105 protein-coding genes and 1 pseudogene (1 of these 106 cut by a window edge) are annotated in these 115,044 nt (G+C 71.3%); 34 read left to right on the top strand and 72 right to left on the bottom strand.

The window, feature by feature from the left end; genetic code table 11:
* Positions 1-169: 169 nt before the first annotated feature.
* Positions 170-1,147: a prolyl aminopeptidase gene (gene pip, locus K1T35_RS36875; protein WP_255621129.1), complete on the bottom strand. Its 978-nt coding sequence runs from the start codon at positions 1,145-1,147 to the stop codon at positions 170-172.
* Between the two features lie 133 nt (positions 1,148-1,280).
* Here pip and K1T35_RS36880 point away from each other — a divergent pair, with 133 nt between their 5' ends.
* Together K1T35_RS36880 and K1T35_RS36885 are read left to right on the top strand one after the other, a co-directional pair.
* A complete protein-coding gene (locus K1T35_RS36880) occupies positions 1,281-2,603 on the top strand; it encodes an MFS transporter (RefSeq protein WP_220256346.1) in 1,323 nt (440 codons plus the stop codon).
* Positions 2,600-3,439 (top strand): alpha/beta hydrolase, encoded by an 840-nt coding sequence (locus K1T35_RS36885; protein ID WP_220256347.1) that lies wholly within the window; start codon positions 2,600-2,602, stop codon positions 3,437-3,439. The genes K1T35_RS36880 and K1T35_RS36885 overlap by 4 nt, the downstream gene beginning before the upstream one ends.
* 472 nt (positions 3,440-3,911) lie before the next feature.
* Here the strand turns inward: K1T35_RS36885 and K1T35_RS36890 are convergent, their stop codons facing one another.
* The 20 genes from K1T35_RS36890 to K1T35_RS36985 form a co-directional block, all read right to left on the bottom strand.
* Positions 3,912-4,844 (bottom strand): tetratricopeptide repeat protein, encoded by a 933-nt coding sequence (locus tag K1T35_RS36890; protein WP_220256348.1) that lies wholly within the window; start codon positions 4,842-4,844, stop codon positions 3,912-3,914.
* Between the two features lie 67 nt (positions 4,845-4,911).
* The gene (locus K1T35_RS49435) at positions 4,912-5,670 is read right to left on the bottom strand and encodes a carboxymuconolactone decarboxylase family protein (RefSeq protein ID WP_255621130.1); all 759 of its coding nucleotides are present in this window, start codon (positions 5,668-5,670) and stop codon (positions 4,912-4,914) included.
* Between the two features lie 33 nt (positions 5,671-5,703).
* Positions 5,704-6,393, bottom strand: coding sequence for a GntR family transcriptional regulator (locus K1T35_RS36900; RefSeq protein ID WP_255621131.1), 690 nt, complete (start codon positions 6,391-6,393; stop codon positions 5,704-5,706).
* Between the two features lie 2 nt (positions 6,394-6,395).
* Positions 6,396-7,280: an NAD(P)-dependent oxidoreductase gene (locus tag K1T35_RS36905; protein WP_220256350.1), complete on the bottom strand. Its 885-nt coding sequence runs from the start codon at positions 7,278-7,280 to the stop codon at positions 6,396-6,398.
* The gene (pcaC, locus tag K1T35_RS36910) at positions 7,273-7,665 is read right to left on the bottom strand and encodes a 4-carboxymuconolactone decarboxylase (RefSeq protein WP_220256351.1); all 393 of its coding nucleotides are present in this window, start codon (positions 7,663-7,665) and stop codon (positions 7,273-7,275) included. Before pcaC ends, K1T35_RS36905 begins: the two co-directional genes overlap by 8 nt.
* Positions 7,662-8,054 (bottom strand): cupin domain-containing protein, encoded by a 393-nt coding sequence (locus K1T35_RS36915; protein WP_220256352.1) that lies wholly within the window; start codon positions 8,052-8,054, stop codon positions 7,662-7,664. Before K1T35_RS36915 ends, pcaC begins: the two co-directional genes overlap by 4 nt.
* Positions 8,055-8,058: 4 nt before the next feature.
* Positions 8,059-8,961, bottom strand: a complete 903-nt coding sequence (locus K1T35_RS36920) for an NAD(P)-dependent oxidoreductase (RefSeq protein WP_255621132.1) — start codon at positions 8,959-8,961, stop codon at positions 8,059-8,061.
* Positions 8,958-9,794, bottom strand: coding sequence for an SDR family NAD(P)-dependent oxidoreductase (locus tag K1T35_RS36925; RefSeq protein WP_220256353.1), 837 nt, complete (start codon positions 9,792-9,794; stop codon positions 8,958-8,960). The genes K1T35_RS36920 and K1T35_RS36925 overlap by 4 nt, the downstream gene beginning before the upstream one ends.
* Positions 9,791-10,615 (bottom strand): N-acyl homoserine lactonase family protein, encoded by an 825-nt coding sequence (locus tag K1T35_RS36930; protein ID WP_220256354.1) that lies wholly within the window; start codon positions 10,613-10,615, stop codon positions 9,791-9,793. Before K1T35_RS36930 ends, K1T35_RS36925 begins: the two co-directional genes overlap by 4 nt.
* On the bottom strand, positions 10,612-11,928 hold the full coding sequence (locus K1T35_RS36935) for an MFS transporter (protein WP_220256355.1): 1,317 nt from the start codon (positions 11,926-11,928) through the stop codon (positions 10,612-10,614). Before K1T35_RS36935 ends, K1T35_RS36930 begins: the two co-directional genes overlap by 4 nt.
* Before the next feature lie 156 nt (positions 11,929-12,084).
* Positions 12,085-13,203: an MSMEG_0565 family glycosyltransferase gene (locus K1T35_RS36940; protein ID WP_220256356.1), complete on the bottom strand. Its 1,119-nt coding sequence runs from the start codon at positions 13,201-13,203 to the stop codon at positions 12,085-12,087.
* Positions 13,200-14,015, bottom strand: a complete 816-nt coding sequence (locus K1T35_RS36945; protein WP_220256357.1) for a carbon-nitrogen hydrolase family protein — start codon at positions 14,013-14,015, stop codon at positions 13,200-13,202. Before K1T35_RS36945 ends, K1T35_RS36940 begins: the two co-directional genes overlap by 4 nt.
* Positions 14,012-15,298 (bottom strand): MSMEG_0569 family flavin-dependent oxidoreductase, encoded by a 1,287-nt coding sequence (locus tag K1T35_RS36950; RefSeq protein ID WP_255621133.1) that lies wholly within the window; start codon positions 15,296-15,298, stop codon positions 14,012-14,014. The genes K1T35_RS36945 and K1T35_RS36950 overlap by 4 nt, the downstream gene beginning before the upstream one ends.
* Positions 15,291-16,142: a carbon-nitrogen hydrolase family protein gene (locus K1T35_RS36955; protein ID WP_220256358.1), complete on the bottom strand. Its 852-nt coding sequence runs from the start codon at positions 16,140-16,142 to the stop codon at positions 15,291-15,293. Before K1T35_RS36955 ends, K1T35_RS36950 begins: the two co-directional genes overlap by 8 nt.
* Positions 16,139-17,632, bottom strand: coding sequence for an MSMEG_0567/sll0787 family protein (locus K1T35_RS36960; RefSeq protein WP_255621134.1), 1,494 nt, complete (start codon positions 17,630-17,632; stop codon positions 16,139-16,141). The genes K1T35_RS36955 and K1T35_RS36960 overlap by 4 nt, the downstream gene beginning before the upstream one ends.
* Positions 17,602-18,708: an MSMEG_0568 family radical SAM protein gene (locus K1T35_RS36965; protein WP_220256359.1), complete on the bottom strand. Its 1,107-nt coding sequence runs from the start codon at positions 18,706-18,708 to the stop codon at positions 17,602-17,604. The genes K1T35_RS36960 and K1T35_RS36965 overlap by 31 nt, the downstream gene beginning before the upstream one ends.
* A 7-nt stretch (positions 18,709-18,715) precedes the next feature.
* Entirely contained in the window at positions 18,716-19,273 is a 558-nt protein-coding gene (locus K1T35_RS36970) for an MSMEG_0572/Sll0783 family nitrogen starvation response protein (RefSeq protein ID WP_220256360.1), read from the bottom strand.
* Between the two features lie 28 nt (positions 19,274-19,301).
* The gene (locus K1T35_RS36975; protein ID WP_220256361.1) at positions 19,302-20,144 is read right to left on the bottom strand and encodes an amidohydrolase family protein; all 843 of its coding nucleotides are present in this window, start codon (positions 20,142-20,144) and stop codon (positions 19,302-19,304) included.
* Between the two features lie 116 nt (positions 20,145-20,260).
* On the bottom strand, positions 20,261-21,997 hold the full coding sequence (locus K1T35_RS36980) for a GAF domain-containing sensor histidine kinase (RefSeq protein WP_220256362.1): 1,737 nt from the start codon (positions 21,995-21,997) through the stop codon (positions 20,261-20,263).
* Positions 21,998-22,035: 38 nt separating this feature from the next.
* Positions 22,036-23,475 (bottom strand): APC family permease, encoded by a 1,440-nt coding sequence (locus K1T35_RS36985; RefSeq protein WP_220256363.1) that lies wholly within the window; start codon positions 23,473-23,475, stop codon positions 22,036-22,038.
* A 16-nt stretch (positions 23,476-23,491) separates the two neighbouring features.
* Here K1T35_RS36985 and K1T35_RS36990 point away from each other — a divergent pair, with 16 nt between their 5' ends.
* Complete coding sequence (locus K1T35_RS36990) at positions 23,492-24,118, top strand: VOC family protein (protein ID WP_220256364.1); 627 nt, start codon at positions 23,492-23,494, stop codon at positions 24,116-24,118.
* Between the two features lie 67 nt (positions 24,119-24,185).
* Here the strand turns inward: K1T35_RS36990 and K1T35_RS36995 are convergent, their stop codons facing one another.
* The 4 genes from K1T35_RS36995 to K1T35_RS37010 form a co-directional block, all read right to left on the bottom strand.
* Positions 24,186-24,974 carry a hypothetical protein gene (locus K1T35_RS36995; protein ID WP_220256365.1) on the bottom strand — a complete coding sequence of 263 codons (789 nt, stop codon included), beginning with the start codon at positions 24,972-24,974 and terminating at the stop codon, positions 24,186-24,188.
* A gap of 1,324 nt (positions 24,975-26,298) precedes the next feature.
* Positions 26,299-27,525: a CdaR family transcriptional regulator gene (locus tag K1T35_RS37000; protein WP_255621135.1), complete on the bottom strand. Its 1,227-nt coding sequence runs from the start codon at positions 27,523-27,525 to the stop codon at positions 26,299-26,301.
* A 145-nt stretch (positions 27,526-27,670) separates the two neighbouring features.
* Entirely contained in the window at positions 27,671-28,624 is a 954-nt protein-coding gene (locus K1T35_RS37005; protein WP_220256366.1) for a slipin family protein, read from the bottom strand.
* A 46-nt stretch (positions 28,625-28,670) separates the two neighbouring features.
* Entirely contained in the window at positions 28,671-28,982 is a 312-nt protein-coding gene (locus K1T35_RS37010; RefSeq protein WP_220256367.1) for a DUF3040 domain-containing protein, read from the bottom strand.
* 127 nt (positions 28,983-29,109) lie between these two features.
* On the opposite strand from K1T35_RS37010, the gene K1T35_RS37015 reads away from it, so the two are divergent.
* Both K1T35_RS37015 and K1T35_RS37020 read left to right on the top strand, forming a co-directional pair.
* Complete coding sequence (locus K1T35_RS37015; protein ID WP_255621136.1) at positions 29,110-29,565, top strand: MarR family winged helix-turn-helix transcriptional regulator; 456 nt, start codon at positions 29,110-29,112, stop codon at positions 29,563-29,565.
* A gap of 502 nt (positions 29,566-30,067) precedes the next feature.
* A complete protein-coding gene (locus K1T35_RS37020) occupies positions 30,068-30,232 on the top strand; it encodes a hypothetical protein (protein WP_220256369.1) in 165 nt (54 codons plus the stop codon).
* A gap of 12 nt (positions 30,233-30,244) precedes the next feature.
* On the opposite strand, the gene K1T35_RS37025 is transcribed toward K1T35_RS37020, so the two are convergent.
* Entirely contained in the window at positions 30,245-30,919 is a 675-nt protein-coding gene (locus tag K1T35_RS37025; protein WP_255621137.1) for a metalloregulator ArsR/SmtB family transcription factor, read from the bottom strand.
* Between the two features lie 92 nt (positions 30,920-31,011).
* Between K1T35_RS37025 and K1T35_RS37030 the strand changes: the two genes are divergently transcribed.
* From K1T35_RS37030 to K1T35_RS37040, 3 genes are all read left to right on the top strand, one after another.
* Positions 31,012-31,464, top strand: coding sequence for a hypothetical protein (locus tag K1T35_RS37030; RefSeq protein ID WP_255621138.1), 453 nt, complete (start codon positions 31,012-31,014; stop codon positions 31,462-31,464).
* A gap of 245 nt (positions 31,465-31,709) precedes the next feature.
* Positions 31,710-32,390 carry a FadR/GntR family transcriptional regulator gene (locus tag K1T35_RS37035; protein WP_220256371.1) on the top strand — a complete coding sequence of 227 codons (681 nt, stop codon included), beginning with the start codon at positions 31,710-31,712 and terminating at the stop codon, positions 32,388-32,390.
* A 71-nt stretch (positions 32,391-32,461) separates the two neighbouring features.
* On the top strand, positions 32,462-33,904 hold the full coding sequence (locus K1T35_RS37040; protein ID WP_220256372.1) for an alpha-L-fucosidase: 1,443 nt from the start codon (positions 32,462-32,464) through the stop codon (positions 33,902-33,904).
* Positions 33,905-34,004: 100 nt separating this feature from the next.
* On the opposite strand, the gene K1T35_RS37045 is transcribed toward K1T35_RS37040, so the two are convergent.
* The 6 genes from K1T35_RS37045 to K1T35_RS37070 all read right to left on the bottom strand — a co-directional run bounded on the left by K1T35_RS37045 (position 34,005) and on the right by K1T35_RS37070 (position 40,762).
* Entirely contained in the window at positions 34,005-35,162 is a 1,158-nt protein-coding gene (locus K1T35_RS37045) for a mandelate racemase/muconate lactonizing enzyme family protein (protein ID WP_220256373.1), read from the bottom strand.
* Positions 35,159-36,019, bottom strand: coding sequence for a sugar phosphate isomerase/epimerase (locus K1T35_RS37050; protein WP_220256374.1), 861 nt, complete (start codon positions 36,017-36,019; stop codon positions 35,159-35,161). The genes K1T35_RS37045 and K1T35_RS37050 overlap by 4 nt, the downstream gene beginning before the upstream one ends.
* Before the next feature lie 73 nt (positions 36,020-36,092).
* Positions 36,093-37,274 (bottom strand): substrate-binding domain-containing protein, encoded by a 1,182-nt coding sequence (locus K1T35_RS37055; protein WP_220256375.1) that lies wholly within the window; start codon positions 37,272-37,274, stop codon positions 36,093-36,095.
* 16 nt (positions 37,275-37,290) lie between these two features.
* Positions 37,291-38,283 (bottom strand): ABC transporter permease, encoded by a 993-nt coding sequence (locus tag K1T35_RS37060; RefSeq protein WP_220256376.1) that lies wholly within the window; start codon positions 38,281-38,283, stop codon positions 37,291-37,293.
* Positions 38,280-39,290: an ABC transporter permease gene (locus tag K1T35_RS37065; RefSeq protein ID WP_370645199.1), complete on the bottom strand. Its 1,011-nt coding sequence runs from the start codon at positions 39,288-39,290 to the stop codon at positions 38,280-38,282. Before K1T35_RS37065 ends, K1T35_RS37060 begins: the two co-directional genes overlap by 4 nt.
* A complete protein-coding gene (locus K1T35_RS37070) occupies positions 39,287-40,762 on the bottom strand; it encodes a sugar ABC transporter ATP-binding protein (RefSeq protein ID WP_220263081.1) in 1,476 nt (491 codons plus the stop codon). Before K1T35_RS37070 ends, K1T35_RS37065 begins: the two co-directional genes overlap by 4 nt.
* A 144-nt stretch (positions 40,763-40,906) precedes the next feature.
* Here K1T35_RS37070 and K1T35_RS37075 point away from each other — a divergent pair, with 144 nt between their 5' ends.
* From K1T35_RS37075 to K1T35_RS37110, 8 genes are all read left to right on the top strand, one after another.
* Entirely contained in the window at positions 40,907-42,184 is a 1,278-nt protein-coding gene (locus tag K1T35_RS37075) for an ROK family transcriptional regulator (RefSeq protein WP_220256377.1), read from the top strand.
* 166 nt (positions 42,185-42,350) lie between these two features.
* A complete protein-coding gene (locus tag K1T35_RS37080; RefSeq protein WP_220256378.1) occupies positions 42,351-42,818 on the top strand; it encodes a nitroreductase family deazaflavin-dependent oxidoreductase in 468 nt (155 codons plus the stop codon).
* A gap of 136 nt (positions 42,819-42,954) precedes the next feature.
* Complete coding sequence (locus K1T35_RS37085; protein WP_220256379.1) at positions 42,955-43,452, top strand: nuclear transport factor 2 family protein; 498 nt, start codon at positions 42,955-42,957, stop codon at positions 43,450-43,452.
* Between the two features lie 436 nt (positions 43,453-43,888).
* Positions 43,889-44,335, top strand: a complete 447-nt coding sequence (locus tag K1T35_RS37090) for a VOC family protein (RefSeq protein WP_370645532.1) — start codon at positions 43,889-43,891, stop codon at positions 44,333-44,335.
* Between the two features lie 10 nt (positions 44,336-44,345).
* Positions 44,346-44,534 carry a hypothetical protein gene (locus K1T35_RS37095; protein WP_220256381.1) on the top strand — a complete coding sequence of 63 codons (189 nt, stop codon included), beginning with the start codon at positions 44,346-44,348 and terminating at the stop codon, positions 44,532-44,534.
* The gene (locus tag K1T35_RS37100) at positions 44,531-45,907 is read left to right on the top strand and encodes an NAD(P)/FAD-dependent oxidoreductase (RefSeq protein ID WP_220256382.1); all 1,377 of its coding nucleotides are present in this window, start codon (positions 44,531-44,533) and stop codon (positions 45,905-45,907) included. The genes K1T35_RS37095 and K1T35_RS37100 overlap by 4 nt, the downstream gene beginning before the upstream one ends.
* 16 nt (positions 45,908-45,923) lie before the next feature.
* On the top strand, positions 45,924-46,826 hold the full coding sequence (locus K1T35_RS37105) for an SDR family oxidoreductase (protein ID WP_255621140.1): 903 nt from the start codon (positions 45,924-45,926) through the stop codon (positions 46,824-46,826).
* Between the two features lie 155 nt (positions 46,827-46,981).
* On the top strand, positions 46,982-49,771 hold the full coding sequence (locus K1T35_RS37110) for an AAA family ATPase (RefSeq protein WP_220256383.1): 2,790 nt from the start codon (positions 46,982-46,984) through the stop codon (positions 49,769-49,771).
* A 10-nt stretch (positions 49,772-49,781) separates the two neighbouring features.
* On the opposite strand, the gene K1T35_RS37115 is transcribed toward K1T35_RS37110, so the two are convergent.
* Complete coding sequence (locus K1T35_RS37115) at positions 49,782-51,185, bottom strand: MFS transporter (protein WP_255621141.1); 1,404 nt, start codon at positions 51,183-51,185, stop codon at positions 49,782-49,784.
* A gap of 34 nt (positions 51,186-51,219) precedes the next feature.
* The gene (locus K1T35_RS37120; protein ID WP_220256385.1) at positions 51,220-52,287 is read right to left on the bottom strand and encodes an acyl-CoA dehydrogenase family protein; all 1,068 of its coding nucleotides are present in this window, start codon (positions 52,285-52,287) and stop codon (positions 51,220-51,222) included.
* Between the two features lie 353 nt (positions 52,288-52,640).
* Here K1T35_RS37120 and K1T35_RS37125 point away from each other — a divergent pair, with 353 nt between their 5' ends.
* Complete coding sequence (locus K1T35_RS37125) at positions 52,641-53,168, top strand: DinB family protein (RefSeq protein WP_220256386.1); 528 nt, start codon at positions 52,641-52,643, stop codon at positions 53,166-53,168.
* Here K1T35_RS37125 and K1T35_RS37130 read toward each other — a convergent pair.
* From K1T35_RS37130 to K1T35_RS37155, 6 genes are read right to left on the bottom strand one after another with little or no spacing between them, the layout of a single operon-like run.
* Complete coding sequence (locus K1T35_RS37130; RefSeq protein ID WP_220256387.1) at positions 53,114-53,683, bottom strand: helix-turn-helix domain-containing protein; 570 nt, start codon at positions 53,681-53,683, stop codon at positions 53,114-53,116. The genes K1T35_RS37125 and K1T35_RS37130 overlap by 55 nt on opposite strands.
* Before the next feature lie 40 nt (positions 53,684-53,723).
* Positions 53,724-55,742: an NADPH-dependent 2,4-dienoyl-CoA reductase gene (locus K1T35_RS37135; protein WP_220256388.1), complete on the bottom strand. Its 2,019-nt coding sequence runs from the start codon at positions 55,740-55,742 to the stop codon at positions 53,724-53,726.
* Entirely contained in the window at positions 55,739-57,343 is a 1,605-nt protein-coding gene (locus tag K1T35_RS37140; RefSeq protein WP_220256389.1) for an AMP-binding protein, read from the bottom strand. The genes K1T35_RS37135 and K1T35_RS37140 overlap by 4 nt, the downstream gene beginning before the upstream one ends.
* A gap of 29 nt (positions 57,344-57,372) precedes the next feature.
* On the bottom strand, positions 57,373-58,578 hold the full coding sequence (locus tag K1T35_RS37145) for an acyl-CoA dehydrogenase family protein (protein ID WP_255621144.1): 1,206 nt from the start codon (positions 58,576-58,578) through the stop codon (positions 57,373-57,375).
* Between the two features lie 23 nt (positions 58,579-58,601).
* Positions 58,602-58,826: a hypothetical protein gene (locus tag K1T35_RS37150; RefSeq protein ID WP_220256391.1), complete on the bottom strand. Its 225-nt coding sequence runs from the start codon at positions 58,824-58,826 to the stop codon at positions 58,602-58,604.
* 45 nt (positions 58,827-58,871) lie between these two features.
* Entirely contained in the window at positions 58,872-59,261 is a 390-nt protein-coding gene (locus tag K1T35_RS37155) for an enoyl-CoA hydratase/isomerase family protein (protein ID WP_220256392.1), read from the bottom strand.
* A 595-nt stretch (positions 59,262-59,856) separates the two neighbouring features.
* On the opposite strand from K1T35_RS37155, the gene K1T35_RS37160 reads away from it, so the two are divergent.
* Positions 59,857-60,663, top strand: a complete 807-nt coding sequence (locus K1T35_RS37160) for a pentapeptide repeat-containing protein (protein ID WP_220256393.1) — start codon at positions 59,857-59,859, stop codon at positions 60,661-60,663.
* A 366-nt stretch (positions 60,664-61,029) separates the two neighbouring features.
* Here the strand turns inward: K1T35_RS37160 and K1T35_RS37165 are convergent, their stop codons facing one another.
* Genes K1T35_RS37165 through K1T35_RS37180 form a run of 4 tightly spaced genes read right to left on the bottom strand, consistent with a single transcriptional unit; the run spans position 61,030 to position 66,099 of the window.
* Complete coding sequence (locus K1T35_RS37165; RefSeq protein WP_220256394.1) at positions 61,030-62,220, bottom strand: thiolase family protein; 1,191 nt, start codon at positions 62,218-62,220, stop codon at positions 61,030-61,032.
* 2 nt (positions 62,221-62,222) lie between these two features.
* Positions 62,223-64,538, bottom strand: coding sequence for a molybdopterin-dependent oxidoreductase (locus K1T35_RS37170; RefSeq protein WP_220256395.1), 2,316 nt, complete (start codon positions 64,536-64,538; stop codon positions 62,223-62,225).
* Complete coding sequence (locus tag K1T35_RS37175; protein WP_220256396.1) at positions 64,535-65,593, bottom strand: LLM class flavin-dependent oxidoreductase; 1,059 nt, start codon at positions 65,591-65,593, stop codon at positions 64,535-64,537. Before K1T35_RS37175 ends, K1T35_RS37170 begins: the two co-directional genes overlap by 4 nt.
* Complete coding sequence (locus K1T35_RS37180) at positions 65,593-66,099, bottom strand: SRPBCC family protein (RefSeq protein WP_220256397.1); 507 nt, start codon at positions 66,097-66,099, stop codon at positions 65,593-65,595. The genes K1T35_RS37175 and K1T35_RS37180 overlap by 1 nt, the downstream gene beginning before the upstream one ends.
* 208 nt (positions 66,100-66,307) lie before the next feature.
* Here K1T35_RS37180 and K1T35_RS37185 point away from each other — a divergent pair, with 208 nt between their 5' ends.
* On the top strand, positions 66,308-67,021 hold the full coding sequence (locus tag K1T35_RS37185) for an SDR family oxidoreductase (protein WP_220256398.1): 714 nt from the start codon (positions 66,308-66,310) through the stop codon (positions 67,019-67,021).
* Positions 67,022-67,152: 131 nt separating this feature from the next.
* Here K1T35_RS37185 and K1T35_RS37190 read toward each other — a convergent pair whose 3' ends face one another.
* The 7 genes from K1T35_RS37190 to K1T35_RS37220 are packed head-to-tail and all read right to left on the bottom strand — an operon-like array spanning position 67,153 to position 74,972.
* Positions 67,153-68,169 carry a WD40 repeat domain-containing protein gene (locus K1T35_RS37190; protein ID WP_220256399.1) on the bottom strand — a complete coding sequence of 339 codons (1,017 nt, stop codon included), beginning with the start codon at positions 68,167-68,169 and terminating at the stop codon, positions 67,153-67,155.
* On the bottom strand, positions 68,166-69,185 hold the full coding sequence (locus tag K1T35_RS37195) for a GTP-binding protein (RefSeq protein ID WP_220256400.1): 1,020 nt from the start codon (positions 69,183-69,185) through the stop codon (positions 68,166-68,168). Before K1T35_RS37195 ends, K1T35_RS37190 begins: the two co-directional genes overlap by 4 nt.
* The gene (locus K1T35_RS37200) at positions 69,182-69,493 is read right to left on the bottom strand and encodes a hypothetical protein (protein WP_220256401.1); all 312 of its coding nucleotides are present in this window, start codon (positions 69,491-69,493) and stop codon (positions 69,182-69,184) included. Before K1T35_RS37200 ends, K1T35_RS37195 begins: the two co-directional genes overlap by 4 nt.
* A 32-nt stretch (positions 69,494-69,525) precedes the next feature.
* On the bottom strand, positions 69,526-71,841 hold the full coding sequence (locus K1T35_RS37205; protein ID WP_220256402.1) for a glycoside hydrolase N-terminal domain-containing protein: 2,316 nt from the start codon (positions 71,839-71,841) through the stop codon (positions 69,526-69,528).
* Positions 71,838-72,746 (bottom strand): carbohydrate ABC transporter permease, encoded by a 909-nt coding sequence (locus K1T35_RS37210; RefSeq protein ID WP_255621145.1) that lies wholly within the window; start codon positions 72,744-72,746, stop codon positions 71,838-71,840. The genes K1T35_RS37205 and K1T35_RS37210 overlap by 4 nt, the downstream gene beginning before the upstream one ends.
* Positions 72,746-73,696 (bottom strand): carbohydrate ABC transporter permease, encoded by a 951-nt coding sequence (locus tag K1T35_RS37215; RefSeq protein WP_255621146.1) that lies wholly within the window; start codon positions 73,694-73,696, stop codon positions 72,746-72,748. The genes K1T35_RS37210 and K1T35_RS37215 overlap by 1 nt, the downstream gene beginning before the upstream one ends.
* A gap of 1 nt (position 73,697) precedes the next feature.
* Positions 73,698-74,972, bottom strand: a complete 1,275-nt coding sequence (locus K1T35_RS37220; RefSeq protein WP_220256403.1) for an ABC transporter substrate-binding protein — start codon at positions 74,970-74,972, stop codon at positions 73,698-73,700.
* Positions 74,973-75,140: 168 nt separating this feature from the next.
* On the opposite strand from K1T35_RS37220, the gene K1T35_RS37225 reads away from it, so the two are divergent.
* Positions 75,141-76,673 carry an alpha-N-arabinofuranosidase gene (locus tag K1T35_RS37225; protein WP_220256404.1) on the top strand — a complete coding sequence of 511 codons (1,533 nt, stop codon included), beginning with the start codon at positions 75,141-75,143 and terminating at the stop codon, positions 76,671-76,673.
* 58 nt (positions 76,674-76,731) lie between these two features.
* Here K1T35_RS37225 and K1T35_RS37230 read toward each other — a convergent pair whose 3' ends face one another.
* From K1T35_RS37230 to K1T35_RS37260, 5 genes and pseudogenes are all read right to left on the bottom strand, one after another.
* Positions 76,732-77,733 (bottom strand): LacI family DNA-binding transcriptional regulator, encoded by a 1,002-nt coding sequence (locus tag K1T35_RS37230; protein WP_220256405.1) that lies wholly within the window; start codon positions 77,731-77,733, stop codon positions 76,732-76,734.
* 173 nt (positions 77,734-77,906) lie between these two features.
* The gene (locus K1T35_RS37235) at positions 77,907-78,191 is read right to left on the bottom strand and encodes a hypothetical protein (protein WP_220256406.1); all 285 of its coding nucleotides are present in this window, start codon (positions 78,189-78,191) and stop codon (positions 77,907-77,909) included.
* Positions 78,192-79,496: 1,305 nt separating this feature from the next.
* Entirely contained in the window at positions 79,497-80,558 is a 1,062-nt protein-coding gene (locus tag K1T35_RS37240; RefSeq protein WP_220256407.1) for a hypothetical protein, read from the bottom strand.
* A gap of 315 nt (positions 80,559-80,873) precedes the next feature.
* Positions 80,874-81,669, bottom strand: a pseudogene (locus tag K1T35_RS49445) (transposase); the annotation flags it as partial.
* A gap of 110 nt (positions 81,670-81,779) precedes the next feature.
* Entirely contained in the window at positions 81,780-83,390 is a 1,611-nt protein-coding gene (locus K1T35_RS37260; protein WP_220256411.1) for an MDR family MFS transporter, read from the bottom strand.
* Between the two features lie 104 nt (positions 83,391-83,494).
* On the opposite strand from K1T35_RS37260, the gene K1T35_RS37265 reads away from it, so the two are divergent.
* Together K1T35_RS37265 and K1T35_RS37270 are read left to right on the top strand one after the other, a co-directional pair.
* Complete coding sequence (locus K1T35_RS37265; protein ID WP_220256412.1) at positions 83,495-84,115, top strand: TetR/AcrR family transcriptional regulator; 621 nt, start codon at positions 83,495-83,497, stop codon at positions 84,113-84,115.
* Between the two features lie 272 nt (positions 84,116-84,387).
* Positions 84,388-85,056 carry a TetR/AcrR family transcriptional regulator gene (locus K1T35_RS37270; protein ID WP_220256413.1) on the top strand — a complete coding sequence of 223 codons (669 nt, stop codon included), beginning with the start codon at positions 84,388-84,390 and terminating at the stop codon, positions 85,054-85,056.
* Here K1T35_RS37270 and K1T35_RS37275 read toward each other — a convergent pair.
* Positions 85,028-85,768 carry an SDR family NAD(P)-dependent oxidoreductase gene (locus K1T35_RS37275; RefSeq protein WP_220256414.1) on the bottom strand — a complete coding sequence of 247 codons (741 nt, stop codon included), beginning with the start codon at positions 85,766-85,768 and terminating at the stop codon, positions 85,028-85,030. The two genes, K1T35_RS37270 and K1T35_RS37275, sit on opposite strands and share 29 nt — an antisense overlap.
* A gap of 87 nt (positions 85,769-85,855) precedes the next feature.
* Here K1T35_RS37275 and K1T35_RS37280 point away from each other — a divergent pair, with 87 nt between their 5' ends.
* A complete protein-coding gene (locus tag K1T35_RS37280; protein WP_220256415.1) occupies positions 85,856-86,656 on the top strand; it encodes an enoyl-CoA hydratase/isomerase family protein in 801 nt (266 codons plus the stop codon).
* 261 nt (positions 86,657-86,917) lie between these two features.
* Here the strand turns inward: K1T35_RS37280 and K1T35_RS37285 are convergent, their stop codons facing one another.
* The 3 genes from K1T35_RS37285 to K1T35_RS37295 all read right to left on the bottom strand — a co-directional run bounded on the left by K1T35_RS37285 (position 86,918) and on the right by K1T35_RS37295 (position 89,724).
* A complete protein-coding gene (locus K1T35_RS37285; protein ID WP_220256416.1) occupies positions 86,918-87,925 on the bottom strand; it encodes an LLM class flavin-dependent oxidoreductase in 1,008 nt (335 codons plus the stop codon).
* A gap of 145 nt (positions 87,926-88,070) precedes the next feature.
* Complete coding sequence (locus K1T35_RS37290) at positions 88,071-88,226, bottom strand: hypothetical protein (protein ID WP_220256417.1); 156 nt, start codon at positions 88,224-88,226, stop codon at positions 88,071-88,073.
* Between the two features lie 223 nt (positions 88,227-88,449).
* A complete protein-coding gene (locus K1T35_RS37295; protein WP_220256418.1) occupies positions 88,450-89,724 on the bottom strand; it encodes a lactate racemase domain-containing protein in 1,275 nt (424 codons plus the stop codon).
* Between the two features lie 241 nt (positions 89,725-89,965).
* Between K1T35_RS37295 and K1T35_RS37300 the strand changes: the two genes are divergently transcribed.
* Together K1T35_RS37300 and K1T35_RS37305 are read left to right on the top strand one after the other, a co-directional pair.
* Entirely contained in the window at positions 89,966-92,575 is a 2,610-nt protein-coding gene (locus K1T35_RS37300; RefSeq protein ID WP_220256419.1) for a glycosyl hydrolase, read from the top strand.
* 414 nt (positions 92,576-92,989) lie between these two features.
* Positions 92,990-95,137: a DEAD/DEAH box helicase gene (locus K1T35_RS37305; RefSeq protein ID WP_255621147.1), complete on the top strand. Its 2,148-nt coding sequence runs from the start codon at positions 92,990-92,992 to the stop codon at positions 95,135-95,137.
* A gap of 274 nt (positions 95,138-95,411) precedes the next feature.
* Here K1T35_RS37305 and K1T35_RS37310 read toward each other — a convergent pair whose 3' ends face one another.
* Positions 95,412-96,725 (bottom strand): MFS transporter, encoded by a 1,314-nt coding sequence (locus K1T35_RS37310; RefSeq protein ID WP_220256421.1) that lies wholly within the window; start codon positions 96,723-96,725, stop codon positions 95,412-95,414.
* A 97-nt stretch (positions 96,726-96,822) separates the two neighbouring features.
* Positions 96,823-97,470 carry a TetR/AcrR family transcriptional regulator gene (locus K1T35_RS37315; RefSeq protein WP_220263085.1) on the bottom strand — a complete coding sequence of 216 codons (648 nt, stop codon included), beginning with the start codon at positions 97,468-97,470 and terminating at the stop codon, positions 96,823-96,825.
* Between the two features lie 134 nt (positions 97,471-97,604).
* On the opposite strand from K1T35_RS37315, the gene K1T35_RS37320 reads away from it, so the two are divergent.
* The 4 genes from K1T35_RS37320 (at position 97,605) to K1T35_RS37335 (ending at position 101,943) form a co-directional block, all read left to right on the top strand.
* Positions 97,605-98,501: a shikimate dehydrogenase gene (locus K1T35_RS37320; protein WP_255621148.1), complete on the top strand. Its 897-nt coding sequence runs from the start codon at positions 97,605-97,607 to the stop codon at positions 98,499-98,501.
* Complete coding sequence (locus K1T35_RS37325) at positions 98,494-100,350, top strand: bifunctional sugar phosphate isomerase/epimerase/4-hydroxyphenylpyruvate dioxygenase family protein (RefSeq protein ID WP_255621149.1); 1,857 nt, start codon at positions 98,494-98,496, stop codon at positions 100,348-100,350. The genes K1T35_RS37320 and K1T35_RS37325 overlap by 8 nt, the downstream gene beginning before the upstream one ends.
* A 156-nt stretch (positions 100,351-100,506) precedes the next feature.
* Positions 100,507-100,779: a DUF397 domain-containing protein gene (locus tag K1T35_RS37330; protein ID WP_220256422.1), complete on the top strand. Its 273-nt coding sequence runs from the start codon at positions 100,507-100,509 to the stop codon at positions 100,777-100,779.
* Between the two features lie 120 nt (positions 100,780-100,899).
* A complete protein-coding gene (locus tag K1T35_RS37335; protein ID WP_370645200.1) occupies positions 100,900-101,943 on the top strand; it encodes a helix-turn-helix domain-containing protein in 1,044 nt (347 codons plus the stop codon).
* Between the two features lie 152 nt (positions 101,944-102,095).
* Here K1T35_RS37335 and K1T35_RS37340 read toward each other — a convergent pair whose 3' ends face one another.
* Complete coding sequence (locus K1T35_RS37340) at positions 102,096-102,899, bottom strand: SAM-dependent methyltransferase (RefSeq protein WP_220256423.1); 804 nt, start codon at positions 102,897-102,899, stop codon at positions 102,096-102,098.
* A gap of 85 nt (positions 102,900-102,984) precedes the next feature.
* Positions 102,985-103,947, bottom strand: a complete 963-nt coding sequence (locus K1T35_RS37345) for a LysR family transcriptional regulator (RefSeq protein WP_220256424.1) — start codon at positions 103,945-103,947, stop codon at positions 102,985-102,987.
* Between the two features lie 81 nt (positions 103,948-104,028).
* Here K1T35_RS37345 and K1T35_RS37350 point away from each other — a divergent pair, with 81 nt between their 5' ends.
* Positions 104,029-104,976 carry a DMT family transporter gene (locus K1T35_RS37350; RefSeq protein WP_220256425.1) on the top strand — a complete coding sequence of 316 codons (948 nt, stop codon included), beginning with the start codon at positions 104,029-104,031 and terminating at the stop codon, positions 104,974-104,976.
* 31 nt (positions 104,977-105,007) lie between these two features.
* Positions 105,008-106,459 carry a carboxylesterase/lipase family protein gene (locus K1T35_RS37355; RefSeq protein ID WP_255621151.1) on the top strand — a complete coding sequence of 484 codons (1,452 nt, stop codon included), beginning with the start codon at positions 105,008-105,010 and terminating at the stop codon, positions 106,457-106,459.
* Here K1T35_RS37355 and K1T35_RS37360 read toward each other — a convergent pair whose 3' ends face one another.
* A complete protein-coding gene (locus tag K1T35_RS37360; protein WP_220256426.1) occupies positions 106,460-107,038 on the bottom strand; it encodes a TetR/AcrR family transcriptional regulator in 579 nt (192 codons plus the stop codon).
* A gap of 68 nt (positions 107,039-107,106) precedes the next feature.
* Between K1T35_RS37360 and K1T35_RS37365 the strand changes: the two genes are divergently transcribed.
* A complete protein-coding gene (locus K1T35_RS37365) occupies positions 107,107-108,237 on the top strand; it encodes an alcohol dehydrogenase catalytic domain-containing protein (protein ID WP_220256427.1) in 1,131 nt (376 codons plus the stop codon).
* A gap of 15 nt (positions 108,238-108,252) precedes the next feature.
* Here the strand turns inward: K1T35_RS37365 and K1T35_RS37370 are convergent, their stop codons facing one another.
* The 4 genes from K1T35_RS37370 to K1T35_RS37385 form a co-directional block, all read right to left on the bottom strand.
* Positions 108,253-109,137, bottom strand: a complete 885-nt coding sequence (locus K1T35_RS37370; RefSeq protein ID WP_370645201.1) for a BTAD domain-containing putative transcriptional regulator — start codon at positions 109,135-109,137, stop codon at positions 108,253-108,255.
* Between the two features lie 86 nt (positions 109,138-109,223).
* Positions 109,224-109,892 (bottom strand): S1C family serine protease, encoded by a 669-nt coding sequence (locus tag K1T35_RS37375; protein ID WP_220256429.1) that lies wholly within the window; start codon positions 109,890-109,892, stop codon positions 109,224-109,226.
* Positions 109,889-110,557, bottom strand: a complete 669-nt coding sequence (locus tag K1T35_RS37380; protein ID WP_220256430.1) for a histidine phosphatase family protein — start codon at positions 110,555-110,557, stop codon at positions 109,889-109,891. Before K1T35_RS37380 ends, K1T35_RS37375 begins: the two co-directional genes overlap by 4 nt.
* 13 nt (positions 110,558-110,570) lie before the next feature.
* Positions 110,571-111,053 carry a DoxX family protein gene (locus K1T35_RS37385; protein WP_220256431.1) on the bottom strand — a complete coding sequence of 161 codons (483 nt, stop codon included), beginning with the start codon at positions 111,051-111,053 and terminating at the stop codon, positions 110,571-110,573.
* 156 nt (positions 111,054-111,209) lie between these two features.
* On the opposite strand from K1T35_RS37385, the gene K1T35_RS37390 reads away from it, so the two are divergent.
* Positions 111,210-111,926, top strand: a complete 717-nt coding sequence (locus K1T35_RS37390) for a TetR/AcrR family transcriptional regulator (RefSeq protein ID WP_220256432.1) — start codon at positions 111,210-111,212, stop codon at positions 111,924-111,926.
* A 13-nt stretch (positions 111,927-111,939) separates the two neighbouring features.
* Here the strand turns inward: K1T35_RS37390 and K1T35_RS37395 are convergent, their stop codons facing one another.
* Both K1T35_RS37395 and K1T35_RS37400 read right to left on the bottom strand, forming a co-directional pair.
* Entirely contained in the window at positions 111,940-112,428 is a 489-nt protein-coding gene (locus tag K1T35_RS37395; RefSeq protein WP_220256433.1) for a biotin/lipoyl-containing protein, read from the bottom strand.
* Between the two features lie 24 nt (positions 112,429-112,452).
* Positions 112,453-113,235 carry an SDR family NAD(P)-dependent oxidoreductase gene (locus K1T35_RS37400; RefSeq protein WP_220256434.1) on the bottom strand — a complete coding sequence of 261 codons (783 nt, stop codon included), beginning with the start codon at positions 113,233-113,235 and terminating at the stop codon, positions 112,453-112,455.
* Between the two features lie 172 nt (positions 113,236-113,407).
* Here K1T35_RS37400 and K1T35_RS37405 point away from each other — a divergent pair, with 172 nt between their 5' ends.
* The gene (locus K1T35_RS37405) at positions 113,408-113,830 is read left to right on the top strand and encodes a nuclear transport factor 2 family protein (RefSeq protein WP_255621153.1); all 423 of its coding nucleotides are present in this window, start codon (positions 113,408-113,410) and stop codon (positions 113,828-113,830) included.
* Between the two features lie 82 nt (positions 113,831-113,912).
* Here the strand turns inward: K1T35_RS37405 and K1T35_RS37410 are convergent, their stop codons facing one another.
* Positions 113,913-115,044 carry the 3' portion of an acetyl/propionyl/methylcrotonyl-CoA carboxylase subunit alpha gene (locus K1T35_RS37410; protein ID WP_220256435.1) on the bottom strand. Its footprint extends 215 nt past the window's final position, so only the last 1,132 of its 1,347 coding nucleotides appear in the window; the start codon falls outside the window, past its right edge; the stop codon is at positions 113,913-113,915.

Raw genomic sequence — 115,044 nt, forward strand, 5'->3', positions numbered from 1 at the left:
CCCACCTCGGCCCGCCGCTGCCAGTCTTCCCAGTCGTCCGGGAGCCTCGATGACGAACGGCATCGGCCTCGACGGGGACGGGAACGCAGCAGGGCGTGAACCCGACACGCCAACGGCTCGTGATCATCCCGGTCAGTGACCTGACCGACTCCGGAGCGCTGATCGACTCCTACGTCACGGCGAACCGGTCGAGCGCTTCGCGGATCCGCTCGGACATGGTGTCGCTCCCGCTGTGCCCCGCATCGTCGACGACGACCAGTTCTGCGCCCGGCCAGATACGGGCGAGCAGCCAGGCGGTGTCCAACGGGCAGCTCAGGTCGAGTCGGCCATGGATCAGCACGCCGGCGATACCGGCCAGGCGCGGTGCGTCGCGCAGCAGCTCGCCGTCGGAAAGCCATGCGCCATGGGCGAAGTAGTGCGCGCAGAGGCGGACGATGGCCAGTCGGTCGGCCAGTGTCCGACTCGCGAAAGCCCCTGGCGTCCCGTTGGGCTCGTGGGCCTGGAGCGCGTCCTCCCAGGCGCACCAGGCGTCCGCGGCGCGCTCCCGCACGACCGGATCGGGATCCTCCATCAGGCGCGCGTAGGCGGCGACGAGGTCACCGTCGCGCTCGGCCTCTGGGACTGCGGCGCGGAACGCATCCCACTGCTCGGGCAGGAGCCGGCCGAGGTCGCGGTAGAGCCAGTCGATCTCGGTCCGTCGGCTGGTCGTGACGCCGGCGATGACGATCTCCGAGACCCGCGCGGGGTGTTGCCGAGCGTAGGCCAGCATCAGCGTGGAGCCCCAGGATCCGCCGTACAGCAGCCAGCGCTCGATCCCGAGGTGTTCGCGCAGCCGCTCCATGTCGGCGATCAGGTGGGCGGTCGTGTTGTGCCGCAGGTCGGCGGACGGGTCGCTCGCGTGCGGGGTGCTGCGCCCACAACCGCGCTGGTCGAACAGCACAGCCCGGTATCGGTCCGGGTCGAAGCACCGGCGTCGCACGGGAAGACTCCCCCAGCCGGGTCCGCCGTGCACGAACACGGCGGGCTTGCCGTCGGCGTTACCGCACGCCTCCCAGTAGACCCGAGCGCCGTCACCGACGTCGAGCAGGCCGTGCTCGTAGGGCTCGATGGGCGGGTACAGCGGGTCTACCTTCTCGACGCTGCTCACGACCGCGAATGTATTAGCCCTTATACAACCGTACGACATGCGGCCGCCAACGATGGCTCGTTGACATGCAATAGCAAAACCCACAAGATGTCGCACATGCCACCGCCGCGGGTGGCAGCCGGGGAGGAGTGGCGTGAGCAGCTCCTCGCGATCGACCGACCCCGGCTCCACCACGCCGGAGCAGGGCGCTGCGCCGGGAGCGCGGCCCCGCGTCGGCCGCAAGGTCGTCCTCCTGCTCGCGCTCGCGATGTTCGCGCAGGAGTCGGTGTGGAGCTTCTACGACTCCCAGGTGCCCGCCTCCCTGCAGGTCTACCTGAGCTCGGCCGGCCTAATCGGGCTGGTGATGGGCATCGACAACGTCCTGGGCGTGATCGTCCAGCCACTCATGGGGCACCTCTCGGACCGGCTGAAGCGGCGGGTGGGCAGCCGGGTCCCGATCATCATGGTCGTGGCGCCCGCCGCCGCCGTACCGTTCGTCCTGATCCCGTGGGCGAACTCGCTGCCGGTCCTGCTGCTGTTCGTGATCTCGTTCGCGTTCCTGGCGAACTGTTCCAGGGTCGTCACCGAATCGCTGCTCCCGGACTACGTCTCCCGCGAGCACCGCAGCCGCGCCAACGGAGCACTCAAGATCGCCACGAGCCTGACGATCGTGTCCTCGTCACTGGTCAGCCTGCTCGTGGTCGACCACGACCTGCGCCTCGCCTTCGTGATCCCCGCGCTCTTCATGCTGGTGTGCTTCGCCGTCGTCGGCCTCACCCTGCGCCGGATTCCCGCCCGGTCCGCGCATCCCGCCCCCACCGCGGTCGAGGCGGACGGAACCGAGACCACGGAGGATCGTCCCTTCCTGCGGATCCTCGCCGACGCCTTCCGCGACCGCAGGCGCCTCACGCTCATGCTGGGGATCCTGTGCTTCGCGGGCACCTGGGCCGGCCTGCGGGCGCTCACCACGCCCTACGCCACCGAGGTGCTGGGGATGTCCCGCGGTGCCGCCGGGGCGCTGACCCTCCCCGGGGGGATCGCCTTCCTGGTGGCCGCCGTGCCGATCGCGTTCCTCTCCGACCGGGTCGGACAGGCCCGGATGATCGCGTACGGCATCTGCGGGTTCATCCTGGGAACGGTGGGGGCCTTCGCATGGCAGACACCGCTCGGCACCACCGTGTTCCTCGCCGTCGCGGCGATGGGGTACGCCTGCTTCAGCATCAACGCCGTCGTCGCGATCTGGAACAGCGCCCCACACGAGCACGCGCTGGGCACTTACACCGGCCTCTACACCGTCGCCGCCTCGTCCGGCTCGGCGGTCGGACCCGCGGTGCTGGGATCGACGATCGACCTGACCAGCTGGTCCACCATGTTCCTCAACGCCGCGGTCGTCGCGGTCATCCCGCTGCTGATCTTCGCGCGGCTCGGTCGCCGGGCCCCCGCGACGGCACACCACTCGGAGCCACCGGTCGCGTGATCCGCTTCATCGACCTCCCCGACGCCCATCCCGGCCGCCGGATCCTCAGCGGCAGGACGCCGCTCTTCGCGGCGCCGTCAGAGCCACGCTGCAGCTACACCACGTATGTACCCGGGTGCTACGACTGGGAGCGGCGTCCCCGCGTGCTCGTCGCCGTCCACGGCACGGGGCGAGACGTCGAGCGGACCCGGGACCGCTTCCGCGCACTCGCGGAGGAGCAGGGCCTGATCGTGGTCGCCCCGCTGTTCCCCGCAGGCCTCGACGACCCGGACGACCTGCACAACTACAAGGTCCTCGAGTACTCGACGATCCGCTTCGACCTGGTGCTCCTGCGCATCCTCGACGAGGTCACGCAGCGCTGGAACGCTCGCACGAGCGAGGTACTGCTCTGCGGCCACTCCGGCGGAGCCCAGTTCGCCCACCGCTTCTGGTACCTGCACCCCGAACGGGTCGCCGCGGCCGCCTTCAGCGCCCCCGGCCGCGTCACCCTCGTCGACGACACGATCGACTGGCCGTCCGGCACCCGGGACACCGCGGCACGGTTCGGCATCCGCGTCGAACCCGATGCCCTCCGATCCACTCCGGTGCATCTGGTCATCGGAGCCGATGACCGCGGGGAGGCCGACCTCGCCGCCACCGCCGCAGCAACCCCGGACCAGCCCGGCCGCACCCGCCTCGAACGCCTCAGCGCCCTCGAGGACAACCTGCGGAATCACGGCATCTCGACCAGCAAGAACATCGTCCCGGCCGCAGGTCACGACGCCGACGCGACCGCACCCGCAATCGCCCGGTTCTTCGGCGACCTACCGATACCGGGACGCAGCACGCCTGAATGATCCGAGCAGCCCCACAGGTCCTGTGGCTCGCCCCGGTATGCCGCCCGGGACGAGCCGAACGCCCCCTCGCCCGCTACCGACTGTCCTCGGCACAGGGCGGCTGTCCGGGCGCCATCCCGATCGGGCCCCTGGCGCCGTCCCGACCGTCCTGACCCGGGCGATGATCGGGCCCGTGATCGGGCCGTCGTTCGGGCCTGTCGTCGTGCGGCCGGTGTTCTGGCCGGTCCGCACAAGGGGCAGGTCGATCGCCGGGCGGGGGTCCCGGAGGACCCGGAGCCTGTGCGGCGGCCACCCCGGCCAGTCCCCCGGTGAGTGCGACGGCCACCAGCGCCGACGCGGCGAACATTCGGATACGCACGACATCTCCTTCGGTTGATCCGAGTCGATCGGACGGAACCGAGTAGAGCGAGCGCGGCGTTGCCGGAACGTATGCGGTTTTCGATATGCCGACGATATGCGCCTCGGCCGGGCGTCAGCGGCGTTTGGAGCGGGTCAGCCAGCGTGGCGGCTTCGTGCCGGTGGATCGTTTCCACTGCTCGGCGACAACGGTCGGGGCGGTCTGGTAGAGGTTCCTCAGGTTCTCCTCCGGGAGTTCGGCCGGCTTCCCGACCGCCTGCGACACCGCGATGGCCGAGATCAGGGCTCCGGCCGCCGCGGCGATATGGCCTGCTCGGGCGAGGTAGTTCGCGTAGTCGTTGAAGCACCTTGCGGCCAACGGGCTGTGGGGGAGGCGAAGGAAGGTTTCGGTGGCCTCGGCCAGCTGTCCCAGCGCGGCTTCCTCCGAGCCCGTACGGCCGAGTGCAAGGCCATGCATGTGCCGAACTTCGGCGAGGGATCGGAGATGGTCGTCGCCTGGAATGCCGCGCAGGATCGACACGGCTTCTGCGGCGGCGGACCTGGCGTCCTCGAATCGTTCGGCGGGGTAGAGGACGCGGCTCCAGTCGGCAAGGGACTCGCCGAGCGGAAGACGGTAGACCGCGGGTTCGGCTTCGGCGAGCGGGCGGCGGATGCGGATCGACTCCCGGATCATGGCCTCGCCCTCGTCGAACGTGCCCGTGGTGGCGAGGGCGACGCCGAGCACGGAGAGGACGCGGCCGAGCTCGTTGCGGTGCCCGGGATCGCCACCCGCGGCGAGGCGACGCCGCACGTCCAGCTCCTCGCGCAGCGGCTCAACGGCGTCCCGCTGCCGACCCGTCGTCGTCAGCACCGTGGCGAGGTTGTTCAGGACGATGGCGAAGTCGAGCAGGTACTCGTCCTGGACCTCGACGAGGACGCGGTGGGCGTCCACCGCGGCACGGCACAGCGGGATGGCCTTCTCGTAATTGCCTGCCATGAGAAGTGGCAACGTCTGCTCGTAGAGCGCCTGCGCCCGGGCGTACATCCCCGGCTCGGGAGTGGAGGTCACACCCGAGATCATCTCCCGGTCGGACCGGCCAGGTCGGTGGCCCCGCGGACCGATCGGCGGGGCGACTTCAGCCCTGCTGGGCCGCGATCTCGGCCAGGATCGGCGCGGCCGTGGTGGCGGCGTGGATCCCGATGACACTGACGATGGCGAGCACCTCCATGATCTCCCCCGCCGTGGCGCCCAGACGGACCGCGTTCTGCATGTGCAGCTTCAGCCCTGGCACGTACAGGTGGGTGGCCGATGCGTCGAAGGCGATGTAGATCAGCTCCTTGACCTTCGGCGGGAGGGTGCCGGTGCGCCATGGCACCGAGGAGAACTCGGTGTAGGCCTCGAACAGGTCGGGGTCGAGCTCCAGCAGGCCGTCCCAGAACTCGTGCCAGTAGCCGCGGTTGGCGGTGAACTCGGCCTTGAGCCGCTCGCGGCGCTCGTCGAGCGGCGCCGGGCCGTCGCGCAGCCCCTCCTCCTGCAGCACCTCCAGCAGCAGCGGGACGCCGATGTTGCTCGCGTGGATGCCGAGTGTGGAGGTCAGCTCGATGACCTCCATGATCTCCTCGCGGGTCGCGCCGTGCTCGAACGCGGCGGCGACGTGCTGGCGGATGCCCGGCTCGTAGAGGTGGGTGGCCGCGGCGTCGGCCGCGATGTAGACGAACTCCTTGACCTTGGGCTCCAGGTGCGACTCGCCCGTCCACGGCACGGCGGAGAAGTGCAGGTACGCGCGCACGAACTCGGGATCGATCTCCAGCATGCGCTGCCACGGCTCGCCCCAGGTGCCCCGCACCTTCACGAACTCGTCCTTGATCTGCTGTTGCTCGGGCGTGAGCGACACGGGACTCCTCCAGGGGAGTGGTCGGAGAGGGGATCAGGAGTGCAGGCGCGCGAGGGCGGTGCGCGCCGCGTTCTGGATGTGGCGGGCGCAGGCCGCCGCGGCGGCGTCGGCGTCGCCAGCCTCGACCGCGTCGACCACGGCGCGCAGCTCCGCGGCGGCCTCCCGCGGCCGGCCCGGCGCGGCGAGCGACGTCGCCCGCAGCAGCCGCACCCGGGCCTGTAGCCCAGCGAGCGTCTCCTGCAGCGGCCGGCTGCCCGACCCGGCGAGCAACACCTCGTAGAAGCGGTCCTTGGCGTGCAGCTGGTCCTGCGGGTCGCCCGCGTCGGCGGTGCGCTCGATCTCGACGACGGCCGCGCGCAGGGCCGCCACCTGGTCGAGGGTGGCCCGTTGCACGAACCGCTGCACCGCGAGCGCCTCGAGCGAGGCGCGCATCTCGTAGAGGTCGGCCGCGTCGTCCGGGGTCAGGGCGGTGACGATCGCGCCGCGCTGCGGCACCACCGTGACCAGCCCCTCCACGGCGAGCTGCCGCAACACCTCGCGGACCGTGGCCCGGGAGACGCCCAGCTGCTCCACCAGCTCGCGCTCCACGAGCCGCTGGCCCGGCTGCAGCCGGAACCCGAGTATGGCGTCGCGCACCAGCGTGACGACCTGCTCGCGCAGCGGCGCGGCGACACGGCCGATCTGGTCCGAGGACCACACCGACGACGCCGGGCTGCCGGTCACGCTCACCCTCCCCTCTCCTGCCGCAACCATCGCACGATCTCCGTGTGGTCCGCGGCCGGCCCCAGCGCCGCGGCCGCCTCGGCCCACAGCTCGACGGTGCGCGCGGCGAGCGCCGAGGGCGCCCCCGTCGCCTCGGCCAGCCCCAGCGCGATCCGGATGTCCTTGAGCATGAGCCCGAGGGCGAACCCGGAGTCGAACGTGCCGGGCAGCACGAAGTTCGGCCACTTGTTCTCGGTGGACCCGCTGCGCCCGCTCGAGCCGTTGACGGCCTCCAGCATCACGGCGGGGTCCAGCCCGAACCGCTGGCCTGCGAGCAGCGCCTCCGAGCTGGCCATGAGGTGCGCCGCGGACATCAGGTTGTTGAGGGCCTTGAGCGCGTGTCCCGCCCCCACCGGGCCGACGTGGCGCATCCGGCCGAGCACGCCGAAGAGCGGCACGAGTGGGGCGACGACGTCCTCCGGCCCGCCCACCATGATCGTCATCGTGCCCGCGGTGGCCCCCGAGACGCCCCCGGACACGGGCGCGTCGACGAGCACGGCCCCGCGCTCGGCGACCCGCTCGGCCAGCGCGCGCGTCCGCAACGGTTCCGAGGAGCCCATGTCGACGAGCACGGTGCCCGGCTCGAGCGCGTCGAGCAGGCCGGCCCCGTGCACCACGGCGTCCACGACGTCCGAGTCCGGCAGCATGAGGACCACGACCGGGACGCCCTCGGCCACCAGAGCGGCCTTCTCCACCAGCGTGACGACGCCGGCGAGCTCAGGGCGCGACGCGGCGTCGTACCCGCGCACCGTGATCCCGGCCGCCGCCAGCCGCTGCACCATCGGCGTGCCCATCCGGCCGAGCCCGACGAACCCCACGGCCGGCGGGAGGCCGGCGCGCTCACCCATCGGCGCCCTCCGCCGCGATCTCGCCGAGCACCCGTTCGGCCACCCGGAACGACTCCAGCGCCGCCGGCACCCCGCAGTAGATCGCGGCCTGCAGCAGCGCCTCCTGGATCTCGGCCTCGGTGGCGCCGTTGGTGACCGCACCGCGTACGTGCACGCCGAGCTCGTGGTTGCGTCCCAGCGCCGTGAGCATCACCAGGTTGAGCAGGCTGCGGGTGCGCCGGTCCAGCCCCGGGCGGCCCCACACGTCGCCCCAGCAGGCGCGCGTGACGAACTCCTGCACCGGCCGGGAGAACTCGCTCACCGCGGCGAGCGAGCGCTCGACGTGCGCCTCGCCGAGTACCTCCTTGCGGATCCCGAGCCCCTGCTCGTAGCGCTGGTCGGTCATCGTTTCGCCCCCCGGTAGTCGTCCTCGGCCACCTCGTCCAGCCACACGGTCGGCCCGAGCGACACCGCGAGGTGGGTCAGCACCGTGTCGGGCGTGCCCCCGTGCCAGTGCCGCTCCCCCGGTGGCACCCACACCACGTCCCCGGCGCGGATCACCTGCGGCCGCTCGCCGTGGGTGCAGACCCAGCCCATGCCCGCGGTGACCACGAGGATCTGGCCCGCGGTGTGGTGGTGCCAGTAGGTACGCGCACCCGGCGTGAACGTCACCGAGTTGATCGTGTTTCCGTCGGTCGTGGGCAGCACCGGGTCCCCCCACACCGTGCCGGTGAAGGTCTCCGTGCGGTTCTGGGTCGGGGTGGTCTCGGGGGCCCGCCCCCGGACGATCTGCACTTGCTCATCCCTCTCTGTCGTCGTGCACTCGGACGCCGCCTGCCACGTCGCCGATGGCGTCGACCACTCGGTTGCTGATCCGGTCGCCGTAGCCGAGGTTCTCGGCGAGCCCGAAGCTCGCCAGCGGCCCGGCGGAGTTGAGGCTCGGGACCCCGAGCCGGCCGACGAGCTCGACGTAGAGCGCCACGTCCTTGGTCATGAGCCTCCCTGTCAGCCCGCCCTCCAGGTAGTCCCCGCGGACGATGTGCGGGAACCGGTTGGCGGTCGCCCAGTTCGCCCCACTGCTGGAGTTGAGGACGTCGAGCAGGACCGGCAGGTCGAGCCCCGCCTTCCGGGCGGCGACCATCACCTCGGCGGTGGCCGCGAGGGACACCGCGTTGAGGAAGTTGTTGAGCAGCTTGGCGATGTGGCCCGCGCCGGAGGCGCCCATGTGGTGCACGTGGGCGGCGATCGGCTCGAAGACCCATGCGATCTCCGCCAGCGCGTCGGCGTCACCCCCGGCCATGATCGTTAGCGTGCCCTTCTCCGCGGCGGCCGCCCCGCCGGAGATCCCGGCGTCGAGGTAGCGGACGCCCACGGCCACGGCCTCGGCGTGCAGCGCCGTCGTGGAGGCCGGGGACGCCGTCGAGAGGTCGACGATCGTGGCGCCCGGCCGCGCGGCCGTCAGCAGTCCGTCCTGGCCGCGGACCACGGGCTCCACCACGTGGCTGTCCGGGAGGGACATCAGCACCACCGGCGCCCGCCGGGCCACCTCCGCAGGCGAGGCCGCCGCCAGGGCACCGACCGACTCGGCCGCACCGGGCCGCGGGTCGTACCCGACCACCTCGATTCCGGCGTCGACCAGCCGCCTTGTCATCCGCCCGCCCATGTTGCCCAGGCCGACGAAGCCCACGACCCGCGCGCTCACGAGAGCCACCCCGGGTGCATCCGCGCGTCGCCCGGCCGCGGGTCCCACGCCCCCGCCCCACCGGAGGGCCGCACGGTGCTCACCGCGGCCGCCCCGCCGTCGACGGAGACCACCTCGCCGGTCATGTACGCGGCCCCGTCCCCCAGCAGGAACGCGACCACGGAGGCGATCTCCTCGCCGGTGCCCGCCCGCCGCAGCGGGGTCGTGGCGGCGCGCCGCACCATGTCGTCCCCGCCACCTGGCCCGGTGCCCGCCCCCACGAACAGCGCGGTCGGCACGATGCCGGGCGCCACGGCGTTGACGCGCACGCCGATCGGCCCTCCGTAGAGCGCGGCACCCTTCAGCACGCCGAGCACGCCGTGCTTGGAGGCCTGGTAGGCGAGCAGGTCGTCGCTGCCGCGCAGGGACGCGATCGAGGCGGTGAGCACGATCGCCCCGCCGCTGCGCTGCTCCTCGTACCGGCGGAACGCCGCCCGCACCCCCAGGAACACCCCGCGCAGGTTGATCCCGATGACCCGGTCCCATTCGGCGACCGACAGCTCGGTCAGCCGGGTCAGCGGGCCCGGAATGCCGGCGTTGAGGTGGTGCAGGTCGATGCGCCCGAACGCCGCGACGCCCGCGGCCACCGCGGCGTCGACGTCCTCCTCGCGCGACACGTCCCCGGTGCACACCACGGTCTCCACCGGCAGGTCGGCGGCCAGCGCCTTCAACCGGTGGCCGTCGACGTCCTGCAGGACGAGCCGCACCCCCTCCGCCGCGAGCCGCCGCGCGCTCGCCGAGCCGATGCCACCCGCCGCCCCCGTGACGAGGCCGACCTTCCCCTCCAGGCTCACGCCGCTCCCTCCGTGGTTCCCGCCACCCGGACGACCAGCTCCCCGAGCCCGGCGGGCAGCCCGCCCACCCGCTCGGGGAACCGCCGCCCGACGTCGGCGTCGTGGCCGGCCACCAGCAGCCGGCCGCCGTCCTCGCACATCTCGCGCAGCACGTCGAACCCCCGGTACATGTCGGCCAGGTCGGCCACCACGAAGAACGGGCGATCGCGCTCCAGCTCCTCGTAGAAGTGCAGGGCATCGGCCGCGAGCACCACCGCCTCCCGCTCCCCCGTGGCGACCTGCACCACGAGCTGGCCCGGGGTGTGCCCGCCGACCACCACCAGCTCGATGCCGGGCGTGAGGTCGCACGTGCCGTCGACGAGCCGCAGCCTGCCCTGCTCCCCCGCCGCGGCGAGGTTCGCCAGCTCGTCGGGCTCCGTGGAGTGGGCGAACTGCATCCGCCGCGCGTAGGGCCCCGTCCAGAACTCGTACTCCCGGCGCGCCAGCACGATCTCCGCGTTCGGGAACCGGTGCAGGTTGCCGATGTGGTCGTAGTGCGCGTGCGACACCACGAGCCGGTCGACCGCCGCGGCGTCCACCCCGAGCGCCGCCAGTGCCTCCACCGGGTCGGTGAGCAGGGTGCGACGCCTGCGCGCCCCCGCCTCGGCGCCGAACCCGCAGTCGACCACCACCGTGCGCTCGGCACCCCGGACGACCCAGAAGAAGTAGTCCATGGCGATCTCGGCGTCCGGTTCGCCGTAGAGGTGGTAGTTGAGGTAGCTCTCGGCCTTCGTGGTGGTGCGTGTGCCGTAACGGACCGCGAGGACCTCGTAGCCACTCATCGGGTGGCCTCCGCGGGCGCGACGGTCGCGGCGTCGAGCCCGCGCCCGCGCACCTCGGGCAGCCATCGGGCGAGCGCCAGCGTGGCGACCGCGGCCACCACCACCATGTACAGGGCAGGCAGCGTGCTGCTGCCCGTGCCGCTCGCGATGGCCGCGGCGATCAGCGGGCCGGGCCCGCCGATGAGGGCGAGGCCCAGGTTGAACCCGATCGCGCTCGACGTCGAGCGGGTCTCTGCCGGGAACAGCTCCACCAGCATGCACACCGTCGTGACGCTCACCATCGACTGGAACACCGCGAACAGCACCATCCCGCCGACGACGCCCGCCGCCGTACCCGTCCCCATCAGGACGAACGCCGGGACGCTGACGACGGCGAGCCCGAACCCGCCGATCAGGTTGACCCGGCGCCTGCCGAACCGGTCGGAGACCGCGCCGGCGATCGGGCAGAGCACCGCGTAGCAGACGAGACCGGTGGCGACGAGTACCAGTGCGCGCGGCCGGGACAGCTCCACGGTCGCGGTCAGGTAGGTGACGACGTACGTGGCGAGGTAGTAGAAGCCGAGCCCCTGGACGCTGGAGAACGCGAACGTCAGCGCGATCGCCCGGACGTCGCGACCGGACTGCCGCAGCGGCGCCTCCGCGCGGGCCCCGGCCTCGACGAGCCGCTGGAACACCGGCGTCTCGTCAATCCGCAGCCGCACCCAGGTGCCGACGGCGGTCAGCGGCACGGCGACGAGGAACGGGATGCGCCAGCCCCACGCCGACATCTGCTCGGCGGTGAGGGAGAGCTCGAGGGTGAGCACGAGCAGGCCGCCCGCGCACGTCGCGAGCGCCGCGGTCGCCGACACCACGCTCGCGAACCGCCCGCGCCGGTCCACCGGCGTGTGCTCGATCAGGAACGCGGCCGAGCCCGTCCACTCCGCCCCTGCCGAGAAGCCCTGCACGCAGCGCAGCAGCACCAGCAGGACCGGGGCGAGCAACCCGGCGCTCTCGAACGTGGGCAGCACCCCGACCAGCGTGGTCGCGAGCCCCATGAGGCCGATCGAGACCGTCAGCAGGGCCCTGCGCCCCCACCGGTCGCCGACCGCCCCGAGCACGAACCCGCCCAGCGGGCGCATGAAGAACGCGACCCCGAACACCGCCAGCGACGCCAGCAGCGACGCTGCCGGGCTCGCCCCGGGGAAGAACAGCCGGCCCAGCGTGGCCGCCAGGAAGCCGTAGATCGCGAAGTCGAACCACTCCGTGAAGTTGCCGACCGCCGTCGCCAGCGCTGCCACCCGCCGGGCCGCGCCGTCCTGCGCACCGTGCTTCATCGCACTCCTCATCGACGAGATGGACGGACCGTCAGGCTGTCAGACAATCCGTCGACAGGGAAGTGGGCCGAGTCACACTGGCAGGTGCGGCCGTCCCCGACCGCCGGTGGTGGCCATCGGCGCTTCGCCCCGACGACCATGGGAGAGCCGCGACTGTCACCGTTCCGGCGTGAGCTGCCCAGCGATACGAGTACGCGCATAGACGTCCATGTGTGCCGCCGCCGCGGCGTCCCATGTGTGCCGGGCCGCGAGCGCCCTGCCGGCGGCGAGGCGTCCCGGGTCGGCGCCGCCCGCCGCCGCGAGCAGCTCCGCGGCGAAGCCTCGCGGGGTCGTGGCGAACGCCGCGGCGTCGTCGAAGACCTCGCGCAGCACCGGCAGGTCGCGGACGACCAGCGGTACGCCCGCGGCGAGGGACTCCATCGCCGCGAGGCCGAACCCCTCCTTGGTGGACGGGAAGGCGAACACCTCGGCGGCGGCCACCAGCTCCGGTAGATCGGCGTGCGGAACCGGGCCGAGCACGATCGGCGCGACGCCCAGCTCGGCGGCCCGGGAGTCGACGCGGGCTCGGTAGTCGCGGTAGTCGAACAGCGTCTCGCCGCCCGCCACCACCAGCGCGAGGTCCGGACGCGTCCGCCGGATCAGTGCCATGGCCTCGACGAGGTCGAGCGTGCCCTTGCGCGGCTCGATCCCGCCGACGGCGAGGACGAAGCGGCCGAGCCGGTCGCGCCACCGCGCGCGGCCGGCCGCCCCGGCGGGTCCTGCGGCGGCGGCGAAGCGAGCGGCGTCCACGCCGTTGGGGATGACGGCCGGGCGCCTGCCCCACCCGCTCTCGACCTCGGCGGCCACCGCGGCCGACACGCAGATCAACGCCTGCGGCTCGCTCACCGCCCGGTCGTGACAGGCCGCGAGCGCCGGCGTGGTGAAGGTGTCGAGGTGGTGGACGGTGCGCAGGCAGCCGGGCACGGCGTTGGCGCTGATGCAGTCCTGCGCGTGCACGACGTCGCAGCCCTCGCCGCTGCCGGCGAACGCGACGCCGAGGACGGCGATCGAGCGCAGGATGCGGTCGCCGACGTCCTCGTCAGGCAGGTCCGGGAACGGCACCAGCCGCACGGTCACCGCGGGGTCGACCGGCCGGAAGAACGCGGCGTCGCCGCCGCGGCCCAACGACCAGACGGTGACGTCCTGCCCGGCTCGGGCCAGCGCCTCGGCCAGCGCGAGGGTGTGCACCACGCCGCCGCGTGGCTTCGTCGAGTACGTCAGGAGCGCGATTCTCATGCGTATGTCTCCGGCCGCCGCTCGGTGAGGTGCGAAAGCACCGTGCGCGCACGGGTCACCTCGGCCGGGACGTCCAGCTCGGTGAGCGCGAGCCCGGCCTTCGCCCAGGTGCGGGCCAACACCTCCCCGCCCGGCCCGACCACCTTCGACTGGCCGAGGAACCGCAGCCGGCCCATCGTCCCGGTCTGGTTCGCCGAGACCCACACCACCTGGTTCTCCGCGGCGCGGGCGCAGTCGTAGAGGTCGAACAGCCGCGTCTGCCGGTCCTGCACCAGCCGCGGGGCTCGATTGGTGAGGCTCGCGGGCCACGCGGAGAGGCAGGCGATCATCAGCGCGCCGTCGGCGGCCAGCGTGCGGGCGGCCTCGGGGAACGTCTTGTCGTAGTCGATCAGCATGCCCAGCCGCCCGACCGGCGTGTCGAAAGCGGCGAACCGATCGCCCGCCCGGTACACGCTCGCCTCGCCGACCGGCTGGTGCACCTTGCGGTGCCGGCCCAGCACGCCGTCACCGGTCAGGCACACCGATGCGTTGTAGGGCAGGTCGGGCGCGAACTCCCGGTAGCCGAGGCACACCACCATGTCCCCGGCCGCGGCGGCCACCCGCTTGAGCTCCGGCGAGTCCTCGGTGAGCACGGGCGGCAGGCCGGTCTCGTCGGTGCCGGCGAAGGTGCCGAGGTAGCCGCCGATCGTCGCGTCCGGGAACACGAGCAGGTCGACGTCCTGGGAGGCCGCGGCCCCGATGATCATCTCGATCTTGGTGAGGCACTGGTCGATGTCGCGGCCGAAGTGCGCTGCCACCGCAGCGATCTTCATCCGGCCGCCGCCAGTGCCGGCTGCACGGCGGCCGCGATGTTCCCCGCGAGGTACTCCGCGTCCCTGGCGATCCCGGAGAACCGCCCCGAGCCCCAGGTGTGCAGCCACGGCAGGCCGAGCACGGACAGGCCGGGCACGCTGGTGACGCCGCGGGAGTGGGTCGGGTAGCCGCGCCCGTCGAATGCGGGTACGCGAACCCAGCTCCAGTCGCTGCGAAAACCGATGCACCAGACGACGCCGGCGATCCGGTCGAGGTCGAGCGCCGCGGGGTGGTTGGACCCGGGCGCCCACACCGGCTCGTATCGGGGCTCGCTCGGCGCGTCGATGCCGGCCGCCGCGATGTACCGGTCGACGAGGTCCTTCGCGTTCTCGCTGACCCGGTCGGCCGCGTCCAGGTTCGCGGCGAGGTCACCGGCGAACGTGAGTTCGCCCGCGTGCATCCCGGTGAGCCGGCCGTAGAGCCGCATGCCGTCGCGCGCGAACGCGCGCAGGTCGATGTCGCGCCCGCCGTCGCGGCCGGTGACGTAGTGGTTGGTGCCCAGGCGCGCCGCCTCGCCGTTGCGGTGCTGTTCGACGGGCATGTCGTAGTGGCCCATGTCGTGCAGCCAGGCCACCATGTCGCGGCCGCGGTAGAACCGCGCGATGCGTGGTGCACGTCCGACGGCGAGGTGCACGGTGCGGCCGGCGAGGTGCAGGTCCTCGGCGATCTGCGCGCCGGACTGCCCGGTGCCGACGACGAGCACGTCGCCGGCCGGGAGCTGCCGCGGGTTGCGGTAGGCCGAGGAGTGCACCTGCGCGAGCCGTTCGGGCAGCCGGTGAGCCCATGCGGGCACGAAGGGACGGTGGTAGCCGCCGGTGGCGAGCACGACGTGATCCGCGGAGAGCGTCCCGGCCGGGGTCGTGAGGACGAATCGGCCATCAGGTCCGGCGGCCAGCCCGTTCACCGCGGTGTGCTCGAGCACCGGCGGGTCGAACGAGGCCGCGTAGCCGCGGACGTAGGCCACGATCTCGTCGCGGACCATGAAGCCGTCCGGGTCGTCGCCGCGGTAGGGCCAGCCCGGCAGCTGGCACTGCCAGTTCGGGGTGACGAGGCAGAAGCTGTCCCAGCGGGCGTCGGTCCACTCGTGCGCGATCGTGGTGCGCTCCAGCACGACGTGCGCGATCCCGCGCCGGCGCAGGCACCACGACATCGCGAGGCCGGCCTGCCCACCGCCGACGACGGCCACTGGCACGTGGGTGGGGAACGGGACGCGGGGTGCGCCCCAGGTGGTCTGCTCATACACCGGTCGGCACTCCGTAGGTCTCGGGACGGCGGTCGCGCAGGTGCGCCATGGAGCGGCGGGCGCCTGCGAGCACCGCGGGCACGTCCACGTCGGCGACGGCCATGCCGGGCGCGACGCCGGTGGTGGCCAGCACGTCGCCGCCGGGGCCGACGACCTTCGCGCTGCACACGAACCGCAGCGATCCGAACGTGCCGGACTGGTTGGACGCCACCCACACCACCTGGTTCTCCAGCGCGCGGGCGCGGTCGAACAGGTCGAAGCGGTGCGTCCACCGATCTTCGGCGAGGTCGGGGCTCGCCGCCGTACGCGCCGCGGGCCACGCCGAGACACACACGATGATTTCCGCCCCGTCCAGGGCGAGGGTGCGGGCAGCCTCGGGAAAGGCCTTGTCATAGCAGATCAGCATGCCCAGCCGGCCCACCGGCGAGTCGAATGCGCAGAACCGGTCGCCCGCCGCGTAGCTGTTGGACTCCCCGAGCGGCTGGTGGACCTTGCGGTGCACGCCGAGCACCCCGTCGCCGGTCACGGCGACGACGGTGTTGTAGCGCGAGGTGCCGTCGGACTCGCAGAAGCCCGCGGTGACGACGACATCGCCTGCCATCCGGGCGAGCCGGGCGATCTCCGGCCCGTCGACGTCGAGGGCGGGCGGCTGCGCGTCGCGCGGGAGCACCCGCTCGATGCCGTGATCACCCAGGTCGGCGAGGTAGCCGCCGAGCGCCGCCTCGGGGAGCGCGAGCAGCTGGACGCCGCGCGCGCGGGCGTCGGTGAGGAGCTCGTCGATGCGGGCGAAGCAGGCGTCGAGGTCGCGCCCGAAGGGTGCGGCGACGGCCGCGAGCGTTGTCATGCGGAGCCTCCTGTCGCGGGGCCGAGCCCGGTGACCGGCCCGGGCAGGGCGGGGGTGAGCGAGCCGTCGGGCCAGCGCAGCGCCACCCCGCTGCCGGGCACCAGCTCGCCACAGGCGGCGGTGGTGGCCGGACCGGCGGGGGCGACCGCGCGGTCGGGGGCGTCAGCGGTGAGGAAGGCCGAGCCGGGAAAACAGGTGAACCAGTCCCCCACGGTGGCCGCGACCGGACGGGGCACCGCGGCGACGTCGAGCACTGCGCCGCAGCCGCACGCCTCCGCGAGCATCCCGAGCGTGCCGACGAGCCCGGCCATGCTCACGTCCTTGGCGGCCGCGGGCGCGGTGCGGGCGACGGCCGAGCCGATGAGCCGCAGCTCCTCGGTGGTCCGCCCGGTCGTCGAGTCCCACTGCCGTCCGGTGTGGCCGCGCCGCCAGCCGCCGCCGAGGTCGGCGGTCAGCCGCACGGCGTGCCCCGGCCGCCCGCCGCCCGCAGGCACCGGCCGGTCGGTGCGGCCCAGCGCGGTGACGGACAGGGCCGCGGGCACGCCGAGCTGGGTGTGCCCGCCGAGCACCGGAACGCCCCATGCCGTGCTCGCCGAGCGCAGCCCGGCCAGCACGCGCGCGATGAAGGACGCGTCCCGGCCGGCCACCGCGTCGAGCAGGCCGAGCGGGGCCGCGCCCATCGCGGACAGGTCGTTCACGTTCACGAGCACGCCGCACCAGCCGGCCCACTCGGGGTCGCGCTCGACCATCGACGGCAGGATCGCGTCGCACGCCGCGACGACGTCGGTGCCGGGCACCGGCGCGCCGTCGTCGCCGACGAACCCCGCCCCGCCCAGGTGCATGCCGGCGAGCAGCCCGCCCAGCGGCCCCTTCGTGATGCGGGCCAGCGCCGCGAGCCGCCCGACGGGCCATGTCATCGCCGCGTGCGGACGCCCGCTCACCACGGCCGCGCCGGTGCGGCTCCAGCCGAGCCTGGTGAACATCCGCTCGTAGCGGTCCTGGACGGTGGCGTCGAAACGCAGCGTCCCGGCCGCCTCCGCGGTCGCGCAGGCCGCCCGGACCAGCGCAGGCCCCACCCCGCGCGGCGCACCGGGCGCCGCGACCAGCCGGGAGCCGGTCCACCAGCCCACGTCGGGCCCGCCGGGGTCGACCGGGCCCAACCGGACGCCGCCGAGCACGGCCCCGCCCACGGCCCTGGCCACCAGCACCCGGGTGCGCGGATCGTCGTCCGCCGCGTCGCGGTCGGTGCCGGCGAACAGCCCCTGCTCCGCGACGAACGCCCGGTGCCTCAGAGCGGCATGCGCACGACACCCGGCGCCGTCGGCCTCCTCGATCCGCCACGCCGGCACGTCCGGTGGGACCCGGTGGTCGACGAGCAGGACGTTGCGCACGAGCCACGCGGTATCCGCGGCGCTGCCCATGGCGAGCGGGTCGGTGCCGACCAGCAGGACCTCGCCGGTCATGCCCCGGCCGCCTGCAACGCGCTGCACGCCCCGCAGGCCGCGCAGCCGGCGCCCTGGTCGGCGCCGAGCATGCCCCTGGCCCGCAGGCCGGCCGCCACCCGCATGGTGACGCCCTCCAGCACGACCGGGTCGGGCGGCCCGACGCCGTCGGCCATCGCGAGGGTGCCGGCGAGCGGCCGGTAGGGCACCACGAACGGGTATACGCCGCGGTCGGCCAGCCGCAGCGCGCCCGCGACGAGGTCGTCCGGGTCCTCGCCGAGGCCGACCAGCAGGTAGGTCGACACCCGGTTGCGGCCGAAGACGCGCACCGCCTCGTCCCACGCGGCCTCGTACTGCGCGAGCGGGACGGTGGCCTTGCCCGGCATCCACCGGCCGCGTACGCCGTCGTCGAGGGACTCGACGTGGATGCCGATCGCCGTCGCCCCGGCGTCGTGCAGCTCGCTGATCGCCGCGAGGTCCTCCGGGGCCGGTGGCTCGCACTGCACCTGGATCGGCAGGCCCGGCACGGCGTCCAGCACGGCCCGCACGCAGCGGGCGAGGTGGCGGGCGCCGCGGTCGCGGCCGTTCGTGGTGCCGGTGGTCAGCACCATCTGGCGCACGCCGTCCAGCCGGACCGCGGCCTCGGCCACCTCGGCGAGCTGCGACGGGCTCTTCACCGCGGTGGTCGAGCCAGCCTGCAGCGACGCCTCGATCGCGCAGAACCGGCACCGCTGGTCCTCGGCGTAGCGGATGCAGGTCTGCACGACCGTGGTGGCGAGGACGTCGCGCCCGTGCAGGCGGGCGAGCTGCTCGTACCGCACCCCGTCGGCCGTGGCCAGGTCGTAGAACCGCGGCCGCCGGACCGGCTCTGCCGAAAGCCCGAGGTCGGCGCCGTCGAGCAGCAGCCGCCCACCGCGGATCGTGTACGGGCTCGCCGGGTTGATCGGGAGCGCGGTGGCGCGGCCGTCGAGCAGGACGTGCCCGTCGTCGCTCGGGCCGGCCCCGGCTCGGCGGGAGACGGGGGCGTCGACCCTGACGCCCAGGATCGCGACGTCCACGCGGGTGGACGCCCGTTGCGAGCAGGGCGCCGCGGTGTCCTGGGTCGTCGCGTCCTGGGTTGTCACGGCCGGCTCAGAGGTTGTAGGTGGAGTTGATGATGGCGCCCTTGCGCGCGTAGTGGATCAACGCGTCCTGGACGTCGAGCGGGTGGCTCGGGATGCACCCCGCGATCAGGTCCTCCTCGCGCAGGCCGTGCAGCGAGAGCCCGAAGCGGCAGACGTAGACGGTGCCGCCTTCCTCGATGAACCGCTCGATCTGCGTGTTGATGTTGTGCTCGCCCGGGAAGGCGGAATCACCGGTGGTCGGGAACCCGCGAGTGGCCATCGCGTTCATCGCGGCCGGCCCGTAGAAATACAGGACCGAGTCGAAGCCCTTCCGCAGCGCGCGCAGGGCCTGCAAGATCGCCACGAAGCTCACCGACGACTCGTGCGCGATGCCGTGGACGAGGGTGAAGTAGGTCTCGCCCTCGCCTGCCTGGTAGTCGGGGAAGATCTTGGTGGAGCCGTAGATGCTGGTCCCGGCGGGCAGCGACGGGTGCGGGATCTCGGCGAGGCTCGCCTGCTGGTTGGCCGCGAGCTCCTCGTCCGAGATCAGCGGCGTTCCGGTGGTGGCGGGCGCGGTCTGGGTCATGACGGCTCCTTCTCGGGTGGGGCGGGACTCATCCGAGGCCGTGGAGGGCCTCGAAGTTGCGGGAGAAGACGAGCTCGGCGAGCTCGCCGTCGCCGGTGGCGGCGGCCAGCCGGGCGTGCTCGCCCGCGAAGTCGCCCCACGGCTGGTCGGAGGCGAAGAGCACCCGGTCCGCGCCGATGCCGCGGCGCTCGATCTCGGCGGCGAGCCAGCGGGGCGCGAACCCGATGGCCCAGCTGGTATCGGTGTAGACGCGCTTGCCGGCGGCGATCCAGTCGAAGAACCGGTGGCCGATGAGCTTGATGTGCCCGCTCATCCCGCCGCCGAGGTGCACCAGGTGCAGCGGCACGTCGTCGGCGTAGCGCTCGACGAGCAGCCCGACCTCGTCGACGTCGCTCGCGGCGCCCGGGCTCGTGTGGACGTGCACGACGAGGCCGTGCGCACGGGCGGTCGCGAAGATCGCATCCAGTTGCGGGCGGCATGCCTCGTCGCCCGCCCGCCCGCCGAGCAGGAACGACAGCTTCAACGCGGCCACCCCGCGCTCGCCAGCGAGGGCGAGCGCCTTCTCGGTGGCGGCCGCGTCCTGCGGGCGGGGCGAGGTCCACAGCCCCGCGAGCACGCGGTCGTCACGCTGCGCCGCCTCGATGACGAGGTCGTTCAACGCGAACGACGTGCTCGGGTCCGGCACGCCGTAGTTCGGCAGCACCAGCGCCCGCTCGGTGCCCTCACGATCCAGGTCGCCGAGCAGCTCGTCGATGGTCGCCCGCGCCGTGGTGTCCGGGTTGACCGCCGGACCCCCGTAGAACGGATGCGCCGGCAACACCCCCAGGTGCCGGTGCGCGTCATGCACCCGGGACGGACCCCGCGTCGTCATGGGGAAAGCGTCGAGCGCCCGCGTGTCCTCGTGGTGACATCCGGAACGAGTTCGTGTTGCCCGGAGCAACGCGGCGTTGCGCCGCGGTTGCGGTGTGTTGCGCGGCAGTGGCACACCTACGACTGCGGCTGTCCACCCGCCTCGGCCACCCGCTGCGCCGACAGCGGCATCCGCACCAGGAGCACCGTGCCCTCGCCGCGCGGGCTGCGGACGCTCATCGTCCCGCCCACCGCCTCCACGCGGTCGCGCAGGCCGAGCAGGCCGGATCCGCCTGCCGTGTCGGCGCCGCCGACCCCGTCGTCGCTGACGGCGAGCCGGAGGACGCCGTCGTCGGCCCGGACCTCGACCTGCAATGCGTTCGCGCGCGCGTGCTTCGCCGCGTTGGTGAGCGCCTCCGCGACGATGAAGTACGCGTTCGCGGCCAGCGACTTCGGGAGGCGATCATGGACGTCGACCGTCAGCTCGACCGGGACGGGCGAGCGGCGTGCCAGCGCCCGCAGCGCCGACTCGAGGCCACCGTATTCCAGGGCAGGCGGATGGATGCCGCGCACGAAGTCCCGCAGCTCCTCCATGGCGTCGTTGAGCTGCGTGACGATGGAGTCGAGCTGCTCCGCGAGCTCGTCGCACCCAGGTGACACGAGGTCCTGGGCGACGCTCAGGTCGAGCGCAAGTGAGACGAGCCGCTGCTGCGCGCCGTCGTGGAGGTCGCGCCCGATCTGGCGCCGGGCCTCGTCACCGCTCGCGACGACACGCGCCCGTGAGGCCGCGACCTCCGCTCGCGCCTCAGCGTTGACGACCGCGATCGCGACGAGGTCCGCGAAGGCCTCGAGTCGCCGCTCGACGTCCGCGGGGAAGGCGTCCGCCGCGCGGCTCGCCATGACCACGAGGCCGCAGGAGCGATCCTGTACGCGGAGCGGGTAGGCGACGGCGACGGCGATGCCCGCATCTCGCAGGAGGGCGGCCAGGGAGCCTGGCGACCCGTCGAAGGACCCGGTAGTTGACTCGGCTCGCGCCGCCATGCCGGTGCGCAGCACCCTCCCCGCGATGCCCGTTGCGGTGGTCGGGATGCGGTGGCCCACGGTGATCGGCAGCCCCAGCCCCTGCCGGCTCCACCCGCCGACGGCGGTGACGGTGCCGTCCCGTTCGTCGAGCATGACGTATGCGGCGTCGGCGCCGAAGAGCCGGCCGAGCTCCTCGGCGACGGCCGACGACACGGCCTCCGGCTGGGCGCCGCGCGCGACCAGCGTGGCGATCCAGCGCAGCGCGGCCTGCTCCTCCGCGACCATCGCCAGGTCCTGCCGTGCCTTCGCGTTGGCGATCGCCAGAACGGCCAGCTGCGTGAAGGCGGCCAGTCGCTCCTCGGTCCCCGGCGGAAATCGTCCGACCTTGCCCTTCGACGCGACCGTCATCACGCCCCACAAGCCGCCTCCGACGGTGATCGGCACCGACACCGCGGCACGGAAGCCGCTCCGGTAGCCGATGCTGCTGTACGCCTCGGTGTATTCGTCGATGCGCACAGGCCGTCCGGTGGCACGCACGCGCGCGGCGTTGCCCGTGGTCGCCGTGGGCGTCCGCGATCCGATCGCCGGCACGTCGCCCGCCGCGCCGCGGACGGCGACGAGCGTCACCGTGTCGTCGGGATCGAAGCGGTCGATGGCCGCGATGTCGGCTCCGAGCACGTCAGCGGCCTGGTCGGCCACAGCCGCGAATACCTCCTCCGGATCCACCCCCTGCGCGACGAGCCGCGCCAGCGCGTGCAGCGCGGCGTGGTCCTCGGCGATGCCCATCGGCGTCGCCGGCTCGGCAATGCCCATCGGCGTCACGGGCTCGGCGGCTCTGTCGCGGGGCGTCATGAATCAGACTCGTTCACGCACCGCTCCCAGCACAGCACTCAGGACCCGAGCAGTCGGCCGACGCGCTCGAGCAACTCGCCTGCGCGCGAGCGCAACCGGTAGCCGACCACGAGCCCGATGAACATCCAGGCGAAGGACAGGACGATGATCAGATTCGCCGGCCAGCGCGGCCACGGCCACAGCGCGCCATAGATGGGCAGCGCCATGAGCGCGATGCCCAGAATCGGGCACAGTGCGTGCTTGAAGAAGCTGAACCCGCCGGGGTCGTTGACCCGGATGAAGCGCACGAGGGCCAGCGACGTGATGATGTACACCACGATCACGGGCAGCGTGCTGAAGGTCCCGAAGTACGCGTAGCCCTCCGGATACGGAGAGGTGCTCAGCCCCACCGTGAGCGCAAGGACGATCGACAGGGCGCTGGTGACGCTGATCGCGACGTCGGGGGTCATCAGCCGCGGGTTCGTCCGGCCGAGCGGCCTCGGGAAGATCCCGTCGCGTCCCATGGCGAAGGTGACTCGGACGGCGGCGTTGTGGATGGCAAGGCCGACGGCGAACGCACACAGCACCGCGGCGATGTCGACGGCGACGACCAGCGCATCGTTGCCGTAGACGCTCGCCAGGTGGTCCATGGGGGCGGACGCGGACGCGAAGTCCGATGCGTGATCCACGCCGAAGCCGAGGGACATCGCGGAGGTCGCGATGATGAAGAAGATCCCGCTGCCGATCACGGCGCCCCACATGGCGATGGGGATGCTCCGGCGGGCCTCTGAGGTCTCCTCGCCGAGGGTCGCGACGGCCTCGAAGCCCGCGAAGCTCATGATGCCGAAGATCATCCCGTTGAAGATGCCTGCCCAGTGGTCCGGGTTGGCGCCCGGGTCGAACAGCTTCGCGTCCCAGACGCTACCGGTCGCGCCGCCCTGGACGAGGATCACGGTGATGACCAGCAGCACCACCAGGATCGCGAAGATCTCCACCGACAGGGTGGTCCTGGTCGAGGCCTTGATGCCGCGCAGCGAGAGCGCCCAGATCGCCACCGCGGCGGCGACCGTGAAGACCCACCACGCGACGTGGATCCCGAGCTGGGTCGCGAGCGCCGCCGACGCGAAGGCCCCGAAGGCGAGTAGGTTCTGCGGGTAGAGGTAGGCCGCGAACAGCAGCCAGCCGGCGAAGAACCCGAACACGGGTCCCAGCCCTGCCGTGTTGAAGGCGTAGAAGGACCCGGCGTGCGCAAGGCGGCGCGAGAACTCGGCGATCGTGTTGACGAGCAACAGCACGCCGACCAGCGACAACAGGTAGACGAGCGGCAGCGCCGGGCCGGCATGCCCCGCGACCACAGCGGCCGTGAACATCACCCCTGAGGCAGGGTTCATGACGCCGAGCGACATCGCCACCGAGCCGGTGACGCCGACCGCATCGCGCTTGAGAGCCCCTTCGCCCACGGCGAACGAACGTACGCCGCTCGCGGCTCCCGGCGCCACGCATGTCCGCGCCCACGTGGCACTCGAACTCGACCACATCGTCTGCATGGTCGACGACCTCGATCAGCCGTCGCGCGTGCTGGAGCGCGACGGCTGGGTGCTCGACGCCGGCACGGTCCACGTCGGGCAGGGCACCCGCAACCGGCGCCTGGCCTGGCCCGACCACCACCTCGAGCTGCTGTGCGTGACTGACGAGCACGAGGCCGGGTCCAGCGCGCTGCGTCTCGACCGCCGCGCTCGGTGGAGCGCCACGGGCGCCAGTCCGTTCGGCCTCGGCTTCCGCGGCGTCCTGCCGCAGACCGAGCGGGACGACTTCTGGCTGTACGAGGAAGGCAGCGCGCGCATCTGGATCCACCGTGACAACGAGCGCGCGCCGGAGCGTCCGCTGCTCTTCGTCCTGGAGGCGTCGGGCGCCGCGATGGAGCGGCGACGGCCGCGCTCCGGCCCTCCTGCCCTGCTCGCGCACCGGCACGGCGGCCCGCTCGCGGAGGTACGCGTCAACGGGCCGGGCCCGGCGCCGCTGCCGCCCTATGCCGGGCCACCGATCGTCCAGAGCGCCGGCCCGCCGAACCTCGAACTGGTCGTCGGAACCGGACGACGGTCGCAACAGATCACGCCGATCCTCACGATCCGCGGCAACTAGCCGGACTTCGTGATCATTCCTCGGGCCGCCGCTCGACGCCGTAGGGCCGTCGGCGCCGGTGCCGTGATCAGGTCGGTCGGCCCGCCGCTCGATACCCCACGAGGATGAGCACGGTACTTCCCGCGCCCGCCGCGACGAGGACACCGAGTGCCGCAAGCGTGGCGAGATCTGGTGACAGCAGCGGTTGACCGCGCAGAGCCTGCCACGTCAGCAGCACGAGAAGCCCCAGGTAGGCGCCGGCGCTGACCACGACGAGCCGGAGCCGGACAGCGCCGTCGTTGCGCAGTCCGGGCACGGCAGTGAGGGCGGCCGCGAGCAGGGGCAACAGCTGCAGCGCGTGCATGCCGATGAAGTGGCCGACGCGCAGGTCGCCGCCGGTGGTGCTCCACCCGAACAGCGGGAGACCCGGGCCTCCGTCGCGCACGCCGACGCTGTGGGCGCCGATGCCGGGTTGCATCGACATGATCATCCCGATCGCCATACCTGCGAGCGCGACGAGCAGCCCCAGCCGGACCGACCACGCCGCGGCCCGGTCGGCCGGGCGCTGACTCAGGACGACGACGGCGAGCGCGAGGGTCGCGAGCCAGATCAGAGCGACGGTCGCGCCCATGATCGAGAACAGCATGGTGTCAAAGGGGGTGTCATCGTTGAAGTGGCTGCGCGTTCCACGCACGACTTGCACAACGACGATCGCCACCTCGATCGCCGAACCAATCACGATGACCCAGCCGACGACACGGCCGGTCCGGCGCCCGCGCTCCACCAGCGACAGGATCCAGGCCAGCGCCAGGGCGTACAGCCCGAAAGACAGCGCGAACTTCAACGGCTTCAACCAGATCGCCGCGCCCAGCAGCACACGGCCGTCGACCACGACGCCGACCGCAGTGCCGACGGCGACCAACCCCATCGAGACGGCGAACCAGAAGAGACCGGCATGCCCACGCCGCGCATCCGCGAGGACTCTCATCAGTCCGCCGTGGACCGGATGCGCCAACCCGCGGACCGTGGCGGGTTCGCTGGGTACTCGGCCTTCGCCGTCATGCCGAGGAGAATCCTCGCAACCGTGCGCGCTGTACAGATGGACTGCCCCTCAGACCGGCCCAGGGTTACTGCTCGGACGGGCTAGGCTTCCTGGCCGACTGTGAGCGGCGCGCATCAGCGCGCTGACTCAGCCCGCTCCGGAGGCGAGCCCACCCGGTGAGACATCCCGGTTGCTCGGCCTAGCGGCCTGCGCCTGGTTCGTGATCGCCCGGAACACGCCCACTCCGACAGCCGTGACCGGCACCGTGATTGCGACCATCGGCCGGGCAGCAGTGTGGCGGGTGTCCATGGCGCTCTCCCACCTCGAGTGTGATCCAGCCCTTGGACCGACCAGTCTGGGTCGACTTGGAGGCGTTCCGGACGCATCCGGATGACGGGAGCTGACGATCCCGTGCCTGGTGGCCTGATGGTGGCCACGGCCGTGTCCCTGGACTGCTCGAGCGCTGGGGCACGCGCGACTGATGGTCGTTGGTGCGGTTGTCGACCTGGTTTCAAGTCGACCACGATGCGGATTGGTTCCACCGGTCCAATTTCATGGCGCGGTCGATGCAGCACCGGCGGCTGGCGGGTGGCAGCTCCGGCACAAGGTCGTTGTGGGAATTGCGGTGAGAACGGCGAGCGGGATAGCTGAGTCACAGACGCGGCACCGCCCGTAGTTGCCGTCGTTCATCCTGGTCAGCGCAAGCTCGATGTCGGCGAGGGCCTGCCGGGCACCGGCGGTGACCAAGGCGCGGACTTCGTTCAGGGCCCGGGTCGCGTCCCCGTCCGCGCGTGGCCCGTACCCCGCCAGCGACGTCCGGTTCTGGTCGTGTGCGAGGAGATGAGCAAGCTGTTCGTGGCGGAAGCCGCGGAGTTTCTCGAGTTCTTCGCGCAATGCGGGCAGATGCCGGACGAGCCGGCGGCAGCCGACTGGCCGCTGCCGCGATGAGGTAAGAGAAGGATGAGCCATGCCGACCTCCACCATGGACTCGAAGCGTGGGTCGTGGGGAACGTGGGGCGTTCCCCGTTCTTCAAGGAGGCGGGAGCTCCTTGAACTGCTTCCTACGATGCGCGTCCGGTGTCGGCGAGGCAGGAGTTGCCGTCCGCCAAGAACGTCGTGGCCACATTGCCGGGGCCCGGCAGCGGTTGCCCGGTCGTCGTCAGCCGAGATCGTTCTCCGGCCAGCCCAGGAGCTTCGCGCCGAGCACGGCGGCGTTGATGGTGAACCGCTGCGCAGGGTCGGTGGGATCGTGCCCGGTGAGGGTCTTGATCCGATCGAGGCGGTAGGTGACCGCGCGGACGGACAGATGCAGGCGGCGTGCGGCCTCGGTCGTCACGCTCCCGGCGGCGAAGTAGGTGTCGAGGGTGTCCAGCAGCGGTTCGGCTCCGCCGCGGGCGCGTCCCAGCCCGCCCAGGACCGTCCGGACGAGGTCGGCGATCGCGGGTTGATCGCGTAGGAGCACGCGGTAGATCAGCAGTTGCTCGGCGTGGATCACCGGGGTGTCCAGCTTCAGCCGCTCCGCCATCGTCAGTCCTTCGCGGGCTTCCTCGTAGGAGCGGGCGATCCCATAGGAGCCGGAGTAGGGCCGTCCGACCGTGACGCGCCATGGTCGTCCGCGGGTCGAGCGGCTCAGCTCGGCGAGGATCAGGTCGCCGAGCGTGGTCGGCCCAGTTGGGGGCCATGGGATGTCCGTGCCGGGTGGCGCCACGACAACGATCCGGCCGTCCTTGGTTGCGACGAGGACGTCGCGGTCGCCGACCTCGCGCACGATCGCGTGTTCCAGTGAGCTGATCGCCGGTGTGGCCTCGTCGAGGCGACCGGCCGGCGCGGCCAGCGCGACCTGGTGCGGCCGGAGCATGTCCAGGCCGAAGGGTTCAGCGCGTTCCGCGAGCCGGCCGACGTCGGCGTCGCCGCGCAGCAGGTCCTCGATGAACTCGCGGCGCAGCGTCTCCTCCCACCGGGCCATCTGACGGCGGGCCTCGGTGTATCCCTCGGCCAGGCTGGCAACGGCTCCGTCGACCACGTGGAGAACCGCGGCGGCGGCAGCCCGCACCGCGTGGTTGTCGCGGGAGCGGATCACCACGGGGAGTTGTTGCCACAGCCGTCGGGCCGCCGAGAGGTACAGCTGAACCGCGGTGCCCGCTGACACGCCCAGCTCGGCGGCCCTCCTGCCGAGCAAGCCGACCGCTTCGAGCTCCGAGGGAAGTGGCTCTCGGCCCGACGTGGCGGCGTCGGCCAACAACAACAGGTAGTCGCCGAGCAGCTCCACCGGCGCGCCACCGGCATCCCGGCTGGCGGACTCGGCCACCTCGTCCAGCCACGACAGCGGATCGTTCTGCTGGTCGGCTCGGGTCCGTGCCTGGTGGCCGTTCCTGCTGCCGGTCACGTCATTTGCTCCGTCCTGACGGGAAGCCGGCCTGGACGCCGAGTCCGTCCAGGTGCGGTTGACGCCGATCGCTCAGTACGCGGTCGTTCACCGCGAGCGGAGCACCGATCCCGCGCAGAGGCGGACGGTTTCTGTCTTCCCCCGTTCATCGGCCGGCGGCCGCGGGCGCGGGCGCCATCGATGCTGGCTCCGGTGTGGTGGTGGTCCCCGTCGCGGTCGGTGTCCCGCCAGCGGTGAGCTTCTCGCTCGCCCCGTCGCGCTGCAGTCCTGCGCCGAGGCCGTGCGTCGGTGCATCCGACGGGTCGATGATCGCTTCGGGTGAGGCCGCTGCGGCGGCCTCGGCGGGTGTTGCCCGTTCGAGGAAGCGAAGCAGCTCGACGGGAAACGGCAGCACCAGCGTCGAGTTCTTCTCCGCAGCAACCTCGACGACCGTCTGGAGCAGGCGCAGCTGCAGCGCGGCCGGATGCCCGGTCATCACCTCGGCGGCCTTGGCCAGCGTCTCCGAAGCCTGCAACTCACCCTCCGCAGTGATCACCCGGGAGCGGCGTTCACGTTCGGCTTCGGCCTGGCGCGCGATCGACCGTTTCATCGAATCGGGTAGCGCGACGTCCTTGATCTCGACGCGGTCGATGTGCACACCCCAGTCCAGCGCCGGACTGTCGATCATGAGCTCGAGGCCCTGGTTGAGCCGTTCCCGATTGGACAGCAGGTCGTCCAGGTCGCTCTTGCCGATGATCGAGCGCAGGGAGGCCTGCGCGACCTGGCCGATGGCGTGGTCGTAGTTCTGCACGTCGACGACCACCTTCACGGGGTCGATGACCCGGTAGTAGACGACGGCGTCGACCTTGACCGTGACGTTGTCGCGGGTGATGCCCTCCTGGGCGGGGATTGGCAGGGTGACGATCTGCATGTTGACCTTGTGCAGGCGGTCCGCGAACGGGGCGATCAGCGCGAGCCCGGGCCCGCGTGTCGCCGAGCGCAGCCGGCCGAACCGCAGGACGACGCCGCGCTCGAACTGGGTGATGATTCGAACGCTCGAGCCGAGCAGCAGCAGGCCGCCCAGTGCCAGTACGGCGAGCAGGACATACACGGTGATCATCTCGTCCTCACATTCCGTGCGCGTTGGGTCAACCTGCGATCGACGTCTACGACGAGGGGGGTTCTCCCTCGCGAGCCGGCCCCGGAGCTCCCCGGTCGGTTCCGGCAGAGTGGCGCCACGCCACCCAGATCAGCCCGGTCGCGGCCGCGACCGCCAATGCGCCCACCAACGACCCGGCGACCAGCAGGAACGTGGTGAGCAGGGCCGCAGCCAAGACCGCGAGATGCGCTCCCAGCTTGTGATGGCGGCGCGCCATGCGGGTCTGGCGGGCTTCGAAGGAGCGGGTGAAGCGGGGGTCCTCGGCCTGGAACTGGCGCTCGACCTCGCGCAGCGCCTTCCGCTCGTGATCACTGAGCACGATCCACCTCCTCCTCGAGATGGTCTTCTGCCCGTCACCTGCCGGAGCCAGGCAGAATCGACTATATCGTGACACGATATGATTCGGGTGTGACGTACGAGGCAGTGGGCGAGGTGTCATGGGTGATGTGACGGGCGAGGACGGGCGAGCAGGCTCGCCGCCGCTGACGAAGCAGGACTTCGAGGCGTTGGCCCGGTTCCGCTTCGGGATCCGCCGCTACCTGCGCTTCAGCGAGGAGACCGTGCGCCACCATGGCCTGACGCCGCAGCAGTACCAGTTGCTGCTCGCGCTGAAGGGCTTTCCCGACCGGGAGTGGGCCACCGTGCGGGAGCTGGCCGACCGGCTCCAACTGCGCCACCACAGCGTGGTCGAGCTGGTCAACCGGGCGCAGAAGCAAGGGCTAGTGGACCGGGCCGGCCATCCCGACGACGCGCGCGCCGTGCGGGTGCTGCTGACCGAGGGCGGCGATCGGGTCCTGGCTCGGCTCAGCGCCCTGCACCGCGATGAACTGCGCCGCATGGATCAGACCCTCCTTCCTCCGGTGTGGCACGACCAGCAGGATGAGCCTTCGCCGGATCGGTGAGGGCCTGAACTGCGCGTTCGACATCGAGCGGGCGGAGCGCGATGACCGCGTTCGGCGTCCCGGGGCGATCTACTGATCATTCCCCGAGCCCGCCACGCACTGGCCACGCTCGAGGACACGGTGGCGCTGCTCGCGGCGGCGAAGATCGAGCGCCGCCAGCTCGGGGTCGGCCACGCCGGTTGGCAGGTCGACCCGGAGAAGCAGGACCGCCGACCGGCATGCGAGGGCATCAGCTTGGCCGGCTGGTGTCCGACGAGCCGTGAAAGCCACCGGTTGCCTCCTGGTCGGTTGCACGAACGCCGGTGGGCCGGCGGTCGGGATGGCGGAGACCGGGCATTGGTGCGGCGTCCGCCATCCCGGCCGGACGGGCAGTTGCCTGAGCCCGTCACCTCCGACCATGACCGGCGGAGGCGCCGGCAACACCGGCTGCCACCGGACGAGAATCCCGGCCGCAGCCTGCCGGTATCCGGCAACGTCAGCGCCGGTCCCGGCGAGTGTGCGGATGCGCCGCGTCTACGAGCCGGTGACCAAGCAGGACGGCATCCGCGTGCTGTTCGCTGCCGGTGAGCAGGCCACCGTCCTGCGCCACCTGACCGAACTGGCGCAGGGCCGGACCATCACACTCCTGACCGCGAGCAGGGACCCCGCGATCAGCGAGGCCGATTGATGACCGAGGGAGTCAGGCAAGGGTCACGCAACACCGTTCCGGCGCCGGGTTCAACCTGGCCAGCACGTCGGTGTGACCGAGCTCGTCGAGCAGGGCCGTGATGAGGTGCAGGTTCATTCCGCACACGAGGGCGGTGTGATCCCGGGCGAGCGCATGGAACGGGCAGTTCGCGAGCACGAGCACGTCGTCCTGAACGCGGGGCTCGTATCCCAGCCCGGCCAGCGTCACTGCGAGGTCATCGAGCACGGAACCTCCGGCGCGCGGCGGCTCTTCGGCGCCGAGCCGATGTCCGCACTCTGCAGCCGCACGCTGCACCGCATCGAGGACGGGGACTCCGTCGCGGGCCGCCGCATCGACGGCGCGGGCAAGGATCTGCCCGGCCAGGTCGTAATGCCGGGGCGGCAACGAGACCGCGACCTCTCGCACCGAACGCCGGTACAGCTTCGTCGGACGCCCCGCGCCCGGGCCGCGCCGACCCGACAGCCGCCGGAACTCCGTGTCCAGCAACCCTTCCTCCACCAGCTTGTCCAGATGGAACTTCGCGGTGTGCCGGGGCAGGTCGACGCCCTCGGCGGCCTGGTCCCGGCTCACCGGCTCGGGCTGCGCGGCGACGTAGAGGTACAGCGCGCGGCGCGCCGGCTCGGCAAGCGCGCTGACCCCGCTGACCTGCGAGACGAAGTCGTCCAAGAACCCACTCCTTCTAAAAGACACACGCATTGACTTAACAGTCCGAGCGCTCTAACGTCCACCGTAGCGTCTTTTAGAACTTGGAGGAGATCATGACCACCCACCGCGACCCCCCGGCATCGCCTGCGGGCATCGACCCCATCCCGGCCGCTCGGCAGGCGTTCCTGCTGCTGCGCACCGTGTTCACGGTGGCGCCGGTGCTGTTCGGGCTGGACAAGTTCTTCGGGCTGCTCACCGACTGGGAGGGCTACCTCGCCCCGCAGATCGACGGGCTGATCCCCGGCACCGCCCACCAGGCCATGCTCGCGGTCGGTGTGGTGGAGATCCTCGCCGGTGTGCTCGTCGCGGTGCTGCCGCGCATCGGCGGGTACGTCGTCGCCGCGTGGCTGGCCGGCATCATCGTCAACCTGCTGCTCATCGGCGGCTTCTACGACATCGCTCTGCGCGACTTCGGGCTGCTCGTCGGCGCGTTGGCCCTTGCGCGCCTCGCCGCCGCGTTCGGCCACCGCGGTTCCTGGGCCCGTCCCTGGGGGCGGACGCCGTGACTACGACGACATGGTCGGCAGGCTCGAGCGCGACGGAAGGTCATGGGATGCCCTTATAGACTGCGGCGCGGATCACGTCTAAGGTCGCGGCCTAGCTACGGCTGTGAAGTGCTGATATCGAGAACGATGCTCCAGAGGTGGCACGGCTTTGCCCGCCGCCCAAGGCGCCGACATAGGATGTCTCCCGGCACGCGACCATCCCTTCGGGCGCGGTGGACGCGCCCAGGGCTCGAAGGAGGGTGCCGATGTCGCTCACCGCGAGGGTCATCACCGAGATCCGCGAGCTGATCCGCACGGGCGAGCTCCAGCCCGGTTCGAAGCTCCCTCCCGAGCAGGAGCTCGCCGCGCGGTTGGGGGTGGGGCGCAACCTGCTCCGGGAGGCCGTCCAGGTGCTCGCGGCGTCCCGCGTGCTGGAGATCCGGCGCGGCAACGGCACGTACGTGACCACGCTCGAACCGAGGTTGCTCCTCGAGGGCGTCGGCGCCGCCGTGGAGCTCATCCGGGCCGACGACCTGCTGGAGCTCACGGAGGTCCGCCGCCTGTTCGAGCCGGCGGCGACGGCACTCGCGGCCGTCCGGATCACGCCCGAACGGCTGCTGCGGGTCCACACGCACCTCGATGCGATGCACAACGCGGCGAACGACGTGGAACAGCTCAACCTCCACGACGCGGCCTTCCACCGCGAGGTCATCGCCGCCACCGAGAACGAGACCCTCACCGCCCTCCTCGAGGGGATCTCGAGCCGAACCGTCCGTTCCCGCGTGTGGCGAGGCCTTGTCGACACCGACTCGGCATGGCGCACCCTCGCCGACCACCAGGAGATCTACGCCGCGCTGGCGGCGGGGGACGCCGCCCTCGCTCACGCCGCCGCCCTCATGCACGTGCACAACACCGAGCGCTGGCTGCGCAACCACCTGCCGGAATGAATCCCGTGCCGCTGCGCTCGCGGCACGGGCACAGACGTGCCCGACGAGCTCGAGGCCGAGAGTGAGGCGACATGCAACCAGGTCCCTACGACGCGTCGTTCGAGTCGCTGCGACAGTTCCGCTGCCCCGATTGGTTCCGGGACGCGAAGTTCGGCATCTGGTCGCACTGGGGCGCGCAGTCCGTGCCGCGTCAGGGCGACTGGTACGCGCGCAACATGTACATCCCGGGCACCGCCACCTACCGGCACCACTGGCGCACCTACGGGCACCCCTCGAAGTCCGGGTACAAGGACATCGTCACCCGGTGGAAGGCGGAGCGTTTCGACCCGGACGCCCTGGCCGACCTGTACGCGCGGGCCGGTGCGAAGTACCTCGTGGCGCAGGCGGTGCACCACGACCACTTCCTCAACTACCCGTCCGCGATCCACCGCTGGAACGCGGGTGCCATGGGGCCGGGCAAGGACGTCGTCGGGCTCTGGCACGACGCGGCGCGGGCGCGCGGTCTCCGGTTCGGGATCACCGAGCACCTCGGCGCGACGTACACCTGGATGGCGAGGAGCAAGGACGCCGACTCCGTGGGGCCGTACGCAGGGGTGCCCTACGACGGGAACGACCCCGAGTTCGAGGACCTGTACCTCCCGGGTCCGGTCGGACGCGATCGTTCGACCGGCGCCGCGGTGCAGGAGCCGTGGTACGCACCCGACCCGTGGTGGCACCGCAGGTGGCTGGACCTCGCCACCGAGATGATCGACCGCTACCGGCCGGACCTGTTCTACTCGGACGGCCCGCTGCCGTTCGGCGACGGCGCGTTCGAGCCCGGTCTCCGGGCCGTCGCGCACCTCTACAACACCAGCGCGGCAGGCCACGACGGCGAGAACCAGGCCGTCTACAACCAGAAGGGGCGCCGCCCGGACCTCGAGGCGATCGGGGTCCTCGACGTCGAACGCAGCCAGGAGCCGGCCGTCCGACCGGACGTGTGGCAGACCGACACCTGCGTCGGGCAGTGGTTCTACGACGACAGGGCCGAGTACAAGACCCCCGGCCACGTCATCGAGCTGCTGATCGACATCGTCGCGAAAAACGGGAACCTGCTGCTCAACATCCCCCAGCTGCCAGACGGCACGATCGACGAGGAGTGCACGTTCCTGCTCGAGGAGCTCGCGGGATGGATCACCGTGTGCGGCGAGGGGATCCACGGCACGCGGCCGTTCCGGGTGAGCGGCGAAGGGCCCAGCCAGGTCGCGATCGAAGGCTTCCGCGAGGACGCCGTCGCCTGGACCGCGCAGGACTACCGGTTCACCCGGCGGGACCGCACGCTGTACGCGTTCCAGATGCGGTGGCCTGCCGACGGGCGAGCGGTGATCACGAGTCTCGATCCCGGCGAGCGGGTCTCCGCGGTCCGGCTCCTCGGCGGCGAGGAGTTGCCGTTCGAGCAACGCGCCGGGCAGCTGACGATCACGCTGCCGCCGCGGCCGCCCACCCGCTATCCGCAGTGCCTGGCCTTGCAGCTCTGAAGCTGGCGGTGTCATACCCGCAGCTCCTCCGGCAGGTACACCTTGTGCGCGGAGAAGAGGTCCGGACGCTGGCACCGTGCACCCGAGCGAATGCCGATCTTCAGCCGTGGATCCCGTCCCGTGCGTTGGCGCGCAGGTAGTCCAGGTCGAAGTCCAGCCCGAGCCCGGGCCCCGCCGGCAGCACGAGCCGGCCGTCGCGGTTGTCCAGCGGGGTCGTGAGGAACCGGTTGTAGCCGCTCAGGTCGTGGCGGCTGGACTCGATGCGGTAGAAGTTCGGCACCGTCGCCATCACGTGGCCGCCTGCGACGAGGTTGACCGGGCCGGCCGCGTCGTGCGGCGAGATCGGCACGTAGTACGCCTCGGCCATGGTCGCGATCTTCTTCAGCTCCGAGATCCCGCCGGTCCACGTCACGTCCGGCATCACGAAGTCCGCCAGCCGGTTCTGCAGGACCGGCACGAAGTCCCACCGCGTGTGCAGCCGCTCCCCCACCGAGATCGGCGTCCGCACCTGCCCGCGCACCTGCTCGAGCGCGCGGTAGCTCTCCGGCGGGACCGGCTCCTCGTACCAGTGGATGTCGCCGACCTCGTCGAGGGCCTGGCCGATCCGGATTGCGTTCGGCACGTCGAACCGGCCGTGCGCGTCGATCAGGAGCTCCACGTCCGGGCCGGCGGCCTCGCGGATCAGCACGACCAGCTCCATCGCCTGCCGCAGCTCCGCCCGGCTGATCCGGCCGTCGAGGTAGCGGTCGTCGGCGAGCGACACGCCCGGACGGGCCGGGAACGGGTCGAACTTGATGCCGGTGTGCCCCGAGTCGGCGATCGCGCGGATCTCCTCCACCACCCCCTCCGGCGTGCCGAAGCGACGCTGGTCGGGGTGGGTGTAGATCAGCAGGTCGTCCCGGACGCGACCGCCGAGCAGCTCGCAGATCGGCAGGCCGAGGACCTTGCCGCGGATGTCCCACAGCGCGATGTCGACCGCGCTCACCACATTGGTGCCCGCACCGCGGCTGCCCATGTAGGTGAACGCCCGGAAGACCTTGTGCCAGGTGTCCTCGATGCGGGCCGGGTCGTCACCGGCGAGCAGGTCGTTCACCTGCCGCACCATCGCCGCCACGCTTCGGTTCGCGGTCGGCGTGGTGGTCGTGATCTCACCCCAGCCGGTCACGCCCTCGTCGGTGCGCACCTCGACGAACAGGTACTCCCCCCAGCCCGTGCTCTCGGACCGGACCAGCCACGGAACGACGTCGGCGATCTTCATCGAGCTTCATCGTGCATGGTTCTTCTCAGGAAGGCGAGGCCGTCCGTGGCGAGCGCGTCCTGGGTGCGGGCCAACGGGCGCCAGATCGAGGCCGCCGTCGCGATCGTGACGTTGTCCGCGGTGAAGGACTCGATGCACAGCGGCCCGGCGTACGCCGCGTCGTCGAGCGCGGCGAGGAAGCCGGGCCAGTCGATGTGGTCGGCACCCGGCGCGCCGCGGTCGTTGGCGCACACCTGGACGTGCACGATCCGCCCGGCCGCCCGGCGGACCGCGGCGGGCGGATCGCGCTCCTCGATGTTCTGGTGGTACGTGTCCAAGGCGATCCCGATGTGCTCCGCCGGCAGGCCGTCGATGGCGTCGAGGGTCTGATCGACGGTGTTGAGCAGGCTGGTCTCGTACCGGTTGAGCGGCTCCACTCCGATCCGCACGCCCACCTGCGCCGCGTGCTCCACCACCGGCGCCAGGTTCTCCCGAAGCTGCGCGTACGCCGCCTTGCGTTCGGTGTCCGACAGCCGCCAGGTCCGGCCCACCGAGGTGTAGGCCGGCCCGGCGACCGCCGGGGCGCCGACCGCCGCTGCGGCATCGAGCACGCCGCGCAGGTAGTCCTGGGTGGACCGGACGGTGGCCTGCTCGGCGGCCACCAGCTCCCGGCCCGGCGGCATGACGACACAGACGCTCGCACCCAGCCCGACGTCGCCGAGCACCGACGCGGTGCGCGCGGGATCCCAGTCGCCCAGCTGCTCGACCGGCAGCTCGAGCACGTCGAACCCCCATGCCGCCACGCGCGGGGCGAGCGCGGCGACCGTCGCGTCATCGCACGGAGATGCCCACACCCAGGTACTGACGCCGATCTTCATCGCCCCTCCTTCGTCGGGTCGTGAGTGGATATGCGTGCTATAGCTCGCGTATCCACTCACGACTGGCAGCCGGTCACGCGCCCCAGCGGGCCGGGAAGTCGGGCATCTGCTGGCAGCCGCAGAGCGCGTAGTGCAGCGGCGGGAGCCCCGGCTGCAGGTACTGGCCGAGGTTCTCGCTGGTGATGGTCGGCTGCGGCAGGATCCACTCGCCCGGCACCTGCTCGCCCCGCAGGATCTGCAGCGCCGCGACGACCGCGGTGCGCCACTGGAACGTCGGGTACGTCGGAGCCTGCGCCGTCAGGCCCTCGGCCTGCCACTTCTCCAGGAACTGCTGCTGGTCCTCACCGCTGATCGCGGGGAGCGGCTGCCCGGCGTCCTCGAACGCCTCCAGCGCGGCGACGCCTGCGGTGCCGTCGTCCATCCAGATCCCGTTGATCTGGCCCTCACGCTGCAGGTAGTCCGACACGATGCTCTTGGCGGTCGCCGTGTCGTTCTCGGTGAACTCCACGCCGACGACGTTCACGCCGCGCGCAGCGAAGATGCGCTCGGCCGCCGCCCACCGGTGCTCCAGCACGTCGACGCCGGGCAGCACGCGCAGCGCGAGCACCTTCCCGCCCTGGCCGACCTCGTCGGACAGGAACTCCGCCGCGGTGGCGCCGAACGCGTAGCCGCCGACGGGGTGGATGAACGTCACCGGGCAGTCGGTGTCGACGCCACGGTCGAACACGATCACCGGCACCTGGCCGCACGCCGCCTCGACAGCGGGGGTCAGCGTCGCGGTGGTGTTCGGGGAGACGATGAGCGCGTCGCAGTCGCTGCCGACGAGCTGCTGGATGTCGGAGATCTGCTTGTCGTCGCTCGCGCCCGCGTCGAGCGCGGTGAAGTTCGCGATCTCGTCCCGGTGCAGGTCGACCTCGGCCTGCATGGTGGTCCAGCCGACCTGCCGCCACGGGTTGTCGACCGAGGCGTTGGAGAAGCAGACGTGGTGCGGGCCCTGGGTGGCGTACCGCGCGGTGTCCACCATCTCGGGCTCCAGCATCTGCACCCACGGCTGGTCGGCGGGGCCCTGCGCGGTCTGGTCGCGCAGGGCCAGCTGCCGGTCGTGCTCGGCCTGGTCGAAGAACTGGCTCGCGGCCGGCGGCGGGGACGTGCCGGGCGCGCCGGTCGGCGCCGCGCCACCGGGCGGCACGTCGCTGGTACAGGCCGCGGCGAGCAGGAGCACGGCTCCTGTCGCGAGCACCATCGATCGCTTCATGGTCGTCCCTTCGGGGTCAGGCGGGCTGCGGAGAGGGTTCGGGAACCGAGGGCGGCCGGCGCCTGCCGCCGGCCCGTCGCGCCGCGTACGCGACCGCGGCGATGATGATCACGCCCTGCACGGTCGACTCCAGCGCGCCGGAGACCCCGAGCAGGTTGAGCAGGGTGAACAGGGCTTCGAGGACGAGCGCTCCGGCCAGCGCCGCGAGCACGCTGCCGCGCCCGCCGCCGAGCACGACCCCGCCGAGCACGACGGCGGTGATCGCGGAGAACTCCAGGCCCTCGCCCACCTGCGCCGAGACGCCCGCGAACCCCCCGAGCAGGACCGCCGCGACGGTCGCGGCCAGCGCGGACAGCACGAACGCCGTGGTGCGCACCCGCGCGACGGGTACGCCGGCGAGCGCGGCGGCCCTGTCGTTGTCACCGGTCGCGACGAGCGTGTGCCCCCACGCCGAGCGCATGAGTGCCACGGCGCCTGCCGCGACGGCGATCAGGATCAGCGCCGACCACGGCACCTGGCCGAAGCCGGGGATGTCGATGCCCTGCCGCCCGGGCACGCGGAAGGCCTGGGAGAGCGACCCGCGCGGGGCGCCGCCCGTCCACAGGAACACCGCTCCGGAGAGCACGAGCAGCATGCCGAGCGTGGTGACGAACGACGGCACGTGCAGCCGCGTGGTGATCAGCCCGTTGACGAGCCCGATCAGCAGGCCCAGCCCGGCAAGCAGCACGATCACCGGCAGTGTTGCCGACTCGTCGCCGTCGATCAGCCGGGCCGCGACGACGACCTGCACCGTGACCAGCGAGCCGACCGACAGGTCGAACTCGCCGGAGACGATCACGAAGTACTGCCCGACCGCGAGGATCGCGAGCGGGGCGGCGCGCTTCAGGTACGCGAGCAGCGACGCGGGTTCGAGGAAGCTCGGGTTGACCACCGCGATCGCCACGAGCAGTGCCAGCAGTACCCCGAACACCGGCGCGGCGGCGCCCACCCGATCCCGGAGCGACCTCATCGCGGCACCCGCACGGCGCGCTGTGCCCTGGCCCGCAGCTGCCGCCGCGCATACACCGCGACGGCCAGGATGATCACGGCGCCGCGCACGACGTCCTTGAAGAACGCGTCCAGGACCAGCTGGTCGAACAGGTTGTCCAGCACCGCGAGCAGCAGCACCCCGGCCACGGTGCCGCTCACCCCACCGCGCCCGCCCGCGAGCACGGTGCCGCCGAGCACCACCGCGGCGATCGACTCCAGGTCGTAGCCGCCGTCCGTGCCGACGTAGGGCGCGCCCGCGCCGAGCCGGCTGGCCAGGTACAGCCCGGCGAGGCCGGCGCACAGCGAGCAGATCACGTGCGCCAGCACGGTCGTGCGCGTGGTCGGCACCCCGGAGAGCCGGGCGACCTCGACGTTGCCGCCGACCGCGTAGACGTGGTGGCCTGCGCGGGTGCGGTGCAGGAACAGCGCCGCGGCCCCCGCCACGGCGAGCATCAGCAGCACGGCGACCGGGATCGGCCCGATCCGGTCGTAGCCGAGCCGCTGGAACAGCACCGGGACGGACCCGGCAGGACCCTGGTAGCGGCTCTCCAGGATCCCCTTGATCACGAGCCCGGCCCCGAGCGTCGCGATGAACGCGTTGACGTGCAGCTTCGTGATCACCAGCCCGTTGACGAGCCCGACCAGTGCGGAGGCGGCCAGCACGGCGAGCACGCCGGGCACGATCATCGCGGGGTCGCCTGCCATCACCTCCGCGGCGATCAGCGAGGTCAGGCCGATCAGGTAGGCCACCGACAGGTCCAGCGACCCGGCGAGGATCGCGATCGTCTGCCCGACCGCGACGATGCCCAACGCGGTCGTGCGCGAGAGCATGTTCAGCAGGTTGGCCTGCGTGAAGTAGTCGCCACCGCGCGCGGTCACGATCGCGGCAGCGAGCAGCACCACGAGGCCGAGCGCGATCCACGTGCCCTCCGCGGGCCCGGCGGCGAGGCGCGGCACCCGTCGCACCCGCTCCGCAAGCGCCGTCACCGGGGCGCATCCGCATGCGGTGCCCCGTGCCCGGTGGCCAGCGCCATCACGTCCTCCTCCGATGCACCGGCGGGCAGCTCGCCCGCGATCCTGCCCTCGTGCAGCACGCAGATCCGGTCGCTCAGTCCGATCAGCTCGGGCAGCTCCGAGCAGACCATGAGCACCGCCATCCCGGCCTCGGCCTGCTCCCGTATCAGCTCGTGCACGGCCGCCTTGGCGCCGACGTCGATGCCGCGGGTCGGCTCGTCGAGCAGCAGGATCCGCGGGTCGGCGGCGAGCCACTTGGCGAGCACGACCTTCTGCTGGTTGCCGCCGGACAGGAACCGCACCTCCTGGTCCTCCCCCGCCGACCGGAGCCCGACGGTTGCCAGCAGGTCGCGGGTGCGCACGGCACCGGCGCGAGCCCGGCGCCGGAAGACCGCGCGCAGCACGAGCAGCGCGTTCTCCCGCACCGACTGGGCGAGCGCCAGCCCCTCGGCCTTGCGGTCCTCGGTGACCATGGCGATGCCGGCGGCGATCGCGCGGCGCGGTGAGGTCAGGCGCACCGGTTCGCCGTCCAGGAGCACCTCACCTGCCGTGAACGGGTCGGCCCCGAAGATCGCGCGCAGCAGTTCGGTACGACCCGCGCCCTGCAATCCGGCGACGCCGACCACCTCGCCGGCCCGCACGGTGAGGTCGATCCCGCTGATCGCGGGCGCCGTCCCGCCGCGCACCTCCAGCCGGACGTCGCCGAACTCCGTGGCCCGCGGCGGGTAGTACGCCGAGAGCGGGCGGCCGACCATGAGCCGCACGAGCGTGGGCGGGTCGAGCTCGGCGGCGGGCAGCGTGGTGACCCGCGCGCCGTCCTTCAGCACGGTGATCCGGTCGGCGAGCGCGAAGATCTCCGGCATCCGGTGCGACACGTACAGCACGGCGATCCCGCGCGCGGACAGGCGACGCACGAGGCCGGTGAGCAGGGCGACCTCGTGCTCGGCGAGCGCGGCCGTCGGCTCGTCCATCGCGACGATCCGGGCGTCGGCGGAGAGGGCCTTGACGATCTCGACGACCTGCTGCTGCGCAACCGACAGCCGGCGCACGACCGCGTCCGGCCCGAACCCGGTCTCACCGATCTCGGCGAGCAGCTCCGCGGTGGCGCGCTCCATGGCGCCGGTGTCGACCAGGCCGCGCCGCAGCGGCTCGCGGCCGAGGAAGACGTTCTGCGCGACCGTGCGCTCGGGCAGGAGCGTGAACTCCTGGTGGATGATCGCGATCCCGGCCTCATGTGCCTGGCGCGGGTTCGCGAACGTGCGGACCTCGCCGTCGATCGCGATCGTGCCCGCGTCCGGCTGGTGAACGCCGGAGAGCACCTTGAGCAGGGTGGACTTGCCGGCGCCGTTCTCCCCCACCAGCGCGTGCACCTCGCCGGCGCGCACGTCCATGTCGACGCCGTGCAGCACGCCAACGCCGAGGAACGACTTGCTGATGCCCGCCATCTCCAGCGTCCTGCCGGCCCGTTCAGTGGCGTGGCTCACAGGCGAAAGCTAGCGGGACTTCTGCCGCCGCACAATCAAAAGTTGCCTCTTCGTAGCGGGAGTTGCGCGCAGCCGACCGTGAGAAGGTGTGCTTCACTTTTTCGCATGGGTGAGCCGGGCGGGATCGTCGCGGCGCCGCCCACCGGGGCGGTTCCCGGGGCGGGCGAGCTGTTCCAGCTGCTGCGCGACGGCCACGCTCGCACGCGCGCCGAGCTGGCGGCGAGCACCGGGCTGGCTCGCTCCACGGTGGCCGCGCGGGTCGACGCGCTGCTGGCCAGCGGCCTCGTCGGGCACGCCGGCGAGGCGATGTCCACCGGCGGCAGGCCGCCCACCCGCTTCCAGTTCGACCCCGCTGTGCGCGTCGTGCTCGGCGCCGACCTCGGGGCCACCCACGCCCGGCTCGCCGTCACCGACCTCGCCGGATCGGTGCTCGCCGAGGTGAACGAGGACCTCGACATCGCCCTCGGACCGGACGTGGTGCTCGACCGCGTCGTCACGCTGGCCCGCGAGCTGCTCGCGCCTTGGGAGCCGAAGCTGCTCGCGGGCATCGGCGTCGGGCTGCCCGGCCCGGTGGAACACTCCACGGGCCGCCCGGTCAACCCGCCGATCATGCCCGGCTGGGACGGCTTCGACGTGCCCGCCCGGCTCACCGCCGAGCTGGGTGCGCCGACCCTCGTCGACAACGACGTCAACGTGATGGCACTGGGCGAGCACTTCGCGCACTGGCCAGGCACGGCACACCTCATGCTGGTCAAGGTCGCCACCGGTATCGGCAGCGGCATCATCAGCGACGGCGCGCTGCGCCGCGGCGCCCAGGGCGCCGCGGGCGACCTCGGGCACGTCGCCGTGCCAGGGGGAGGCGACGTGCCGTGCCGCTGCGGGAACACGGGGTGCCTCGAAGCCATCGCGTCGGGTGGGGCGTTGGCCGCGGCGCTGCGAGCCCGCGGTCACGACGCGAGGTCCAGTCGAGACGTCGTCGCGCTGGCCAGAGCCGGGTCCGTGGAAGCCGTGCAGCTGGTGCGAGCGGCCGGCCGCGACATCGGCGAGGTGCTGTCCACGGCGGTCAGCCTGCTCAACCCTTCGGTGATCGTGATCGGCGGCGCCCTCGCCGCGGCCGGCGAGCACCTGCTGGCAGGCGTGCGCGAGGTCGTCTACCGGCGTTCCCTGCCGCTGGCCACCCAGCACCTGCGGATCGTGCCCAGCCGGTCCGGCGAACGGGCCGGGGTGATCGGGGCGGCGGTCATGGTCGTGGAGCGCGTGCTCTCCCCCGCCCAGGTGGACGATCTCGTTGCCGCTGGGCGCGCACCGAGGTCCCAGCAGCCGGGGTCGGACGACGAGCCGCACTTCGGCCGGTACCCGGCTGACGAGAACATCCCACGCTGAGAAACGGGTCGGCCGTGGACCCGTCGCCTCGGGCGCCCGACACGCCGGGACTGGCGGCCCTCGACGAAAGGTGTGGCCGGGATGTCGAGACCGGCGCGGCGGCTCCGTCCCAGTGGCAGATGCGGCCGGCAAGGCCGCACCATCCCCCACCGGAAGGACAGCCGCCATGGCCATCGCCGAGGACCTCGACCGCGCCACCGACTCGCAGTGGGATTGGGTCGCCGAGCACACCCGCACGTACCTCGCTTCGGGCGGCACCGAAGGTCACGAGAACAACGGCGTGCGCACCCTCGTGCTCGCCACGACCGGACGCCGGACCGGCACGCCCCGCCGCAACTGCCTGATCTACGGCACTTCGGGCGGCGAGTACGTCGTCGTCGCCTCCAAGGGCGGCGCCGAACAGGACCCGGCATGGTTCATGAACCTCGAGGCGGACCCCGGCGTCGGGGTGCAGGTCGGCACTCGCCGGTTCACCGCACGCGCCCGCGTCGCGTCCTCGGCCGAGCGGGCGGCCCTCTGGGCCCAGATGGTGAACATCTTCCCGCTCTACGGCGACTACGCGCAGCAGACCGACCGCGAGATCCCGGTCGTCCTGCTCACCCCGGGTGATCAGGAGCCACGTACCGGACGGTGAGCGCTCGCGCCTCGCCGTGCCGGCCGCGGGCCCCACGGCGGTCGAGAACCGGCCACCGGCGGATCATGAAGTTGCCGTGATCGAGGTAGGTTCGGGTTCGCCTCGCTCGCGCGACCCGTTTCCGGAGGAGAACGCGGTGACCACAGAAGACGACGTCCGCAACTACGTCGCACCGACCGGCTGGCCGAGCGTCCACGAACGGGTCCTCGCCGCGTTCGCCAGGGGCTGGGACATACCCGAGCCGCGTGCGTGGGACAGCCTCATGTCGGAGAACATCGAACTCAACCAGCCGCTGCTGCAGCCCGGCACGACCCGACGGACGTGGCACGACGAAGCACAGCGCCTCGTGACGCTCCTCCCGGACATCCGCGGCGAGGTGGTGAGCTGGGCGGGCCGCGAGGAACAGATGTTCATCGAGCTCCGGCTCACCGCAACACTCGGCGGGAAGCCACTGGCCTTCCGGGCGGTCGACAAACTGTGCCTCACATCGGCCGGCACGGTCCTTCGCCGGGACTCCTTCTTCGACTCGGCTCCGCTGATGCAGGCGGTGCTGCGCAGGCCGTCCGCATGGCTGCCGTGGTGGCGGTCGGGGATCGGGCCGTTCCTGGCCAGGCGCAGGTTCCTCGGTCGTTGATCACGAGCACCGTGGAGTCGAGTCCATCGGCTTCACCGAGCGGCACCCGCCCGCCCCACCTGTCGTCCTCACCGCCGTAGCCCTGCTCGTCCGCCGTAGCCCCTGAACTGACGATCAGGATGTGTCGCACGCCACTTGCTGACCAGTTGAGCAACATGGTCGGCCTCTCGTAAGACGCACGCACCGTCGACGACCGCATGCTGACCGTGAGCGGCATCGAGCGCGTCACCCTCGACGCCGACGGGCTGATCACGAACCTGCGCAACCGAATCGTCGCCCCGGACAACTAGGCCGTGTCTCGCGACAGCGGTGCCTGGCAGCGAGCCGGTCCAGGGAGTTTCCCTGGGTCGAAGGAGCCTGGGCCGCGGCACTGTGGACGGACCGGCACGGACTCCCGTGCCGACGCTCGCGAAGACGAGGAGTTCTAGCTGTGGACATGAAACTCGAGGTCGTCGTCGTGCCCGTCTCGGACGTCGACAGGGCCAAGCAGTTCTACAAGGCGCTGGGCTGGCGGGAGGACGCCGACTTCGTCGCCGACGAGGACTTCCGCATCGTGCAGCTGACGCCGCCGGGGTCGGCGGGTTCGATCCAGTTCGGCGTCGGCGTCACCTCCGCAGCGCCCGGTTCCCTGCGAGGCATGTACCTCGTCGTCGACGACATCGAGGCGGCAAGGGCCGAGCTCGCGGAGCGCGGTGCCACGGTCAGCGAGATCTTCCACGAAGCGGGGCTGGGGGCGCGCTTCCGGCCCGTGGGGGCGGCCGGGCGGGTATCGGGGCCGAGCCCGGAGCGACAGACCTACGGGTCGTTCGTGACGTTCGACGACCCGGACGGCAACGGCTGGATCGTGCAGGAGATCACCACCCGCCTGCCGGGCCGTGAGTGAGGACGCCGCGATGAACGCGACGAGCCTGGCCGAGCTGCTGCGCGAGGCCGAGGACCAGCACGGGCGCTACGAACCGTCGGCTCCGAAGCACCATTGGGCCGACTGGTACGCGGCCTTCATCGAGGCCCGCCGGCGGGGCCGGACTCCGGACGAGGCGTACGACGACGCGTCGGCGGTTCTGGAGGCGGCGCGACGATGACCGACTACGACGTGATCGTCCTCGGCGGTGGAGCGCCGGGGGAGCATTGCGCCGCGGCACTCGCCGCCGGCGGCCTCCGCGTCGCCGTCGTCGAACGCGAGCTGCTCGGCGGCGAGTGCTCCTACTGGGGCTGCATCCCGTCCAAGACCCTGCTCCGGCCGGGAGAGGTGCTCGCGGCTGCGCGCACCGCGCCGGGCGCCCGGGAAGCGGTCACCGGGGCCATGGACGTGCCGTCGGCGCTGGCCTGGCGCGACTTCATGGTGTCGAACTACGACGACGCCGGACAGGTTGCGTGGGCGCGCGGCGTCGGGATCGACGTCGTGCGCGGACACGGCCGCCTCGACGGCCCGGGCACGGTCGTCGTCGACGGGACGACCTACACCGCCGAGCACGTCGTCGTCGCCACCGGGTCCGACGCGGCGATCCCGCCCGTGCCCGGCCTGCGCGAGCTGCCGGGCGTGTGGACCGACCGCGAGGTCACCGGGCTCACCGAGGTTCCACCCCGGCTGCTCGTGCTCGGAGGCGGACCCATCGGCGTCGAGATGGCCCAGGCGATCGGCCGGCTGGGCGCTGCGGTCACGCTCGTCGAGCGTGGCGATCACCTGCTGCCGCGGGAACCGCGCGATCTCGGGGATGGCGTCGCCGACGCCCTCCGCCACGACGGCGTCGAGCTCCGGTTCGGCCGCGCGCCGACGGCGGCCCGCCGGGACGGCGCGGAGTACGTCCTGGCGTTCGCGGACGGATCCGAGGCCCGCGGCGACCGACTGCTCGTCGCGACCGGGCGGCGCCCCCGGGTCGCGGACATCGGGCTCGAGACGGTCGGCATCGCGGCCGATCCACGCGGCATCGCGGTCGACGGCCGGATGGCGGCCGGACCGGGGCTGTGGGCGATCGGTGACGTCACCGGGCTGTGGCAGCTGACCCACGTCGGCGAGTACCAGGGGCGCGTCGTGGCGTCGAACATCCTCGGCCGACCCCGGGAGGCGCACTACGACGCGGTCCCCCGCGTGATCTTCTGCGATCCTCAGGCCGCCTCGGTCGGCGGGGCCGACGGACCGTACGTGGCGACCGTCGCGCTCTCCGGGATCCCCCGGACGTCCACCTACACGCGGGCCTACGACACGCAGCCCGGTTTCCTGACCCTGGTCTCGGACGGCGCCCGGCTCACCGGCGCCCACGCCCTCGGCCCGGAAGCGGGCGAGTGGCTCCAGCAGGTGACCGTGGCCATCCGCGCCCGTACTCCGCTACCGGTCCTGCTCGACGTCATCCAGCCGTTCCCGACGTTCTCCGAGGCGGTCTTCCAGGCGCTGCGCGAGCTCGACGCCCAGGTCGGCCGCGCCGAGAACGCGGTGGGCGCCGCAGCAGCCGGTTGAGAAGGCGGAGGCAGCCGTGGAGTGGCTCTACCCGTACTACTGGTCCACACCTTTCGATCCGGCGGCCTCGTGGGCGGCCCGCGGCCTGCGCTCCGCGGAACCCGCCGTGCACAACGGGGGCGCCGGATCCGACGACCTCGACCTCTCGGACATCGGAGGCACCATGACCACACTCACCGGTAGCGTGACCGCCGTGCGTGAACCGAGTCTGCTCGGGCAGACCGTCGTCGTCATCGGCGGTAGCTCCGGGATCGGGCTCGAGACGGCCCGGTCCGCCCGCGCCGAAGGCGCTGAGATCGTCCTCACCGGCCGGGACCCGGAACGCCTCCGACATGTCGCAGCCGATCTCGGCGCGCAGCGGCACGCGGCGTTCGACGCACACGACCCCGACCACCTCGACGCCTTCTTCCGGTCCCTTCCGGCGCCCGTCGACCACGTCCTGGTCACCGCGGGTGGCCCGTACTACGCGCCGCTGGCCGACATGGACATGACGGACGCCACCCGCTACGTCGCCGACCACGTCCGGCTCACCCTCGAAGTGGCCCGGCACGCGGCCCGGACGGTGCGGCCCGGCGGCGCGCTTCTGCTCATGAGCGGAACCGGTGGCCGGCGGCCGGCCGTCGGGATCAGCCTCACGGCGCTGCTCACGGCGGGGCTGCCTGCGCTCACGGCCAACCTCGCGCTCGAGCTCGCGCCGGTCCGGGTCAACCTGATCGCGGCAGGCTTCGTGGACACGCCCCTCTCGGCGTCCTTGCTCGGCGACGACCTCGACGAGCGCCGAGCGCACCTGCGGGCGACCCTCCCGATCCGCCGCGTCGTCGTGCCAGAGGACGTCGCCTCGCTCGCCGTCCACATCATGACCAACACGGCCCTGACCGGCGCAACCTTCGACGTGGACGGCGGCCAGCAGGTCACCTGACCCGCCTGATCGTCGCCCTCGAAGCGGTCATTCCGACAGCACTCTGTAGGCGCGCCGCCCGCTCGCCTCTAGGCTGGCAGTCCTCCGCGCGACCTGCGGCCTGGCCGGCAGGCGGGTCCCCCGGGGGTATCACCGCTTGCGGCAGAGGGCGGAGGATGGGGCAGCAACGGGGGAAAGGGTTCCGAGGAGACGGCGCGGGGCTGCTCGGGCGACGAGCGGAGACTGCCGCCCTCGACCAGATGATCGCCGCCATGCGGGAGGGCGAGAGCCGCGTGCTCGTGGTGCGCGGCGACGCCGGTGTCGGGAAGTCCGCGCTCCTCGACCATGTGGCGCGTTCCGCGAGGAACGTGCGCGTACTGCGCGCCGCCGGCGTGGAGTCCGAGATGGAGCTGGCGTTCGCCACGTTGCACCAGCTCTGCATGCCGCTGCTGGATCGCCTGTCGAGGCTCCCGGATCCGCAGCGCGAGGCACTCGAGACGGTGTTCGGGGTCCGGGCGGGAACCCCACCGGATCGCTTCCTGGTGGGGCTGGCCGTGTTGAGCCTGATGTCGGACCTCTCGGAGGAACGCCCGCTGCTGTGCCTGGTCGACGACGCGCAGTGGCTGGATCGGGCCTCGGCGCAGGTGCTGGGCTTCGTCGCACGCAGGCTGCTGGCGGAGTCGATCGCCCTCGTGTTCGGCACCCGGCAACCCGGGCGTGAGCTGCGCGGTCTTCCGGAACTCGAGGTCACCGGGTTAGCCGTCGCCGACGCTCGTGCTCTGTTGGACTCAGCCACCCCCTCCAGGCTCGATCAGCACATCCGGGATCGAATCGTGGCCGAGAGCCGGGGCAACCCACTCGCCTTGCTCGAACTGCCGCGCGGGCTGACCCTGACCCAGATGGCGGGCGGATTCGGCCTGCTGCAGGCCGGCACACTCCCCGGGCACATCGAGCTGAGCTTCCTGACGCGGATCGAGGCACTGCCGGCGGACTCCCGGCTGTTGCTGCTGGTCGCGGCGGCCGAACCGGTCGGCGATCCCGCCCTGGTGTGGCACGCTGCGGAGCGGCTCGGGGTGACGGCGGCACGGGCCATGGCAGGTGGGACCGACGGTTTGCTGTCCGTGAATGCCCGGATGACCTTCCGCCACCCGCTCGTGCGGTCAGCCGTGTACCGGGCCGCGGATGCGGCGGATCGGCGAGCAGTGCACGCGGCGCTGGCAGCGGTGACTGACGCAGAGACCGATCCCGATCGTCGCGCGTGGCACCTCGCCGCGGCCGCGGTGGAACCCGACGATGCGGTCGCCGCTGAGCTCGAGCAGTCCGCCGACCGAGCCGAGGCACGTGGCGGGCTCGCGGCCGCTGCCGCCTTCCTGCAGCGCTCGGCCGAGCTGACGCCCGACCCGGCGCATCGCACCGATCGTGCCCTGTCCGCGGCCCACGCCGGTGTGGCGGCCGGTTCGTTCGGCACCGCGCTCGAACTGCTCGATCGAGCGGAGGCCGGTGCGCTCGACGAGTTCGGGCGGGCCCGCGTCGACCTGCTGCGTGCGGAAGCCGCGTTCGCGCAGCGTCGCGGCAGCGACGCACCGCCGCTGCTGTTGCGCGCTGCGCAGACCCTGGAGCCACTCGACGCTCGGCTCGCCCGTGACACCTACCTCGACGCGTGGAGCGCCGCGCTGTTCGCGGGACGGTTGGCCACGGCGGGCGACCTGCGAGAGGTGTCCCGGGCGGCCCGAGCCGCGCCGCGGCCCGCGGGCCCGACGCGTGCCTCCGACCTGCTCCTCGACGGCCTTGCACTGCTGTTCACCGAAGGGCGCGCCACTGCGGTTCCGTTGCTGAAGCAGGCCGCGATCACGTTCGCCGGGGACGGGGTCTCGATCGAGGAGGTCCTTCGCTGGGGCTGGCTCGCGACGGCGGCGGCCGCTGCCGCATGGGACTTCGAGACCTGCATGGCAACCGCCGACCGCCAGGTCGAGGTGGCCCGCGACGCGGGGGCACTCGCGGTTCTCGCCGTCGGCGTCAACGTGTTCGGCCAGGTTGCCGCGCTGGCCGGCGACTTCGCCCGAGCGTCGTCGCTGAAAGCAGAGGCCGACGCGGTCAGGGAGGCCACCGGCACCCAGGTCGCGCACTACGGCGCGTTGGTGCTGGCCGCGCTGCGAGGTCGGGCGAGCGAGGCGTTTCCGCTCATCGACGCCACGGTTGCGAATGCGACGGCGGAGGGCCAGGGCACCGCCGTCCAGTACGCGCACTGGGCCAAGTCGGTCGTCCTGAACGCCGCCGGCCGCTACGACGACGCGCTCGCGGTGGCCGAACTGGCCGGTGACGACACCCCCGAGCTCTTCGTGTCGGCGTGGGCGCTGACCGAGCAGGTCGAAGCCGCTGCCAGGAGCGGCAACGATCGTGGAGCAGCGGAGGCGCTGGAGCGGCTGCAGGACAGTACCCGCGGTACGGATGAGCTGTGGGGCCTCGGCCTCGAGGCGCGCTCCCGCGGCCTTGTGAGTGATGATGCGAGCGCAGAGGCCGCATTCGTCGAGGCTGTCGAGCATCTGAGCCGAACGCGGCTGCGGCCCGAACTCGCTCGCGCTCATCTCGTGTACGGCGAGTGGCTGCGCCGGCAGGTCCGCCGGTCCGATGCCCGGACCCAGTTGCGCGCTTCCTACGACATGTTCGTCTCCATCGGCATGGTGGCTTTCGCGGAACGTGCCCGTCGTGAGTTGCGGGCGGCCGGAGAGACGGTCCGCAAGCGCTCCGAGTCCGCGGCGAGCGACGAGCTGACCGCGCAGGAGCGGCAGATCGCGCTGATGGTGCGGGACGGCATGACGAACCCGGAGATCGGTGCCCGGCTGTTCCTCAGCCCGCGGACCGTCGAGTGGCACCTCCGCAGGGTCTTCACCAAGCTCTCGATCAGCTCACGACGACAGCTTCGCGATGTGATGCCGGCAAATGGGATGGAAACGGCTTCCGCGTAGCGACGACACCTCACAGACGACGGTGAGGCGGTACCGCCGGCGGCTTCGCAGGGCCGGTGGCCTCGCGACGGTAGGCGTCAGCGGAGTTCCGACGAGCCGCGATCGCACCTCCGGCCAGCGCGCTGGCCAGCGCCGCCGCACCGACGAAGATCCAGCCACGCCGGAACGCGTCGATATCGGGCGTCGCGCCGTAGATCACGACCACCACCGCGGTCCCGAGCACCGTCCCGATCTGCCGCGCGGTGTTGATCATCGACGAGCCGGCGCCCCACTTCGCGGGCGGAAGCACCAGACCGACCACGCCGGAGAGGCTGGGCATGACCAGCCCGACCCCGGCACCGGTGAACAGCTGCCCGGGTAGCAGCCCACCGACGTAATCCGGAACCGGGCCGAGCCGCAACAGCCAGATCAGCGCGCCGACCGCGAACAACAAACCCCCGAGCGCGGCCACCGCTCCCGGCCCCAGCCGATTCACCAGCCGGCCGCCGACGGTCAGCGACACCACCACGACCATCAACGGCCCGGGCGCGAGCCACAGCCCCGCGACGATCACCGACTGGTGCCACGGGCCGGTCAGGAACAGGACATTGCCGAACAGCATGCTGCCGAAGGCCGTCGTGAACAGCAGCATCGCCAGGCAACTCAGCCACAGCGTCGGCACGCGCAACGATGTCAGATCCAGCAGCGGTACGGGATGCCGAGCCGACCGCAGCACCACGGCAACCACGCAGATCAGCGCCACCCCGAGCCCGATCAGCACGGGCGGGCTGCCCCATCCGTCATCAGGTGCCGAGACCAGCGCCCACGCGAGCGCACCCACGCCAGCGGCAAGGCCGACCGCGCCGGCCAGATCGGGCATCCCGGACCCGGTCTCCCGGCTCTCCCGCAGCACCCGGGGACCGGCGATCAGGGCCAGCACCCCGACCGGCACGTTGACCAGGAACACCCAGCGCCAGGACACGTGGGCGAGCAGACCACCGAGCGGCGGCCCCAGCGCGGCGGCCGCCCCGCCGACCGCGGCCCATACGCTCACCGCCATCGCGCGCCGGGCGGGCGGGAACGCGGCCAGCAGCAGGGCGAGCGAGGTCGGCGTCACGAGCGCCGCGCCGACGGCCTGGAGCACCCGGAAGGCCACGAGCAGCGGCACCGACAGAGCGAGCGCGCAGGCGGCGGAGGCGGCGGTGAACACCGCGACACCGATGAGGAAGACGAGCCGGCGCCCGTACCGGTCGGCCAGGCGGCCCGCCGGCGCGAGCAGGGCGGCGAACGCGACCGTGTAGCCGTTCAGGATCCAGGACATCGCCGCCAGATCGCCGCCCGGGAACGCCGACCGGATGACCGGGAACGCGATGTTGACGATGAACAGGTCCAAGCTGGCCAGGAAGGCCGCCACCGAGACGACGACCAGCACCACACCGGGCCGCCCTCCGGCTGGGGAGCTGCGCTGCCTACCGTCCAAGGATCAGTTTCGCGAGGCCGTCGAGTTGACGGGCCTGAGATCCCAGTAGGACGCGACGGGCCCGGGCTCGTTTGAGGAACACGTGCGACGGGTGCTCCCACGTGAAGCCGATCCCGCCGTGCACCTGCAGGGCATCACCGGTTGTCGCGTCGGCCGCGTCGCACGCCGCGACCAGGGCGGCGGCCGCCCCCTCCTCCGCGCTGACGTCGCCCGCGTCGATCGCCGCCGCGGCCGTGCGCACCAGCATCCGGGCCGCGTCGAGCTGGACGTGGCGGTCCGCCAGAAGGTGCTTGATCGCCTGGAACGACCCGATGGGCCGACCGAACTGCCTGCGCTCCTTGGCGTACGCCACGGCTCCGTCGAGGGCGCGCTGGGCGGTGCCGACGAGCTCCGCGGCCAGCACGGCCCGGATCCGCGCGGTCGGGACCTCCGCGATCTGGACGAGCGGCGCGGCCACGGGTGCCACATCGACGGCGGCGACCGGCTCGACGACGTCGAGCGCCTCCACCGCGCGTACCCGCACGGCGTCCCAGCTGGTGTCCACGAGGACGAGCATCTGATCGGCGAACGCGAGGACCAGGTCCGCGTCGATCCCGAACGGCACGGCCGCGAGCGCGCCGTCCACCCGGTCCCCCTCGAGCCGGAGCGCGGTGCGCCGACCGGGCACGATCTGCGCCGGGAACGTCTCCCACGCCGGTGCGACGACGAGCGTGCCCTTCACGACCTCGGCCAGCACCTGGCGGCCGACCCCGTCGTCCGCTCCGGCGACGAGCACCGCGGCGACGGCGGCCGTGCCGGCGAAGGGGACGGCCGGCAACGCAGCGCCCACCTCCTCGGCCAGCACACACAGCTCGGTGGCGCCCCCACCGGAGCCTCCGAGCTCCTCGGGGACGGCGAGGCCGAGCAGGCCGAGCCCGGCGAGGGAGGACCACAGCTCGCGGTCCAGCCGCGCAGTCGCACCGAACGGCGGTGGGAGCGGCGACGTGCGCGCCGACCGTTCCAGCAGGCGCCTCGACGTACTGCCCAACTCGCGCAGCTCGTCGCTCAGAACGTCCATCCGCTCCTCCTCGAGGGCGACGCGCCAGCGGCTTCTGACCAGTAGAGTTGCTCAAGCGGACTCACTTTGTCAACGCCACCGGCTCTCTCGACCGCATCGGCCCACCCGCGGAACCGCCCTGGCCGAGACCGTGGGATGATCTGTGACCTACTGCCACCAGGCGTCAGCGACTCGTCCGACTCCTGACCTGGACCGGCCTCGGCTGCGGTGTTGCGTCCGCCCGCATCGACACACTCCCCCGCGCATCGAACGCCCCGCGATCCCGGTTTCTGGATGCATCGTGTCGACCTTCGACTCCCAGCCCAGTCGCCAATCCCCAGATTCGTCAGCCGCAAGAGAACGGAGCGAAACCCATGGACACCAACCGAATCACCAATGGCGTCGAGCGCGCGATCATCGAGAACATGCTCGATCGCAACCGCGAAGCCCTGATCGAGACAGCACGCGGTCTCTCCGAAGCCGACGCCCGTCGACGGCTCGTCCCGTCACTGACGACACCGATCTCATTGATCAAGCACGCTGCGGCCGCAGAACGGATCTGGTTCCAACGTTTCTGGGCGGGGCTCGACGAATCCGAATGCGACGGGTACTCGAACCGGGACGAGGGCACCTTCACCGTCGCGGACGACGAGCCCTTGGCCGACGTGATCGCCGAGTTCGAGCGCGCGAGCCGGCGGTCACGGGCGATCGCCGCCCGCTTCGACCTCGACGACACCAAGGACAACCCGCGTGAAGGAACGGTCAGCATGCGATGGACCCTGCTCGCCATGATCGAAGAATTTGCTCGGCATGCGGGACACGGCGACATCCTTCGCGAACAGATCGATCAGTCCGTATCTCGCCGACAAACCCGTGAAGCTTCGGCGGGCAGCGGGTGGTAACCCGGCTCGTCGATCAGTAGTGTCCCGAACCTGCGCTGGACATCGGGACGCTGCGCAAGCCGCGGCGGGTAGCCGGGCCCCATCCGCATGACCGTATCGTCGGCCTCGAGGGGTTCCCGGCAGTGCGCGCACACGACCTCGGCATGGGTGTCGTGCCCACACGTCCGGTGGTGGAAGGTGACCGGCGGACCCGCCTCGTCGGCCAGCCAGCGGTCGCCCCACCGCGACATCGCCGCGATCACCCCGAAGAAGTCCCGCCCCTTCTCGGTGAGGACGTAGTCGTAGCGCACGGGATCGCGCTGGTACGGGCGCTTCTCCAGCAGACCCTCCTCGACCAGCCGGCGGAGCCGGTCGGCGAGGGTGTTGCGCGCGATGCCCAACGCCTGCTGGATCTCGTCGAACCGCCGGATCCCGTAGAACGCCTCGCGGAGCACGAGCGGGGTCCACCAGTCGCCGAGCAGGTCCATGGTCCTGGCGACGGAACAGGGCCAGTTCGCGAAGGAAGTCCGCTTCATGACATCAGAGTCTAGCCGTTGCTGAATGAAACTCAGCAGATCAGAGAGCTGCGGCAGTCCGGGTGCCCTGGTCGATCGCACGCTTGGCGTCCAGCTCGGCCGCGACGTCGGCGCCGCCCACGAGGCGCACCGGCATGCCGGCGCCGCGCAGCCCGTCGACGAGGTCCCGGACGGGCTCCTGGCCCGCACAGATAACGATCGTGTCCACCGCGAGCACCCGGTCCTCGGCGTGCTCGGCGCCGGTGCTCAGGTGCAGGCCCTCGTCGTCGATCTTCTCGTAGTTCACGCCGCTCACCAGCTGGACGCCCTTGGCGGCCAACGCGGCCCGGTGCACCCAGCCGGTGGTCTTGCCGAGCCTGGTGCCGATGCGCCCTCCGGTCCGCTGCAGCAGGTACACGGTGCGGGCTGACGGCTCCGGCTCCCCGCTCGTCAGCGCGCCCGGCGCAGCCTCGGGATCCGTGACGCCCCACTCCCGGCGCCACGCGGGCAGGTCGAGGGTCGGCGAGGCCGCGTGCGTGAGGAACTCGCTGACGTCCACCCCGACCCCACCCGCACCGATGACCGCGACCCGAGCGCCGATCGGCACCTCGCCCCGGAGCGCCTGCGGATAGCCGACGACCATCGGATGGTCGATGCCCGGGATGTCCGGGACCCGCGCCGTCACGCCGGTCGCGAGCACCACCTCGTCGTGGGCTGCGAGGTCGGCTGCCGTGACTCGTTTGCCGAGGTGCAGCGTGACGCCGGTGAGCTCGATCTGGCGGGCGTAGTAGCGGATGGTCTCGGCGAACTCCTCCTTGCCGGGGATCCGCCGGGCCAGGTCGAACTGGCCGCCGATCGCTTCCCCGGCCTCGAACAGGTCGACCCGGTGCCCGCGCGCCGCCGCGGTCACCGCCGCGGACAGCCCCGCCGGTCCGGCACCCACGACCGCCACGTGCTTCGCGCGTCGCACCGGCCGGATCACGAGCTCGGTCTCCCGGCCCGCGCGCGGGTTGACCAGGCAGCTCGCCTTCCCGTCGTCGAACACGTGGTCCAGGCAGGCCTGGTTGCAGGCGATGCAGGTGTTGATCTCGTCGGTCCGACCGCCGGACGCCTTGCGGATCCACTCCGGGTCGGCGAGCAGCGGCCGCGCCATCGACACCATGTCGGCGTCGCCGCGCGCGAGCACCTCCTCGGCGACCTGCGGCATGTTGATCCGGTTCGAGGTGATCACTGGGACCGGCACGTGCGGGCGCAGCCGGGCCGTGAACGCGGTGAACGCCGCCCTCGGCACCGAGGTCGCGATGGTCGGCACCTTCGACTCGTGCCAGCCGATCCCGGTGTTCAGCAGCGTCGCGCCGACCGCCGCCACCTCCCGCCCGAGCGCGACGATCTCGTCCCAGGTCTGCCCGCCCTCCACGAGGTCGGCCAGCGAGATCCGGTAGATCACGAGAAAGTCGGGCCCGACGGCTTCGCGGACCCGGCGGACGACCTCCACCGCGAAGCGCCGCCGGTTCTCCGGCGTGCCGCCCCACTCGTCCTCGCGGTGGTTGGTCCGCGGCGCGAGGAACTCGTTGATCAGATACCCCTCGGAGCCCATGATCTCGACGCCGTCGTAGCCGCCCTCGCGGGCGAGCGCGGCGCACCCGGCGAACGAGTCGATGTGCTCGAGCACCTCGTGCTCCTCGAGCGGCCGCGGGGCGTACCGGTTGATCGGTGCCCTGATCGCCGACGGCGCGACGAGGTCGGGCTGCTTGGAGTACCGGCCGGCGTGCAGGATCTGCAGCGCGATGCGGCCGCCCGCCTCGTGCACGGCGTCGGTGACGACCCGGTGGGCCGGCAGCTGGTCGGGCGCGGTGAGCAGCGAACCGCCTTCGGCGAGGACGCCGAGCGGGTGCGGGGCGTACCCGCCGGTCACCATCAGCCCGACCCCGCCGCGGGCTCGCTCGGCGAAGTAGGCGGCGAGCCGCGGCGCGTCGGCCGGATCGTCCTCCAGCCCGGTGTGCATCGAGCCCATGAGGACCCGGTTGGGCAGGGTGAGGAAGCCCAGGTCCAGCGGGGCGAGAAGGTTCGGGTAGCTCATGCCGTCACGACCGGGGCGGCCTCGCGGGCCCGCAGCTCTTTCCGGAGGATCTTGCCGGCCGCCGACCTCGGGATCGCGTCCACGAATTCCACTGCGCGCACCTTCTTGTACGGCGCCACCGTCGCGGCGACGAACTCCATCACCGCGTCCGCGTCGAGCTCCGGGAAGGTGGCCACCCGCACGACGAAGGCCTTCGGCACCTCCTCGCCGTCGGCGTTGCGCACCCCGATGACGGCGGCGTCGGCCACTCCCTCGTGGCCGAGGAGCACGGCCTCGAGCTCGGCGGGCGCGACCTGGTAGCCCTTGTACTTGATCAGCTCCTTGAGCCGGTCGACGACGTGGAACGCGCCGTCGGTGTCGACGGTGACGAGGTCACCGGTGTGCAGCCATCCCTGTTCGTCGACGGCCGTGGCCGTCGCGCCGGGGTTGTTCAGGTAGCCGCGCATGACGTTCGGACCGCGGCACCACAGCTCGCCGCGCTCCCCCACCGCGACGTCCTCGCCCGTGCCGGGATCGACCACGCGCGCTTCCACGTTCGGCATCGGCACCCCGATCGACCCCCGGTCGAGATCGGTGCGCTCGACCGGGATCCCGTGGGTGCACGGGCTGGACTCGGTCAGGCCGTACCCCTGCACCACGGTCGCGCCGAGCCGGTCCTCGAGCATCTTCGCGAGATTCGTGTCGAGCGGCGCCGCGGCGGACATGACGATCTCGACGCTGCTCAGGTCGTACTCGTCCACCAGCGGGTGGTGGGCGAGCGCCAGCGCGACCGGGGGCGCGATGAAGACGTGGTCGACGCGGTGCTGGGCGATCGCGGCGAGAAAACCCGCCAGGTCGAACCGCGGCATCGTCACCACGCAGCCCCGCCGGAGCAGCGCGTGGTTCATGATCCCGGTCAGGCCGTAGATGTGGAACAACGGCACCGCGGTGAGCAGCCCGGACCCGGGGCGGATCCGGACGAGTGGGTGCATCTGCAGCACGTTGGCGACCAGGTTCCGGTGGGTGAGCTGCACCCCCTTCGGCAGTCCGGTCGTGCCCGACGAGTAGGGCAGCGCCGCAAGGTCGTCCCCGTCGACCGCCACTCGCGGCACAGGGGCGTGCGACGCGAGGAGGTCGGCGAGACGGGTCTCGGGAACCGGACCCCCGCCCGGTGCGGGGTCGCCGAGGACGACGATCTCCGTGACCCGCACGCCCGGCTCGGCCACCGCCGCGCGCGCCCGCTCGAGCCCGCCGGGCGAGCTGAACAGGATCCGCGCCCCCGCGTCGCGCAGCTGGTGGGCGAGGTCGGCCGGGGTGTAGAGCGCGTTGACCGGCGACGCGGCGGCCCCGGCCGAGAGGATCCCGTGGAAGGCGAGCGGGTACGCGGCGCAGTTCGGGGCGAACAGCGCCGCCACGTCGCCGCGCCCGATGCCGCGCGCGCCGAGGGCACCGGCGACCCGTCCCACCGCCTCGAGCAGCCCGCCGTAGCGGTGGCTCTCGCCGCTGGTGGCGTCGACGATGGCGACGCGCTCGGCATCGTCCGCGGTGGCCTCACCGAGCACGAGCTCGGACAGCCCGACCGCGGGCACGGTGACGTCGGGGTAGGGACTCCGGAAGATCATGCTGCTCCTCGCTGAGCGACGGGATCCGGTCAGGCCGTGGGACGTGGTTCCTTCGGCAGCCCGAGCAGCAGCTCGGCGACGATGTTGCGCTGGACCTGGGACGAGCCCGCGTAGATCGTCCCGGCGCGCGCGTTGAGGTAGACCGACGCCCACGAGGCCGACGAGTTCGGCGCGCCCGGGTCGTCGGTCTGGTACCAGTTCGGCGACGCCCGCCCGCTGGGTACGAGCGCGTCCAGACCGAGGACGTCGAGCGCCAGCTCGGTGACGACCCGGTGGTACTCGCTCCAGAGCAGCTTGAACGGCGCCGCCTCCGGGCCCGGCTCGGCGCCGGCGAGCAGGGTGGCCGCGGTACGCCTTCCGTGGCAGCGCAGCTGCTCCACCTGCACGTGGCACCAGGCGATCCGGCGACGCACCTCCGGATCCGAGTCCAGGCCGCGCTCGCGGACCAGCGCGACCAACCGGTCCAGCTCGTTGCGGAACCGGATGGGCGCGTGGATCGCCGTCTCCCCACGCTCGAAGCCCAGTAGCGTCATCGCGACGGTCCAGCCGCGGTCGACCTCCCCGACGACGAGCCCGGCCTCCGTGCGCGCGACGTCGAAGAACACCTCGTTGAAGTCGGTCTCTCCGGTGATGTTGCGGATCGGCCGGACGTCGACGCCGGCCTGGTCGAGCGGGACGAGCAGCATCGTGATCCCGCGGTGCGGGGGCACGTCCCGGTTCGTTCGCGCGAGCACGAACATCCAGTTCGCCTTGTGCGCCCCGGACGACCAGAGCTTCTGCCCGTTGAGCACCCACTCGTCGCCGTCGCGCTCGGCGCGCAACGCGAGCGACGCCAGGTCCGACCCGGCCCCGGGTTCGGAAAAGCCCTGAGCGAAGACGTACTCGCCCGACACGATCCGGGGCAGGAAGCGGCGCAGGAGGTCAGGGTCGGACCACCGCAGCATGGTGTTGCCGAGCATGCTGACCCCGAACGCGTCGCTGTCCGAGCCGAACGGGATCCCGGCGCCGGTGAGCTCCTCGACGAGCACGATCAGCTCGGCGGGCCCGAGCCCGGCGCCGCCGTACTCCCGCGGCCACATCGGAGCCACCCAGCCGCGCTGGGCCAGCGCCGCGCGGGCGTGCACCCGGAAGGTGGCGGCCTCGTCGGCGGGCAGGGCGCCGATGCCGGTCCAGCCCGGCGGCACGAGATCGGCGACGAACGCACGCACCTTCGTTCGGAACGCATCGGGTTCCACGACGTCCTCCCTCCGATCCCGCGTCATGCGCTGCAGGCCCGGATCGGGCGCTCGACCAGGCCGCGCTGCCGCTCCGGCAGGCGCGACAGGATCCGGGGGGATGTGTCGGTTCGCGCGGCGCCCGCCGACCCCGGCAGGGCCACACGTTCCGCCGGCTGCTGTGCCCCGATGTCGGACTGCGCCGCCTGCCGCTGCGCCTCCTGCCGCTGGGCCTCCTGCCACTGGGCGCACGTGCAGTTCCAGGGCATCCAGCCACACCAGTCACAGGCGAACAGCCCGGTCCACTCCATCGGTCAGCGGCCTTCGAAGTCGGTGTTGGCGTGGATGTCCTTGCCGATGTCCGCGAACAGCGCCAGCTCGAGCCCGGCAGCCAGACAGACGCCCTGCACCGCCGCGACCGTGGGCACCGGCAGGTCCTCGAGCCGAGCGAACACGGGGAGCGCCCGGCTGAACAGCGCCCGCGCGTCGGCCGCGGACCGCGCATGGAAGATCCGCACGTCCGCGCCCGCCATGAAATGCGGGCCCTCCGTGCGGATCAGAAGCGCGCGGATCGGAGCCGGCTCGATCGCGTTGATCGCGTCCTCGAACCCGGCCACAACCGCCTCGGACATCAGGTTCAGCGGAGGGTTGTCGACGGTGAGAACGCCCAACGCGTCCTGCTGCTCGAAACGGACCAGTGGCATGGCGGGCTTCATCGCCGACCAACCTCCTCCAGGCGGATGGGGCTTGACCACTAGAGTTGCTTAATAGGACTCAGCATGTCAAGGCACTGGCGAAGGCGGCACTCCGGCGTACTCGCTGCTGCCGCCGTGTGGAGCGGCCAGGAGGGCGCTGAAGGGGTCTGGCCGTACCGAGCGGCGTCCAGGTGGCCGCGTCGCGAGCCGGTTGCGCCCACGGCGAAGGCCATGGGGACCGCGGCCAGCGCGACGTTCGGCGGCGGTCGGCCCTGGCTGAGCGTGTTGCCGAATCGGCCGGGCCTCCATCCTGGGTACAACGCGGCGATCAAGGCGAGATGGTCGCTAGATGATCTCCGATCGCGACCAACAGCCCTTGATCGCCGCGCTGACCTGCCGGTATCGGGTGCAGATGGTCGTTGGCGCGACTATGGACAACCGATACTGCGGATCACTGACCGCAGGTGGGTCGAGTGGACGCCTTGACGCTGGACGAACGAACCTCTGTGGTCGGGGCTGACGGATATAGCCAATCCGGGCCATGCCATGGACGTCGTCCTCATGAACGTCCGCGATGCGCTCATCGAGCGCGTTAGGTTGAACCATGTCTCTGTGGCCCCGCCGGTGGACGGTCCTGATTGGGGTCGTGGTCGCCGTCCTGATGGTGTGCGGGGTGGTGCTCGCGTGCGCCACCGTCTTCCCGGCCTGGCTGGTCGGGCCAGACGTTGGCGGGACCGCCCTAACCAGGGTGGACCGACTCAAGGCCGAGAACGACGTCCGCTCGGGGTTGCTGCAGAGCATGGTCGGATTCCTCGCGCTAGGCGGCGTCGCGTTGGGCGCGGCAGCGACGCTGCGCCAGATCCGTGTCAACCGCGAAGGCAACACGATCGGCCTGTTCGCGAAGTCGATCGACCAGTTGGCCAGCCAGGACATCTCGGTGCGACAGGGCGGCGTCTACGCAATGGAGCTGCTTTCGGGGCTCGACCGCGGGTATCGCCCAGCGGTGCACGCGCTGCTCACTGCATTCGTGTGCAAGCGCGTACCGTGGCCGCCCGCGGGTGGCACCGGGGCGGCAGCGGTCGGTCTGCCAGACGACGTGAGTGCCGCACTCGCCGCGCTCTCACGGCGGGAGATGATCACGGAGGGTGATACCTCGGAGCTGGAGTACGTCGATCTCCGCGGGGCAGATCTCGCCGGCATGAACTTCCGCCGGACTTGCTTCCTCGGCTCGAACCTGGCTGGCGCGAAGCTCGCCGGGGCGAACCTCACGCAGGCGACGTTGGCGCAGGTCACGCTCCGCGGCAGCGATCTCTCCGGGGCTGATCTGACCGGCGCAGACCTCGAGGGTGCCGATCTCGACGGGGTCGTCTCGTCCGCCGCAACGAAGTGGCCGGCAGGGTTCCGACCGTAGCGCACTCCCGCGGGGCGGCGGCCAGTGCTTCGATGCCGAGCTACGCCGGCGTAGCCCCCGGCGAGACCCCGCGGTGGGAGAATCCGGGAGAGAATCTTGCAGTCGAGGGCTCACAACGCCGCCGCGGAGCAACGAGGACCAATACCCTGACCAGGGCGTTTAGCAATAGTCGCAGGTGGGCTGTAGAACTTGACCTTGTTCGGGACGAAGAGGTCGCAGGTTCAAATCCTGTCACCCACAAAAGGCCAGTTCAGCGCCGGTCCTGCCGCAAGGGAGACCGGCACTGACGGCGTTTCGGACCCGCTCTGGGAGATCCTTCTGGACCTGGCACCGGAAGCGGCGAAGCGGTTGGCCGCCGACTGACCGTCAGAGACGCTCGATGATCGTGGCGTTGGCCAGACCACCTGCCTCGCACATGGTCTGCAGCCCGAGCCGGCCGCCGTGCTGCTCGAGCACGGAGAGCAGCGTCGTCATGAGGCGGGCCCCGCTCGCACCGAGTGGGTGTCCGATCGCGGTGGCGCCGCCGTGGACGTTGACCTTGTCCAGGTCCGCGCCGGTCTCCGCATGCCATGCCAGTACCACGCTGGCAAATGCCTCGTTGACCTCGAAGGCGTCGATGTCGGCAAGGGAGAGGCCTGCGCGGTCGAGCACCTTCCGGGTCGCGGGGATGACGCCGGTCAGCATGAACAGCGGGTCGTCGCCTGCGACGGCGAAGCTGTGCAGCCGGGCCCGCGGGCGCAGGCCGAGTCGCCTCGCGGTCTCGCTGCTGGTGATCAGCAACGCGGCCGCCCCGTCGTTGACGGGTGAGGAGTTGCCGGCGGTGACCTTCCACTCCAGCTGCGGGAACCGCTGCTCCCACACCTCGGTCCGGAATGCGGGCCGCAACCCGGCCAGAACCTCGGCCGTCGTCGCCGGCCGGATCGACTCGTCCCGGCCGACCTGGGCGAGCGACCCGTCGGCGGGGGCCTTCACCGGCGTCACCTCGCCCGTGAACCGGCCCTCGTCCCACGCGGTCGCGGCGCGCCGGTGGCTCTCCGCGGCGAAGGTGTCCAGCCGGACTCGCGAGAGGTTCCATCGCTGCGCGATGAGCTCGGCGCTGACGCCCTGCGGCACGAGCCCCTCGGGGTAACGGGCCGCGACGCCGGGGCCGTGCGGATCGTGGCCGATCGTCTGGCTGCCGATCGGGACACGGCTCATCGACTCGACGCCCGAGGCGATCACCACGTCGTACGCCCCTGCGATGACGCCCTGAGCGGCGAAGTGGACCGCCTGCTGGCTGCTGCCGCACTGCCGGTCGACGGTCACGCCGGGGACCGACTCCGGCAAGCCGGCCGCGAGCGCCGCCCAGCGGGCGGTGTTGCCGCTCTGCTCGCCGATCTGCCCGACCGCGCCGCTGATCACGTCGTCCACGACGGACGGATCGATCCCGGTGCGCTCGACGAGCGACCGGATCGCGTGGGCGTGCAGGTCCACCGGATGCACGCCGGACAGCGCACCGCCCGGCTTACCCTTGCCGACGGGCGTGCGGACCGCGTCGACGATGACTGCGTCTCTCATGGTCAGCTCCTCTGGCTGATCAGCTGCCGGACCCGGTCGCGATCCCGCTCGGCGTTCGCGAGCTCGACGGGCGTCACGCGTTCCAGGCGCACGGACACGTCCTTGTGGTGGGGAGTGCCGGCGATGGGGTCGCGGTCGGTGACGTCGGTGATCAGGTTGATCCGGGGGCCGTGGGTCACCCGTCCGCCATGCCCGTCGGGAACCGACATCCCGAAGCCATGGGGCAGCGCCACCTGGCCGCGGCGGAGGCTGTCGTCGATCTCGGCCCGGACCACGATGCGCCCGGTCCGCGTCACGACCGCGACCCACTCGCCGTCCGCGGCGCCGATCGCGTGGAGATCCTCGGTGCGGACCCGCAGCGCGCCGTCGGGGTCGGACTTGCGCCACGCCGGCGGGCGCATGATCTGGTTGGCGTTGTGGCTGCGGCGCTGCCCGTTGACCAGCGACAGCGGATAGTCGGGATCGGTGCCGTCCCGGTCGGGGTCCAGGCGGGTGAGCCAGTCGAGCAGTTCGGGCACGGCGAGCTGGATGCGCTCGTTGCGCACGAGACTCCAGATCTCGTCGTACTCGTGGGCGCTGAAGGCGAATCCGCTGGGGCTGGCCAGTACCCGGTCGAACAGCGCCTCTCCGAGGGCCGGACCGGTCTGGTCGGTGCCCAGCGCCCGCTGCACCGGAACGGTCATCTTCCTCGCCGCGGTGTGGCATCCCGGCCAGAGGATCGCCGCGGACGCCGCGCCGGCGGGCAACGTGCGCCCGAGGGTGCGGTAGAGGAGCACCGGTGCGATCGCCGGGTTGTCCTGCAGCACCGGGCCGGCGTGCTTCAGCAGGTTCGGCCGGTCGGTGCGGGCGACATCGGTGAGCCGGTCGAGGGTCGGCTGATCGGGCAACAGACCGAGCTCGTCGAACAAGCGCGCGTAGATCTCCGCCTCCACCAGCGTGCCGGGCAGCGCGTCGAACAGCGGCCTGCGCAAGTGGAAGTAGTTGGTCGGCCATTCGAAGTCGAAGAACGTCCACTCCCACTTCTCGAACTGGGAGGCGGCGGGGAGGACGTAGTCGGCCAGCGCGGCGGTCTCCGTGTAGGCGATGTCGACCACGACGGACAGCTCGCACTGCCTGATCGCTCGTTCCGTCATCGCGGTGTCGGCCGCCGTGTTGGCGGGGTTGGACGACTCGACCCAGAGCACCCGGGCCCGGTGGGGATGGTCGGCGAGGATCTCCTCGGCGAGCGTGTTGAGCGGGAGCAACCCGCCGATGTACTCGAACCCGGTGATCTCCGACCGCTGCCCGCGCGACTCGCCCCACAGCGGGACCAGCCACGAGTGCAGCGCGTTGGTGCCTGGCCGCCCGAAGTTCCCGGTCACCAGGTACAGCAGCTTCTCCAGGTAGCTGTTGAGCGTGGAGTTGCGGCCCTGCTGGATTCCCAGCTCGACGCGGACGGTCATCGCGTCGGCGGCGAGGATCAGGTCCACCGCGCGCTCGACGTCGGCGCGTTCGACCTCCGCGTGCGCGATCCACGCGTCCACTGGAATCCGGCGCAGCGCCGCGGCGACCTGGTCGAAACCCTCCGCATGCGCGGCAAGGAACTGTTCGTCCTCGCCGTTCCGTTCGATGATCAGCGCGAGGATGGCGCCGAGCAGGTAGGCGTCGGTGCCCGGGCGCAGCGGCAGGTGCACGTCCGCGACGGCCGCCGTCTCCGTGCGCCTCGGGTCGAACACGATCATCTTGCGGCCCGGGTCGTTCTTGATCGTGTTCACGACGTTGCGGGCGCGGTTGAACCCGTTGGCCAGCCAGGGGTTGCAGCCGATCACCACCAGCAGGTCGCAGTCCTCGACCCCCTCGGACGTGTGGCAGGTCTGCCCGCCGTAGAGCTTGCCGTTGACCCAGAAGTCGCCGGTCTTCTCCTGCGACAGCGCCCCGAAGAACCGGGTGGCGTTCATCCACCTCATGAGCGCGTGCCCGTACCCGCCGCCCGAGTGGTTGCCCTGGCCACCCCCGCCGACGTAGGCGAACGAACCGGGTCGCCCCTCGGCCATGTCCTCGTCCCGGACCGCGCGCAACCGCGCGGCGATCTCGGTCAGTGCCGTCTCCCAGCTGACCGCTTCATGCGTGCCATCGGCGCGGCGGCGCAGCGGCGTGGTGAGCCGGTCGTCGTGATCGCCGTACCAGGTGAGCCGTTGCGGCTTCTGGCACAGGTAGCCGGCCGTGCGTGGGTTGTCCTTGTCACCGCGGATCCGGGTGATCGCCCGGCCGTCGGTCTGCACCTCGAGCGCGCAGTTGACGTAGCAGAGGTTGCACGCTGTCTTGTGCCACTCGATCACGATGAACTCCCGATCTCCCGCACGAGGTCGATCGCCTTGGCCAAGGTGGACAGCCGCGCATCGAGGGTGTCCCCGGCCGGATAGAGACGGACCGTGTTCACGCCGGCGTCGCGCCAGACGCGCAACCGCTCGCGCACCATGGGCTCGGTACCGATCAACGTGGTGCCCAGCACCATGTCGTCGGTCACCAGCGCGGCGGCGCCGTCGCGGTCCCCGGCCTGCCACCGCTCGCGCACCTCGGCGGCGATCTCGGCCCAGCCTTGGCGGCTGTAGGCCTTGTTGTAGAAGTTCGTGGACGCCGAGCCCATGCCGCCGAGGCTGAACGCCAGCTCCTTCTTCCGCCCGGCCACCATCCGGCGTAGCTCGTCCTCGTCGGGCGCGAACGCCACCTCCGCTCCCTGGCATACGTCCAGGTCGGCTCGGGATCGCCCGCGACCGGCCAGACCCTCGTCCAGGTAGCGGAAGTAGGCGCCTGCCGCGCCCTCCGGCACGAAGCTGGTGCCCAGCCAGCCGTCGGCGATCTCCCCGGTGAGGCGCAGCATCGACGGCGACAGGGTGGCCAGGTAGATCGGGATCGGGTGGTGCGCGCGCATCGACAAGCGCATCGGCACCGCATCGCCACCGGACCAGGGGATCTGGAACTCGGCCCCGCTGTACGAGATCTTCCCGCCGTCCTGCACCCGGCGCACGATCTCCACCGTCTCCCGCATCCGCGCCAGCGGGCGCGCGAACGGCACGCCGTGCAGGCCCTCGATCACCTGCGGCCCGGATGCGCCGAGGCCGAGCAGGAACCGGCCGTCGGAGAGGTTCGACAGGGTGATCGCCGTCTGCGCCACCGCGACCGGGGTGCGGGTGCCGACCTGCATGATCCCCGACCCGAGCAGCATCCGGTCCGTCCGGGCCGCGTAGAACCCCAGCGCCGACGGCCCGTCCGAGCCCCACGCCTCCGCGACCCAGCACACGTCGAGGCCGAGCTTCTCCGCCTCCACCACGAAATCGACGTGTTCCCTCCACCGGTCACCGGCGGAGGCCTCGATCGTGGTCGCGGTACGCATCAGGATTCGGCCAGCGTCTTGATGTGTTCCAGCGTGGAGGTGATGTTCCGTTCGAACTCCCGCATCCGCACGAACACGATCTTCTGCTCCTTCTCCGGCATCCGATCGATCGCGAACGACAGGCCCGAGCGTGCGGGCCCCATCTGCATCCACTGCGACAGCTCGGTCCCGCCCTCCTTCGGTTCGAGCCGGAAGCGCCAGATCGCGGTGGGCTCGTCCGGGTCCACGACCGCCCACGCGAACACCCGCGGCGGGTCGTACTCGATGACGTGGGAGGTGGTGGCCCACTCCCCCAACGCCTCGTGCTTGCTGCGGCCGACGAACCGCGCCCCCACGGCCGGGCCGGTGGCGCCGTCGAGCCACTCCACCGACTCGAGCTCGTCACTCATGCTCGGCATCGCCTCGACGTCGGACGCCACCGCCCATACCCGCTCCGGCGGGGCGTCGATCCAGGTCCGCACCTCGACCGTCGGCTTGTCCGCGTAGCGGGCGCCCGTCCATTCCATCGCCGACCGTCTCCTCCACATCACTGGGGCTTGACCAGAAGAGTTGCTCAATAGGACTTACTAGTCAAGCCTCCAGTCCGGTGCACCGCAGCGGGCGCTCCGCCGGCGTGCTCGACCGCCGAAACGGAACCGTCTATCCAGTTCGTGCTACGCTCGGCAAGGGAACTGGATAGGCCTATCCAGTTCCGGAGACCCTGAAAGGATCGCTGTGCCCAGCATCGCCATCGTCGGAGCCGGCCCCGGAATGGGCCTGGCCATCGCCCGCACCTTCGGCTCCCACGGCTTCGACGTCGCCCTCATCGCCCGCAACCGCACCAAGCTCGACGACCTGGTCGCCCGACTCGCCGCCGACGGCATCACCGCCGCCGCGTTCCCCGCCGACGTGCTCGACCGCGACGCGCTCACCCGGGCACTCGAGAGGGCCACCGCACACGTCGGCGGCATCGACGTCCTGGAGTACTCCCCCGTCGGCGGACTCGGCTCGACCGTCCTGACCGCGCCATCCGAGACCGATCCGTCCGACGTGCAACACGAGCTGCAGTTCCAGCTCTACGGGGCCATCGCCGCCACCCGGGCGGTGCTGCCCGCGATGCGCGAGGCCGGCACCGGCACCCTGCTCTACACCACCGGCGCCGGCTCGATCGACCCCGTCCCGCAGATCGCCAACGTCAACGCCGCCGCCGCGGCACTGCGCAACTGGGTGATCAACCTGCACAAGGAGCTGGCCGGCACCGGCGTCCAGGCCGCCCACGTCGCCATCGACGTCTCGGTCGACACCCCCGCCTTCCCCGGAGCACCGACGGCCCCTGCCGAGGAAATCGCCCGCGTCTACTGGGACCTGCACACCAACCGCGAAGACCCCGAAACCATCTTCACCACCGAAACCCCATGGGCCGCCGTTGCCCCACCGGCTCCTCACTGATCCCCGGCGCGTCGGACGCCCCGGAGTCGCTGCGATCCTGCACGACGCGTCCTCCGTCGCGGTCGCCGGCGACAGCTCTCGACTGATCCGCTATCGGCTCCCCGTACCGACATGTGATGCCGGCGGCACCGTCACCGGCGGTGCCATCGGATGGTCCCGGAGCGGTGCCCGGACACGATGTGCGTGCCGGTGGCAGCGACCGCGCCTGCGGGGTCGCCGGTGGCAGCGGTCCAGGACGGCCTGACCCGGTCGCCGGGCCCGTGGTGGGGTTCGATTCGCCAGAGCGCAACGTCGCCTGCGGCGTCGGCGGTGACCAGCGCGCGACCGGCGCCGTCGGCCGGCGCCCAGCACAGCGAGGCCACCGCCGCGGCGTGGCCCTCGGCGAGCAGGCCCTCCCGTCCGGTGGGGCCTGCGCCGGAGAAGTCCCAGCAGACGACGCTGTCGGCGGCGTCGCAGGCCATCCACCGCCCGCCCGGCTCGAACGCGAGGCGGGAGACGGTGGTGGGGAACCCGCTCATGCGGAAGTCGCTGCCGCCCGGGACCTTCCAGCCGTGCAGGGTGGCGTCCTGGCTGCCGCCGACGACCCAGCGCCCGTTCGGGGCGACGGCGAGACCGGCGATCGCGCCAGGAGCGGGAAGGTGCTCGATCACGCGGTCGGTGGCCGGCTCCAGGATCGTGACGCCTTGGTATGCGGCCGCGACGATGCGGCGGCCGTCGCGGCGCAGGAACGCCAGCCCGGCGACGGTGCTGGCGAGCGGGGTGCTCGACCAGTCCGGGCGGCCGTCGCGGGTGAACCGCCGCACGATCCGCCCGTCGCCCGCGGCGAGGTGGCGCGAGTGGGCGGCCCAGGCCAGCGAGGAGCACCACAGGGCAGCGTGCTCGTGCAGCGCCGTTCCGTCGGTGAGGTCCCACATTGCGAGGCGCTCGCTCCCGCCGGCGGCGAGCCGGGTGCCGTCCGGGCTCGCGGCGAGGGTCAGCAGGAAGTCGCCGAGGTGCAGCCGCAGGCGCTCCCGGCCGGACCGGTCGGTCACGACGACGCGTCCCTCGCTGCCGCCCGCGACGACGCCGCCATCGGGAAGGAGGACGAGCGAGTGCACGGGCTCACCGAGATCGAGGTGGCCGGCGATCTCGTCGGTGGCCGCGGTCACCGGCCGACCCCTGCGGGCTCCGATGCCATGCAGGCCCGGAACCCCGCCTCGAGCTCGGCGCGGTCGAGGTTGCGCCCGATGAACACCATCCGGTTGCGCCTCGACTCACCCTCGCGCCACGGTGCGCCCAGCTCGCCGTCGTGCAGCATGTGCACCCCCTGGAACACGTAGCGCTGCTCGGTGCCGGCCAGGTGGAGCACACCCTTGCTGCGGAACAGGTCCGGACCTCGGGTGCTGAGCAGCTCGCCGAGCCACTCGTTGAGCTTCGGGATCTCGACGCTGCCGTCGACGTCGATGCCGACGCTGGTGACGGTCTGGTCGTGCTGGTGCTCGCTGTCCGGGTCGAGGAACTCGGGTTCGGCGGCGAGCACCTGGTCGAGGTCGAAGGCCCGCACGTCGAGGATCTCGGCGAGGTCGACGTCGCAGCGCACGGCCGGCAGCACCGCGACACTGCCGTTGATCGCCCGGATCCGCCGGGTGACGCGGTCGACCTGCTCGGCGGCGACGAGGTCGCGCTTGTTGAGCACGACGCGGTCGGCGAAGGCGATCTGCTCCACGGCCTCGTTCTCCACGCCGTCGGGCTTGACCTCGTCGAGGTGGCCCAGGACGTGCTTGGCGTCGACGACCGTGACGATCGCGTCGAGGCGCAGCTGGGCACGCAGGGTGTCGTCCATGAAGAAGGTCTGCGCGACCGGCGCGGGATCGGCAAGGCCCGTGGTCTCGATGAGGATCGCGTCGAAGCGGTCCTTGCGTCGCAGCAGAGCGCCGAGGATGCGGATGAGGTCGCCGCGGACGGTGCAGCAGATGCAGCCGTTGTTCATCTCGAACACCTCCTCCTCGGCGTTCAGCACGAGCGCGTCGTCGACCCCGACCTCACCGAACTCGTTCTCGATCACGGCGATCCGCCTGCCGTGCTGCTCGGTGAGGATCCGGTTGAGCAGCGTCGTCTTGCCGGAACCGAGGAACCCGGTCAGCACGGTGACCGGGATCCGCTCGTCGTGTTCAGGGCTGGTCATGTCGTCTCCATCGAGTCGTGGTCGTGGGCGGGGTCGTTGGCGAGCACGCCGACGACGGCCGCGTCGTCGATCTCGGCGATCCGGCGGTGGATCGTCCACCGCCGGGACGGGGTGCCGAGCACGGCGATCACGGTCTCCACCGGCGGGCAACCCGGCTCGCGGCAGCTCAGCTGCTGCACCGTGATCGCGATGTCCTCCGGGATCCGCAAGGTGGTCCGGACGAGCGCGGCGATGTCGCCCGCCCGTCGGCCGCGGGCGGGATCACGAAGCGGGGAACGGCCGAGGAGTTCGTCGAGAGGGCCGGGCATGAGCGGCAGTCAACCGCTTTTGAACATCGTTTTCAAATAGGGAGCGGTGCATGCATACCCGTGTTGTCGGCCGCCAGCGCGAACTCGACGCGAACCGGCTCACCGGCCGCCACCAGCACCGGCTCGCCACGGCGAAACGGCCCGCGCGCCCGCGCGCACCGCACCGAGACCGTCACGTCGGCGTGGGATCGCAGGAGGGCACGCACGGTCGATCGCTCCAGGTCCCAGGCCAGCTCGGCGACCGTGACCCCGTTCCGGCAGCGAACCCCGCTGATCCGCCCGCGCGCCCAGCTCCGGGGTAGCGCGGGGAGCAGCTCGACGACCCCGGGGCGGGAGTCGACCAAGGCCTCCATGATCACCGCCGGGATCGCGTGCACCGCGTCGGCGTTGTAGATCTCCAGCCCGGGGTTGTGCGACGTCATCAGCGACCGGAACACCATGTCGTTGCCGAGGATCTTGCCCAGGTTCGCCTCGACGAGAGCGGCGTCCTTCAGCCGGGCCGCGCACAGGGCCCGGTGCAGGCTACCGTGCGCCGAGAGGTTCTCGTCGCCGCGCAGCACGAGCGCGCGGCGCGCGGCCGCGGCCAGCTCGGGTGTGTCGTCCGGGGTGATCTCGTGAAGGGGCCAGACCGGGTAGAGGTGGCTGACGTGCCGGTGGTCGTCCGGGGTCACCAGGCCGGGCCACGCCCACTCGGCGAGCGCACCGCGCGAGTCCACGACGTAGGGCGGCAACTGCTTCAGCAGGGTCTGCCAGCGCGCAACGGCTTCCCTTTCGATGCCGAGCCGGGTGCACGCCTCGGCAGCCGCCGACAGCGCGTGGCGGGCGGCCGCGATGTCCATCGTGGCGTTCACGGCGGCCACCCCGGCGCGGCCGGCCGGGCCGACCTCCGGCGAGTAGGAGGGGACGAGCACCATGGAGCCGTGCTCGTCCTCGCGCGCCAGGAAGTCCTCGAAGAACAGCGCCACCTCCACCAGCCACGGCGCCAGCGGATCGGCGAGGAACTCGTCGTCGCCGGTGACCTGCCAATGCTCGAGGAGGGGGAACAGCAGCCAGTCGGCGCCCGCCACCCACATCGCCCACGGCCATTCGGCGTTCAGGTGGAACAGGCGTCCGTGCTCGCCGTCGGTGCGGCTCGGGGCGAGCACCCCGCGCGCCCCGAACACGGCCATGGCGTTGTCCCGCCAGTCGTCGATCTGGTCGGCGATCAACGCCCCCAGGCTCTCCACCGCCTCGGGGAGCGCGCCGATGCCGGCGCCGGCCAGCTGCAGGTTCACGTTCGCGTCGGTGGTGAAGTCCCCCGACCACGCCGCGCCCCACTCCCCCAGCCACAGCCCGGTGAGCCGCGGCGGCAGCACCCCTGACGAGCTGATCAGCAGGTAGCGACCGGCGTGGAACATGGCCTCGAGCAGCGCGGGGGTCGGTGCATCGGCCCGGCGCTGTGCCGTGAGCAGCTCCGCAACCGACTGCGCGCGCTCGTCCGCGGCCACTCCGAGATCGAGCTCCACACGTTCGTACATGGGGGCGTGCACGGCCGTGTGGCGGCGCAGCAGCATCGAGTAGTCGGCGGGGAGCGCCTCCAACCGCTGCCGCAACGGCTCCTCGTCGACCGGCCCGTCCGCCCGGTCGAGCACCGTCAGCAGCAGGAGCCGCGATGCTCCGCGCACCACCGCGGATGCGCCCTCGACGCGGACCGGCCCGTCGACCGCGACGAGCCGGGTGACGCCGACGAACCCGTACGCCCCGAGACCGGGCGGGTAGGTACCCCGGATGGCGAGCAGCACCTCCCGCGCGTCGCCTGCCTCGGCCACGCAGGAGTACCCGACGTCGGCGGGCCGCCCGGGCAGATCGCCCGAGAGCCGCACCGCAAGATCGAGGGCGGGCCCGGCCAGCTCGTACACCAGCACCCGATCGGCGCGCGACACGAATCCGCGGCTGCGCCACCCCCCGCCTGCGTCCGTCCAGGCGGCGCTCACCTCGCCGGTGCGGAAGTCGGTGTCCCGTCGGTAGTCGCGCGCCGGAGGCGGGTTCGCGCGATCGATCTCGATCACGAAGCCGGGGTGGAAGGGCTGGGTCCACGCCAGCCGCCTGCCGTCGGAGAACGTGCGCTGCGCCGCCTTGGCCTCACCCGCGAGCACGAGGTCCCGCACCTCGTCGAGCCGATGGGCGACCGTGGGCGGCCCCATGTGGCGGGTCCCGTTGGGCAGCACGAACCGGTGGTGATTGACGATCATCCGCTCGGCGGCGGGATCACCGAATGCGATCAGGCCGCACTCCCCGTTCCCGGAGAGGAAGCCGTCCTCCCACCGCGCCGCGGGCGCGGTGTCGTGGATGCCGTGCCGCGGGCTCACCCCTTGAACGCTCCGTCCAGGATGCCGGCCACCATCCGGCGGCCGACCAGCACGAACAGCACGAGGAGCGGCAGCGTGGCGAGGAACGATCCCGACATGGCGAGCCCGAGGTCCACCGTGTAGCTGTTCTGCAGGGCCTTGATGGCGATCTGGGCCGTGAAGCGCTCCGGCGACTTGAGCACGATGAACGGCCAGAGGAAGTCGTTCCAGGCCGTCACGAACCCGAACAGGCCGAGCACGAACGCCGCGGGCCGCACGATCGGGAACGCGATCCGCCAGAAGATCTGCCAGGTGCTCGCCCCGTCGATCCGGGCTGCCTGCATCAGCTCGTCGCTGATGGTCGCCGCGATGTGCTGGCGCATCCAGAAGATCCCGAACGCGCTGGCGAGGCCCGGCACCGTCACCGCCTGCAGCGTGTCGACCCAGCCCAACCAAGAGATGATCATGTACTGCGGGATGATCGCGAGCTGCGTCGGCACCGTCATCGTGAGCACCACGATCAGGAACAGCACGCCCGAGCCGCGGAACCGCAGCTTGGCGAAGGCGAACCCGGCGAGCGCGCAGAGCAACACCTGACCGACGCCGATCGTCGTGGCGATGACCAGGCTGTTGAGGATCGACTGCAGGAACGGCACCGTCTCCAGGACGAGGCCTGCGAGCTGGAAGAAGTTCCCGCCGGGCACGATCTCCGGCGGCATCCGCGTCGCGGTGGCCGAGTCGGTCGAGGCGACGATGAACATCCAGTACAGCGGGAACAACGAGCCGAACGCGGCGACGCCCACCAGCAGGTAGCTCCACCACCGCACCCGGCCGAGACGGCCTCCCGACCGGGCGCGCCGCCCCCCGGACGGCGCGCCCGTCATCGTCGTGCCGATCGCCCCGCCCGCCGTCGTGTCGATCAGCATCAGTTCCCCCTGATCCGGCTGGACAGCGCGTAGTTGACGGCGGCGACCAGAATGATCATCACGAACAGCGCCACTCCGATCGCGGCGCCGTAGCCGAACTCGTACTTGCCGAAGCCCTGCTCGTAGAGGAACAGCGTGAGCGTCTGGCACTGTCGCACCGGGCCGCAGGTGAGGTTCGTCGTGCGGGCGACCAGCAGGGGTTCGGTGAAGATCTGCAGCCCGCCGATCGTCGACGTGACGACGGTGAAGATGATCACCGGCCGCAGCGACGGGACCGTGATGTGGCGGAACTGGTGCCATCCGCCCGCGCCGTCGATCGACGCCGCCTCGTAGATGTCGCGCGGGATCGCCTGCAGCGACGCGAGGTACAGCAGGGCCGTGTAGCCGAACCACCGCCACGCGACCATCACGGCGATCATGACGTGACTGCCCCACACGGACTGGATGAAGTCGATCGACCCGATCCCGACCAGCCCGAGCAGCCAGTTCAGCAGGCCGTAGTCGCGGTCGAACATCTGCGCGAAGACGATCGCGGTGGCCGCCACCGACGTGATGTAGGGCACCAGGATCGACATGCGGAAGAACAGCGCGAAGCGCAGCCGGGCGTGATTGAGGACGTGGGCCAGCACCAGCGCGACCAACAACTGCGGGACGGTCGAGAGCGCCCAGATGCTGATCGTGTTCCCGGTCGCGTTCCAGAACCGCGGGTCGGCGAGCATCCGCGTGAAGTTGTCGACCCCGATGAACGTCTGGTCGCCGATCGGGTTCCACTCGAACAGCGCGATGTAGAACGTGAACAGGAACGGGACCAGCCCGAACACCCCGAAGAGCAGGAAGAACGGGGCGATGTACGCGTAGGGCGCGACGCGTTCCCGGAACGGGAGCGCGTATCCGGTGGCGCCGGACGGCGACCGGGCCGGCACCAGCCGCGTCGGCAGGGTCGCGGTCACGTCACGCGCCGATGGCCGTGCGGATGTTGCGCACGGCGTCGTCCCATGCGGTGGCCGGATCGCCGGAACCCTGTTCGACGTTCACGAGGGCGTTGAGGAACTCCTGGCCGATCGTGGCGGTGTCCGGCCCCATGTGGAACGGCTTCAGCCCCAGCAGCGCCTGCGTGTAGATCTCACCCGTCGGCGCCCCGGAGTAGAACGCGTCGCGCTTGTCCTTGAGCCGCTGGTCGGTGTAGACGGCGGGCGTGGTCGGGAGAGCACCGACGTCGAGGAAGTGCTCGAGCTGGCGCTCCGGCGACTGCATCTCCTTGATGTAGGCCCACGCGGCCTCCGGGTTCTGGGCGCGAGCCGGGATGGCCAGGTAGCTGCCGCCCCAGTTCCCCGCCCCGCCGGGGATCGTCGCGACGTCCCACTTCCCCGCGGTGTCGGGCGCGTATCTGCGGATCTGGTCCAGCAGCCACGCGGGCGCCGAGACGACCGCGAAGTCACCGCGGGGCAGGGCGGCGTTCCAGCCGTCGGACCCGAACGAGATCCTGGCCGAGATGTCCGCGTCGATCGCCTTCAGCGCCAGGTCGAACGCCGCCTTGACCTCGGGGTTCCGGTCGTAGATCGGGTTGCCCGCGTCGTCGTAGTACTTCTGGGAGACCTGGTTGACGGCCTGGTAGAACACGCTGGTCGGGATGTTGTCGACGAACGGCTTCCCGGTCGCTGCCGTGTACCGCTTCCCGGTCTCGATGAACGCGTCCCACGTCGACCACATCTTCGAGACCGACTCGCGGTCGGCGGGCAGGCCCGCCGCGGCGAACAGATCCGCGCGGTAGGCGACGGCCAAGCCACCGACGTCAGTGGGGATCCCGATGGTCTGGCCACCGTCGGCGACGGCCTGCTCCATCACCCAGTCCAGGTAGTCGCCCTTGATCTGGTCGGCGCCGTACTCGCGCAGGTCGTGGAAGTTCTGCGGCTGCTGCACGAACTTGGGCATGTCATCGCCCTGGATCAGCACCAGGTCGGGCACCTTGCCACCGGCGAGTGCCGTGGTCAGCGCCTGCGCGGTCTCCGTGGTGCTCCCGACCTCGGTCAGCTTGACCTGGATGTCGGGATGGGCGCGCATGTAGTCGTCGACATCTGACTTCTGGTCGATCCCGCTGAACGACCAGAACTCGAACGACTTCCCGTCCCCGCCACCCCCGGACACGGAGCCCGGCGAGCACGCACTGATCACCAGGAGCGCGGCCGCTGCGAGCATCGCGAGCGGCGGGCTGGTGCGGAGTTTCACGGCGGTGCGCCTCCTGCTTTCGAAAGTTTCTGTCGCTACGACGACGGATGCGGGCGATCAGCGGTCCCGTCGGAGTAACGGCGGTCACGGTATAACGTGAAACTTCGCCTGGGAAGCCTCCTCTCGTCGAGATCTCGGGCCGAAACTTTCGACGCCGGAAGGACTCCCATGCCCACGTCCAGTGCTCGCGCTGTCGTCGATCTCGACGTCACGGGTCCCACGATCAGCAAGCACCTCTACGGCCACTTCGCCGAGCACCTCGGTCGCTGCGTCTACGGCGGGTTCTGGGTCGGCGAGGAATCACCGATCCCGAACGAGGGCGGCCTGCGACTGGACGTCGTCGAGGCCCTGCGCGCGCTGGACGTGCCCAACCTTCGCTGGCCGGGCGGCTGCTTCGCCGACGCCTACCACTGGCGGGACGGCGTGGGCCCGAAGCAGGAGCGACCGGTCATGGTCAACACGCTGTGGGGCGACGTCGAGGAGAACAACCACTTCGGCACCCACGAGTTCATGGCGCTGTGCGAGCTGCTCGGCGCCGATCCCTACGTCAACGGCAACGTCGGCTCCGGCACGGTCCAGGAGATGAGCGAGTGGGTCGAGTACCTCACCCGCGACGGCGACTCACCCATGGTCCGGCTGCGCAAGGCCAACGGTCGCGACGAGCCGTGGAAGGTCCCGTTCTGGGGCATCGGCAACGAGGCGTGGGGCTGCGGCGGGCACATGCGCGCCGACACGTACGCCGAGCTCGCGAGCCGGTACGCGACGTTCCTGCACAACCACGACGGCAACGAGCTGCACCGGATCGCCGCAGGCGCCGCCGACGACGACCTCGCCTGGACCGAGGCGTTGATGAAGGTCGTCAGCTGCCTCGGCTGCACGAGCCGGCCCCGCGGCGTCTTCCAGGCGATCTCGTTCCACTTCTACTCGTTCGCAGGCGACGGGATCTCGAAGAGCTCGGCCACCGAGTTCACCGACGAGCAGTACTACCGGACCATGGTCAAGGCCGCCGACATCGACCGCGTCATCGCCGCACACAGCGCGGTGATGGACGCATACGACCCCCAGCGCCACGTCGGGCTGGTCTGCGACGAGTGGGGCACGTGGTGGGAGGCTGAACCGGGCACCAACCCGCGCTTCCTGCACCAGCAGAACACGATGCGCGACGCGCTGGTCGCGAGCCTGCACTTCGACATCTTCCACAAGCACGCCGCCCGGCTGCGCATGGCGAACATCGCCCAGACCGTCAACGTGCTGCAGGCGATGATCCTCACCGACGACAGCGACGACGCCGGCGGGATCGTGCTCACCCCGACCTACCACGTCTTCGAGATGAACAAGGGACACCAGGACGCCGCCGCCGTGCCGGTGCACCTGATCGAGAGGCCCGACCGGGTGGCGGTCGGCGACGACGGGCTCGACCCGCTCTCGGTCTCGGCCAGCACGAAGGACGGCAAGGCGCTGGTCTCGATCAGCAACCTCGCGCTCGACACCGACACAGCCCTGCGCCTGGACCTGCGCGGCCGGGAGATCGCGGCCACGCGCGCACGGATCCTCACGGCCGACAAGCCGCAGAGCCACAACACGACGACCGCGCCGGACGCCGTGGCGCCGACGGAGTTCGCGGTCACGCTCCGGTCCGGGGAGCTCAGCATGGTGCTCCCGCCGCACTCGTTCGCCACCGTCGAGCTGGAACTGGCCTGACCCCGCTCACCGCGTGCCCCGTGCGGTGCCGACGGCCCCGGCACCGCGCGGGCGCCCGTCATGCTCTGCGGGTGGACTCCCGCTCCACGAGCCGCGCCTCTGGCATGACCACCCGGGCCGGGACGGAGGCGGGGCGCGATGCGATCCGCTCGACCAGCAGCGCACAGATCGTGTCCGCCATCTCGGCGTTCCCCGGCTCGACGGTCGTCAGCGACGGAACGGTGAACCTGCCGTCCTCGAGGTCGTCGAACCCGATCACCTGAACGTCCTCCGGCACCCGCCTACCGGCCTCGGCCAGTGCACGCAGCGCACCGATCGCGGCCGAGTCGGTCAGGGCGAAGACCGCGTCGAACAGCACCCCCCGACCGACCAGTCCCCGTACCGCCGCGTAGCCGTCTCGGACGCCGAACCCGCAGGAAACGATCAGCTCGTCGCGGACCGCCGTGCCCGCGGCCTCGTGTGCGTTCCGGTAGCCGCGCGTCCGCAGCCCCTGCATGGTCTCCTCCGCGACGGAGACGCCGCCGAGCAACGCGATCCCCCGCGCGCCAGTGCGGATCAAGAGCTCGGTGGCCTGCCGCGCACCCCCGACGTTGTCCATGAGCACGTGGTCGAACCGGGCGGGGACCGCACGCTCACCGATCAGCACGACCGGTGTATCGACGCTGAGGCGATCGAGATCGGCCACGTCACCGGCCACGACGCTGAGCACGAAGCCGTCGTAGCCGCTCAGCCGCGCCGCCGTCAGCGCGTCGAGCTCGGCCGACCGGCTCCCGCCCGTCCGCTCCACCGCCAGCCGCAACCCGTGATCCGCGAACCGATCTGCCAGCAGGTCCGCGAGCTCGCCGTAGTACCCCGGCGCGAAGCCGGGCACCGCCAACCCCACCGCCCCGGTACGTCCCATCCGCAGGTTCCGGGCCGTCACGTTGACCTGGTAACCGAGCTCGGCGATCGTCGCGAGCACCCGCCGCTTGGTCGGCTCGCTCACGCGCTGCGAGCGCCCGTTGATCACGTTGGACACCGTCATGGTCGACACACCGGCCCGGCGAGCGACGTCGGTCATCGTGACCCCGCCGCGCCGGCGGCCTTCGACCTCGCCCAACCTGCACCGTCCCACCCACGCCTGCGCCGGAGACACTACGCATCTCCCCGGCCGGCGAGGAACGCCCGTTCGGGACGACCGTCCGACACGGCGACGCTAGCGCTCCCCGCCGGAAGCACTGGCGGTCGGATCCCTTAGTTCGTCGGGGGTCGTGCGGCGGTCGCGTGCGTGATGCCTGCTCTGCAGGGCCAGGCGGTTGAGCAGCGCGCGGAGCTCGGTCCGGCTGAAGGTCCCAGTCGAACGGTGTCGCGCCCTGTTGTAGCGATCTTGGGAGGCCAGGACTGGTCGGCCAGGGCATCGAGATTGGCGAAATCGACCGCGCTGATGGCCTTGCGTTGCGGTACCGAGAAGTAGATCTCAACCTGGTTGAGCCAGGACGCGTGGATCGGCAGGTCCGCCAGCGCGTCGCGGTGGGCCACGGCCCGTCAGCGTGACCACGCCGATGATCCGCAGTATCGGTTGCTCATGGCTGTGGCGACAACCATGAGCAACCGATACTCGCGATCTTCCCGTGCATGATCCGAAGTTGCGGGTGCTCATGGTCGTGCGGGCAGCCATGAGCAACCGATACTTCGGATCATGCCGCAGCCGGTCGGGCGGCTGAGCGGTCGGGGTGCTGCAGGGCGCAATCGTGTCGATCCATCGGGCCACGCCTGGTCAGTTACCTGCCGGTGGGCGCGCCGTTCCCGGCCCGGGTCGCCCGGCGCCCGCCTCGTGATCCGGGCTTCGCGCGTGTTCCCGCCGGTTCGCCTCGGCCCTTCACCTTCTGGGGGTGGCTGGGTTGGGTGCACCACCGTCTCCTGGGGTTGCGTGGGCGGCTGTCCCCGACGCTGGGGCACGCCCGCTTCGACGAGACTGTCGCTGCCGGGTGCCACGTGACTGGCTGTGGTCCCGACCCTCCACACCCCAGCCCCTCCCCTGGATGATCACGGGCAGACCACCCCAGGGACAGTGCCCACGCACAGGTCCAAGATCAGCAGGACCGGGACACCAGCCGCAGGGGTGCAGCTCGGGTCCCGATCCCGCTGATCACACCCCAGATTCCAGGGGCGGCCAGGGGTGACAGCGGGACCACAGCCGGTCGCGTGGCACGCAACTGCGGTGGTCTCGTCGAGGACGGGCGTGCCCCCGCGTCGGGGACGGCCGCCCGAGCAACCACATGATTCGGTAGTGCACCCACCCGGCCACCCTCGCAAGGCGAAGAGTAGAGGTGAACCGGTGAGAGCACGCCGGCGGCCGAGGGCTCGTGGGTGAGGCCGGGGCTATCCGGGGCCGGGTACGGCGCGCCCACGAACGCCTCCGGCGCCCTGACGCACCCCGGGGGTGCGTTCCGCGGTTCCAACACGCGAACGCCGCACATCTGCTACATCTGACGTCCCCGTGTCTGATCACCTTCTGCCACCATCGGTGTTGCCTTATGGGCCCGTCTGCCCCTACCTAAGGGGGTTCGCATGACGGGTTCCGTCATCGCCCCGACCGTCCCGGGCGCAGGGATGCGCAGAGAAACGCGTGTCGCATGACATTGCGGATCGACACCTCGTTCTTTCGTCTCTTATGCCGACAATCAAGATGCCCAATGGCGCATTGCCAATTATGAGATGGTCCGCAATCCAGGGCTGCAGTCTCTCATTCTCGCGTCTAGCCTCGGCAGTTTCGGGTTCGACCCCTGCTCGCCTCTCTGACCAAACGACCCCAGCGTTGCACATGAATTGCGACATGCTGATTTAGCCGAGAAGGGCGGGCAAGGTGAGCGACGTCTGCGAGTTTTGATTGCTTATTCCGTCACCCAATGCGCCGCAGCGGAGCGAGAAGTTGGAATGGCACTGCTCGGCCCAGGCTTTGAGCATAGCGCACCGCTCGTCCATCATGACGGCGAGGAAATGGTCAGACTTATCCTTCTTGCTCGCCGCCGCCTCCTGCAATTGGGCGAGCGTCACGACGCGAGGGCCTTCAATGAATTCCTTATAGCTGCACTCCTCTAGGTGAGGAACTATGGTGTCGATTAGCTTCCCAATGCAGCCCTTGACGCTATCACTCGGGTCTTCATGCCAGATTCCAAATAGCCTAACTGCCAACGAGCGGAGTGCATTCTCATTGGGTGGGCTCGTTGTTGTCATTCTGATTAGGGCATCCACCAGGAGGAGCTTTGTCTTTTGTCCGACATGCGGGAGCCACCGCCCATCGACCGCGCTCGGCCAATGCAGCGACTGGCACGCATCAAGTCGCTTCGCGTTTCGGCAAAGCAGCTCAGCTGCAACGAGCGGCGCGTTCTTCTCGCCACTCCTGAGTGCGGCGTCGATAGTTAGGATCGCCGTTTCGTTGGAAACTCGTGCGGGTGTAGCCACCGACATGTTGCGCCCGCTTCGGTCGCCGTGCAGGGCGCCCATGTCGTCCCAAAGATCCACGAGCAACGCAACCGCTAGTTCGCATTGGCCGAGCTTGCTCAGGGCCAGCAATCCTGATGCCATTGTTGCAGGCGTTGTCGGACGATCGCCTGTTTGAGCGAGTAGAGAGCCGGCTTGCATCGCCGCCTCAAGCATGAGCCTGTCGTTTTCCTGCTCCCTTTCTTTCTCGAGTCGATGCTCGGCAATCCGCTTCAGGAAGAGTCCTATGAGCGTCACGATTCCAGAAACTACAATTCCGAAGAATGCCAGGATGGCGGCAAGGCGCTCGGTCTCCATCTCGAGGCCGGCAAGAGGTCCAAGTATTAGTACAACTATTGTCACGAGTACGGCAGTTGTGACCGTCCCGACGCCAACTATCCATCTGTTGTCACTCGACGCCATCGTGTCCTCCTCAGCCCGGCGCCACGAGGCTCGGAGACCACGGGACAAGTGTTACCCACGATCGTTAGTCGCAGGAGGTCTAGAGCACTAGATGTGCCAGCAAGCGGCGAACCGGGCCGCCGACGGATCAAGTGATCATCGCAGCGGTGACCTGATCATGGTGCCAGAGCCTGCTCGAAGCATTCGGTTGGCGTCCGCCAGCCGAGGCCGTCGCGGGGCCGGTCGATCAGTCGATCTTGGATGGCGCGTAGGTCGTCGGTCGTGTGGATCGAGAGGTCGGTGCGTTTGGGGAAGTACTGGCGCAGCAGGCCGCGTGTCGGGCAGGTTGAACCCGACCGAGTAGGACAGCCGCTGCCCGCGCCGATCCACTCCAGCAGCTCGTGGGTGCACCCGGCCGAGTCGATCCGGATCAGGATCTTGCGTCCCGGGCGGGTGGCCGGGCAGCTGGCGCAGCGCCTCACGGATGACGGTGATGTGGTCGGCGGCGGTGTTGGAGCCGGCGTTGACTGGGCGCAGCAGCACCGACAGCGGCTCGCCGGTCCCGGCGTCGTTACCAGTGCCGCCGTGGTCGACGAACGCCCACAGCGGATGATGCCCGAACCCCTTCTTGAACGTCGGGCTGCGCCTTCCTTGTCGCTGTGAGCGGGTGACCAGCGTGGCGTCGACATCGACAGTCAGGGGGTTACCGGCGTCGATGCGGCGGTCCGGGGCGTGCCCGCCAGCCGGCTCCCAGGCTCGGGCCCGCCGCCGCCCGGGCGGTGTTGATCGCGCGCAACGCCGCGTCCGGGTCATTGGCGAGCCGGTCGATCGCCCGGGACACCGTCCGATCCGAGGCCACCGGGCCGAACAGGCCGGGTTCGGCGCGCAGCACGGCGATGTCGACCAGGCAGTCCCCGCCCAGCGCGAGTGTCACCGCGAGATCGAGCACGATCTTTGCTGGATCGTGGCGCGCGTTCTAGTGCCGCCAGCCCGCCAGCGCTTCCGATAGCTGCTTGTCGAGCCCGACGGTGCGGATGGCCTCGGTCAGCAACAGCCCACCGGCCTGCGACACCACATTCCAGCCGGCCGTGCCCACGCCGGGACAGGGGTAGAACCCACTACGCTTGCTCACCTGGAAGATGCTCCTGAACTCGCACGGACATGGCCCTCGACGAGCCACATCCAGGGGCACCTTTCAGCCGTTCAACACACCCCACGGGCCGATCCCGTGAAAGCCCCGGGCTAGTGGACGGCGATGTTCCCGGAACCTGCGGCGGGGCGCCCGGCCGGCAGGAGGAACGCCAACACGGCTCCGGCGAACGCGATGCTTCCGGCGACGACGAACACGGTGCTGTAGGCATGCGCCTGGACGTTGGCCTGCACCTGTTGATACAGCTGGTACAGCTCGAGCTGTCCTTGCTCGCCGTATGCCGCGACGCCCGAGTTGGCGTTGGCGCCACTGCCCGCCATCAGCCCTGACCGGTCCTGCAGGAGCTGGTCGCGGTCGTGCGTCGACGCGACGGTGAACAGGGCCAGCCCGATCGAGCTGGCCAGCCGCTGGACCAGCGTGTTCATGGCGCTCCCCATGTCGGAGTACCGACCGGGAAGCGCGGAGACCCCGCCGGTCATCGCCGGCATCAATGCCAGTCCCATGCCGGCCGACATCACGCACATCCCGAGGATCAAGGAACTGCGCGGGATGTCGGGGGTGATCCGGGAGAGCAGCATCATCCCGGTGCCGACGAGCAGCAGCCCGACGACCGCCGGCCCGCGCGCTCCCAGCCTGTCGTACAGCTGACCGCCCACCGCCATGGCAAAAGCCATCACCACTGCCTGCGGCAGCAAGTCCAGGCCGGCGTTCAGCGCGTTCAACCCCTGGACGTTCTGCAGGAACACCGGTATGTACAGCATCACCACGAACATCCCGACCATCATCGCGACGATCAGCAGCAGGGAGACGACGAACGTCCGGGTCCGGAACATCCGCAGGTCCAGCAGCGGATGCTCGACCGAGAGCTCGATCACGACGAACAGCGCCAGCAGGATGGCCCCGAGGAGGAACAGCATGACGATCGGGTAGCTGTTCCATTCCCAGTCGTCGCCCTCCTCGATCGCCAACAACAGGGCCACCAGGGCGCCCCCGATGCAGAGGAAGCCCGGCAGATCGAAGGGCTTGTTCCGCTCGGCGGCGAAGCTCGTCAGCACGAAGATGCCCGCGATCGTGCCCAGGATGCCGACCGGCACGTTGATGAAGAAGATCGTGCGCCAGCTGAAGTGTTCGACGAGGTAACCGCCCAGCGCCGGGCCGATGGCGGGCGCGACCGCGACGCCCACCCCGTACACGCCCATCGCCGCGCCGATCTTCTCCTTCGGCACGATGCGGTAGAGGATGGTCAGGCAGGTCACCGGAATGATCCCACCGGGGATGGCCTGCAGCACCCGGAATCCGATCAGACTGCCCAGGTCACCGGCCAGGCCACACAACACCGAGCCCACGGTGAACAGCACCAGCGACCAGATGTAGACGCGCTTGAGCCCGAACCGCGCACCCACCCATGCGCTGATCGGCACCACCACGCCCTCGCTCAGGCTGTACGCGGTGCTGATCCACTGCATGTCCTCGGTACTGGTGCCGAAGTCCTTGGACATCGACGCCATCGCCACGTTGACGATGCTGATGTCCAGGATCGACATGAACATCCCGGCGACCAGCACCGCCAGGGGTAGGCCCCAGCCCTTCGACGCCGGCGGTTGCGGCTCGGGCGCCGCAGACCGGACGCGATCAGCGGCGGGCTGCGGGCTCTTCGTGACGACCCGGGGGGCCTCGCGCGCGGTCGCGGGCATGGACTCCATGGACCCGAAGTCTCGGATAAGAGACTATGAGTTCGCAACAAGGAACTGGATTGTCTCTTGTAATGTACGTCACCGTATCCTGTAGCCGCGACTAGGGTGTGCAGATGCTCGAGTTCGACGCCGCCGACGAACCCGCGCCGGTCCAGCGCCGCAAGCGCGGAGACGAGCTGCGCACGGCGATCCACGCCGCCGTGCTCGACGAGCTCCGCGAGGGCGGCATCACCGCCTTGACCATGGACGCCGTCGCGGCAAGGGCCCGCACCGGCAAGGCCACGCTCTACCGCCACTGGCCGAGCAAGACCGACCTGGTGCTGGACGCCTTCCAGTCCTCGTTGCCGCACATCGACGTCCCCGACGACGACGGCGACATGCGTGGGCAGCTACTGGCGGTGCTGCGCCAGACCGCCGACATCTTCGACAGTCACGTCGGGGCAGCGGTACTCGCCTTGGTCGGCGAGTGCATCCGGACGCCGGAACTCGCCGAGGCCCTCCGCCCGCACATCGTTCTCCCGTTCACCGGGCCGCTCATGGAGGTGAGCCGGCGCGCTGCGGTGCGCGGGGAGATCGCCGCCACTGCTCTCACCCCGCGCGTCACGATGGTCGGCCCCGACCTCCTACTGGCCCACGCCGTCTTCAACGGACTAGCCATCCCCGACACAGTCGTGGTCGAGATCGTCGACCTCGTACTGCTCCCCTTGCTGCGCGGCTACTCGCCACCCGCCTGACCAGCACGACCCCGACGAAGCCGGCGCCCCAGCCCTCCGGTGGTCGAGTAGGGACGGCGCCCCAGCGCCGGCCCGTATCGAGACCACACCCCCCGAGGCCGTCGCGTCTCACTGTCTCGATACGCGGATCGAACCCGTGGGCGCGGCATGGAGGCCCGCGCGATCTCGCGATCAGCTGACGAGTCGAAGAACTGTCCGACCGGTCGACCGACCTACACTCTGTTCGTCCGGGCTGGTGACCCAGCCCCGCCTGCGACGGGAGCGGATGATCAGTGGCTGAGCCAGTGACGGCCACGGCCGCCCGGCCGACCAGCCGGGTTGCGCGACGACGCGACCGCCGCAAGGCCGAGATCGTCCGCACCGCGACGGAGCTGCTGGCCGAGCACGGCTACCAGGGGATGAACCTGGAGGACGTCGCCGAACGGACCGACATCGCCAAGGCCACCCTCTACCACTACTTCTCCGGCAAGGACGAGCTGGTCGCGACGGTGATCGAGGCGCTGACGGTCGACGTCAACCGGCGGCTCGAGGCGGAGCTCGACAAGGTTTCCGACCGCAGCCACCTCGAACAGATCCGCACGCTGATCCGGGAGCAGGTCCGCATCCTCACCGACACCGCCCCCGAGGTCGCCACGGTCTTCTCATGGCCGACGACGTGGCCGGAGTCCTTCCAGGACACCATCAAGGACAGCAGGCGCCGCCACGACGCGATCTTCCGGCGAGTGGTGGAGGCCGGGCTCGCCGCGGGCGAGTTCGACTGCCCGAACCCCGACGTCGCCCTGCAGTGCCTGCACGGCGTGCTCAACCAGTCCTCGCTGTGGATCCGTCCCTCGCTGCCCCCTGAGCAGAAGACCGAGCTGTGGGAGGCCGTCGTCGACACCGCCTCCCGGATGCTCAGCCTCGAGAACGCCGTCAGCCGGCCATCGTCAGGCCGCCGCTGACGCTGAGCACCTGGCCGGTGATGAAGTTCGAGTAGTCCGAAGCGAAGAACAGGACCGCGTCGGCCACCTCTTCCGGGGTCGCGAGCCTGCGGAACGGAATGGCCCGGACCAGCCCCTCCCGGACCTTCTCGGGCAGGGTCGCGAACAGCGGGGTGTCGGTAGGGCCGGGACACACGCAGTTGACGTTGATGCGATGGCGGGCCATCTCCCTGGCCAGTGACTTGGTGAACGCGATCAGCCCGCCCTTGGTGCCCGCGTAGACCGTCTCCCCCATGCTGCCGACCCGTCCCGCGTCGCTGGCGATGTTGACGATCTTGACGGTGCGCTCCGCCGCGAGGATCGGCTCGAGGAACGCGCGGGTCAGCCGGATCGGTCCGAGGAAGTTCACCGCGGCCAGGCGCTCCCACAGCTCGTCGTCGTTGTCCATGAACGGTTCGGCGCGATCGAAGCCCGCCGCGTTGACGATCACATCCGGCACGCCGTGTGCGGCGACCACCTCATCGCGAAGTGCCAGGATCGCCTGCCTGTCGGCCAGGTCGACCTGGTGCGCGGTGGCCCGGCTCCCGATCGTCCGCACCGCGGCGGCGAGCCCGTCGGCGTCGCGGTCGGCGGCGGCGACCGTGGCGCCCGCCGCGGCAAGCGCGACCGCGGTGGCCCTGCCGATGCCCGACGCCGCCCCGGTCACCAGCGCCACTCTGTTCCCGAGATCCACCACCGAACGGTATCGACTCGCCGCCCGTTCTCCAACCGATGAGTCGGTTTTTGGGCGCCTCGGTCGACATGTGGTTGACTCGGGCCGGTGAGCTTCGACGCGTACCAGCAGCTGACGTTCTCCCGCCGCGCGAACGGTGTCCTGCTCATCACGCTCGACCGGCCGGAGAAGTACAACGCCGCCGACGAGGTGATGCACGGCGAGCTCGCCCGGGTCTGGACCGACGTCTCCGCCGACCCCGAGACCCGCGTCGCGGTCATCACCGGCGCGGGCAAGGCGTTCTCCGCCGGTGGTGACCTCGCGATGGTCGAGCGGATGACAGGCGACTACGACCGGGTCTCGCACATGCTCAAGGAGATGAGCGACCTCGTCTACAACATCATCAACTGTGAGAAGCCGATCGTCTCGGCCATCAACGGCGTCGCCGTCGGCGCAGGCACCGTCGCCGCATTGCTGGCCGACATCGCCATCGCCGCCGACGACGCCCGCATCGGCGACGGGCACGTCAAGCTCGGCGTCGCCGCCGGGGACCACGCCGCGATCATCTGGCCCCTGCTGGCCGGGATGGCGAAGGCCCGCTACTACCTGCTCACCGGCGAGATGATCACCGGCGCCGAGGCCGAACGACTCGGCATGGTCGCCAAGGCCGTGCCCCGCGACCAGGTCCTCGACGAGGCCCTTCGCGTGGCCGACGCGCTCGCCACCGGCTCCCGGCCCGCGATCCGGCTCACCAAGAAGGCACTCAACAACTGGCTGCGCGCCGCTGGACCCACGTTCGACCAGTCCGCCGCATACGAGATGTTGACCTTCCTCGGACCGGACGTCGTCGAGGGCTGTGCGGCGCTGCGCGAGAAGCGCGCCCCCCGCTTTCCGTCCGCCAATTCCTGACCGGAAGAACCTGACACATACCCGCACTCGATACCGGCAGGTCACCGCGGCGATCAAGGGCTGATGGTCGCGATTGGAGATCATCTGGCGACCATTTCGCCTTGATCGTCGCGTGGTCACCGGAATGGCGGCTTGATCAGCAGTTCGGCGCGTTCCCGGGTCGTTTTCGCCCGCTTTCGCGCCGAAGCCTTGATCATGCCCGTGGAACCGGGGTGATGTCGTCCCTGCCGGCGTGTCGCGCCGAGGTGCTGATCGTGCCGATCAGGACGTCCAGCCCGACGCGACCTCGATCAGCGCCAGCTCGTTGGCGTGGACCCGCTCCTGGTCGACCCCGAAATGCGGCGGGTAGAGCAGCGCCCAGTCGACGACATCGGCGTAGCGGCGCAACTGTTCGGCCACGTCCTCCGGCGCACCGAACACGGCCCGCTCCTCGGCCATCGCCTCCCCCGCTGCGACCACCCCGGCCACGTCGCCACCGGCGACCGCCGCGCGCGCAGCGGCCCGCTCGGCGCCGAACCGACCCTCCGGGAACAGTGCGTCGTAACCCTTGGGTGTGGCGTAGAACCCGACCTGAGCCGCCGCGTCACGCCGTGCCGCACGCACGTCGGAGCCGGCAGCGGCGACGATCTGGGTCGTCATCCGCAGCCGCGCCACGTCCCGGCCCGATCGGGCAGCGCCCTTCGCCAGCAACGGGCGAGCGGTGTCACGCAGGTAGCCGGCCGAGGCGATCGTGTGCCCCACGAACCCGTCGGCGCACTCACCGACCGCCCTGATCATGTGCTCCCCCACGCCTGCGGCCATGATCGGCACGCTGTCGGGCAACGCGGTGCGCTCGTAGTGCCCCAGCGTCACGCGGTCGAAGTCGCCCTCGAACCGGAACGGGCCGCTGCGGTGCGCGATCAGCCGCCGGACCAGCTCGACCCGCTCCCGCACCTGCGGCGCCGGGTGCTGCAGCGCGGCGCCGTACCAGTCCTGGTTCATCCGGCGCGTGCTGCTGCCCACGCCCAGCACGAACCGGCCCCCTGCGATCGCCTGCACGTCGGCGGCGGCCGACGCGAGCGCCAGCGCCGAGCGGGCGAACAGCGGGGTGACGCTCGTGCCGACGAGCGCGTTCTCGGACACCGCGGCGAAAGCTGCCGCCCGGGTGAGGCTGCTGCGGTTGTAGTAGTCGATGCTCCACAGCGAGTGCACGCCCGCTCGGTCGGCCGCCCGGACGATCCTCAGCGCATCGGCCGGGTCCTCGTCCATGACCACGAGCCCGATCTTCATGCCGCACTCCTCTCGAACGCCGCCGGCGGCGACTGGTCACTCTGGCCCGAGTGCCGCGATCGGGCCAGACACGCGAACGGTTCGAGACGGGCTTTCCGCCCGTCTCGAACCGTCGGCTGGGTGGGCCTACAACCGCGATGCGCGGTCAGAACCAGACTTTTCGACCGCCTACCGGACGACCGACGTTTCCGAGGATGAAGAACACGATGCCGACGATGAGCACGATGGAGCCGACCGTGTAGAGGATGCTCAGGCCGGTCAACCAACCGACGAGCAGGAGTACGAGTCCGAGGATGATCACAGCGCAGTTCTCCTTTCGATGCAACTGGCCTTGACCGTGGCGACGACGGTTGACGGATGACGGCGCGCTGTTGCCCCGCGCTCACGTGAATAGAGCGACGCGCCCGCCTGCGTGACACTGCGTTCCCGGCCCCGCCGCGATCAAACCATCGGGCATCGAACGGCCCCGCAGCTGACGACCCGACCGAACTGATCTGTTCGCAGGTCGAGCCCCCTGTGCCGCCTCAACGCAGCCGGAACAGCATCTCCCCCGCCCGCGGCACCACCAGCGTGTCCGGGTCGGCGGCGAACGCCGCGACGTCGATCGACGCCGGGTCGAGGTAGCCGAGGTTCGCCGAGCGGCAGATGTCCTCGGGGATTGCCGATGCCAGCGTCACCTGCACGCGCAGCCGCTCCTCCCCCGTCTCCGGGTCGTAGCTGCCGGCGCCGCGCAGGTGCGTCGAGTGCGCGAGCACGCCCCAGTGGATGTGGGCGAACCGGTCCCACTGCGCGAGGAAGTAGTCGCGGCAGTGGTAGCCGATCTCGTAGATCTCCCGGTGGGTGGAGGACAGCTCCTTGACGTGCGGGGCGTAGAGGATCACTTCGCCGCCGTCGGCCACCACCGGTTCGAGCTTGTAGAAGCCCTTGGCCGCCGTCCAGATCTCGTCGTACATCGGCGGGACGATCGAGAGCACCCGGCGGACCGGCGCGTCGAGATAGGTCACGTGCGTGGCGGCGCACACCTGTGCCGCCGACGCCCACGACGCCCGGGTCTCCCCGAACGACACGCTGTGCAGGCCTGCCTCGGCCTCGGCGGTCACCACGCACAGCGCGAGCTTCTCCGACGGGATCAGCGCCGCCCCATCGTCGATCAGTGCGCGCACCGGCGTGATCCCGGTGGTGCCGATGATCTCGGCGGAGGTGATCAGGGCGCCGAGCCAGTGCGAAACGTCGATGATCTTCTGGCCGCCGACTCCGGGGAAGAAGTACTTGTTGCCGCCCGAGATGCCGACGACCTCGTGCGGCAGCACCGGGCCGAGCACGAGTGCGACGTCGTGCTCCACCACAGCCCGGTTGAGCAGCACCGGGACGTCGAGGCTCATCCGGCCCTCCGACAGCTCGGCGATCCGGGCCGCCGGGATCGTTCCGAGGTCGGCGAACGTCTCGGCCTTCCACCACTCGTGGTTGACCACCGTGGTGCCGGGATAGGTCTCCTCCAGTCGTCCCGGTACGTAGCCGAGGTGCCGGGCCAGCGCCTCCTCTCCCATCGCGGCGTGGGTGCCCAGCGCGACCAGCACCGTCAGCCGGCTCACCCGGCCGTGCAACGCGCCGTGCACCGCGCGCAGGAGGAGCGGTAGCGGACAGGTCCGGGTGGCGTCCGGCACCAGCACGCAGACGCTGCGCCCGTCGAAGGGATGGGCGGCGAGCCGCTCGCGCACGAACGCCGTGATCTGGTCCTCGTCGAGCACGGTGGCGGCATCCCCCAACCGCGCGGCCGGCACCTCTCCGATCGACGTCATGACCACACCTTCCGGTCCGGCACACCGCACTCGCAAGGGCGCGGTCTCGGCCGGATCAGCGATCCGTGCAAGCGCTGAAGCCGCCGACGGGGCCTGAGGGCAGCACCGCTTGCGTTCTGAATCGCTTCAAGCGACTTCCCGACGTCACGGTCCTCCACGGGAAGTTGGTGCCGAAGCAGGGACATTGATACGTTCCAATTCCGTCGCATCGATGGAGCCGGCGACCCGAGGAGTCGAGACGATGCCGTCAACGGGGCAGGACGTACGCGCGCTGCGGGCCGGCTTCGCCGCCCCTCCGCCGGATGGCCGGGTCATGATGCGGTGGTGGTGGTTCGGCCCCTTCGTCGAGGAGGCCGAGCTCGCCCGCGAGCTGGCGGCCATGGCGGCGGCCGGCATCGGCGGCGTCGAGGTCGCCCACGTGTACCCGATGTCCGCATCCGAGGCGGACCGGGAGGCGGGTGGATTCCTGTCCGAGCGACACCTGTCCCGGCTGCGGTTCGCCGCCGAGACGGCGTCCCGGCTCGGCCTCCGCTTCGACGTCACCATCGGCAGCGGATGGTCCTACGGCGGCCCGCACATCACCGATGAGACCGCCGCCCGGCGGCTGCGGTGGGACGTGCGCGAGGTGCCGCCGCGTCCACTCCGGATAGCCACGACGCAGCCGTGGCCGGGTGACGAGCTCGTCGCCGCGTACATCGGCGACGGTTCGGAGCAGGAGCCGCCCACCAGCTGGGCACAGCTGCGGGTCCACGACGGCGCGGTCCACGTCCCCGAGGGCTCGGGACCGCGGATGGTCCTCCTCGCCGTCTCGAGCCCCACCGGCCAGAACGTCAAGCGCGCCGCGGTTGGCGCCGAGGGCCCGGTGCTCGACCACTGCAGCCGGGCCGCCACCGAGGCGCACCTGCTGGCAGTCGCCGACCCGATCCTCGCGGCGGTGTCGAGCGAGCTCGTGACCGCGGTTTTCTGCGACAGCCTCGAGGTGTACGCGGCGGACTGGACGCCAGCCCTGCCCGCCGAGTTCCGCGCCCGCCGCGGATACGACCTCCTGCCCGAGCTGCCGCTGCTGCACACTCGCGGCGAAGGCTGCGAGCGGGTCCGCGCCGACGTCGCGGCGACGCTCGGGGAGCTCTACGAGGAGAACTTCGTCGCCGTCGTGCGCGAGTGGGCGCGGGAACACGGTGTGCTGTTCCGCATCCAGAGCTACGGGCAGCCGCCCGGCACGCTGTCGGCCTACCGGCACGCCGACCTGCCGGAGGGTGAGGGCTGGGGATGGCGCTCGGTCACGCAGACCAAATGGGCGACGTCGGCCGGGCACCTCTACAACCGTCCGGTGATCTCGTCGGAGACCTGGACCTGGGTGCACTCGCCGTCCTTCGCGGCAACACCGCTCGACCTCGCCGGTGAGGCGCACGAGCACCTGCTCCTCGGCGTCAACCAGCTCATCGGGCACGGCTGGCCGTACTCGCCACCCGGCGCGCCCGGTTGGATCTTCTACGCGTCCGGCGCCCTCAACGACGCGAACCCGTGGTGGCCCGCGATGGCAGAGCTCACCCGGTACCTGCACCGCCTGTGCTGGCTGATGCGGCAGGGTGAGCCGGTCGTCGACATCGCGCTCTACGCCCCGAGCCGCGACGCCGTACAGCACTTCACCCCGGGTACCCGGGGCTACCTCGACCTCTGGCACGCCACCCGCCAGCACATCGGGGATGCGCTGCCCGCCGCGTTGCGCGAGGCCGGGTACGACTACGACCTCGTCGACGACACGGCCCTCCAGGAGGCCGACTGGAACCGGTACCGCGCGGTCGTCCTCCCGTTCGTGCGGGATCTGCCGGAGGCCACCGAGCGGCTCCTCGAGAAGCACCCCGCCGTCGTGACCGTCGGAGGCATCGTGCGCCGGGACGGTTGGACCGCCATCGAGGACGTCGATGCGCTGCCGCCCGTGCTCGGCGCGCTCGTGCCGCCGGACGCCCCGTCGACACCCGATGTCGGCGTCGCACACCGCCGCGTGGGCGACGCCGACGTCTACTTCGTCGCGAACACCGGCCCGTCCCCGCGCGCGTTCTCCCTGCTGCCGCGCGACGCCGCGGCCGCGTTCGAGCGGTGGGACGCCCGGACCGGGCGCGCCCATCGGATCAGCACGCGCGACGGTGGGGTGCCGCTCGAGCTCCAGCCGTACGAGGCGGCCGTCGTCGTCGCGCTGCCCACGCCCGGCGCGGAGGTCCCGGACACACCTGCCGCCGGCCCGGTCGAGACGGTCGACCTCGCCGGGCCGTGGACCGTCACGTACGCCGACATCCCGCACGTCCGGCAGGCCGTGGCACTTCCGCACCGGTGGGAGGACGACCCCGGGCGGGCCGACTACTCGGGCGCCGCCATGTACGAGACGACCGTCGGCGTCGCGGCCGAGCGCCTCCGCGGGCGGGTCCTGCTCGACCTCGGTCCGGTGCATACCCGCGATCAGGACGTCGCAGGCGAGCGGGGCCTGCGCGGGGCGTCGTTCCGCGCAGAGGTCACCGCGCCGGTGGGCGAGGTCGTGCAGGTCATGGTGAACGGCGACGACTGCGGCTGGGCGTGGGCGCCGCCGTACACCGTCGACGTCACCGACCGGCTGCGCGCCGGGGAGAACACCATCGCGCTCCGCGTGCTGAACACCGGGATCGGGGCGCTGCGCGCCGGCACCGAGCTCAGCGCTGCCGCCGAGGCGGTGACGCGCACCTACGGCAAGCGGTTCCGCATGCAGGACCTCGAGCTCGCGCGGCGGCCCACGACCTCGGGCCTTCGCGAGGTGCCTTCGCTGCGGTTCACCGGATCGGTCACGCCGGCCGGTCCCCGCCCCGATCAGCCGAGGTAGGCAACGGTTTCGCGGGCGACGCCGCACAGACAGCGGGCGGGGTTCGACCGCCGCAGCCGCGATGGCCTCGGGGGGTAGCGCCGGCCTCGGCGATCTCGGTGGTGTGACCGGACCCGCCGGGCCAGGATCGCCACGGGTCGTCGCCCGCGAGGTACGATGACCACGGGTACCGAGCCTGCGGACGCGCTCGTCTGGCGACGCCGGCCCTGTGCGGGGGATGCCAAGGCCGCCTATCAGTGGCGATGTCACGCCGCCGCATGCGGGCGGACTGCTTGCCGGAGCGTCGCTCCGAGCAGATCCGCGGCTCCACTCACGTTCCGAGGAGCCACCACGGCCCTCGACCCGGCGATGTCCATCGCTCGATCGCAGCACTTGCGCGGCACGGCTGCCGGACCGCGCACCCAGGAGGAGTCAGTGGCTCGACAAGGCCAGCCCCGGACACGGGCTCGCCACAGCGTCCCGCGCGACCGTCGTCACGGCCGCCGTCGCGACGAGGTCAACCGGGACGTCAACCAGGACGTCTACTCGGTGCTCGCCCGCGCGGTCCGGGAGGTCGAGGCAGCGCTGCGGAGCGGTCGCGCCACGCCCGCGACACGCACGAAGTTCCAGGCCGTCGCGTTGATGCTCCGTGATGAGCGCGCCAGGGTGCGGGCAGAGGAGAACAGCAGCGACGCACACCGGGCCGAGCAGCTCAAGCGCCTCGACGGCATCGCGACCATCCTCGCGAAGAGCGCCGTGCGTGATTACGAGCTTCTCGCGCTCCTCACCGAGGATGCCGTCGTCTCCGACGAGGCTCGCTCGCTCAAGCGGGACATGCTGAGGACCGCGGGCATCGAGCCGGTGGCCGAGGAGCTCCCGCCCGCTGAGCCCGATGTGGCCGCCACCGAGAACCGGGTGGTGCCGCGGTCGGTCGTCTCGCGGCAGCTGGCGAACCCCTTCCTCGCCCCCGACGTCGCCGCCGTCCGGCCGAGCGCACCCCGCCCGACGCGGCTGGCCACGTGGGAGCTGATCGGCCCGCTGCTCAGCTCGTTCGAGCGCGCGGGAAGCGGCGCCTCGGCGTGCATGGCCCTCCCCTCGCCGACCTCCCGGTACACGCCGCGCGGCATGGAGCTGATGCCGCACCAGGGCGGGCTGGTCGCCGCGGCCGCCGCGGGCCACCGGACCTTCCTGCTCGCCGACGAGCCGGGGCTGGGCAAGACGGCCCAGGCGCTGCTCGCCGCGGAGGCGGCGAACGCCTATCCGCTGCTCGTGGTCGTGCCGAACGTCGTCAAGACGAACTGGGCGCGCGAGGCCGGGATGTGGACGCCCCACCGCTCGGTCACCGTGATCCACGGGGACGGTGACTCGATCGACGGGTTCGCCGACATCGTCGTCGTCAACTACGAGGTGCTGGACCGCCACGTGGGGTGGCTCGGCGACTTCGGGCTGCGCGGCATGGTCGTCGACGAGGCGCACTTCATCAAGAACAAGTCCTCCCGGCGCTCGCGCAACGTGCTGGCGCTCTCCGAGCAGATCCGGTCCTTCACCGCGCGCCCGCTGCTGATGGCCCTCACCGGCACCCCGCTGATCAACGACATCGAGGACTTCCGGGCGATCTGGCAGTTCCTCGGCTGGATCGACGAGAAGAAGCCGCTCGCCGAGCTGATGAACGCCCTCGACGGCACGGGCCTGACCCCCGCCGACCCTGGGTTCTACGCCGCGGCCCGTCAGTCCGTCGTCGATCTCGGCATCGTCCGTCGCCGCAAGGTCGACGTGGCCGCCGACATCCCCGCGCGCCGCGTCGCCGACCTCCCCGTCGAGCTCGAGGGGGCGGCCGGCCGGTCGATCCGGGCGGCCGAGCGCGAACTCGCCCGCCGGATGGTGTCGCGCTACGACGACGCGCTGGCCGCCCGCCGAACCGGCGCCGTCGTCGAGGGGATCGACCACGATCTCGTGCGCCAGGTGGCCAAGTGGGAGCAGAAGGATGCGACCACCTCGAAGACCGGCGAGAACGTCTTCAGCATGATGCGGCGCATCGGCCAGGCGAAGGCGGGCCTCGCCGCCGACTACGCGGCCCAGCTCGCGCGCAGCGCGGGCAAGGTCGTCTTCTTCGCCAAGCACGTCGACGTGATGGACGCCGCCGAGGAGACGTTCGCCGAACAGGGCATCCGCTTCTCGTCGATCCGCGGCGACCAGACGCCAGCGGTGAGGCAGCGGAACATCGACGCCTTCACGAACGACGCCGGCGTGGCCATCGCGGTCTGCTCGCTGACCGCGGCCGGTGTGGGCATCAACCTCCAGGTGGCCTCCGACCTCGTGCTCGCCGAGCTCTCCTGGACCGCCGCGGAGCAGACCCAGGCGATCGACCGCAGCCACCGCATCGGTCAGACGCAACCCGTCACCGCGTGGCGCATCATCGCCGCGCAGACGATCGACGCCCGGATCGCCGAGCTGATCGACGGCAAGGCAGGCCTCGCCGCGCAGGCGCTCGACGGCTCGGAAGAGGAGATCGGGTCCTCGGCCGACGTGCAGCACGAGGCACTCGTCGCGTTGCTGATCGACGCACTGTCGGCCAGGGGTTGACACGACCTCGACGACTCGCCAGACCTGGTCGTCCCCGGCCACGATCCCGAGGTCTTCGCCCGGTTCCCGAGGGTGAACGGCGTATCGGCGGTCCGGATCGCCTAGGTGGCTGGCGTCTTTCGCGTGGCGGACCGGCCTCCGGAGGTGGTCTTCGGTGGGGCCTCCGGTGGCGCCGCGCAGTGCGCGGGGCCGCCAGGAGGCCGGTTCAGGCCCAGGACACCAACCACCGAAAGACACCAGCCACCTAGGAGGGGTCCTGACTCAGGTGCTCCGCTCAGGCGGGCGCCGTCTCCGGCTTCCCCAGCTTCTCGAGGGGGAGCCGGTAGGTCTCGCGCATCGTGAGCGCGGCGATCATCGCGACGAGCGCCGCGCCGGAACCGAACATCGCGACCGGCACCCAGTTCTCCAGCCCCGGGCCGGCGAGGGCGGCGGCGATCGATGGGGCGAAGCCGCCCAGCGCGAACCCGAACTGCGTCCCGACCGCCACCCCCGACATCCGCACCCGGGTGTCGAACTGCTCGTTCCACAACGCGAAGGCGGCCCCGCTGTAGGCGCTGTAGACGATCCCCGATTGCAGGATGCCGAAGACGAAGACCAGCACGATGTTCTGCTGGCTGATCGACCAGATGAAGGGCCAGATCAGGATCGCGGGACCGAGGGCGCCCACGACGTAGACCGGCTTGCGCCCGATCCGGTCGGCCAGCATCCCCCACAGCGGGATCGCGCCGAGCGCCACCACGTTGGCGAGGGCGACCATCCACAGCATGCTCGTGCGGGACAGCCCCATCGTGTTGACGCCGTAGGTCAGGGCGTAGATCGAGAAGAGCGTGCTGATGACGGAGACGAGGGCGGCGAAGAGCACCTTCAGCACCACGGGCGTGTAGCTGCGGAACAGCACCGGCAGCGGGGCGCGGCGCACCTCTTGGCGCTCCTTCTCCTCCTCGAAGACCGGGCTCTCGCGCAGGGCGCGCCGGATCCACAGGCCGACGAACATCACGATGGCGCTGAGCAGGAACGGGATCCGCCAGCCCCAGCTCAGCAGTGCGTCCTCCGGGAGCGCGCCGATCGGGATGAACACCACCGTGGCGAGGATGTTGCCGCCCTGCGTGCCGGCGAGGGTGAAGCTGGTGTAGTAGGCGCGGCGGTCCTCCGGGGCGTGCTCGAGGCTGGCCGAGCTCGCGCTCGACTGCTCGCCCGCCACCGCGAGGCCCTGCGCCACGCGCAGGACCAGAAGCAGGATCGGCGCGGCGATGCCGATCTGCTCGTAGGTCGGCAGTATCCCGATCAGGAACGTCGCGAGCCCCATCCCGACCAGCGTGATGACCAGGACGTTCTTGCGCCCGATGGTGTCCCCGAGGTGCCCGAGGATGAACGAGCCGACCGGCCGGGCCACGTAGGCCACGCCGAACGTGGCCAGCGAGGCGATCGTGGCCGCGGTCGGGTTGCCGGCCGGGAAGAAGATCTTCGGGAAGACCAGCGCGGCGGCCGTGCCGTAGATGAAGAAGTCGTAGTACTCGAGGGCGCTGCCGATCCAGGCGCTGATCGCAGCCTTCCTGGGCGTCTTCAGGCTGTGCAGGGAGTCGTCCATGCCATCCCCTTCGATGACGTCGGAGCGCCGGGATAATGTACTGAATGGTGAGGTACCAAATGGTGAGTTAGGACTCAGACCCTGTCAAGGGGAGCAGTCAGGCGCGGCCGACGTTCGCGGTCAGGTACTCGAGCACGAGATCGCCGAGCATGCGCCGGTGGTGGTCGCGGTACTCGGGATCGAGCATGTCGCGCCCGAAGATGACCTGGAACGTGTGCCGGTTCGCGATGCGGAAGACGCAGAACGAGCTGATGATCATGTGGACGTCGAGCGCGTCGACGTCGTCCCGGAAGAGCCCTGCGGCCCGGCCGCGCTCGAGGATGCGTCCGAGCACGTCGACAGCGGGCGTCGCGAGACTGGACAGCACCGGCGAGGTCTTGAGGTGCTCGGCGTGGTGGATGTTCTCGATGCTCACCAGGCGGATGAACGCCGGATGCGACGCGTGGTGGTCGAGCGTGAGCTCGGCGAGTGCCCGCATCGCGCGGGCCGGGTCGAGGTGCTCGACGTCGAGCCGCTGCTCCAGGGCGCGGATCTGCGCGTAGGCCCGCTCCAGCACCGCGACGTACAGGCCCTGCTTGCTGCCGAAGTAGTAGTAGATCATCCGCTTCGTCGTGCGGGTCTTCGCGGCGATCTCGTCGACCCGGGCCCCCGCGAAGCCGCGCGTGGCGAGTTCCTCGGTGGCGACGTCGAGGATCTCGGCACGGGTGCGGTCGGCATCGCGCTGCCGCTCCCGCGTGCTCTCCATCCCCGTTGCCACGTCGCCTCCTCCGATCCGCCGACCCGACATTAGGTCAAGACGCCCCGAGCTCGCCCGAGCACCTTCCGGCGGCCACCGATCCGAGGTACAACTAACTATCCGGTACATCCTCTGGGAGTCACGTGAGCATCGACGCCGCCGGCCTTCTCGTCGGTCTCATCGGGTCCGGCATCGGCCCGTCCCTCTCGCCTGCACTGCACATGCGGGAGGCAAAGGAGCTCGGCCTGCACTACCGCTACGTGCGGCTCGATCTCGATGCCCTGCGGCTGCCGCCCGAGGCGATCGGCGATCTGGTGCTGCAGGCGCGGGTCGCCGGGTTCCGCGGGTTGAACGTCACCCACCCGTGCAAGCAGCTCGTCATCCCCCACCTCGACGCCCTCGATCCGGCCGCGGCGGCGATCGGCGCGGTCAACACCGTCGTGTTCGACGGCGGCTGCGCGATCGGGCACAACACGGACTGGACGGGCTTCCGCGACGGCCTCCGCGACGGGCTGCCGGACGCACGGCTCGACCACGTCGTGCTGATCGGCGCGGGCGGCGCCGGTGCGGCCGCGAGCCACGCCCTGCTCTCGGTCGGCGCCGGCAGGGTCGACATCCTCGATGTGGACGCTTCACGCGCTCGGCGCCTCGCCACCGCTCTGGCCGACCACTTCGGGGCGGGCCGGGCAACCGGCATCGACATGAGCGAGCTCGCACCGCGGGTCGAGGCAGCTGACGGGTTGGTGCACGCGACGCCCATGGGTATGTCCGAGCACCCCGGCCTGCCGGTCCCGGCGGAGCTCCTCCGCGCAGAGCTGTGGGTCGCCGAGATCGTCTACCGGCCGCTCGACACGGAGCTGCTCCGGGCGGCGCGTGCCGCGGGCTGCGCGACGCTGGACGGCAGCCGCATGGCGGTGCACCAGGCCGCCGAGTCGTTCCGGCTGTTCACCGGCCTCGAGGCGGACGCCGCCCGGATGCGGCGGCACCTCACCGAACTGGTGCGGAGCGAGATCGGAACGGGAGGGGATCGCGTTGCCTGAACGGTCGATCGCGACGGTGTGCCTGTCGGGGACGCTCGAGGACAAGGTCGCAGCGGCTGCTGCGGCCGCGTTCGACGGCATCGAGGTCTTCGAGCCCGACCTGATCGCATCCCCGTGGACGCCGGCCGAGCTCGCCGCCCGGTGCGCCGATCTCGGCCTGAGCATCGACCTCTACCAGCCCTTCCGCGACCTGGACTCGACCGACCCCGACCGCTTCGCGCGGAACCTGCGCCGGCTCGAGCGGAAGTTCGACGTCATGGAGCAGTTGGGGACGCCGACGGTGCTCGTGTGCTCCTCCGTCTCCCCGGACGCCGTCGCCGGCGCGGAGCAGCTCGCGCAGCAGCTGGCCGCGGCCGCCGATCGGGCCGCCGACCGCGGGCTGCGGATCGCGTTCGAGGCGCTGGCGTGGGGACGGCACGTCTCCACATGGGAGGAGTCATGGCAGCCGGTCGCGCTCGCCGACCACCCGGCGCTCGGGCTGTGCCTGGACAGCTTCCACGTACTGTCGCGGAACGGCGACCCCGCCGGGTTCGCGGACATCGCCCCTGGCAAGATCTTCTTCCTCCAGCTGGCCGACGCCCCGCACCTGCAGATGGACGTGCTGCAGTGGAGCCGCCACCACCGCCTCTTCCCCGGCCAGGGCGCCTTCGACCTGCCCGCCTTCCTCACGGGCGTCCTCGACGCCGGCTACGACGGACCGCTGTCGCTCGAGGTGTTCAACGACGTCTTCCGGCAGGCCGACCCCGTACGCACCGCCGTCGACGCCATGCGCTCGCTGCTGTGGCTCGAGGACCAGGCGGCCGCCGAGCGGCCCGACCTCGGGCTGCCCGTCCGCCCGGCGGCACCCCGGCTCAGCGGGTACTCGTTCGTCGAGCTGGCCGTCGACGGGGTCTCCGGACCTCAGGTCGGCGACGTACTCGCCCGCCTCGGGTTCGCCCACGCCGGACAGCACCGCAGCAAGCCCGTCCAGCAGTGGGAGCAGGGGGACGCCCGGGTCCTGCTGAACGCCTCGGTCGTGCGGCCCGCCGAGACCGGGGTGGCCGGGGTCGCCGCGCTCGGCCTGGAGAGCGAGGACCCGGCGGGCTCCGCGCAGCGGGCAGCGTCCCTACTCGCCCCCGTCCTCCCCCGCTCCCGCGGCGTTGCCGAGGCCGACCTCCGCGCCGTCGCGGCACCCGACGGCGCCCAGGTGTTCTTCACCCGCACCGTCCCCGACGGCTGGCCCGCCGACTTCCTCCCGACCGGCGTGCGCGGCGGCGGCGTCGGTGTCACCCGGATCGACCACGTCGGTCTCACCCAGCCGTTCGACTCCTTCGACGAGGCCGCGCTGTTCTACCGGGAGGTCCTCGGGCTCGGCCCCGAAGAGGTCACCGAGATCCCCGCACCCTTCGGCCTCGTCCGCGACCGTGCGGTGACGAACTCCGAGCGCTCGGTGCGGCTGAGCCTGACGGCCTCGTTGCTGCGGCGGGGCGAATGGTCCCCCGGAGTCCCGGAGCCCCAGCACGTCGCGTTCGCCACCGACGACATCGTCGCTGCCGCCCGTACCCTGCGCGAGGCGGGCGCGCCGCTGCTGGAGGTGCCCGCCAACTACCACGACGATCTCGACGCCCGCTTCGACCTCGATCCCGTCCGGCTCGCCGCGATGCGCGAGCTCGGACTCTTCTACGACGAGACCGGCGACGGCGCCTACCTGCACCTCTACACCGAGGTGCTCGGCGGGCGCGTGTTCTTCGAGATCGTCCAGCGGATCGGCGGCTACGACGGGTACGGCGCCGCGAACGCCCCCGTCCGGATGGCCGCCCACCGCCGAGCCCGCCTCGCGATGCCTGGCCGCCCGCTGATTGAGCGGTGACGACGGCCTGAGACGGCCCTGTCCGGCGTCGCGGAGATCGCCCGGATGCCCGGCGCCGGTACTCCTTCCGGTTGCAGATGCACGTCCCGATGCAGTTTCATATGCAATTGCGGCTGGCTCGCGGCCGCCGATGCACGCCCGGAGGGTGACGACAGCATGCAGGACTTCGTTGGGCCGTCGACCGAGTCGACGACGCCGTTGGTGGGCGCCGCGTCGCTCCAGTGGCGCAAGAGCGAGCACAGCAACCCGAACGGCTCGTGCGTGGAGCTCGCGCCGCTCGCCGGTGGGCGCGTCGCCATGCGCAACTCACGGCGGCCGGACGGGGATGTGCTGGTCCACACCGCGGAGGAGTTCCGGGCGTTCCTGCTCGGCGCCAAGCACGGCGAGTTCGACGATCTGACCGACGGCGATCCCAACGGGCTTCGGTGAAACGGATCGCGCCGGCTCGAACTCATGCCGGTGCGGGTGGCTGAGCGATTAGCCGAGTGATGCCGATACGGAGCTGTGGCCTCGAATCGGAACGAGGCTGTGCAAGACCCCCCGGAGGGGATGAACGCCGTCCATCTCCGCGGTTCCGTTGAATTCGCTCTGCACCCGCGTGGCGTCGTATGCTGTGGCGCGGCTCGCCCGCCGGCGCAAAGCGCGCGGTACCGTGTGGCCCGATGCGCGAGATCCGCAGTCTTCTCGGGGGTGATTATGGCCGACGGCCAGGAGGACGACCCGCGTGAGGGCGGGTTCGCCGAGGCCAGGGGCGGCCCCACGGTTCTGCGCATCCTGGTCGGCGCACAGCTTCGCCGGCTTCGTGAAGCGAGCGGCATCAGCCGTGAGGACGCTGCCTATGCCATCCGCGGCTCCGAAGCGAAGATGAGCCGTATCGAGTCGGGCCGTGTGGGGTTCAAGCCGCGGGACGTCGCCGACCTCCTGACGATGTACGGGCTCACCGAGGGATCGGCCCGCGACGTGGTGCTGAGCCTGGCCGAGCAGGCCAACGAGCCTGGCTGGTGGCACCGTTACAGCGACACCATGCCGGACTGGTTCTCGACCTACGTCGGGCTGGAGCAGGCCGCCACGATCATCCGTACCTACGAGGCCCAGTACGTGCCGGGTCTGCTGCAGACCGAGGCCTACGCCAACGCGGTGGTCAACCTGGGCGAGGCCGTCCGCGCCGATGAGGTGAGCAAGCGCGTCGAGCTGCGGATGCACCGCCAGCAGTTGCTCGACGTGCCGAAGCCACCTGACTACTGGGCAGTGATCGATGAAGCGGTGCTGCGCCGGAGCCTGGGCGGTCGGCAGGTCATGCGGGACCAGCTCGACCACATCCTCGAGGCCACCACGCGGCAGCACATCACGGTGCAGGTCGTGCCCTTCGACCGCAGCGACGTCGCGGCGGTCGGCGGGCCGTTCACCCTGCTGCGCTTCGCGGAGCCCGACCTCCCCGACATCGTCTACCTCGAGCAGCTCAACAGCGCGCTGTACCTGAACAGGAACGTCGAGGTGATGAACTACCTCCAGATCATGAACCGGTTGGCCGCCGGGGCGTTGACACCCCAGCGGTCCACCGAGCTGATCACGTCCGTGCGTGACGCGCTCTGAGCCTCGGCGACGGGGAGGCGGCGGCCGACCCGCCGTGGCGCACGGCATTCTGACCGTCAACGCCATGCCGCGAGCATTCGAGCGATGCCGCGACAGCCTTTACCTCGACACAACAGCGGGACGCGCCGCTCCAGCGAGCGCGGTGTCGGTTCCTAAGGCTTGCGGCCGACACCTGCGAGCGTGGGCAACGGCTTCGGGTTGTCGCCGGGCTCGGGGCGCCACATCGGAATGGGCACCAGGCCGGGCTCCACGAGTTCCAGGCCGTCGAAGAAGCCGGCGAGTTCCTCCGGGGTCCACAGCTTGTACGGGACCGCGCCCGTGTCGTCATAACCCTGCTGCGCCTGGTTGAACGCCTCGTCCTCGGTGGTGGAGTCGGAAAACGCCAGATAACTGCCCGACGGCAGCCTGTCCATGATTCCACGCACGACCGACAATGCCACACCGTAGTCGTTGGTGTGTCCGAGGACGCCGTTGATGGTGACCGCAATCGGCTTTGTCAGGTCCAGGGTCTTCGCGGCCTCTGACAGGACCACGTTCACGTCGGTCAGATTGGTGTCGATGTATGCGGTGGCACCCTCGGGGGTGCTGGTCAGAAGGGCACGAGCGTGCGCCAGCACGGTGGGGTCGTTGTCGACGTAGACGATGCGGGCAGCCGGGTTCTCCTGCTGGGCGACCTGGTGCGTGTTGTCCGAGGTCGGCAGCCCGGTGCCGATGTCGAGGAACTGCGAGACCCCGGCCTCGCCGGCCAGGTAGCGGACGCTGCGCCTCAGGAAGTAGCGCATGCTCCGAGCGATGTCGACGATTCCGGGGAAGACCGCGATGTACTGGTCCCCGGCCTCCTTGTCAACAGCGTAGTAGTCCTTGCCGCCCTGCCAGTAGTTCCAGATCCGCGCCGAGTGGGGAACAGACTCGTCGACCGCCGGCCCGGGTCCTGAGCTGGAGAACTCGCTGCTCATGTCGTTGACGCACTCACTCTCTGTGTCCGTAGGCCTCCCAGAGAGTACATGATCACACGACTTGACGCCCCGTCGGGAGCCTTGCTCACGAAATGTAGGAGCCGGAGGCGCGATGAACCGATGCGCCGGCCCACAGAGGTGAGGACCTCGACCGCATCAGGCACTCGGCGGCGATCTCCCGCAGTTCTGCGCACGTCGCGAGCACCGGAGGGGTGCTCGCGACGGCGTCGCGGACCACCGCGAGGATCGATCGGACGGGCGTCGGCTGGACGACGGGCACGGCGTGCGTCCCGGCCGGGAGGTGGATGGCCCCGAGCTCTGGCAGGACGGTGACCCCGATGCCGGCGGCGACGAAAGCGAGCGCGGTCGGGTAGTCGTGCGCCTCGACGTGGAACGGCGGCCGGAAGCCTGCCGCGGTGCACGCCTCGATCAGGTTGCGCCGGCACCAGCCGCGGGCGAAGTCGTTGTCCACCCATTGCTCCGATGCGAGCTCCGCCAGCTCGATCTCCTCGCGACCCGTCATCGGGTGGCCTTCCGGCAGCACGACGACGTACGGCTCGTCGAGCAGGTGGTGCGCGGTGAAGCCGGGCCATGCGGCGAAGTCGGGGCGTTCGACGGCGATCTGCACGTCGGACCGATCGGCCGGGTCGTCCGGCAGCCAGTCGCGCAGCGCGAGGTCCAGCCGGACACCGGGGAACTCGCTGGTCAGCAGGCGCACGACCCGGGGTAGCCAGGCCGCGCCGACCGAGGCGAAGTAGGACAGCGACAGCGCACCCGTACGGCCGGCTCGCAGGTCCGCGACCACCGCCTCCGCCTCGCCGAGCCGGTCGAGGATCGCGTCCGCCTGTTCGGCCAGCAGTAGCCCGGCGCCCGTCGCGCGCAGCCCGCGCCCCGCCCGCTCGAACAGGACCAGCCCCGTCTCCCGCTGCAGGGCGGTGACGTGCTGGCTCACGGCGGACGGGGTGTAACCCAGGTTCGCGGCGGCCGCCTGCACCGACCCGCTGGCGACGACGGAGCGGAAGATGCGCAGTCGATGGGTGTCGAGCACGGGTCGACCATACAGTCGGACTGAATCCAGCGGTAGGAACTGTCGCTGGTGCTGAACGGTCCGGCTGATCAGGCTGGAGCCATGACGCGCTACAAGCAGCTGCTCCCCCTCGCGGCCGCGGCGACGACCGTCGTCTTCTGGGCCTCGGCGTTCGTCGGGATCCGGGCGGTCGGCCACGAGCTGACGCCCGGAGCGCTCGCATTGGGCCGGATGCTCGTCGGGTCGCTCACGCTCACCGTGATCGTGCTGGTGGTGCGGGCCCGCAGGCGTCCCGTGACAGCGGTGAACCCGCGCGGGCGGCTGCTCCGTGCGATCGCGCTGTGGGGTGTGGCCTGGTTCGGGCTCTACAACCTCGCGCTGAACGCCGCCGAGCGGCACCTCGACGCCGGCACGGCCGCGCTGCTGGTGAACGTGGCACCGGTGGTAGTGGCTGTGCTGGCCGGTGTGCTGCTCGGGGAGGGCTTCCCGGCCCGGCTGCTGGCCGGGATGGCGATCGCGTTCTGCGGCGTGGCGCTCATCGCGGCGACCACGTCCTCCGGCGGCGCCGACGTCGCCGGGGTGCTGCTCGGACTGCTCGCCGCGCTGGTGTACGCCGGTGCCGCCGTCGCGCAGAAGAGGCTCCTGGCTCGCGTGGACGCGCTGACCATGACGTGGATCGGTGCGGTCGCGGGCACGGTCGCCCTGCTGCCGTACCTGCCCGCGCTGCTCACCGAGCTGGCGACGGCGCCAGCCGCGGCGACCGCCGGGATCGCCTACCTGGGCGTCTTCCCGACCGCTCTCGCGTTCCTGACCTGGGGGTATGCGCTGTCACGGACGACAGCGGGCCGGCTTGCCGCCGCCACCTACAGCGTCCCGCCGATCGTCGTGCTGCTGTCCTGGACCCTCCTCGGTGAGTTCCCGGCGCCGCTCGCGCTGACCGGCGGACTGCTCTGCCTTGTGGGCGTGGTCGTTGCCACGCGCAGGGCTCGTCCCGCCGTCGCACCGCGCGTCGGGCGTCCGGCGGTGGCGACCTCGCAGCAATCCGCGTGACCGAGGCGGTGCGCCGTGTGAGGGTGAGGTCGTGACCGTCGACGCGCGCACGACCGCCGGAATGGTCCGGGGCAGCTGGGAGGACGGGGTTGCCGTGTTCCGCGGCGTTCCCTTCGCAGCACCCCCGGTCGGGCCGAACAGGTTCGCCGCTCCCCGCCCGGCGGTGGCATGGACGGGGGTCCGCGACGCCACCCGGTTCGGCCCGCCCCCGCCGCAGCCGGGCCGGCCGACCGACGGCGAGGAGTGGCTGAACCTCGCCGTCTGGACGCCTGCGCCGGGGAGAAGCGGACTACCCGTCGTGGTGTGGATCAGCGGCGGCACGTACCTGAACTGCGACTCGGCCAATCCGCACCTGGCGGGCCCGGCCGTGGCGGCAGGCGGTGCCGTCGTGGTGAGCGCCCACTACCGCACCGGGGCCGAGGGCTTCGCCCGGCTCGACGGCGCGCCGGACAACCGTGGGTTGCTCGACCAGGTCGCCGCGCTCCGCTGGGTACGGGACAACATCGCTGCCTTCGGCGGCAACCCGGACGACGTCACCGTCCTCGGCCAGTCGGCCGGAGCGGGCTCGATCGCCGCGCTGCTGGCGATGCCGGAGGCGACCGGGCTGTTCCGGCGCGCGATCCTGCAAAGCCTCCCGGGAACCTTCTTCACCCCCGCTCTCGCGGCGGACGTCGCGGCGGAGGTCGCCACCGAGCTCGGTCGTTCACCGCGGGCCGCGGACCTCGCCGACGTCGCACCCGATGCTCTCGTCGAGGCGGCAAGGGCGGTGACGGACCGGCTCCCGCTGCGCGTCGACCGGTGGGGCGCTGTGGCGTACACCCCCACGCCGTTCTCCCCGGTGGTGGATGGCGACGTGCTGCCCTCGTCCCCGTGGGCCGCGCTCGCCGGCGGCGCGGCCCGTGCTGTCGACCTGCTCGTCGGGCACACCCGCGACGAGTTCAGCCTGCTCGCCGCCCGGCTCGGCGACATCGACGACGCCGGGGCGGACGCGCTGCTGGACGGGCTCGCACCGACGCCGGGCGCCCATCGCTATCGAGCGGCCCATCCGTCGGCGTCCCCGAACGCGCTGCGTGACACGGCCATGTCGGACTGGTTGTGGCGGATGCCCGCCCTCCACCTCGCCGAGGCCGCCCTCGCAGGCGGTGCGCCGGTGTGGCTCTACGAGCTCTGCTGGGGGTTCAACTCGCTGGGCGCATCGCACGGCCTGGACACCCTGCTCGTGTTCGGCACCACCCACATCGAAACCGGGCTCGTGGAAGCCGGCCGGGACGCCGTTGCGCAGGCCGAACGGCTGTCGAGCCTGATGCGGGGCGAACACCTCGCGTTCGCCGCCGCAGGCGACCCCGGCTGGCCGAACTACACGACCAGCGAGCGCACCACGCGGGTGTACGACGCCGAGCCGACGGTCGGGCCGTATCCCGAGGAACGGGCACGCGAGATCTGGCGGGATCTGCGGTTCGACGTGCTCGATCTGACGGGCTGACTACGCCGGCCGCGACACGACCTCGCTGACGAGCAACTCCAGCCTCGCGGCGACGCGATCGAGCGGGCCGGTATCGCGCCGGGCGCGGCACATCGCGACCGCGCCCTCGACCGCGGCCACGACGAGGGTCGCGAGCTCCTCCGCGTCGCGCGCATCGGCACCGTGCTCGCGCAGGGAATCGGCGAGCATCCCCTCCCAGGCGCGGAACGCCTCCGCCGCCGCCTCACGGGGAGCGGACTCGTCCCCCGCCGGCTCCTCGACGGACACCACGAGTACGGGGCAGCCTGCCCGGAAACCGGTCCGTGTCAGGATCTTCCACCACAGCGCGAGGAACGCGCGCAGCCCGTCCACCGGACCGGCCTCGAGCGCCGCGCGGAGCGTGCCCGCGACCTGGTCCCCCGCGAACCGGACGGCCTCGGCGGCCAGCTGCTGCTTCCCGCCGGGGAAGTAGTGGTAGGTCGATCCGAGTGGCGCCGCGGCGTGCTCGGCGAGGCCACGGATGCTGGTCCCGGCCAGCCCGCGGCGGCGGATCAGATCGGCTGCGCCGGCGACGATCTGCTGCCGGACGTCCGCGCTCATGACGCCCTCCTTGTTATGACGACCGCTATAACCTAGCGTCTATAACGTTCGTCATAGAACGGAGAACGATGCGCGAGCTGCACTTCACCCGTGACCGGCGGCTGGCCTGGCACGAACGCGACGGACCCGCCCTGCAGGACCCGACCGACGCGATCGTGCGCCCGTTCGTCGCGGGCCGCTGCGACGGTGACACCCTCCCCCTGCACCGCAGGGTGTCGCGGGCGATGCAGGCCGGGTTGCGGCTCGGCGCCATCGACCCCGCCGTGGGCTCGATCTGCGGACCCGTCCCGTTCAAGGGACCGTTCGCGATCGGCCACGAGTGCGTCGCCGAGGTCCTCGCCGTCGGCGACGACGTGCGTCACGTTCGGGCAGGCCAGACCGTGGTGGTGCCGTGGGCGGTCTCCTGCGGCACCTGCGAGCGGTGCCGGCGCGGGCTCACCGCCAAGTGCGCAACCACCACCGACACCACCCTCGCCGCGTTCGGGTTCGGTCCGGCCAGCGGGCCGTGGGGCGGAATGATCGCCGACGAGGTCCGCGTGCCCCACGCCGACCACATGCTCGTCCCCGTCCCCGCCGGCACCCCGGCGCTGCGCGTCGCCGCGGCCAGCGACAACCTCGCCGACGCCTGGCGGACCGTCGTGCCCCCGCTCACCGAACGCGGAGGCGGCTCGGTACTCGTACTCGGCGGCGGGGCCAAGAGCATCGGCCTCTACGCCGCGGGCCTCGCCGTCGCACACGGAGCATCCGTGGTCGACTACCTCGACCGCAGCCCGGCCCGGCGGCAGATCGCCGAGACCTTCGGGGCCCGCGCCCACCCGTACCGTCGCGGCCCGGCCACGAACTCCGGCTACGACGTCGTGGTCGAGGCGACCTCCAGCACGTCCGGGCTCCAGCGGGCCGTCCGCGCTGTCGCGCCGGGAGGCATCTGCACCGCCGTCGGCTACTACATCGCCACTGCGACACCGGTGCCCGTGATGCACATGTACGCCACCGACGCCACCCTGCGCCTCGGCGTCTCGCACACCCGCGCGATCCTCCCCGACCTGCTCGGCTTCGTGCACCGCACCGGCTTCCCCGCCGAACGGGTCACCACCCTCACCGCCGACTGGGACGACGCCCCCACCGCCTACGCCGCCCGCACCACCAAGGTGGTGCTGCACCGCGACCGGATCACGGCCGAGGAGGCGCCGCCCTCGTGATGCGGCAAGGGACATTCAGCCCTTCCGCCTCGCCCGCACCGGTACTCGGACGTCGTCGAGCTCCAGGATGGCTCGCTGCAGCAGCTGAGCCTCCCGGCTGGGCGCCACCCCCAGCTCGACATCGAGCCGAGACCACAGGTCGCGATACGCGCCCAGCGCCTCGGCACGCCGACCGGACCGGTAGAGCGCTTCGATCAGCCAGGCGTGCAGCGACTCGTTCAACGGATACCGGGCGACCAGCGAACGCAGCTCGGGAACGATCTCGTGGTGCCGGCCGAGGCTTCGCTTCGCCTGGATCCGGATGCTCTCCGCGCGCGCCCGCATCTCCTCGAGCCGGGTGACGTGGGCCGCCAGCACCTCACCCTTGTGCACGCTCGCCAATGCGGGGCCGCGCCACAACACGAGCGCCTCGGTGACCGATTTCAGCGCGGCCTCCGGGTCGTGGTCGATCTGCGCCCCCGCGCACTCGACCAGCCGCTCGAAGACCTTCTCGTCGACCTGTTCCGGTTCCACACAGATCTCGTAACCCCTCGACCTCGTCGCGAGCAGCTCCGCGCCGTTCGCGCCTTCGCGGCGCAGCCGGCGGCGCAGGTGGTAGACGTAGGTCTGCAGCGTGGGCATTGCAGTGGTCGGCGGTTGATCCCCCCACAGTTCTTCGATTATCGTTTCTACCGTCACCGTTTGGCCACATCGCGTTAACAAGAGCGCAAGAACCTGAGTGGCCTTCGATGCGGTGAAAGAAATAGAACGGCCTTCGTCAGTCACGACTTCCAGAGGTCCAAGAAGTGTGTACCTCACGGTCGTCCCCCTCAATGCAGTTTGCCCGGTTTCCCCGGTTTTCGAACATAGCAGGGGCAACCGCGCCACCGGCGTGAACTCCATCACAGCCGAATTGATCATTTAATTGTAGTTAACGAGGAGTGACGAGACGGGCGTCCGAAAATAGTTGCGGGGGACACTACTCGGACGTGTTTCAGCTAGGTTTCTCAAGCCCTGCCGACGATCGCGAAGACGGCCTGCCGTGCGACGTCGACGGGTATCGCGAACGCCCGATCGCCCGGCCGGCCGGCGCCGGGCGCAGCCGCCGAGGTGACCACACCGAGGACGTCGCCCTCCGCGTTGACGACGGGTGCGCCCGACGCGCCCGGTCCCAGGTCGGAGTCGAGCGCGATCACGGACTGCTCCGTACCGCCGGCAAGCGCCGCGCGCCGGTCCTTGGCGAGAAGCGTCGCCGGGGCGGCATCGTGCGGTGGGGCGCGCACGGCCAGCACGCGGTCACCCGGGCGAGCCTGCGCGAACCCGGACCGGGAGTGCATCGCCGGGATCTGCGGGCCGTCGAGCCGGATCGCGGCGATGTCCACCTCGGTGGAGCGGCCGAGCACAGTGGCGGCGCGGCGCGTGCCGTCGACGAGCACGACAGAGATCTCGGCGCCGTCGCCTGCCTCTGAGACGGCCTGGGCCGAGGTCACGACGATGCCGTCGATGCCGACCCGGAAGCCGGTGCCGCTGTGCCGCCCTTCCCCGACCTGCACCGAAACGACGCTGGGCAGAGCGTCCTGCACGGCCGGGTGCACGGCGTCGGCGGCGGGCGCAGGCGCCGCCCCGCCCGCGCAGCCCGCCAGCGCGACGAGGACGGCGGCGAGCAGCGCCCTCATGCCAGACCGGCCCACTCTTCCGGCGCGACGGTGCCCAGGTTCACGATCCGGCCGCCGACGAGCTCGTAGACGACAGCCTCGCCCTCGCCCAGCACCGTGCCGTCGAGGGCGTCCGCGAAGAGCTGGTGCACGATCATGACGGTGTTCCGGTCGGGCGCAGCGGGCAGCCGCTCGTGGATCAGGCCGCGCAGCCGCTCGCCCGCCAGTGCGCGCTTGCCGGCGTCGGGCGGCCAGACCGCGCGACCGTCGATCGCGTCGGCCGCTTCCACCCGCCCGAAGGCGAGCCGCCCGGTGTCCATCGCCCGGCAGTAGACGCTGCTCAGCACGTCGCCGATCGGGATGCCCAGCTCGCGGATCGCCGCGCCCATCGCCTCCGCCTCGGCCCGCCCCTCGGCCGAGAGGTTCCGCTGCGTGGAGCAGTCGGCGATGTCGATCGGGTCGGCGTCCTGAGCGCTGTCGGTGCGCCCGTGCCGGACGACGATCGCGAGTCCGCCTGCCCGCAACCTGCCGACCAGCGCGCCTGGCGTGAGCTCGGCGGACCGCTCGACGGTGGCGGCGACGCTCGGCCCTGCCGCGGTGGCGCCGCCACCGATGCTCTCCGGCGGACCGGAGCACCCCGCGATCGCGATCGTTCCGGCGAGGAGCAGGGCCACGAGCCCTCTCATCGCGGCCGACAGCTCAGGCGCCCTGGCTGACCGCGGAGGTGGCGACAGGCGCGCCCGCCGCCCGGGTGGCGATCAGGTAGTCGAGGCTGAAGCGGCCAGGGCCCGCGAGCACGATGGCGAGCGACGCCGCCCCCATGATGAGCGCGAACCCCGAGCCGCTGCCGTCCTGCCCGATCGGGATCTGCTCCCCCGCGTGCACGAAGACCAGCGCACCCGCCATCACCACGACCATGCCGAGGCTGACGAGCCGGCTGACCAGACCCGCGATCAGCGCAAGCCCGCCGAGGAACTGCACGTAGGCGGCGAACGGCGCGCTGAGGGCCGGAAGCGGGATGCCCGCCTCGCGGTAGTTCTCGACATTGCTGGACACGCCTGCCTCGAAAATGTCACCCGCACCGTGCACCACGAAGATTATCCCGACGATCGCCCGCAGGACGAGCAGGCTGATGTCGTTGGCGACGGGCACCTGCTCGGCGAGATAGCGCAGCTTTCCCATGATGTCCTTCCGGTCGCTCCGAATCGATGGTTCCTTGCGATCAGCGCTCGCCGTCGAGCCCGAACATCCAGTGTGAGTATCACTGAACTGGACAAAACGGTATCGACGCTACTCGCGGCTTGTCAATCCCCGGCTCCGGGGGGCTAGCATCGATCCATGACAGCGGACCGGCCGCACGGCACCAGGATGCGGATCCTGCGGGCCGCGCTCGATCTGCTCACCGACGGCGGCACCGAAGCGGTCTCCACCCGCGCCGTCAGCGCGCGCGCCGGCGTGCAACAGCCGGCCCTCTACCGCCTGTTCGGCGACAAGCGCGGCCTGCTCGAAGCACTCGCGAGCTTCGGGTTCGAGCGCTACCTCGCCCAGAAGGAGATCGCGCACGCCGCAACGGGCAACCCCCTCGACGACCTGCGTGCCGGTTGGGACGCTCACGTCGCCTTCGGAGTGGACCACCCCGGCCTCTACCAGCTCATGTACGGCACGGTGCACTCCGGGCAGCGTTCCGCCGCCGCGAAGGAGGCCTACGAGGGTCTGCTCGCCGTGATGCGGAAGCTCGCGGCGCTCGGTGCCCTTCGGACCCCTCCCGACGTGGCCGCACAGATGATCCAGTCGGCGGCCATCGGCGTGACGCTCCGGCTCATCGCGTCGGACGGCGACCCGGCCAGTGACGATCTGTCGCCCGGTGTCCGCGACGCCATCCTCGCCGCGATCCTCGTCGACCCCGCCGCCGACGACCACACCGCCGAGTCCGACACCCTCGCGGCGCGCGCGATGAGCCTGGACAGCCGCCTCGCCGATCAGCCCGGCCACCTCACCCCGACGGAAGCGGCGCTCCTGCGCGAATGGCTGCGCCGCCTCGCCACCCGGCACTGAAGTCGACACGCGTTCACTCTTCGGGTTCGAGGGCGAACAACGCCTCGTCGTACTCGACGTGCTCGCCGTCCTCCTTCAGGACCTCGACGATCGTCCCGCCGGCCTCGGCGTGCACCGGGACCATGAGCTTCATGATCTCGACGATGGCGACCTGCTGGCCCACGCGCACGCTGTCCCCGACGTCGACGAACGGCTTCGCGCCCGGTTCCGGTGAGCGGTAGAAGACGCCAACGGCCGGGGCGCGCACGGTGAGCCGCTCGGTGACCGTCTCCCCGGCCCGTGCGTCGTCGCCGGCCGCGATCGCGCCGTGAGCGTCGCCGTCGACGACCCCGGTCGCCGTGCCGTTCACCGGCCACTCGGCCTCCACGACGACCCCGCCCGCGTGGATGCGCAGCGCGCTGGGCGGGTGCCGGAGCGCCGCCAGGAGCTGCACCGCGTTGCCCCGGACGAGCTCGAGGACCGCGCGCACTTCGGACTCGGGAGTGCCTGCGTCCTGACTCATGATTCCCCTGGTTCCCGTCCGCGATCAGTAGTTGCCGAGCCCGCCGCAGACGTTGAGCGCCTGCGCGGTCACCGCGGCGGCGCCGTCGCCGACGAGGTACTGGACCATCGCCGCGACCTCGGCCGGCTCGACGTAGCGGCCGATCGGGGCGCGCGCGCTGATCCTGGCGAACGCCTCCTGCGTGTCGACGCCCCAGATGCCGGCGTAGTGCTCCCGCACCCGCTCGGCCATCGGCGTCTCGACGAAGCCGGGACAGACCGCGTTGACGGTGATGCCGGTCCTGGCCAGCTCGAGGCCGAGCGCTTTGGTGAACCCGACGACCCCGTGCTTCGAGGCCGAGTAGGGCGCGGCGTGCACGACGCCCTGCTTGCCGCCGGTCGAGGCGATGTTGATCACGCGGCCGCTGCTCTTCTCGAGCATGCCGCCCTCGTTGAGCACGGCCTTCGTGACGAGGAAGACGCTGTTGAGGTTCACGTTGATCACGTCGAACCAGAGCTCGTCGGCGATCTGGGCCGTGGCCCCGCCGCCAGGGCGGCCCGCGTTGTTCACGAGGATGTCGATCGGGCCGTACCGCTCGACGGCCACGCCCACGAACTGCCGGACCTGCTCGGGAGATGTCACGTCGCACGCCTGCCCGTCGGCCTCGAAGCCGTCGTTCTGCAGGTCCTTGACGGTGGTCTCGACGGCGTCCGCCCGGCGGGAGCACAGGTAGACCCGGTTCCCGGTGCCGGCGAGTGACCTCGCGATCTCCAGACCGATCCCGCTCGTGGCCCCGGTGACCACCGCAACCCTGTCACGCGACTCCATGCTCGTTCCCCTCCGGCCGTCCATCTCAGCGACGAGAACCAGGCTGGTCGAGCGGCCTAGAAACGCGCTCGAAGCGTCCTTGTGCCGATGATCGGCCTACTAGGGCGCTGCGAGCCGGCCACGTCAGCGTGGGTCCGTACGGCAGGTCGTCGACATCGCGGAGGTAGCCCCAGTGACGAGCAGCGCTTATGCCCACGCGGATCTCTACGCGGAGGTCCAGCACTTCTACGCCCGCCAGATGCAGCTCCTCGACGCGCGCAAGCTCGAGGGCTACGCGGACACGTTCACCGAGGACGCCGAGTTCGGCCACACCCCCGGCCGGGAGCCTGCGCGTACGCGGGCCGGCATCCTCCGCGACCTCCACGAGGTGCACAAGCGGTTCGACGAGGACCCGCAGCAGCGTCGCCACGTGTTCACGATGGTCGACATCGACCCCGACGCGGACGGCACGATCCGGTCCACCTGCTACGCGCTGGTCCTGACCACCCGTCCCGGCTCCGGGCCGGAGCTGGTGCGCAACTGCGTCGTGCACGACGTGCTGGTGCGCGAAGAGGGCGAACTACGGAACAGGTCCCGCCACGTGGAGCACGACTAACCGGCGGTGCACACCTCCCGTCCACCGTGCACACGTCCTGCCGTGTGCACGGTGGACGGTTGCTGTGCACCGTCCGGTAGGGCTACGGCCCGAGCAGCTCGTCCACCAGTCTCGTCGAGTGCGCCGCCGCCGCGAAGCGCTCGTCGGACAGCACCGTCTGCAGGAAGTCGATCGTCGTGCGGATGCGGTCGCCCTCGATCACGAACTCGCCGAGCGCGCGCTGCATCCGCGCGATCGCCCCGTCCCGGTCCGGCGCCCACACGACGAGCTTCGCGATCATCGAGTCGTAGTGGGGCGGCACGACGTAGCCGGGACAGGCGTGCGTGTCGACGCGAACGAACGGCCCGCCGGGCGGTTCGAACCGGTCGAGCCGGCCGGGTGCAGGCGCGAACTGGGCTGTCGGATCCTCGGCGTTGACCCGGCACTCTATGGCCACGCCCCGCGGGACCACCTCGGCCGGGTCCAGCGCGAGCGGGTGGCGCGCCGCGATCGCGATCTGCTCCCGCACCAGGTCGACCCCGGTGACCATCTCGGTCACGGGGTGCTCGACCTGGATGCGGCAGTTGACCTCCATGAAGTAGTAGCTGCCGTCGGGGGCGAGGAGGAACTCCCACGTCCCGGCGCCGACGTAGCCCGCGACGACCGCCCCGTCGACCGCGGAGGCCCCGATGCGCTCGGCGAGCCCGGCGGGCAGCGCGGGCGCAGGGGTCTCCTCGATCAGCTTCTGGTGCCGCCGCTGCACCGTGCAGTCCCGCGCCCCGAGGTGGATCGCCTTCCCCTGGGTGTCGGCGAGCACCTGCACCTCGACGTGCCGCGCGTGCTCGAGGTACTTCTCGACGTAGACCCGGCCGTCGGCGAAGAGCATCTGCGCGTTCGCCTGGGTGCGCTGGAACTCGTCGGCGAACGCGTCCGGGTCCCGGACGACCGACATGCCCCGGCCGCCGCCACCCGCCACCGCCTTGATGATGACGGGGAAGCCGATCTCGGCGGCGAGCTCGCGGGCCTCGTCGACGTCGAGCGGGTCCACGCTTCCCGGCAACAGTGGCAACCCGGCCTTCGCCATGATCGCGCGGGCGGACGACTTGTCGCCCAGCGCCGCCATGACGTCCGCGGGCGGACCGATGAGCGTGATCCCGAGGGACGCACAAGCGTCGGCGAAATCCGGGGACTCCGACAGGAAGCCGTAGCCGGGGTGGATCGCGTCCGCCCCGGTC

Source organism: Pseudonocardia sp. DSM 110487, from assembly GCF_019468565.1.
GTDB lineage: Bacteria > Actinomycetota > Actinomycetes > Mycobacteriales > Pseudonocardiaceae > Pseudonocardia.

Excerpts from the sequence above, each read along its gene's own strand:
- K1T35_RS37120 (WP_220256385.1), bottom strand. The coding sequence starts at position 52,287 with ATGGACGTTCTGAGCGACGAGCTGCGCGAGTTGGGCAGTACGTCGAGG.
- K1T35_RS36980 (WP_220256362.1), bottom strand. The coding sequence starts at position 21,997 with ATGACGCCCCGCGACAGAGCCGCCGAGCCCGTGACGCCGATGGGCATT.
- K1T35_RS36935 (WP_220256355.1), bottom strand. The coding sequence starts at position 11,928 with ATGAAGCACGGTGCGCAGGACGGCGCGGCCCGGCGGGTGGCAGCGCTG.
- K1T35_RS37390 (WP_220256432.1), top strand. The coding sequence starts at position 111,210 with ATGACAGCGGACCGGCCGCACGGCACCAGGATGCGGATCCTGCGGGCC.
- K1T35_RS37195 (WP_220256400.1), bottom strand. The coding sequence starts at position 69,185 with ATGACCAGCCCTGAACACGACGAGCGGATCCCGGTCACCGTGCTGACC.
- K1T35_RS37020 (WP_220256369.1), top strand. The coding sequence starts at position 30,068 with ATGCGCCGCGTCTACGAGCCGGTGACCAAGCAGGACGGCATCCGCGTG.
- K1T35_RS37395 (WP_220256433.1), bottom strand. The coding sequence starts at position 112,428 with ATGAGTCAGGACGCAGGCACTCCCGAGTCCGAAGTGCGCGCGGTCCTC.
- K1T35_RS37150 (WP_220256391.1), bottom strand. The coding sequence starts at position 58,826 with ATGCCCTGGAACTGCACGTGCGCCCAGTGGCAGGAGGCCCAGCGGCAG.
- K1T35_RS37350 (WP_220256425.1), top strand. The coding sequence starts at position 104,029 with ATGACGCGCTACAAGCAGCTGCTCCCCCTCGCGGCCGCGGCGACGACC.
- K1T35_RS37080 (WP_220256378.1), top strand. The coding sequence starts at position 42,351 with ATGGCCATCGCCGAGGACCTCGACCGCGCCACCGACTCGCAGTGGGAT.
- K1T35_RS37110 (WP_220256383.1), top strand. The coding sequence starts at position 46,982 with ATGGGGCAGCAACGGGGGAAAGGGTTCCGAGGAGACGGCGCGGGGCTG.
- K1T35_RS36955 (WP_220256358.1), bottom strand. The coding sequence starts at position 16,142 with ATGACAACGCTCGCGGCCGTCGCCGCACCCTTCGGGCGCGACCTCGAC.
- K1T35_RS37050 (WP_220256374.1), bottom strand. The coding sequence starts at position 36,019 with ATGAAGATCGGCGTCAGTACCTGGGTGTGGGCATCTCCGTGCGATGAC.
- K1T35_RS37285 (WP_220256416.1), bottom strand. The coding sequence starts at position 87,925 with ATGAAGATCGGGCTCGTGGTCATGGACGAGGACCCGGCCGATGCGCTG.
- K1T35_RS37385 (WP_220256431.1), bottom strand. The coding sequence starts at position 111,053 with ATGGGAAAGCTGCGCTATCTCGCCGAGCAGGTGCCCGTCGCCAACGAC.
- K1T35_RS37340 (WP_220256423.1), bottom strand. The coding sequence starts at position 102,899 with ATGAGCAGCGAGTTCTCCAGCTCAGGACCCGGGCCGGCGGTCGACGAG.
- K1T35_RS37165 (WP_220256394.1), bottom strand. The coding sequence starts at position 62,220 with ATGAGAGACGCAGTCATCGTCGACGCGGTCCGCACGCCCGTCGGCAAG.
- pcaC (WP_220256351.1), bottom strand. The coding sequence starts at position 7,665 with ATGACCGACCAGCGCTACGAGCAGGGGCTCGGGATCCGCAAGGAGGTA.
- K1T35_RS37300 (WP_220256419.1), top strand. The coding sequence starts at position 89,966 with ATGCCGTCAACGGGGCAGGACGTACGCGCGCTGCGGGCCGGCTTCGCC.
- K1T35_RS37035 (WP_220256371.1), top strand. The coding sequence starts at position 31,710 with ATGTCGCTCACCGCGAGGGTCATCACCGAGATCCGCGAGCTGATCCGC.
- K1T35_RS37230 (WP_220256405.1), bottom strand. The coding sequence starts at position 77,733 with ATGACCGACGTCGCTCGCCGGGCCGGTGTGTCGACCATGACGGTGTCC.
- K1T35_RS37265 (WP_220256412.1), top strand. The coding sequence starts at position 83,495 with ATGCTCGAGTTCGACGCCGCCGACGAACCCGCGCCGGTCCAGCGCCGC.
- K1T35_RS37375 (WP_220256429.1), bottom strand. The coding sequence starts at position 109,892 with ATGAGGGCGCTGCTCGCCGCCGTCCTCGTCGCGCTGGCGGGCTGCGCG.
- K1T35_RS37175 (WP_220256396.1), bottom strand. The coding sequence starts at position 65,593 with ATGCGTACCGCGACCACGATCGAGGCCTCCGCCGGTGACCGGTGGAGG.
- K1T35_RS37240 (WP_220256407.1), bottom strand. The coding sequence starts at position 80,558 with ATGGCGTCGAGTGACAACAGATGGATAGTTGGCGTCGGGACGGTCACA.
- K1T35_RS37140 (WP_220256389.1), bottom strand. The coding sequence starts at position 57,343 with ATGATCTTCCGGAGTCCCTACCCCGACGTCACCGTGCCCGCGGTCGGG.
- K1T35_RS37075 (WP_220256377.1), top strand. The coding sequence starts at position 40,907 with ATGGGTGAGCCGGGCGGGATCGTCGCGGCGCCGCCCACCGGGGCGGTT.
- K1T35_RS37370 (WP_370645201.1), bottom strand. The coding sequence starts at position 109,137 with ATGATCAATTCGGCTGTGATGGAGTTCACGCCGGTGGCGCGGTTGCCC.
- K1T35_RS37055 (WP_220256375.1), bottom strand. The coding sequence starts at position 37,274 with ATGAAGCGATCGATGGTGCTCGCGACAGGAGCCGTGCTCCTGCTCGCC.
- K1T35_RS37380 (WP_220256430.1), bottom strand. The coding sequence starts at position 110,557 with ATGAGAGGGCTCGTGGCCCTGCTCCTCGCCGGAACGATCGCGATCGCG.
- K1T35_RS37100 (WP_220256382.1), top strand. The coding sequence starts at position 44,531 with ATGACCGACTACGACGTGATCGTCCTCGGCGGTGGAGCGCCGGGGGAG.
- K1T35_RS37180 (WP_220256397.1), bottom strand. The coding sequence starts at position 66,099 with ATGGAATGGACGGGCGCCCGCTACGCGGACAAGCCGACGGTCGAGGTG.
- K1T35_RS37040 (WP_220256372.1), top strand. The coding sequence starts at position 32,462 with ATGCAACCAGGTCCCTACGACGCGTCGTTCGAGTCGCTGCGACAGTTC.
- K1T35_RS37060 (WP_220256376.1), bottom strand. The coding sequence starts at position 38,283 with ATGAGGTCGCTCCGGGATCGGGTGGGCGCCGCCGCGCCGGTGTTCGGG.
- K1T35_RS37095 (WP_220256381.1), top strand. The coding sequence starts at position 44,346 with ATGAACGCGACGAGCCTGGCCGAGCTGCTGCGCGAGGCCGAGGACCAG.
- K1T35_RS37070 (WP_220263081.1), bottom strand. The coding sequence starts at position 40,762 with ATGGCGGGCATCAGCAAGTCGTTCCTCGGCGTTGGCGTGCTGCACGGC.
- K1T35_RS37160 (WP_220256393.1), top strand. The coding sequence starts at position 59,857 with ATGTCTCTGTGGCCCCGCCGGTGGACGGTCCTGATTGGGGTCGTGGTC.
- K1T35_RS36940 (WP_220256356.1), bottom strand. The coding sequence starts at position 13,203 with ATGAGAATCGCGCTCCTGACGTACTCGACGAAGCCACGCGGCGGCGTG.
- K1T35_RS37210 (WP_255621145.1), bottom strand. The coding sequence starts at position 72,746 with ATGCTGATCGACACGACGGCGGGCGGGGCGATCGGCACGACGATGACG.
- K1T35_RS37365 (WP_220256427.1), top strand. The coding sequence starts at position 107,107 with ATGCGCGAGCTGCACTTCACCCGTGACCGGCGGCTGGCCTGGCACGAA.
- K1T35_RS37260 (WP_220256411.1), bottom strand. The coding sequence starts at position 83,390 with ATGGAGTCCATGCCCGCGACCGCGCGCGAGGCCCCCCGGGTCGTCACG.
- K1T35_RS37315 (WP_220263085.1), bottom strand. The coding sequence starts at position 97,470 with ATGGAGAGCACGCGGGAGCGGCAGCGCGATGCCGACCGCACCCGTGCC.
- K1T35_RS37155 (WP_220256392.1), bottom strand. The coding sequence starts at position 59,261 with ATGCCACTGGTCCGTTTCGAGCAGCAGGACGCGTTGGGCGTTCTCACC.
- K1T35_RS37130 (WP_220256387.1), bottom strand. The coding sequence starts at position 53,683 with ATGAAGCGGACTTCCTTCGCGAACTGGCCCTGTTCCGTCGCCAGGACC.
- K1T35_RS37135 (WP_220256388.1), bottom strand. The coding sequence starts at position 55,742 with ATGAGCTACCCGAACCTTCTCGCCCCGCTGGACCTGGGCTTCCTCACC.
- K1T35_RS36970 (WP_220256360.1), bottom strand. The coding sequence starts at position 19,273 with ATGACCCAGACCGCGCCCGCCACCACCGGAACGCCGCTGATCTCGGAC.
- K1T35_RS37045 (WP_220256373.1), bottom strand. The coding sequence starts at position 35,162 with ATGAAGATCGCCGACGTCGTTCCGTGGCTGGTCCGGTCCGAGAGCACG.
- K1T35_RS37295 (WP_220256418.1), bottom strand. The coding sequence starts at position 89,724 with ATGACGTCGATCGGAGAGGTGCCGGCCGCGCGGTTGGGGGATGCCGCC.
- K1T35_RS36930 (WP_220256354.1), bottom strand. The coding sequence starts at position 10,615 with ATGAGTGGCTACGAGGTCCTCGCGGTCCGTTACGGCACACGCACCACC.
- K1T35_RS36975 (WP_220256361.1), bottom strand. The coding sequence starts at position 20,144 with ATGACGACGCGGGGTCCGTCCCGGGTGCATGACGCGCACCGGCACCTG.
- K1T35_RS37005 (WP_220256366.1), bottom strand. The coding sequence starts at position 28,624 with ATGATCACCGTGTATGTCCTGCTCGCCGTACTGGCACTGGGCGGCCTG.
- K1T35_RS37200 (WP_220256401.1), bottom strand. The coding sequence starts at position 69,493 with ATGCCCGGCCCTCTCGACGAACTCCTCGGCCGTTCCCCGCTTCGTGAT.
- K1T35_RS37310 (WP_220256421.1), bottom strand. The coding sequence starts at position 96,725 with ATGGACGACTCCCTGCACAGCCTGAAGACGCCCAGGAAGGCTGCGATC.
- K1T35_RS37225 (WP_220256404.1), top strand. The coding sequence starts at position 75,141 with ATGCCCACGTCCAGTGCTCGCGCTGTCGTCGATCTCGACGTCACGGGT.
- K1T35_RS37030 (WP_255621138.1), top strand. The coding sequence starts at position 31,012 with ATGACCACCCACCGCGACCCCCCGGCATCGCCTGCGGGCATCGACCCC.
- K1T35_RS37330 (WP_220256422.1), top strand. The coding sequence starts at position 100,507 with ATGCAGGACTTCGTTGGGCCGTCGACCGAGTCGACGACGCCGTTGGTG.
- K1T35_RS36945 (WP_220256357.1), bottom strand. The coding sequence starts at position 14,015 with ATGAAGATCGCTGCGGTGGCAGCGCACTTCGGCCGCGACATCGACCAG.
- K1T35_RS37360 (WP_220256426.1), bottom strand. The coding sequence starts at position 107,038 with ATGAGCGCGGACGTCCGGCAGCAGATCGTCGCCGGCGCAGCCGATCTG.
- K1T35_RS37335 (WP_370645200.1), top strand. The coding sequence starts at position 100,900 with ATGAACGCCGTCCATCTCCGCGGTTCCGTTGAATTCGCTCTGCACCCG.
- K1T35_RS37400 (WP_220256434.1), bottom strand. The coding sequence starts at position 113,235 with ATGGAGTCGCGTGACAGGGTTGCGGTGGTCACCGGGGCCACGAGCGGG.
- K1T35_RS37125 (WP_220256386.1), top strand. The coding sequence starts at position 52,641 with ATGGACACCAACCGAATCACCAATGGCGTCGAGCGCGCGATCATCGAG.
- K1T35_RS36905 (WP_220256350.1), bottom strand. The coding sequence starts at position 7,280 with ATGGGTGAGCGCGCCGGCCTCCCGCCGGCCGTGGGGTTCGTCGGGCTC.
- K1T35_RS37090 (WP_370645532.1), top strand. The coding sequence starts at position 43,889 with ATGAAACTCGAGGTCGTCGTCGTGCCCGTCTCGGACGTCGACAGGGCC.